This is a genomic window from Nocardioides sp. (assembly GCF_029937575.1).
In the GTDB taxonomy this organism is placed as follows: Bacteria; Actinomycetota; Actinomycetes; order Propionibacteriales; family Nocardioidaceae; genus Nocardioides.
Genome location: NZ_JAPYPS010000005.1, coordinates 1 through 103,362, shown reverse-complemented (window position 1 = coordinate 103,362; position 103,362 = coordinate 1). Strand labels below are relative to the sequence as shown.

The window sequence follows — 103,362 nt, the reverse complement described above, 5'->3', positions numbered from 1 at the left end:
TCCCCAATACATCTGATCTATATTAGGTTTGCCTAACCAACCCAAGCAGTCTTCGGACCCGTCTCCCAGGAGCACACCATCGTGAGCATCAACCATCGCCGGGCCCGCGTGTCCCGGCTCGCCGGCGCCTTCGCCGGCACAGTGGCCGGCGCCGTGGCGCTGAGCGCCGTCGCCGCGCCGGCCGTGGCCGGCCCCGGACCCACCGACCCGCCCGAGGTGGGCGACGGCGAGATCTACCTGACCTCGTCGAGCGTCACCAGCACCGGCCAGGAGCTGTTCTTCGCCGGTGAGGGCTTCACCGACAGCGGAGCCGGCGCGTTCCAGAAGGTCTTCCTGAAGATCGACGACCGCAACTACACCGGTTCGGCGAACAACCCCGACCTGGCCGACTCGATCGCCGCCGTGCAGGTCCAGGCCGACGGCACGGTCTCGGGCAGCCTCGAGATCCCGGCCGACATCGACGACCCGGACGTCAACACCAACGCCGGAAACGACCACTGGCTCCGGGTGCTCGGCAGCAACCCGGCCGTCTCCGCCTTCAGCGACGACTTCGAGATCGACCCCGAGGCCGCGACGGCCCCGACGGTCGAGGCGGTCGCGACGACCACGACCGGTCGTCGCTCCGGCGTCACGATCGAGGTGACCGGCTCCGGCTTCACCGCCGGCGAGTCGGTCTCCGTCGAGCGCTCCGACGGCACCGCCTTCGAGTGGACCGACGGGGCCACCATCACCGCTGACGAGACCGGGGGCCTCGAGGGCAGCCTCTCCTTCGCCATCGGCGAGCTGCGCGCCGGCGAGTACCAGCTCGTCCTCGAGCGCTCCTCGGCGCCTGCGACGCCGGCCGCCGCCCAGGTCGCCGTCCAGCCGGCCATCTCCCTCAGCGGCCTGGCCGTCGACAGCGACGGCACCGCGACGATCTCCAACGTCCCCGAGGGCAGCACCTTCACCTCGGTCGCGATCGACCCGGACACCGAGGCGACGGGCGACGAGATCGAGATCGCCACCGCCCCCTTCACCGCCGACGAGACCGGTGTCGCCACCGGCACGGTGCACGTCCCCGCCGACCAGACGATCGGGACCAAGAGCTTCCTGATCACCCGCAGCCTGCCGTTCGCCGGGACGTTCAAGGCGTCCGCCAAGGTCTCCCCCAGCTCCCAGGTCGTCGGTGAGGACGACTTCGCCCGCGTCGAGACCGCGACCGGTGCGATCGAGCAGGGCCTCTATCAGTCGGCGTACGGCGGGTCCTCCGACGCGCTCTTCGCCACCACGGCCTCCTTCGTCACGCCGTCGCGCCTCTACAAGCTCGACCCCGACACCCTCGAGGTCGAGACCAGCGTCGCGCCGCCGGCCGACCCCGACCACAGCACCGACGGCGCCCTGTTCGCCGTCTACGGCGTCGGCGTGGACGACGAGCACGGCACCGTGTGGGTGACCAACACCCGGCAGAACACGATCGCTGTCTACTCCCAGGACGACCTGTCGCTGATCAAGCAGTTCCCGGCCGGCATCCTGAGCCACACCCGCGACGTCGTCATCGACGAGGCCAACGACCAGGCGTTCGTGACCTCGGCCAGCGAGGGCTCCAGCGGCGACGGCACCATCGGCGTCTTCAGCACCGGCGACACCGCCGAGGAGCTCGTCCAGACCGACACCATCGAGCTGGGCCCGCGCACGGAGTTCTCCCCGATGAGCCTCGAGCTCGACGAGGCCTCCGGACAGGTCTACTCGGTCAGCCTGACCACGCCGCGCGCCGTCGCCATCGACACCACCACCCTCGAGCCCCGCTTCATCGAGCTCGACGAGGACCTCGTCAGCCGCGGCTCCGGCATCGCCTACGACGCCGACACCGACCGCCTCTGGGTCTCCAGCCAGAACCTCGACAACGTGCTGATCGCCGACGCCACCACGGGTGAGACCGTGGCCGACGTCCCGACCGGCGCCCAGGCCCTCAATGTCGCCTTCGACGAGGTCAACCGCCTCGCCTACGTGTCCAACTTCGGCGGCAGCACGGTCACCGTGCTCGACCCCGACGGCCAGCTGGTCGCCAACCTCCCGCACGTGCGGGCCAACCACGTTGTCGAGGACGGTCTCGGGTCGGTCTACTCGGTCAACAAGGACGCCAACAACACGGTGGTCAAGCTGACGCCGAAGTCCGAGGCCACCGCCGGCACCCTGCGCATCTCGGGGACCGCGAAGGTCGGTCAGCGCCTGCGCGCCACGACCGAGGACTGGGCCGCGGGCACGACCTTCACCTATCAGTGGACCCGCAACGGCCAGGACATCAGCGGCGCCACCAAGGCTGCCTACACGGTGACCGCGGCGGACGCGGGCAAGCGCCTGGCCGTCAGCGTCGTCGGCACCGTCGAGGGCTCCAGCCCCGCCGAGGCCTCGTCGTCACCGACCGCGAAGGTCGCCCGCGGCACGATCAAGGCCGGCAAGGCCAAGGTCGGCGGCAAGGCCAAGGTCGGCCGCACCGTGCGCGCCAAGACCGGGAAGTGGACCAAGGGCACCAAGGTCCGCTACACCTGGCTCGCCGACGGCGCGAAGATCAGGGGCGAGAAGGCGGCCAAGCTGAAGCTCACGAGGTCGCTGCGTGGCTCGAAGGTCGCGGTGAAGGTCGTCGCGAAGAAGCCCGGCTACCAGAAGGCCAAGGTCGTCTCGAAGGCCAAGCGCGTGAAGTAGCTCGACAGCAGCTTCCCGCTCCACGACAGGCCCCGCCCCGGCATCTCGCCGGGGCGGGGCCTTCGCCGTGCGGAGGGGAAGCCCGGTCGCTGCACGGCGGACGCGGTAGCAAGATAAGTAAGCCTTGCCTTAGTATCATCACATGTTTACTGCGCACCTCGGCGCGACCTCGGTCGGCGCCGTTCTCGTGAGCGGCGCAGCCTCGGGCATCGGACGGGCCACGGCCCTGCGACTGGCTCGGGGCGGCGCCGCGGTCGGACTGCTGGACCGCGACGTCGCGGGGCTCACCCTGACCGCCGAGCACGCGCGGGAGGCCGGAGCCTCCGGCGTCGTCCAGGCCCCGGCGGACGTGGCGTCGCGGGCCGAGGTCGACGCGGCCTTCGCCACCGTCGTCGACGCCCTGGGTCCCCTGGACGGGCTCGTGTGTGCTGCGGGGATCCTGCTGCCGGGCGGACTGCAGGACACCACCACCGCCGACTGGGACCGGCAGCTGGCCACCAACAGCACCGGAGCGCTGCACTGCCTGCAGGCCGGCGCGACCCGGCTGCGTGACGGCGGGGCCATCGTCGTGGTCAGCTCCAACGCCGCCCGCGTGCCGCGCACCGGGATGCTCGCCTACGCCGCGTCGAAGGCCGCCACGTCCGCCCTGGCGCGCTGCGCCGGGCTCGAGCTGGCGGAGCGAGGCATCCGGTGCAACGTCGTCGAGCCCGGCTCGACCGACACCGCCATGCAGCGTGCGCTCTGGCCCGACCCCGACGCCGGTGCGACCCTCGCCGTCGGCGGCGACCCGGCGGCGTACCGGGTGGGCATCCCGCTCGGAAGGATCGCCGATCCCGACGACGTCGCCGCGATGGCGTGCTTCCTGATCTCCCCCGACGCCCGGCACGTCACGCTGCAGCAGATCTACGTGGACGGCGGTGCGTCGCTGTGACCACGATGTCCGACGCGGTCTCCGGCACCGCCCCGAGCCCGTCGCTGCGTCCGGCCGCGACGTCGTCCCACCCGACCACGGCCGCCCGCTTCCCCCTCGTCTTCACCGGCAGCGCGCCCTTCGTCGGGTCCTCCCCGCGGATCACGATCGCGAGCGAGTCCGCGGACCCGCGCTGGGCCGATGACGTGGTCCGGCTCCTTCGGCCGAGTGAGCGTGCGCTCCTCTCACTCTCCTTCGACCCCCGAGGAGCAGCCGTCGCCCACCTCGTGACACCGGCGCCGCTCCCCACGGACACCGCGCCGCACGAAGCCCGACGAGCACCCACGGCCCGCCACCGGGTCACCGCACACCCCAGCGAGACGGCGTACGCCGACCAGGTGCGCGCCGCACTCGTCCGGCTGGGCTCGGGAGGGCTCCACAAGGTGGTCCTCGGGCGCTGCCTCGAGGTGGTCAGCAGCCCGGCGCTGACGCCCGCCGAGGTGCTCGCCCGTCTCCTGGCCGAGCGGCCCGGCCGCTACGTGTTCGGGATGCCGCTGGGGGCAGCGCGCGCCGGCGCCTGGTTGGTGGGCGCGAGTCCCGAGCTGTTGGTGCGCCGGACCGGCGATGTCGTCTCCAGCACCCCGCTGGCGGGCTCGGTGCCCCGCTCGAGCGACCCGGCGGAGGACCAGCGGCGTGCCGCCGCGCTGCAGGAGTCAGCGAAGGACCTCGCCGAGCACGCCTTCGTCGTCGACGGCATCGTCGAGGCCCTGGGCGCCGTGTGCACCGAGGTCGAGGCCGCTGCGGAGCCGCACCTGACCTCGACCGACACCCTGTGGCACCTCGCCACCCCGATCCGCGGCCGCCTGGCCGACCCGGACCGGACATCGGCGCTCCACCTCGCCCGGCTGCTGCACCCCACCCCAGCCGTCGGCGGCGTCCCCACCGAGGCCGCACTGGCGACGATCGACGACCTGGAGGGTGACCTCCGTGGTCCGCTCGCCGGGGCCGTGGGCTGGGTCGGCGCCGACGGGGACGGCGAGATCGCCGTCGCCATCCGCGCCGGCGTCCTCGACCGGGACACGCTCACGCTCTTCGCCGGGGCCGGCATCGTGGCCGGGTCCGATCCCGACGCGGAGGTCCGGGAGACCGGCGCCAAGCTGGCCACGATGGCGCGCGCCATCGGCCTCGACCAGGTCGACGGGATGGGCGACGGGATGGCCGACGGGATGGCCGCGAGCACAGGGGTGCCGTCGTGAGGTCCCCGCTCGCCGCCGTGCCCACCTGGCCCGAAGAGGCCCGCGCCCGCTACCGGTCGCTCGGCTACTGGACCGAGGAGACCTTCGCCGACTTCGTCACCGAGCGGACCACCCGGTACGCCGAGCGGCTCGCCGTCGTGGGAGAGGATGCCCACGGCGAGCAGGCGCGCTGGACCTATGCCGACCTCGCGGACCGGGCCGAGCGGGCCGCGGGTCGCCTGTGCGCCGTCGGGGTCGCCCCCGGTGACCGGGTCGTGGTCGCCCTGCCCAACATCGTCGAGTTCGTCGCCGTGGTGCTGGGCGCCTTCCGGATGGGCGCGCTGCCGGTCTTCGCGCTCGCCACGCACCGGGAGGCCGAGCTCGGCCAGTTCTGCGCGGTCAGCGACGCCGCCGCCCTCGTCGGATGCTCGGGCGAGGTCGACCTGCAGGACCTCCACACGCGGGTCGCCGACGTGCTGGCGCCGTACGGCGTCCGGCCCCCGGCGCTGATCGACGTGGCCTCCTGGGACGAGGCGGCCACCGCCGACACCGCCATCCCCGCGGTCCCACCCGCGCCGCTCGGCGCCGAGGACGTCGCGTTCCTGCAGCTCTCCGGTGGCACCAGCGGCACCGCCAAGCTGATCCCCCGCACAGCGGCCGACTACCTCTACTCGGTGCGCGCCTCGGCCGACATCTGCGAGGTCGACGCGTCGACCGTGATGCTGGTCGTGCTCCCGGTCTCCCACAACTTCCCGATGAGCTCACCGGGCATCCTCAGCGTCCTGGACCGGGGCGGACGGATCGTCCTGGCCCGCGAGGCGAGCCCCCGCACGGCCTTCGCCCTGATCGCCGCCGAGCAGGTCACCACCGTTGCCCTGGTGCCGCCGCTGGCTCAGGCCTGGATCTCCTCTGCCCGGCGTCGGCGCCCCGACCTGACCAGTCTTCGCTCGGTCCAGGTCGGCGGTGCTCGCCTGAACGACGTGACGGCCCAGGAGGTGCGGCCGGTGCTGGGCGCGCGCCTGCAACAGGTCTTCGGGATGGCCGAGGGGTTGGTCAGCTACACCCGCGCCGAGGACCCCGACGACCTCGTCCACACCACCCAGGGAAGCCCGATCAGCCCCGACGACGAGCTCCGCATCGTCGACGCCGACGACGAACCGGTCGCCGAGGGTGAGGAAGGTTCCCTGCTCACCCGCGGCCCCTACACGATCCGCGGCTACTACGGCCCAGCCGCGATCAGCTCGATCAACGCGACCGCCTTCACCGAGGACGGCTTCTACCGGACCGGCGACCTCGTGCGGCGGCTCCCGTCCGGGCACCTCCAGGTGACCGGTCGTGACAAGGACCAGATCAACCGGGCCGGCGAGAAGATCGCGACCGACGAGATCGAGGGGCACCTGCTCACCCACCCCGACCTGCTCGACGCGGTCGCCGTCGGACTGCCCGACCCGTTCCTCGGTGAGCAGGTCTGCGTCGTGCTGCGCACCGAGCCCGGGCGCCCGGCGCCCACCGACCTGGCCGACCACCTGCGCTCGGCCGGGCTGGCGACGTACAAGATCCCCGACCGCTTCGTCTTCCTCGACGAGTTCCCGCGCACCCACGTCGGCAAGAACAGCCGCCGCGAGCTGCGCGCGCTGCTGGCCACGCACCTGCACACGCACCCCCCGACCACCTGACCACCCCAGCCCTGCCCTGCCCAGCCCAGCCCAGCCGATCGGCTGACCCTCGGACCCCTGGAGACCGCGATGCCCCTGCCCGACCTCATCGACTACGCCGCGCCCGTCCCGCCGTCGGCGACCCTGCCGACCAACCGCGCCGACTGGGTGCTGCGGTCCGAGCGCGCGGCCGTGCTCGTCCACGACCTCCAGCGCTACTTCCTGCGCCCCTACGCACCCGGGTGCTCGGCCTTGACCGAGGCCCTCGCTGCCACCGCTCGGCTCCTCGACGCGGCGCGAGCCGCCGGCGTACCGGTGATCTACACCGCCCAGGACGGCGACCACTCCGACCGCGGCCTGCAGGGCGACCTGTGGGGTCCGGGGATGTCGACGCGCACCGAGCACGTCGAGATCACGCCCGAGGTCGCGCCCCGGGCCGGCGACACGATCCTCACCAAGCGGCGCTACAGCGCGTTCGCCAAGAGCGACCTCGACCAGGTCCTGGCCGAGCACGGCCGCGACCAGCTCGTGATCACCGGGGTCTACGCCCACATCGGCATCACCGCCACCGCCTTCGACGCCTTCCAGCGTGAGGTGCACCCGTGGGTCGTCGCCGACGCGGTCGCCGACTTCGGGCGCGACCAGCACGTGCGGGCCCTCGAGCAGGTCGCCGCGTGCTGCGGCGCAGTGACGCTGACCGACGCCGTCGTCGCCTGCTTCTCCCCCGTCGCCCCCTCCGGCGCGACCACGGGCGCGACCACCGGCGCGACCACCGGCGGGACCACCGGCGACGGCTGGGACGCCGAGGTCCGCGGCGCCCTCGGCGCCGTGCTGGACCCCGAGATCGTCGAGGTCGCCTTCGCCGAGCCGAGCGCCGACCTCTTCGAGCTGGGGCTCAACTCGCTGCAGGCCTTCGAGCTCCTCGACGTGCTGGCCGAGGCCGGCGCCGACATCGACTTCGGGGTCTTCACCCGGGACGCCTCGGTCGACTTCCTCCGCGCGCAGGGCTCCTCCCTGGGTGCCGCCGCGCTCAGCGCGGGCTGAGCGCGCGACCTCGCCGCCCATGCCCACCTGGCTGCCCCTCACCGCCGCGCAGCGCGGCCTCTTCTTCGCCCACCAGCTGGCCCCGGACAACCCCTGCTACACGACGGCCGAGGTCGTCGAGGTCACCGGCCCCGTGGACCCGGCACGCCTCCGGGCGGCGCTCGCGACGGCGTACGACGAGTTCGAGCAGCTGCGCACGACCTACCGGCTCGCGCCCGAGGGGCCTCAGCAGCGAGTCGTCGCCCGTCGTCCGGACGACCGCGTGCTGGTCGTGCTCGACGTGGCCTCGACGGCCGAGGCGGAGGCGTGGATGCGCGCCGACCTGGCCCGACCCATGGACCTGCTCGCCGGGGAGGTGACGCGCTCCGCCCTGCTGCGCCTGCACGACGGCGGATCCTGGTGGTACCACGCGGCGCACCACGTCGTGCTCGACGGCTACGGCGCCCAGCAGCTGCTGCGCCGCGTGGCCGAGCTGTACGACGCCCCTGCCGCACCGCGCCGGCTGGTGCCGTTGGCCGACCTGGTCGCGAGCCAGGACTGCGCGGCGACCGACGAGGGGGCTGCGGAGCGTGCCTGGGAGGCCCGCCTGGCCACCATGCACGGGACCGCCTCACCGAGCGGTCGGAGCGCCGATCCCGCCCCCGCCGCGACCAGGCGGCACCTGACCCTCACTGCCGAGCAGCAGCTCGCGCTCACCACCGGTGCCCGTCGACTCGGCGTCGCCTGGCCAGACCTCGTCGTCACCGCCGTCGGGGCGTACGTCGCGCGCGTCGCGTCGCTGCCGCAGGCGCGGATCGGGCTCCCGCTGATGAACCGGGTGCAACCAGGGGTCGGCACCCTGCCGAGCGCCCGCACGGTGTGCTCGGCGATGAACGTGCTGCCCGCCACCGTGCCGGCGAGGGGCGACGTCGGCGAGGCCTTGCGCGCCGTGTCGACCGAGCAGCAGGCGAACCGGGCCCATCCGTACGTGCGCCAGGAGGAGCTCGCCCGCCGGCTGCGCAGCCGCTCGGCCGGGGCCCAGCTGTTCGGCGTCCAGGTCAACCTCGTGCCCTTCGACCTGGAGCTCGCCTTCGGGTCGGCCCCCGCACTGGTCCGGAACCTGGCGGCCGGACCGGTCGAGGACCTGACGGTCTGCCTGCGCGGAGCGCCGGGGCGCCGTCGTACGGTCCGGCTCGAGGTCGACGCCAACCCCCACCTGTACGACGTCGACGAGGTCGAGCGGCACCTGGAGCGCCTGGTCCGGTGGCTCGAGACGTTCGCCGCCGCGGAGCCCGGGGCCGCGGTGGCGGACCTCGCGCTGCCCACCCCGCAGGAGCGCGACCTGGTCCTGCGCGACTTCAACGACACCCACGTCGAGCGCGTGAGCGCGACTCTCGGCGAGCGCTTCCGGGCGCAGGTCGCGCTCACCCCTGATGCCACCGCACTGGTGATGGGTGGGGCGAGGTGCACCTACTCCGACCTGCTCGAGAGGGCGGAGCGGGTCGCCGCCCTGCTGGCCGGCGACGGCGTCGGTGCCGGCGACGTCGTCGGGGTCGCCCTCCCCCGCAGCTTCGACCTCTACGCGGCGGTGCATGCGATCGCGCTGCTGGACGCGGTCTACCTGCCCCTCGACCCCGACCTCCCTGCTGCTCGGGTGGAGGCGATGGTGGACGACGCCGGCGCCCAGGACGTGATCGACGCCGCGTGGCTGGCCCGCCCGCACGGGCAGGACGTCGTACGGCGTCCCGGGGCCCCGGACGTCGACGCCCCCGCCTACCTGCTCTTCACGTCCGGCTCGACGGGTCGCCCCAAGGGCGTGCCGGTCAGCCACCGGGCGATCGACAACCGGCTCGCCTGGATGCAGCACCACCTCCCCCTGGCCGTCGGCGAGCGCGTCCTGCACAAGACACCGATCTCCTTCGACGTGTCGGTGTGGGAGCTGTACTGGCCGCTCCAGGTCGGTGCGACGGTCGTGATCGCCGAGCCCGGCGCGCATCGGGACCCCCGCCGGATCGCCGACCTCGTCGTGCGCCACGACGTCACGACGCTGCACTTCGTGCCGTCGATGCTGCGGGCGTTCCTGGCCGACCCCCGCTCCCGCGAGCACGTCAGCGCCGGTCGGGTGCGCCACGTCGTGACCAGCGGCGAGGCGCTGACGCCCGACCTCGTCGCCGGGTGCGCGACGTGGTTCGGCGTGCCGCCCACCAACCTGTACGGCCCCACCGAGGCCGCGGTCGACGTCACCGTCTGGGACTGTGCGCGCGACGACGCGGTGGTCCCGATCGGGCGGCCGGTGTGGAACACGGTCTGCTACGTGCTCGACGAGCACCTCGCCCCGGTGCCGCCGGGTGTCCGGGGCGAGCTGTGGCTGGGCGGCGTCCAGCTCGCCCAGGGGTACGTCGGCCGGCCGGACCTCACCGCCGAGCGGTTCCGACCCGACCCGTTCCGCGAGGGCCGGCGGATCTATCGCACCGGGGACCTCGCTTCCTGGCGCCCCGACGGAGCTCTGCTCTACCTGGGCCGGACCGACGACCAGGTGAAGGTGCGCGGGCAACGCGTCGAGCTCGGCGAGGTCGAGGCCGCGGCCGTGGGCGCCGACGGGGTGACGGCGGTCGCCGCGGGCGTCGTCGCCGACCGGCTCGTCGCCTGGTTCGTCGCCGGGGACGGGGTCGATGCGGCGAAGGCCGAGGCGTCGCTGCGCGAGGCCGCGCGGGCCGCGCTGCCTTCGGGACTCGTCCCGCAGCTGTGGGTCGCCGTACCGGAGATCCCGCTCGGCACGTCGGGCAAGACCGACCGCGCACGACTCGCGGCCATCGCACCCCCGGTCGTCGAGACCGATGGCGGCGACGGCCCACGAGGACTCCTGGAGCAACGTGTCTGTGGCATCGTGGCCGAGGTGCTGCAGGTGGCGGTCGTCGGACCGGACGACGACTTCTTCGAGCTCGGCGGCGACTCGCTGCGGGTGCTGCGGCTGCTCGGTATTCTCGAGCAGGACCTGGGCGCCGTCCTGAGCCTGGCCGACGTGTTCGCGGCGCCGACGCCCTCCGGGCTCGCCTCGCTCGTGGCCGACGACTCCCGGGCCGACGCTCCTGACGCCGAGCCCGGCACCGACACCGACACCGGAGAGCTGCTCACCCTGCGCGGGGGGTCTCCCGACGTCCCCCCGCTCATCCTGCTGCCGCCCGCGGGCGGACTCGGCTGGTGCTACGCCGGTCTGCTGCGCTCCCTGCCCCGGACGCAGGGTGTCCACGTCGTCCAGGCACCGGGACTGACCGAGGGCCGACCCGAGGTCGTGGCCGACCTCGGGGCACTGGCCGCCCGACAGCTCGCGACGATCCGCGACCTCGTCGGTCGGGCGAGGTTCCACGTGGCCGGCTGGTCGCTGGGCGGCATGGCCGCCCACGCGGTCGCGGCCCGTGCTCGCGACGAGGGCCAGCCTGTCGGGGCCGTGGTCCTGCTCGACGCCTACCCCTCCGACCAGTGGCGCCACCTGGCCGAGCCGACCGAGGCCGAGGCGCTGGTCGGGGTGCTTCGACTGGGTGGGATCGAGGCACCGGCCGGCGTGCGCTTGGACCGCGACACGGCCGTCGAGCTGCTCCGCACGAGCGGCAGCGCCGTAGGACGACTCCCCGAGCGCGTGCTGGCCGGGTGCGTGGCCGCCGTCGTGGAGGCCGCACGTCTGGTGCGGACGTCGCAGCACCGCGTGCTTCCCGGGGACCTCACCGTCCTGGTCGCCGGGGCGCCACGGGCCGAGACATGGCTCGACCCGGCGGGATGGACGCCGTATGTCGGCGGCGAGGTGCGGACCGTCCGCGTCGACGCCACGCACGGCGACCTGGTGCGACGGCCGGCCGTCGACGAGGTCGGCTCGGTGCTGGCGGAGCTGCTCGTGACAGATGCACCGGTGGCGGGCACGCTCGTGGCCCGGCCGTCGTGAGCGACGCCGTCGTCCGGTTCGAACGAGTCGGCGCCACCGACGCCGAGGCAGGGCTCACGGCCGTCGAGCTGACCCGCCGCGCGCGGTTGCGGTCGGCCGAGGACCGGGCGTCGTTCACGGCGGCGCACCTGCTCGTGCGTGAGTGCGCTGGGGAGCTGCTGGGGGTGGCGGGGCACGGCCTCGTGGTCGCTCAGAGCTGCGCGACGTGCGGCCGGGTGGGCCACGGCCGACCCACGATCGTCGGCCACCCGGAGGTGCACGTGAGCCTCAGCCACACCCGCGGGTGCGTGGCGGCGATCGCCGCTCGGTCGTCGTGCGGGATCGACGTCGAGTCGGTGCACCGAGGTCCGGTGCCGAGCGCCGTCCTGACGGAGCGGGAGGCGTCCTGGGTGCGGGCTGAGGCCGACCCCGCGTTGGCCTTCACCACGCTCTGGGTGCGCAAGGAGGCACTGGTGAAGGCCGGCGCCGGCAGCCTCGAGACGGTGGGGTCGCTGGACGTGCTCGACGCCGAGCACAGGCTCGGCGTGCGAGCGTGGGCCGAGCCGCCGTACGTCGGCACCTGGGTCGTGCCGAACCAGGCGCCGTGAGCCGGCCTCAGACCGTGATCGAGGCCGGCTTGGAGCTGTTGGCGACCCGGTTCTCGGAGTCGATCATCCAGGCGAGCTGCTCGAGGCGCTCGAGGATGCCGTGCAGGATGTCGGCGGTGGTCGGGTCCTCGGCGTCGACGTCGTCGTGGATCCGGCGCGCGGTGCCGGCCACGGCATAGATGGCGGCCGTGATCAGGTCGACCGTGTCGGCGGTGTCGACCTCGGTCGCGGGGAAGGCGGCGAGGCTGGTCTGCTCGGCGATGGTCGCGGCGCGGGCGTCGGGTACGACGTACAGCGCGCGCATCCGCTCGGCGATGTCGTCGCCGAAGTTGCGGGCGTCGTCGACCACCTCGTCGAGCTGCAGGTGCAGGTCGCGGAAGTTCTTGCCGACGACGTTCCAGTGGGCCTGCTTGCCCTGGAGGTGCAGGTCGGTCAGGTCGACCAGCAGCTGCTGCAGGTGGGCGCCGAGCGTCTCGGACGCACGGAACGGCGGGTGGGCGACGTGGGTCTCAGCGGAGTTCTGTGTCGTGGTCATGGACCCACCGTGACACCTTTTCTGGAAGGATTCCAGAAAGGAAAGGCTCGCCTCAGCGACCGTCAGCGACGGCGGTCACACCGACGAAGTCGCATCGGCAGACGGCGGCCAGCATCAGGGCTCCGGCGACGCCCGGGCCGTCGGTGAGGTCGATCGGGAACCAACCGGCCCCTTCGCTCCCCAGGGTGTGGGCCACCACCTCGGCCTCCCCCTCCAGCGTCAGCTGCACGAGCTCGACGCTGTCGCAGCCGGCTCGCGCGAGCGCGAGCAGGTCCTCGCGGTGCTCCCGCTCGAGGTGGGCGACAACCTCGCGACGTCGCACGCGTCGGGGGTCGGTCTCGGCCCGGAGGAACTCGTCGACCGGCACCGTGACCGTGCCCTCGGGGCCGTCGAGGCGCACCGAGAGGATGGTGGGGTCGTAGTGACGGCGTCCGGTCTCGTCCGGGCGGCCCATCCGGTAGGACGCCACGATCCGCACCCGCAGGCGCGACCGCGAATCGACGACCGTCACGGCCGCCACCCGGCAGGCCGCGAGGCCCGGGACCGCAGTCGAGGTCGCGTCGACCACCAGGCGCGGGAGCCCGTCGCCGGCGTCGTGGAGGTCGACGACCGACCGCGTGGAGCCGCAGCTCGCGCTGCCCGTGCGCACCGCGGCGTGGCGGGCGTCGACCAGCACCTCGCGCGCCTGGACGGCGGCGTACGGCGTGGTGATGACGGGCATTGGTTCCTCCGGTCGCGTCTAGGTAAGCCTTACCTTACAGCCAACCGGATGACCTCCGGCACGATGTCCGAGGATCCCGGGAAGATCCAAACTTCAACTAGCGTTGGGACCACCATGAAGAAGATCGGCTTCCTGTCCTTCGGCCACTGGACCGACCACCCGCAGTCGGGGACCCGCTCGGCCTCCGACGTGCTGCTGCAGTCGATCGACCTCGCCGTCGCGGCCGAGGAGGTCGGCGCGGACGGCGCCTACTTCCGCGTGCACCACTTCGCCAACCAGCTCGCCTCGCCGTTCCCGCTGCTCGCCGCGGTGGGCGCGCGCACCAGCCGGATCGAGATCGGGACCGGCGTGATCGACATGCGCTACGAGAACCCGCTCTACATGGCCGAGGACGCCGGCTCGGCCGACCTGATCTCCGGCGAGCGGCTCCAGCTCGGGATCAGCCGGGGATCACCGGAGCAGGTGATCGACGGCTACCGCTACTTCGGTCACACGCCGCGAGAGGGACAGGACCATGCCGACCTCGCCCGTGAGCACACCGCGACCTTCCTGAAGGTGCTGGAGGGCGAGGGCTTCGCCGAGCCCAACCCCCGGCCGATGTTCCCCAACCCGCCCGGGCTGCTGCGCGTCGAGCCGCACTCGCCCGGTCTGCGCGACCGGATCTGGTGGGGCGCCGGCACCCGCGCCACCGCCGAGTGGACCGCCCGGCAGGGGATGAACCTGATGAGCTCCACGCTGCTGACCGAGGACACCGGCGTGCCCTTCCACCAGCTGCAGGCCGAGCAGATCGAGCTCTTCCACAAGGCGTGGGTCGACGCCGGACACGCGCGCAAGCCACGCACCTCGGTCAGCCGCAGCATCTTCCCGATCGTCAGCGACCTCGATCGCGCCTACTTCGGCGCTCAGGGAGGGAGCAGCGACCAGGTCGGGATGATCGACGGCGGCAAGGCCCGCTTCGGCAAGACGTACGCCGCCGAGCCGGAGCAGCTGATCGCCGAGCTCGCCGAGGACGAGGCGATCGCCGCCGCGGACACGCTGCTGCTCACGATCCCCAACCAGTTGGGCGTCGACTACTGCGCGCACGTGCTCAAGACGATCGTGCGCGACATCGCTCCGGCGCTCGGCTGGCGCTGAGCTGGGCTGGCGTCGATGCACCGATCGTCACTCGACGCGCCGGCCCTGGAGCACTCTGCTGGCAAGCTGACGAACGCCTCCCAACCGGTGCACTGCTGGAGGTGCGGCTAGTCGGCAGCGCTGGCTCGGGGTGCCGCGGCCGTTGGTTGGAGGACCCCGCCGGTCGGTGGCTGTGCTGTGCTAGCAGTCGGGCGGGACGCCGGTCGCGCTGGTCGCCAGGTCACCAGGAGGGCGACGGCGAGCAGCAGCTCGGCGATGTCACCTCCGAAGTACATGAGGCTTCCTGCCGCCTGCATCTCGGTGATCGGCTCGCGCACCTGGACCAGCAGACCGGCGAAGATCAGCTGTGCGACCACCGAGTGGATCGCGATCGACACCCCGAGCACCACCAATCTGAGCCGCACCGACGCGCGATCCGGCGCCGGGTCTGGCCCCGCGATCGCCCAGGTGAACAACAGTCCCGAGGCGACGATGTGGAGGTGGACAGCGACGTGCACGACGTCGTTGCGGGCGCTGAGCGTGTACAGCGGGGTGAAGTAGAGCACGATCAGGCCGCCACTGGTCAGCACCAGCCCGACGACGGGATGTGAGAGCACGCGAGCTGTCCGCGTGTGCAGCAGTCGTCCCAGTCGGCGTGCCTGGCGGTGCGGTAGCTGGCGCAGCAGGAGCGTGACCGGCGCAGCGAGCACCAGCATCAGTGGAGCAATCATGGCCAGCAGCAGGTGCTGCGCCATGTGGCCACCGAAGTTGACGTCAGCGTAGTCGTCGAGACCCGGTCCCAACGCCACGATGAGCAGGGCCGACCCCATCAGGAACATGATCACCCGAGACATCGGCCATCCACGGCGGCCTCGCTCCTTGACGGCCAGTCGCAGATAGACGACAGCCACACCGGACACGGCCAGCAGCGGCAACCAACCGCTGAGGAAGCTCGCCAGGACGGTCCACATCGCGGAGTCGGCCTGGTGGCCGCCGTGCGTGAGGTCAAGGCCAGACGTCGCGGAGATCAATACAGCTCAACGCCCCTCACGAGCGGGTGCGGCTCGAGCCCACCGAAGCCGACGCCGTGTCCTTGAAGGTGGCGCCACGCTGCAGCAGCCAGCCACCCATCACGAGCAACGCCCCGAGAGCGAGGAACCCCAGGTCCCACGAGATTTGGTTGTCGCCGCTGCGCACGTGGTGAATGCCGAGGATGTGATGGTCGACGACTCCTTCGACCAGGTTGAAGACTCCCCATCCGACGAGGACCCAGCCCCACAGTGCTCGAGACGTCCAGACCCGTCCTCGCGACTGCTGGACGCGCGAGTACAGCAGCGCGAGACCGAGCAGCACCATGACCCAGGTGAAGGTGTGGAACACGCCGTCCCACACCGTGTTGATCTCCAGACCGTGCACCGTGGTGTCGGGGTAGTAGCGGATGCCGATGTTGTCGCTGTCGGTCGAGGTCAGCATGTGGTGCCACTGCAGCAACTGATGCAGCAGGATCCCATCGACGAACCCGCCCAGGCCGACGCCCAACACGATTCCCGGGGTTGTCAGGCTCCGAGGCGTGGTGGCAGCCGCCGTCGAGACTTCTGATCGCGCGCCTGCGGACATGAGTCATCCCTCCGTTCGGTCGTGGAAGGATTCGGTACCCAATCTCCACATGGGTACGCACCTCGGTCGTGGCCTCGAAGCCGCCGGGGGTGTTTCCCGACGTGTCGCGCCGTGAGGTCCTTGCCTTCGCGTACAACCGACTGCAGTCGGGCCGGCACGAGGGCACGGTGGACGGCCAGGGGCCGGGCGCCGACAGCTGTCAGTAGCTGCGCGGCAGGCCGAGCATCTGGGTGCCGATGTGGGCCAGGATCAGCTCCTCGGCGACCGGGATGTTCTTGCCGATCCGGGCATCGCGGAAGAGCCGCTCGACGGGGTACTCCTTGGAGTAGGCCATGCCCCCGAAGGTCTGGAAGGCCTGGTTGGCGCTCTCCCACGCCACCTGGGCGGCGGTCAGCTTGGCGACGTTGGTCTCGTTGCCGCACGGTCGGCCCTGGTCGAAGAGCCAGGCCGCCTTGTAGGTCATCAGACGTGCCAGCTCGGTCTTGGCCTTCAGCTGGGCCAGCGGGAACTGGATGGCCTGGTTGGAGCCGATCGGGCGACCGAAGACCTCCCGCTCGCGGGCGTAGTCGGCGGCCACGGCCAGTGCCGCCTCGGCTCCCCCGACGCCGCCGGCGGCGGCGAGGATCCGCTCCGGGTTGAGCACGTCCCACAGGACCGGGAAGCCGCCGTCGATGTCGCCGATGACGCGGGTGACCGGCACCCGCACGTCGTCGAGGAATACCTGGCTCGAGGTGACCGTGTTGGAGCCCATCTTGGGGATCGGCGTGTAGGTGAGCGTGCCCTGCGCCACAGCCTCCTTCACATCGACCAGTGCCAGCGTGAAGCCGTGGGTGCGTCGTCCCTGCTCCTTGGCGTCGGCCTCGGAGGTGCTGCGCGTGACGACGATCATCCAGTCGGCGTTCTCCAGACCGGAGATCCAGATCTTCTGCCCCCTGATGACCAGCTCGTCTCCGTCGCGCCGGGAGCTGGTCCGGATGGCGAGGGCGTTCGAGCCGGCGTCGGGCTCGGTGAGCCCGAGCGCGAACTGGGTGTCGCCGGTGGCGACGCCCGGCAGGATCGACCGCTTCTGCTCCTCGGTCCCGTGGCGGGCCAGGGTCATCGCTCCGAAGCCGGGCGTGAGGATGTAGAGGAACACTCCCGCCGTCCCACCGGACGCGGCCAGGGTCTCGCAGGCCACGGCGAGCTCGAGCATGCCGGCGCCTCCCCCGCCGTACTCCTCGGGGACGGTGAGTCCGATCCACCCACCCGCGGCGAGGTCGCGCCACGCCTCGATCGGGAAGGCGTGCTCGTCCTCGCAGCGCGACCAGTAGGCGTGGTCGTACTTCGCCGCGACCGCGGCGACGCCGTCGCGGACGGCCAGTGCGGTGTCGGGCAGGTCGAAGTCCATCGGGGTAGTCCTCTTTCAGCAGTGCGGGTCAGACGAGGGGTTTGCCGCGGCGGATGCGGCGTCGCAGGTCGGCCAGCAGCAGCGTGAAGGGGAGGGTCCGGGCCCTCGGGGGGCAGGCACGCTCCACTCGTCCGAGGCGTCGCACCAACCGATCGAAGCGGCGCTGCTGGGCCGGGCTCCAGGGGAGGCCCAGCTGCTCACGGAACAGGGGCGGCAGGAAGCCGGTGGTGACGAAGACGTTGAACGACCCCGCCCAGCGCGCCGGTCGCGGGAGGTTCTGCAGGGTGGTCAGGCGCATGAGGTAGTCGGCCACCGGCGGGTCGATGCTCACCTCGGCCAACGACGCCTCCCAGTAGGCGTCGAACGCCGCGCGCGTCTCCGGCCAGGCCTCGGCGGGCATCTGCAGGGTGGTGCCGAAACGGGCACAGTGCGCGTAGAGGGCATCGGCGGTGGCCTCGTCCATCGGGCCGTGGAGCCGGGCCAGGATGTCGCGGGTGCCGTAGTAGAGGCAGGCGGCGACCCAGGTCTGGAGCCGAGGGTCCATCGCGCGGTACTCGACCGCTTCGTCGGGCCCGGAGACGACCTGCGCGTGCTGGCCGTTGACCGCTCGACGGAAGGCCGTGCGCTCCTCGTCGGTGCCGAGCATCGCCACGGCGATGTAGCCGAACGTCGTCCGGGCTCGCTTGACCGGGTGCAGCATCGCCGACCCGTCGTGCACGCGACTGTTCATCACGCCATACCCGACGCCGGGCCAGCTGAGCTGCATGATCACGTTGGCCGGGCCGGCGAGCACAGCTCCGAGTCCGGAGAGGTGCTCGCCCATGTCGAAGCCCTCGGGCACGGGTACGTCGCGCGCCGGACGTGGCGCACCGGAAGGCCGCGGGTCCGCCGTCACGTGGGGGTCCTCTCGCCGGGGAGACCGGGGCGGAGCCGCACCGGCGGCCGCCAGCCTAGCCCTCTGTTGGCACCTTGCCAACAGAGGGCGCGGAAGGGTCCGGCGCCCCCGCCTCCGTGGGACACTGCCCGGCATGAGCCAGGCAGCCGACGACCGGCCACCCGACGCCGTCGTACGGCGCCGCCTCCCCCCGGACGAGCGCCGGGAGTCGATCCTGGACGCCGCCGCCCGGCTCTTCGAGCACCAGCCCTACTCCCGGGTCTCGACCGTGGCGATCGCGCGAGAGGCGGGCATCGCGCGCGGACTCCTCAACCACTACTTCGGGGACAAGCGCGGGCTCTACCTCGAGGTCGTCCGCCGCTCGGTGCTGCTCCCGACGTTGGAGGACCTCCCGACCCGGGTGCCCGGCAGCATGGCGGAGAAGGTCGAGGTCGCCGTGCGGTGGTTCCTCGACTCGGTGGAGCCACGCGTGGCGTCGTACCTGACCGTCCTGGGCGCCGAGGGGGTCGCCGACGACGAGGAGGTCGCCGCGATCATCCGGCGCGCCGACGACCTCGCAGCCCAGCGCGTGCTCGAGCTAGTGGGTCTGGACCCCGCCGACGAACGCTCCCTGGCGCTGGTGCGCTGCTACGGCGGCCTGGCCAAGACGACCGTGCACGAGTGGGCCCGCCGCGAGACCTTGACCCGACCGCAGGCGCACGAGCTGCTGCGCGACGTGCTGCTGTTCCTGACGAGCGACCTGCTGCGGGCCCAGCCCCGCGGCTGAGCCCGAGGCCGGCCCGGGCAGGTCGGACGGGTGGGCACGCGTCCCGTTCCGATGTAACACCCTCGCCGTCTCGCGGCAGGTACCAGCCACGAGACCCGATCCGCGGGTCGAACCCCTTCATCAGGAGTCGACATGCACCTCACCACCCGAGTCGCCGGCGGCGCTGCCGCTCTCGCCCTCTCCCTCGGCGCGCTGGCCTCCCCTGCCATGGCGGACGGCCACGACGGTTCGAACGCTCCGGAGGCCTGCTCGAAGGAGCAGAAGCAGCTCGACAAGGCCGAGGATGCCCTCGAGCGCCTGACCGCCGTCTTCGAGGCCAAGAAGGAGAAGGTCAAGAAGGCGAAGAAGGAGAAGAAGAACGCCGACAAGGGCGCTGAGAAGCGTGCGGCCAAGGCCGACCTCGCCAAGGCCAAGGACAAGCGCAGTGACGCCAAGGAGAACCAGAAGGCTCAGCAGAAGCGCGTCGAGAAGGCCTCCGAGCGGCTCGAGGAGTGCGAGGCGGCGCAGGAGGACGCGCCCACCGAGCCTGCCGAGGACTGATCCCCGGCAGGGCCCTTCCCCGGGCTCGTCCGGACCGACGGCGCCGTCCTCACCAGCGGGCGTCGTCGTCGGTCCGGACACACGCCGGCGAGGGCTCCGACGCCTGCCCCCCGTGCACCGGGGTGCGAGCAGCGCGCCGTCGCTCAGTCGGTCGACGCACCCCGTCCGAGCTCCAGCTCCGCGCCGGGCGCGGCGTCCACCGCATGGCGTGAGCGAAGTCGCCGCAGGCCCCGGTGCCGCGCCACCCGCACGGCGACCGTGCTGATCCCGAGCGCGCGGGCGGCCTCGGCGGTGTCGAAGCCCAACCCGTCCACCAGCCCGACCACGTCCCGCTCCCGCGGCGGCAGGTTCGCGAGCGCGTCGCGGACCCAGTCGTGAGCGTCGACGACGAGCGTGGGGTCCGGCTCGGGGGCGAGGTGCTGCTCGGCGTCCCCCGGGTCCGTGCCCCGACGGACGGAGCGTCGCCTGGTGCTGGCGCTGACCTTGCGGGCGACGCCGAACAGGTAGCCGGCGAAGTCGGACGACGAACCGTGGAAGTCGGCGATCTTCGATGCCGCGACCAGCCACGCCTCGGCCGCCACGTCCTCCGGCGAGGCGACCGTGTCGCCCGTGGGTCGCAGGGCGAGCCACGCCACGAGACGCCCCGCATGAGCCTGGTGGAGGGTGCGCCACGCCTGCGCGTCGCCGGTCTTGGCAGCGGCGACGAGACGATCGTCAACCACGACTGCGCGGCCCCTTGCCAGGCGTAGCCGTGGTGTCGCGCCGTCCGCCCTTCTTCCCGGCGTCGTCGGACACGTCCGAGGGCCCCGCCCCACGACCCGGCGAGTCCCCGGACCGGCCGGGCGCCTGGTCACTGCGGCCCGGGGCCTCGGGTCGACCGGCCTCGCCCGGCCGCCCCTGGCCCTGGCCCTGACCCTGGCCCTGGCCTCGGTCGCGGGCCAGGTCCTGGCCGCGCTCCTGTCCCTGACCCTGGCCCCCGTCCTGACGCTGGTCCTGACCGTTGTTCCTGCCCGTTCCACGTCCCCGGTCGCCCTTGTCACCGCCCTGCTGACCCTTCCCGGACTCCTGACGCTTCCCGGGCTGCCGGGGCTCCTGCGGGTCGGCGCCCGGAGCGGACGGCGCCACCTCGGTGGGGGTCGGCGTGGCCGGCGTGGTGGCCGGCTCGCCCGGTCCGGGCTGCGGCGTGTGGCCGCCGACGTCGGGCAGGCCCGGCAGGTCGACCGCCCCCGAGGCCCACGCCCCGCCGACGGAGAGCAGCAGGACGGTCGCGCCCGCGGCGACGGCCATCCCCAGCCGTCCCCGGCCGGCGATGGACGGGCGGCTCTGCCTCGCCGTCAGCGCGAGCTGCTCGACGAGGTGGTCCGGGGAGGCGACCTCCGGAACTCGCAGACCCAGCGGTCTCGCACCCATGCCGTGCCCCCTCATCACTCGATCGCGGTGTGCGCCGGTCCTGGCGACAGCGGCTGCTCCACTGTGGTGCTCATGCCGCCGTGGGGGCCCAGCGTTACACGGCCTCTCGCGAAGTGTGCGTAACGTCACATCGATCCGCTCGTTGCAGCAGGTAGTCGCGTCCGAGAGCGGGCGCCCCGGAAAGGCACCCCCATGCGCCGAGCCGTCCCCTCGTTCCTGATCTCGCTGCTCACCCTCCTGCTCGCGGTGGCGATCCTGGCCGTCGTGCCGACCCCGGCGGCGCAGGCTCACGTCGAGAGACCGTCGTACTACCCCAACCCGAAGGCCGACTGCAGCATCTCTCCGTGCGCAGGGGGCGCCGTCCCGAAGGCACGCTCGCTGCGCTCGGCCCTGGACCGCAAGCCGCCGGGGACGACCCGGGTGGTGTGCCACCAGGACTCGATGCGGCTCCTCCGGGCATCCGTCAGGAAGGCACGCAAGGTCGGCTACGAGATCCGGCCGACGGTGCGCAAGAGCCTGAGCCGGGCGAAGGCGAAGCGACTCGTCGCCGTCAACAAGCGGCTGTTCCAGAAGTGCGAGTACCACCAGATCCAGCGGGCCGTGACCGACTCGGGCAACAACGACCGCGTCGTGGTGATGCCGGGCCTGTACCGCGAGATCCACTCACGCAAGCAGCCGACCAACGACCCCGCCTGCGACGAGTACCTGACTCCCGCCGACGACGGCGACCCCGGCGCGCTGTCGCACGACTTCCAGATCCACTGTCCCAACGACGCCAACCTGGTCGCCGTCATCGGACGCGGCCCCGACACCGGGCCGGTTCCCGATCCCCCGCGTGCCAACCGGCACGGCATCCCGAACGCCGGGAAGTGCATCCGCTGCAACCTGCAGCTCGAGGGCTCCGGCGTCAGCGCCGACGACGTGATCGTCGAGGCCGGCGACGCCTCGGCCGGCAACGGCGGCCCCTCGGCCGCCGGGCACAAGAAGGACGTCGGCATCTTCGTCGACCGGGCAGACGGCTTCGTGCTGCGCAACGTCACGGTGCGCCACGCGCGCGAGCACAACATCTACGTCCTCGAGACCGACGGGTACCTGCTCGACCGGTTCAAGGTCTTCTACGCCGGTGGGTACGGCGTGCTGACGTTCGTCGGCGACCACGGCGTGATGCAGAACTGCGACGCAGCCGGCAGCGGGGACTCCGGGCTCTACCCCGGCTCCGGGGCCGACTCGACGGACAACCGGTACAAGAAGTTCTACCCGAAGTGGCGCTACAGCCAGACGGTCCGCAAGTGCGACAGCCACCACAACGCCAGCGGCTTCTCCGGCACCAACAGCCACGGGACCTTGATCACGCGCAACAACTTCTACGACAACGCGCTCGGTCTGACCACCGACGTGTTCACCGCACCCGGCCACCCCGGCTTCCCGCAGCACGGCAACACCATCTCGAGGAACAACTTCTACTCCAACAACTTCAACGTCTTCGACAGCTCCTCCGACGTCGAGCCGTTCATCGCCGCCCCCGTCGGGACCGGTCTGTGGCTCGCCGGCGGCAACAACAACCGGGTGCGCCAGAACCACTTCTACGACAACTGGCGGCGCGGCACCATGCTGTTCGCCGTCCCGGACGCGACCGTGTGCGGTCCGCCGCCCCTCGGGTCCGACACCCCGGTGCCGAACTGCGACGTGGCGGGGGTCTCGACGTCGTACGGCAACCACTTCGAGGGCAACACCATGGGAGTGAGCCCGCGGGGCAAGGTCATGCCCAACGGCACGGACTTCTGGTGGGACAGCTTCCCCGGCAACACCGGCAACTGCTGGTGGGACAACAAGGCGGCACCGGGCGCTCGGGTCACGACCTCCCCGCTGCTGCTGCCCAGCTGCTCGGGCGGCACCCAGCCCGCCCTGAGCATCGGGCTCGGCGACGCGGTCAACGAGGCCGAGCTCGTCGGCTGTCTCGCGGGCTTCGAGGTCTCCGGCTACCCGGCCGGCAACCCGTACTCCTGCAGCTGGGCCCAGACCCCGGACAAGCCGACCGCCGGTGGCCTTCCCCTGCCACTGCCCCTCCGGGCCGACGTGGGCAACGCAGCCCACCTGGCCGCGGTGTGTGCGGCCGGACTGTCACCACGCCTGTGTGGCTCGCTGCGCGCTCTGGTCCCCAATCCCCTGGCCAGCCTGTTCCGCTACACCTTCGACGAGAAGAACCTGGCCCCCGGGGCGCTGCCCCGGCGGGTCAGCCAGGAGCCGCTCGGCAGCTTCACGTGCAGCTGGTGGCGACAGGCCGACGACACGCTCCGTCTCGGCATGGTGCAGCGCATCCGCAGCTATGCCACGGGTGCGATCAACGGCACCGTCGGCGAGAGCGCCTTCGGCTACGGGGCGGGGCTGTCCGACACGCACGCGATGGAGCTGCTCGAGGGCCGGTGCAGCACGTTCCATGCCGGACCGTTCGCGCTCTACAAGCTCTACGGTGCCGCGGCGCCGTTCGCGGCGATGGCTTCCTAGCTGGCAGAGCTCCTCGAACCTTGACCGGCCACGCGCTCCGGCCTAACCTGAACCGAACGCTCGTTTAGTTTTCCGGCCAGAGGAGACCCCCATGACCACCGCCGTCATCGTCGACATCGTCCGCACCGCCTCCGGCAAGGGGAAGCCGGGTGGCGCACTGTCCGGCGTGCACCCGGTCGACCTCCTGGCCCGGACGATCGGCAGGCTCGTCGAGCGCAACGACCTCGATCCCGGGCTGCTCGACGACGTGATCGCCGGCTGCGTGGGACAGGTCGGCGACCAGGCCCTGAACATCGGTCGCTCGGCAGTGCTGCGGGCAGGCTTCCCGGAGTCCATCCCGGCCACGAGCATCGACCGCCAGTGCGGCTCCTCCCAGCAGGCCGCCCACTTCGCGGCCCAGGGCGTGATGGCCGGGGCCTACGACATCGCCATCGCCTGTGGCGTCGAGTCGATGAGCCGGGTCCCGATGGGGTCCTCGGTCGCCGCCGGCGGCGACCCGTTCGGCCCGCTGGCCGAGCGCTACCCGGAGGGGCTGCCACACCAGGGCATCGGTGCCGAGCTGATCGCAGCGCGGTGGAAGCTGACTCGTGAAGACCTCGACGCCTTCTCCGCTCGCTCACACGACCGCGCCGCGGCCTTCACCAGCGAGGGCGCCTTCACCAGCGAGATCGTGCCGATCACGCTGCCCGACGGCTCGGTGCACACCGTCGACGAGACCGTCCGGGCCTCGACCACCGCCGAGGGTCTCGGCGGCCTGCGCTCGGCCTTCCACAACGAGGCCTACGCCGCGCAGTTCCCCGAGATCGGCTGGCACATCACGCCCGGCAACTCCTCGCCCCTGACCGACGGCGCCTCGGCTGCGCTGATCATGAGCGAGGAGAAGGCCGTCGCTCTCGGCCTCACCCCGCGCGCTCGCTTCCACACCTTCGCCGTGACCGGCTCGGACCCGATCACGATGCTCGACGGCGTCATCCCGGCCACGCACCAGGCACTCAAGCGCTCGGGCCTGAGCATCGAGGACATCGACGCCTACGAGGTCAACGAGGCCTTCGCCCCCGTGCCCCTGGCCTGGGCGCGCGAGTTCAACGCCGACCAGTCCAAGCTCAACCCCCGCGGAGGCGCCATCGCCCTGGGTCACCCCCTCGGCGGCTCCGGCACCCGCATCCTCGCCACGATGCTGCACCACCTCGAGGCCACCGGTGGCCGCTACGGCCTCCAGACGATGTGCGAGGGCGGCGGCATGGCCAACGCCACCATCATCGAGCGGCTCTGAGACCGCCGGTGGAGCACATCGCGCTCGCCGTCGAGGACGGCATCGCCACGATCCGCTTCGACCGTCCGGACTCCCTCAACGCCTTCACCGACACGATGGAGGTCGAGCTGATCGAGGCCTTCGACGCCGTCGACGCCGACCCCGAGGTGCGGGTCGTCGTGCTCACCGGCACCGGCCGCGCGTTCTGTGCCGGGATGGACCTCTCCGCCTCATCCGAGGCGTTCCAGGAGTGGCGCACCAGCCCCTCGGCGCCGCCGGGCACGTCGTACGACGTCGACGGGCAGGACCTTCCCGTACGTCGTGACGGCGGCGGGCGCGTGGTGCTGCGGATGTTCGAGCTGGACAAGCCGATCATCGCCGCGGTCAACGGCCCGGCCGTGGGTGTGGGCTCGACGATCACCCTGCCCTGCGACATCCGGCTCGCCTCCGAGACGGCGCGCTTCGGCTTCGTCTTCAACCGGCGGGGCTTCGTACCTGAGTCGTGCTCCACGTGGTTCCTACCGCGCGTGGTCGCGATGCAGACCGCTCTGGAGTGGGTCTACACCGGGCGCGTCTTCGGTGCAGACGAGGCACTCGAGAAGGGTCTGGTCCGCACCGTCTACCCCGCCGCCGAGCTGTTGCCGGCCGCCTACGCCCTGGCCCGGGAGATCGCCGACAACACCGCGCCGGTCTCCACGGCGCTCGCCCGCCGGATGATGTGGCGGATGCTGGGGGCCGAGCACCCCGTGATCGCCCACACCGCCGAGACGCTCGGCATCAACCTGCGCGGCGTGAGCGCCGATGCCCGCGACGGCATCGCCGCGTTCCTCGACAAGCGGGCACCGGTCTTCACCGACCGGGTGCCCGACGACGTACCCGACGTCCTCGCTGCCTTTCCGGCGCCCTCGTTCGACCCGACACATCTGGAGATCACCCGATGAAGCGTCACCTCTACACCGCCGACCACGAGGCGTTCCGCGAGTCCGTGCGCGAGTTCGTGGCCCGCGAGGTCGTGCCCCACCACGAGCGCTGGGACGAGCAGCGCCACGTCGACCGCGAGACGTGGGTCTCGGCGGGCAAGCAGGGGCTCGTGGGACTGTCGGGTCCCGAGGAGCACGGAGGCGGTGGGATGTTCCGCGACTACCGCTACCGCAACGTCCTGCTCGAGGAGCTCGCCACGGCTTACGCCGGTGGGCTGGCTTCGAGCTTCTCGCTCCAGGACGACATCCTGATCCCCTACTTCGCCGAGCTGGGCACCCCCGAGCAGCAGGCCCGTTGGCTCCCACGCCTGTGCAGCGGTGAGCTGATCGCGGCGATCGCGATGACCGAGCCCGGGACCGGCAGCGACCTGCAGGGGATCCGGACGTCGGGGAAGAAGGTCGACGGCGGCTGGGTCGTCAACGGGGCGAAGACCTTCATCACCTCCGGCATCCAGTCCGACCTCGTCGTGGTCGTGACCAGGACCGACCCCGACGGAGGGCGCAACGCGTTCAGCCTGCTCGTCGTCGAGCGCGACATGCCGGGGTTCTCCCGCGGTCGTCAGCTCAAGAAGATCGGCCTGCCCGCCCAGGACACCGCCGAGCTCGTCTTCGAGGATGTCTTCGTCCCCGAGGACAACCTGCTCGGCGTCGAGGGTGGTGGCCTGGCCCAGCTCAAGGCGATGCTGCCCCTCGAGCGGCTCTCCATCGCGGCCCAGGGCATCGCGGTGGCCGACGCCGTCATCGCCACCACTCTCGAGTACACCACCGAGCGCGAGGCCTTCGGCCAGCCGATCTCGGACTTCCAGAACACCCGGTTCCAGCTGGCCGAGCTCGCGACCGAGGCCGACGTGACCCGCGCCTACATCGACCAGTGCATCCTCGCCTGGAACGACGGCGACCTCACCGACGTCGACGCGGCCAAGGCGAAGTGGTGGGCCACCGACATGCAGACCCGCGTCGTCGACCGCGCCCTGCAGCTGCACGGCGGCTACGGCTACATGGTCGAGTACCCGGTCGCGCGCGCCTACCAGGACGCACGCGTGCAGAAGATCTACGGCGGCACCAACGAGATCATGAAGCACATCATCGGCGGCGCGATGGTGCGCGGAGCTCGATCCGAGAAGTAGCCGTGCCGCTCTCAACGACGGTGGTACGTCGGCGTCCGCTTCTCGAGGAACGCGGCCGCCGACTCGCGTGAGTCCTCTGTCATCGCGGTGATCACCTGCTGGCGGTTCTCGAACTCGATGGCGGCGAGCAGGCTGGGCGTCTCCAGGGCGATCCACATGCCCTGCTTGGTGAGCTCGACCTGTCCGGGCCCGTTGGCCAGGATCTGGGCCGCCGTCTCCAGGGCCGCGGCGAGAAGGCCGTCGGGCTCGGCGACGCGTACGACGAGGCCAAGTCGTGCGGCCTCGTCGGCGTCACAGCGGCGCCCGGTCAGCATCAGCTCGTGGGCGGCGCCCGCCCCGACGATGCGGGGCAGGAGCCAGGACACGCCGATGTCACACGCGGAGTACCCGGCGGTGATGAAGGAGACCTTGAAGACCGCCGTCGTCGAGGCGATGCGGATGTCGCTGGCGCAGACCAGCGCGAGGCCACCACCGGCTGCCGGGCCGTTGACGGCGGCGATCACCGGCTGTGGCAGACGGTGGAGCTGCTCGGTCAGGTAGGCGATGCCGCGCTGCCGGTCGAGGACCTCCAGCGGCTCGTCGTCGGGGCGCCCGTCGCCGTACCCCTGTAGGTCCAGGCCGGCGCAGAAGGCCCGACCCGCTCCGGTCAGCACGACCACACGGCAGTCCCGGTCGGCGGCGATCTCGCGCAGCGCCTCGCTGAGCTCGGCGACCATGGCGGCGTCGAGGGCGTTGAGCCGGTCCGGCCGGTCGAGCGTCACCTGGGTGACGCCCTCGCGCAGCTGGCTGACCTCGACGTTGCTCACGGTGACGCTCCTTCGACCTCGACATATCTAAACGTTCGTTCGGTAGGCTAGGGAGACCGCCTCTCGTCGTCAAGGAGTCCCGATGCCCGACGCCACCACCGACCACCCCCTGACCGGCCAGGTCGCCCTCGTGACCGGCGCCAGCGCGGGCCTCGGGCGCCACTTCGCCCTGACGCTCGCCCGAGCCGGAGCCGGCGTCGCGGTCGGAGCTCGACGCACGGACCGGTTGACCGAGGTCGTCGCCGAGATCGAGGCCGAGGGTGGCACGGCGTACGCCGTGGCTCTCGACGTCACCGACGCCGACGCGATCGTCGCCGCAGTCGACTCGGTCGAGGCCGAGCTGGGGGTGCCCACGATCCTGGTCAACAACGCCGGGATGCCCGACGCCCAGCGGGCGCACAGGATGCCGCTCGAGCTCGTCGATGCCGTGCTGGCGACCAACCTGCGAGGGCCGTGGCTGCTGGCCACCGAGGTGGCTCGACGCCTGATCGCGGCCGAGCTGCCGGGCCGGATCGTCAACATCTCGTCGATGTCGGCCTTCCACTACACCGGCGAGGGAGCGGCGCTGTACAGCGTCACCAAGGCGGCGGTGAACCGGATGACCGAGGTGCTGGCCGTCGAGTGGGCACGGCACCACATCAACGTCACCGCCATCGCACCGGGAGCCTTCGCCTCGGAGATGATGGACGGGATGCTCGAGCGGATGGGCGACATCACCGGCGCCTTCCCCCGACGCCGCCTGGGCGACCCCGCCCAGCTCGAGAGCGCGCTGCTGTTTCTGACGTCGCCGGCCTCGGACGCCGTCACCGGGACGGTCATCCAGGTCGACGACGGCCAGACCCACCGCTGACGCGGAGTACCTCAGCGCAGCGCCAGGCTCCCACTGAGCGGCGCCGGCCACGGGAGGGTTTCGTGCTCCGCGACCAGCCCGTCCAAGGTGGCGCCCAGCCCGTCGGGCCACACGGACGTACGTCGGGTGCGGAAGTCGATGTGCACGGCCATCACCTCCAGCACGTAGGCCACGACGCGGTTCGTGTCGTCCAGCAGGAAGGCCTGCAGGTGAAGGGCCCGTGCTGAGCGCCCGACGTAGCGGACCCGCACCGACACCTCGGATCCCACGTGGACCTCGCGGAGGTAGACGATGTGGTGCTCGGCGGTGAAGAAGCCGAGCTTCTCGGTCTCGTGCCAGTCCGGGGCCACTCCAGCCGCCTGCATCGCGTACTCGACACCCCAGGACGCGACCGTCAGGTAGTGCGCGATGTTCATGTGACCGTTGCGGTCCTCGAACTCGGGAGGCACCGTCATGGCGTTGTAGGCAGGCAGCGCGACGGCGTCGTCGTAGGTCGGCATCGAGGTCAAGGGCACCCGGCACTTATACCGAACGATCGCTCGTTTCGACTAGCGTCCCTTCCGTGAGCACTCTCGACGCCGCCCGGATGTCCGCACTTCTGGCCCCATGGGCCGAGCACGTGTACGGCGTCGGGGCCGTCGTCTCGGGCGTCGCACCGATGCCCGGCAACGCCGGTCTCAGCTTCGGCTTCACCGTGCACCCGGGCGACGGCGCGACCGAGCGACTCGTCATCCGCCTGGCACCCCCGGGCGTCCGGCGTCGCGGCAACACCGACGTCCTGCGCCAGGTCCCCCTGCTCGAGGCCCTCGGGCAGGCAGGCGTGTCGATCGCGCCGCTGACCTGGTCGACTGATGACCCCCGGTGGTTCGGCACCGACGCCATCGTCCAGGCCTACCTGGACTCGGAGCCGTTCGCGATGCACGCCCCCGCGGGGACACGTGCCGGCGAGGCCGACCTCGATGCGTCGCCCTACCTGCAGCAGGCAGTGCGGGCCTTGGCCCCGCTGCACGCGCTCGACTGGACGGCCGCACTGCCTGAGTGGGAGGAACCGCGCCCGGTCGCCGCGGAGGTCGCGTTCTGGGGGCGCCTGCTCGAACGCACGACCGACCGGGACCAGGTCGCCGCGGGCACCCGGCTGGGCGAGGCGCTCGTCGCGCACGACCCGGGAGACCACCGAGTCGGAATCTTCCACGGCGACTACCAGACCCACAACGTGCTCTACGACGCGCACGGCAGCTTGGCCGCGGTGATCGACTGGGAGATCTCCGGTATCGGCCCGGTGGGCCTCGACCTCGGCTGGCTGTCGATGATGACCGATCCACAGTGCTGGCACGCGGAGCGCCGCGCGGTGCTGCGGACCGTCGCGGACCCGGCCGACCTCCTCCGCTGGTACGTCGACGCCACGGGCGCCGACCTGCCGGCGTACGACTGGTATCGCGCCCTGGCCTGCTATCGCTACGGAGCGATCGCCGCCTTCAACCTGCACCTGCACACGTCCGGGCGTCGCGTCGACGAGGTCAGCGTCCTGATGGGCGGGGGCGTGCCGGTGCTGTTCTCGCGTGGGACAGAGCTGCTCGATCCCCGCTAGCGGCGTTAAGTCAAGTGATTCAACGAGTGAGTGGCATGCCTTGACTCAGCACGTGACGTCGGGCACGCTGCCTCCATGTGGAGCTTCGAGAACGACCCTGACTTCCAGCCGGAACTCGACTGGATCGACACCTTCGTGCGCGAGAAGGTTCAGCCGCTCGACTACATCCTGGGCAGCCAGTGGGACATCCACGACCCGGAGTTCGTCCGCCTCGTGCGCCCCCTCCAGACCGAGGTCCAGGAGCGCGGCCTGTGGGCCTGCCACCTCGGCCCGGAGCTCGGCGGCCCCGGCTACGGCCAGCTCAAGCTGGCACTGATGAACGAGAAGTTCGGCATGTCGCGCTTCGGCCCGATCGTCTTCGGCGCCCAGGCGCCCGACACCGGCAACTCCGAGATCCTCGCCCACTTCGGCACACCGGAGCAGAAGAAGCGCTACCTCGAGCCGCTGCTCGCCAACGAGGTCGTCTCCTGCTTCTCGATGACCGAACCCCAGGGCGGGGCAGATCCGCTCCTGTTCAAGACCAGCGCGGTGCGCGACGGTGACGAGTGGGTCGTCAACGGCGAGAAGTGGTTCGCCTCCGAGGCCGAGACCGCTGCCTTCTACATCATGATGGTGGTGACGGACCCGGAGGCCGGGAGCCCCTACGCCCGCGCCTCGATGTTCATCATCGACACCGACACACCCGGCATCGAGATCGTCCAGAACTACGGCTTCTACGGCGAGCCCGAGGACACCCACGCCCACCTGCGGCTGACCGACGTACGGGTGCCGCACTCCGCGATGCTCGGCGAGCCCGGCCAAGCGTTCGCGATCGCCCAGACCCGCCTGGGAGGAGGGCGTATGCACCATGCGATGCGCACGCTCGCCCAGGCGACCCGCGCCTTCGACATGACGTGCGAGCGGGTGCTGTCGCGCTCGACCAAGGGCGAGGTGCTCGCGCACAAGCAGATGGTCCAGGAGAAGATCGCCGACTCCTGGGTCCAGCTGCGCCAGTTCCGGCTGCTCATCCTGGAGACCGCCTGGCTGGCCGACCAGGGCAACGACTGGAAGACCATCCGCAAGAACGTCTCGGCAGTCAAGTCGATCATGCCCGACGTGCTGCACGACATCGCCTCGCGCGCGCTCCACCTGCACGGGTCCCTGGGTCTGAGCCACGAGATGCCCTTCGCGGAGTGGGTCATCAACTCCTTCCACATCGGCTTGGCCGACGGCCCGACCGAGGTGCACAAGATGGTCGTGGCGCGCGAGGTGCTCAAGGACTACAAGGCCGACGACGCCCAGTTCCCCAGCTACATCCGCCACCAGCAGGTCCAGCACGCCCGCGCGCTTTACGGCACCGGAGCCTGAGCAGGTGGTGTCGACCGACACCGCCGACGACGACCTGGGGATCGACCTGGCGATCCTGGCGTCGTGGCTCGACGATCAGGGGATCGGCTCGGGGCCGATCACCGACGTCGCGCCACTCGGCGGAGGCACCCAGAACGTCATGCTCCGCTTTCGACGAGCAGGCCGCGACCTCGTCGTACGCCGGGGTCCCCGCCACCTGCGTCGCCGCTCCAACGACGCGATGCGTCGTGAGATCACGGTCCTGACCGCGCTCTCCGGCACCGCGGTGCCGCACCCGGCCCTCGTCGCGGCGTGCACCGAGACCGACGTGCTCGGTGACGCCGTCTTCTACGTGATGGAGCCCGTGGTCGGCTTCAACCCCGCGGTCGAGGTGCCCGCGCCGTACGCCGCCGACCCCGACCTGCGTCGCCGCAGCGGCCTCTCGGTGGCGCGAGCACTGGCCACCCTCGGCGCCGTCGACCACGGTGCCGTCGGACTGGGCAACCTGGGTCGTCCCGCGGGCTTCCTCGAGCGCCAGGTCGAGCGGTGGCGAGCCGAGCTGCACTCCTACACCGAGCTGGCGGGCTACCCCGGCCCCGACCTGCCCGGGGTGGAGGCCCTCGGCGACTGGCTCGAGGCCAACCGTCCTGCCGACTGGACTCCCGGGCTGATCCACGGCGACTACCACCTCGCGAACGTCATGCTCACCCCGGACGACGGGCAGGTCGCCGCCGTCGTCGACTGGGAGATGTGCACCGTGGGGGACCCGCTCCTCGACCTGGGTGCCTTGCTCGCCACCTGGCCTCGCGGGGACGAGGTCGAGGTCGTCGACGCCGCCCTCGGTCGACTGCCGGGGCTGCCCACCCGCGACGAGCTGGTCGCCGAGTACGGCGAGCACTCCACGCGCGACCTGTCCGCCGTCGACTGGTACGTCGCGATGGCCTGCTTCAAGCTCGGGATCGTGCTGGAGGGCACCCATGCCCGCGCGTGCGCGGGTCTGGCGCCGCGCGCCGTCGGCGACCAGCTGCACGGCGCCACGCTGGTGCTGCTCGACCGAGCCCGGCAGAGCGCCGGGATCTGACCGTCCGTCCCGAGAGGAACCAGCATGAGCCGTCCCCTGAACGGAGTTCGCGTGGTGGAGCTGGCGGGCATCGGCCCGGGCCCGCACGCGTGCATGATGCTCGCCGACCTGGGCGCGGAGGTGACCCGGGTGCTGCGTCCGAGCGAGGCCTCCGAGAAGGACAACGCTCACACGCTGCGCGGGAGACGGCGCGTCGTCGCCGATCTCAAGGACCCCGCCGACCGCGACCGGGTGCTGGACCTGATCTCGTCAGCAGACGTGCTCGTCGAAGGCTTCCGACCCGGCGTGATGGAACGCCTCGGGCTCGGTCCGGACCAGGCCATGGCGCGCAACCCCCGGCTGGTCTTCGCCCGGATGACCGGTTGGGGTCAGCACGGCCCCTACGCCCGGATGGCCGGCCACGACATCAACTACATCTCGATCACCGGCGCCCTGCACGCCATCGGCACCAGCGAGGCTCCGGTGCCGCCCCTCAACCTGGTGGGTGACTACGGTGGCGGCTCGATGCTGCTGGTCAACGGCGTGCTTGCCGCCCTGGTGCAACGCGGCACCACCGGGCGGGGCCAGGTCGTCGACGCGGCCATGGTCGACGGGGCATCGGTCCTGCTGGCCGGCATCCTCGAGCTGCGCACGGACCAGACCTGGAACGACACCCGCAGCAACAACCTGCTCGACGGGGCGGCGCCGTTCTACCGGACCTATCGCTGCGCCGACGGCGGGTTCATGGCGGTCGGGGCCATCGAGCCTCAGTTCTACGCGCTGGTCGTGGCGGGACTGGAGCTGGAGGCAGCGGCGCTGCCCGACCGCGACGACCCCACATGCTGGCCCGAGCTCACGGCTGTGTTCGCCGAAGCCTTCGATGCCCGTCCGCGCTCCCACTGGCAGTCGGTCTTCGACGGCACCGACGCCTGCGTGACCCCGGTGCTCGACTTCGACGAGGCAGCAGCGCATCCGCACGTGGCGCAGCGCCGGTCGCTGACCCGCGATGCCGCGGGCTTCGTGGCAGCCGGCAGCGCCTGGCGCAACCTCGAGGACTGACCGGGCGTCCTAGGAGGTCCGCCGCGCCTTCAGGAGACGGTGGGTCTCGGGGGACAGCTCCGCCGACAGCAGTCCCGTGACCATGTCGATCAACTGGCTGGTGAACAGCGGCACGTCGATCGGCGGCCCCACCCGCGCACGTCGTCCGATCTCGATGTGCGCGAAGCGGATCACCGCGAAGCGGCGGTGGAGCGGAGGCCCGGTCGAGCCCTCCGGCATGAGGGACTCGAAGGTCGCCGACCAGCGATCGAGACTGCCCAGGTGGTCGTAGATGATGCCGCCGGCCGGCTCGTCGGCCTCGATGTTGCGGTGGGTGCGGTTGAGCAGCTCTCCGGCCACCATCAGGAACGACGGCCCACCGTCGTCGTCGGTGAGCTTGGCGATCAGGGGTTGCACGAGCACCGACGCCCCGATGCGCAGCGTCGTCTCTCCCCCGGCCGCGAGGTTGTCCAGGAGCGCGGCGCGCCGCACGGCGACATGATCCATGTGCTTGTCGACCAGCGCCTTGAGCAGTCCGTCGCGGCCCCCGAAGTGGTACTGGAGCGCGGTGGTGTTGCGCTGGTTGGCGGCCCGGGTGATCTCGCGCATCGACACGCCGTCGATGCCACGCTCGGCGAAGAGCGTCTCGGCCGCCGAGATCAGCTCGGCCGGAGCGCCGCCACTGCCGCGCCGTTCGGCTCTGCTGCGCGTGCTGGTCGACGGAGCCGACGCCGGAGTGACGGAAGTCATGAGCGCAGTGTATGCATGGCAACCAGGTGCAACGGAAGTACTTTTTCATTCTTTTGGTTTAGGTCTTGTAGCAAGTGACTCAACGTGGTTAGGGTCACAGCGCACCACTTCGGTGCGACCCGCGTCACAGCACAGAAACGAGGAGACCCCGGAATGAAGCTCCAGAACCTCTGGTCAGCCAAGGGCATCGCCATCGGCGCCGCTGCCCTGCTCGCACTCTCGGGATGCGGCTCCGACGGCGGCAGCGAGGCCACCGGCACGGCCGACGCCGACGGCATCATCACCGTCAAGCTCGGCGTCGTCGGGCCGATGACGGGCCCCGCCTCGCTCTACTACGAATACATGGACCAGGACCTCGAGGCCTTCGCCGACGACTTCGAGGAGCAGTACGGCGTGCGCTTCGACGTCGTCGCCGAGGACGACCAGGCCTCCCCCGAGGAGACGGCTCGCGCGGTCAGCAAGCTGATCAACGAGGAGGGCGTCCAGGCCATCCTCGGTCCGCCGCTGTCGGGCAACTCGCTGCAGGTGGCCGACACCGTTCAGCGCAGCGCCATCCCGTGGCTGCTCGCCGGGCCCAACGCCGACGAGATCATCAACTACGACGTCCAGCCCAACTGGGCCTTCCAGACCAACTTCACCAACCAGCAGATCATGTCGATCCTGGGCGAGCGGCTCTGGGCCAACGACGCCAAGGTCGGCATCGTCTACTCCGCCGACGGCTTCGGCCAGTCCAACCTCGACCAGCTGACCGCCTGGGCCGACGCCAACGGCAAGGAGCTCAGCGTCGAGGAGACCATCCAGCCCGGTGCGGCCGACGCCAACGCCACGATCAAGCGAATGAAGGACGCCGGCGTCGAGTCGGTGTTCATGGGCATCACCCAGGGCTCCGACACCGCCACGGTCACGCGGGCGATCGAGCAGGGCGGCTTCGACCCGGCCACGATCATGACGACCGGCACGATCCTGACCAACTACAAGGACGTGGCCGAGCCGTCGCAGTGGGAGAAGATCCAGATCGTCGACCCGCGCAACTTCCTCGAGGGGGGCGACAAGTGGGTGCTCGACCAGGTGCAGGAGGAGACGGGCGAGGCCCCGGCCATCCCGACCAACAACATCAGCACCTACGCGATGCTCGACATCTACGCCCAGGCCGTGCAGACGGTCGGTGACGCCAACGACAAGGAGGCGGTCCGCCAGGCGATGGAGGACATCGAGACCGTGCACATCGGTCCCGACCTCACGATCGAGAGCCCCTTCAGCAGCGACGACCACAAGCTGTACACCGACGACCCGGCGACGTGGTTCACCTACGGGTTCGACGACAACTTCGACCTCGTCAACCTCGGCACCGCCGCGGACTGCGTCGAAGGCTGCTGATCCACCGCTCGACCCGGTCGGGGGGCACCCGCCCCCCGACCGGGTCGCACCAGCTCGCGCCCCACCCAGCACCAGCCAGCCCCGCCCCGCTTCCCCCGTCACCTCTTGAGGAGTCCGCATGGAACCCGTGATCCTCGGCCTGGTCCTCGGCGGGCTCTACGCCCTGCTCGCCCAGTCCTTCGTCCTGACGTTCATCACGACCAAGACCCTCAACTTCGCCGTGGGCGAGTTCGTCGCCCTGGGCGCGTTCGCGACGATCGCCGTCTCGTCGTGGTCGTGGCTCCCGAGCTTCGGACGAGTCGCGGTGGGCTTCCTGGCCGCCTCGGTCGTCGGCGCCCTGGCCTACCGCTTCATCGTGCTCCCCTTCACCACCCAAGGTGAGCACGACACCCGGTGGCTGCTCTCGACCGTCGCGCTCTCGTTCGTCATGCTCAACCTGATCACCAACGTCGAGGGGCCCTCCCCGCAACGGTCGGACACCGCCCGCATCAGCGGCTCGGTGGACGTGCTCGGCGTCGGGGTCAGCAAGCAGCAGCTGCTCCTGGCCGTGCTCGCCGTGGTGATCTCGCTGATCCTGATCGTGGTCTCGCAACGAACCTCGATCGGCCTGGTCATGCGCGCGGTGTCGCAAGACCCGGAGACCACGTCCCTCATGGGCATCTCGCCCCGACTCGTGGGGATGGGCGCCTACGCCGTGGCGATGGGCCTGGCCGGCCTGGCCGGTGTGCTCTACGCCGCCACGGTCGGCGCCTCCCCCGTGATGGGTGCTCCGCTGCTCGTGGCCTCGATCGCCGTGGCGGTGATCGGTGGGCTCGGCTCGCTCTGGGGCCCGCTGCTCGGCGGCGCGCTGTACGGCGTGCTCAGTGAGGTCGCCAGCTTCCAGTACGGCGCGATCTGGGGCGAGACCGCCGGACTGCTGCTCGTCATCGCCGTCCTGGTGTGGAAGCCCGAAGGTCTGCTCGGTCGTCGCATGGAGGTCAAGCTGTGAGCACCATCGAGAAGTCCCCGCCCACCTCGGCCGCCGCTCCCGAGCCGCAGCGTCCCCGCTCGCACGTGCGCTCGGCGCTGCGCGGCGACATCCTCTTCGCCGTGGTCGCCTTCGGCATCGCGGTCCTGGCGATCCTGCCCGGTCGTGACGGAGCCGGCACCTCGATCTCGACCATGCAGCTGGTCGCCAGCATGGCGGCCATGACCGTGGCGGCCGTCGGGCTCAACCTGCTGGTCGGCTACACCAAGCTCGTCTCGCTGGGTCAAGGCGGCTTCTACGCCATCGGCGCGTACGCCTCGGCGTACCTCACCCTGGACGTCGGGCTGCCGCCCCTGCTGGCGATCCTCGGCGCCCTGGCCCTCTGCGGCGCGATCGGCGCCGTCGTGGCCGTCTCGTCCATGCGACTGCGCGGGCCTCAGTTCGCCGTCATCACGCTGGTGCTCGCCGTCCTGGTCGAGCGGATCCTCAACGAGGGCAATGCTTTCGGCCGCCTGGCCGGCTACCCCAACTACGCCGAGCACGACACCACGTCGATGGAGCCGGTCTCGGTCTTCGGCATCACGTTCCGTCCGCCGATGATCGCCGGCGAGGTCGCCACCGTCATGGTGCCGATCGTCGTGGTCACCGTGCTGGTCCTGATCATCGCCCGCAACATCGCCAAGTCGCCCTGGGGCAGCTCACTGAGCGCCATCGGCGAGAGCGAGATGCTCGCGGCCCACCTGGGCGTCAATGTCTTCCGTCGCAAGATCTCGGTCTTCGTCCTGGCCTCCGTGCTCGGCGGCCTCGGCGGCGTCATCGTCACCCAGGCCTTCGCCCACCTGCAGCCGGAGACCTTCGACATCTACCTGACGATCACGATCGTGCTGGCGGTCGTGTTCGGCGGCAGCGGCACCATCCTCGGCCCACTGGTCGGCGCGGTCGCGATCGTCTGGCTCGAGCAGTCCGACATCCTGGCCGAGATCGGCAGCTTCCAGCAGGAGAACATCTCCGACACCTGGTACCTCTCCACCTCCGGCCTCGTCGGCGTCCTCTTCATCCTGACGCTGTTCCTGATGCCCCGCGGGATCGTCGGCACCGCCGGACAGCTGCTCGCCACCGTCGTGCGCAAGAGCGCGGCCGACCCGGACGCCGCGAGCACCGAGGGTTCCGCGAGCACCGCCGACCACCCGGCCGTCACCACCACCGCGAGCACCGACCAGCACGCCCGGGTCGAGCGCCCACCGGTAGCGGCGGGGGCGGACACCTCGGAGTCGATGCTGCGGATCAGCGGCCTGAGCAAGAACTTCGGCGGCCTGCGGGCCGTGGCGGAGATGGACCTCGCCGTCGACGGTGGCCAGATCCACGCGATCATCGGTCCGAACGGCGCCGGCAAGTCGACGCTGGCCAACCTGCTCACCGGCGTCTACCAGCCGACGGAGGGCACGGTGACCTTCCTGGGTCGCGACCTCACCGGGCAGGCTCCGCACCACGTCTCCCGCGCGGGCGTCGCCCGTACCTTCCAGACTCCGCAGCTCTTCCACGACGCCACGGTGCGGGCCAACGTGCTCGCCGGCTTCGCCGACACGGGCCGTACGCCGTTGTGGGCCGCCGCCCTGAAGCCGCCGGGCCGCTACCGCCGCGACGCGGAGATGCGCGCCGAGGCCGACCGGCTGCTCGACCTCGTCGGGCTCGGCGACGTCGCGGACCTCCGCGCGAGCGAGCTGCCCTACGGCAAGCAGCGGTATCTCGAGATCGCCCGAGCGCTGGCGAGCGATCCACAGCTGATCGTGCTCGACGAGCCCGCGGCGGGACTGCTGGCGACCGAGTCCGTCGTGCTCGGAGACCTGCTGCTGTCGCTGCGCGAGGAGGGCTTCGCCCTGGTCGTGGTCGAGCACCACATGGACCTGGTGGCGCGGATCGCCGACCAGGTCACCTGCATGGACCAGGGCCGACTGCTGGCCCGCGGCACCCCTGCCGAGGTCCTCTCCGACGAAGCCGTGGTCGCTGCGTACCTCGGCAAGCCGCACGAGGAAGGGACGCACTGATGAGTCTCGTCATCGACAACGTGGAGTCGGGCTATGACCGCGCTCCGATCCTGCACGGCGTGAGCATGCGGGTCGACCCCGGTGAGCTCGTGGCCGTCGTCGGCTCCAACGGGGCCGGCAAGACCACACTGGTGCGCACCATCTCCGGGCTGCTCGCCGTACGCTCCGGCGACGTCGCGGACGACGACGGCTCCCTCACCAAGCTGACGCCGGCCAAGCGCGCTCGACGTGGCACGGTGATGGTGCCCGAGGGACGCAAGCTCTTCCCGCAGCTGACGGTCGGGCAGAACATCGAGCTCGGGCGCCGAGCAGCGAGAGGTCGCACCGGCGGCCAGGACCCGGTCGAGGCCCTCCTCGAGGCCTTCCCCATCGTCAAGGAGCGGTGGGGGCAGCAGGCCAACCTGCTGTCGGGGGGCGAGCAGCAGATGGTGGCGTTGACCCGCGCCGTCGCCGCGCGCCCGCGCTACCTCCTGCTGGACGAGCCGTCCCTGGGACTCAGTCCGCTGAAGACCCTCGACGTGTTCCGTCTGATCGAGCTGATCCGCGAGCGCACCGGCGCCGGCATCCTGCTCGTCGAGCAGATGGCCGACCAGGCCCTGGCAGCCGCCGACCGCGCCTACGTGCTCGAGCACGGCCGGGTCTCGATGGAGGGACCGGCCGCCGAGCTGCGTGCCTCCGACGAGATCCGTCGTGCCTACCTGGGGGTGGCGTGATGCTGGAGCCGAGTCCCCGCGCCGCGGTGCTGATCGAGAGGCTGACCGGGTTCCTCGCCGACGACGTCTACCCGGCCGAGCGGATCTTCGAGGAGCAGGTCCGCGAGATCGGCGAGGCGCGCACCCAGCCGCCGGTCATGGAGGAGCTGAAGAAGAAGGCCCACGACCTCGGCCTGTGGAATCTCTTCCTCCCCCACCCCGAGCCCGGGCACGACCCGCTGCCCAACCTCGACTACGCGCGGATTGCCGAGCTCAGCGGTCGCAGCCTGCACCTCGCACCGGAGGCGATGAACTGTGCCGCGCCGGACACCGGCAACATGGAGGTGCTCTCCATGTTCGGCACGCCCGCCCAGAAGGAGCAGTGGCTGCAGCCCCTCCTCGCCGGCACCATCCGCTCGGCGTACGTGATGACCGAGCCGCAGGTGGCCTCCTCCGACGCCAGCAACATCGAGACCACGATCGAGCAGGACGGCGACGAGTGGGTCATCAACGGGCGCAAGTGGTGGATCTCGGGGATCAACCGTGACGCCTGCAAGATCATGATCCTGATGGGGATCTCCGACTCCTCGCCCGACGCGCCACGCCACCGTCGCCACTCCATGGTGCTCATCCCGCGCGACACCCCGGGGATCACCATCGAGCGAGACCTCACCGTGCTCGGGTTCAACCCGTTCGAGTCGCACGTCGAGATGACCTTCACCGACGTGAGGGTGCCGATCACCAACCTCGTCGGTGAGTCGGGAGCAGGGTTCGCGATGTCGCAGGCGCGACTCGGGCCCGGACGGATCCACCACTGCATGCGGATGATCGGCGCCGCCGAGCGAGCCCTGGAGCTGATGATCGCCCGCGCGGAGAGCCGCAGCACCTTCGGCACCCGCCTCGTGGACCAGGGCGTGATCCGCGAGTGGATCGCCGACTCCCGCATCGAGATCGACCAGGCACGCCTCTACACGCTCTACACCGCGCACCTGATGGACACCGTCGGCAACCGCGCCGCCGCGAGCGAGATCTCGGGCATCAAGGTCGCCGTCCCCAACATGGCTGCTCGGGTCATCGACCGGTCCATGCAGGTGCACGGCGGTGGCGGGCTGTCGCAGGAGTTCCCGCTCGCGCGGATGTACGCCGAGGCGCGGATCATCCGGATGGCCGACGGGCCGGACGAGGTGCACCGCCGCGCCGTGGCGCGCACGGAGCTGCGCCGCTACTCCGACGCGACCACGCCCGAGCCGCACGGCGTCACCGCGCACCTGCTGCCGCGATAGGTGCGAGACCTCACGACATCCGCAGCACGTACCTGCCCACCGCGCGGCGCTCGCCGATCGAGGTCAGGACCCGACCCGCGTCGGCGAGCGGGGCGCTCGAGGGAGCGGGTGGGGCGAGCTCACCGCGAGCGATGCGGGCGAGGAGGTCGGTGAGGAGCAGCGCGTTGCCGGCGGCACCGCCCTCGACCCGCGACCAGTCGCCCCAGTCGACGCCGATGACGGACCGGTTGCGCAGCAGGACGATGTTGGCGGGCAGACGGGGAATCTCTCCCGAGGCGAAACCGACGACGCAGTAGCGGCCGCCGGTCGTGAGTGAGCGCAAGGCGCCCTCCGCAGCCTGGCCTCCGACGGGGTCGATCACCACGTCGGCCCCGCCGCAGGTGGTCTCGCGGATCCGGTCCTTCAGATCTCTCGGGTCCCCGTAGTCGAGCGTCGTGCTGGCCCCTGCCCGCTGGGCCGCCGCCCGCTTCTCCTCGCTCGAGGCGACTCCGGTGACCCGCGCACCGAGGCTGCGCGCCACGTCGACGGCCGCGAGACCGATCCCGCCGCCGGCTCCGAGGACGACGACCTCCTCGCCCGCGGCGATGGTGACCCGGTGGGTGGTGGCGAACAGGACGGTGAGGTAGCTCTCCATCGAGGCCGCGGCCACGTCGGGCGCGATCCCGGCCGGCACGGCGGCGAGAGTCTCGGCAGTGGTGAGGACGTGGGTCGCGTAGGCACCCCCGACGCCGTCCAGCACGCTGGCCACCCGTTGTCCCAGCAGTGCCTCGTCCTCGGGGCTCCCCACCGCAGCGACCACCCCGACGACGCAGTTGCCCGGGGTGAACGGCAGGGGCGGCCGCACCTGGTAGGCGCCCCGCACGATCAGGCCGTCGACGAAGCTCACCCCGACCGCCTCGGTCTGGATCAACACCTCGCCCGGCGCCGGCTGGGGAGTGGACTCCTCGACGAGCCGGAGCAGCGTCGGGTCACCGAGCTCCACGCAGTGCATGCGCCGCGTCAGGCCCACCATCAGGCCCATCCACCGTCCACGCGGATCGCGGCACCGGTCGTGTACGACGAGGCGGAGCCCGCGAGGTAGAGCGCTGTGCCCACGACCTCGCTCGGCTGGGCGCAGCGGCCGAGGGCGATCTTCGGCTCCATCTCCTCCTGCAGCCCCTCGGGCCAGTTGTCCGAGATGTCGGTGAGGAACGCCCCGGCCTGGATCGTGTTGACCCGCACCGTGGGCCCGTAGGCCCGGGCGAAGCCCTCCGTCAGCGTGTGCAGCCCCGCCTTGGCGGCGGCGTACGGCAACGCGTGTGGCTGTGGTCGGATGGCCTCGATCGATCCGACATTGATGATCGCGCCCCCGTCACCCTCGGCCATCCGGGCGCCGATCACCGCCGACAGCCGGAAGGGCCCGCGCAGGTTGACGGCGACGACCTTGTCGAACAGCGCCTCGGAGAGCTCCTCGAGGCTGGGATAGAGCGGCGAGAGGCCGGCGTTGTTGATCAGGACGTCGACCGTGCCGAGCTCGGCGTAGACGGTCTCCACCAGCCGGTCGCAGTCGTCCCAGGAGCTGACGTTGAACCCCACCGGCAGCGCGCGCACGCCGTACTTCTGCGCGACCTCGGTAGCCACCTGCTCACAGGTCTCGAACTTGCGACTGGCGATCACGACGTCAGCACCGCGCTCGGCGAAGGCCTGCACCATCTCGTGGCCGAGACCACGACTCCCTCCGGTGACGACGACGACCTTGCCGGCGAACTCGTCCTGCTGCATGTCTGGGGGTCCTTTCATCGGGGAGCCAGGTCTCGGCAGACCTCGCGGGGGTCGACGCCTGGCACGGGCAACAGCATGGCGATCGGGGTGGTGACTCCGTGGTCGACGAAGCGACGCAGGTGCTCACGGATCTCCTCCGGGCGACCATGCACGACGAGGTCGTCGACGACCTGGTCGGGCACGGCTGCGAGCGCGGCCTTGCGGTCGCCTTCCTCCCACAGCCGCCACATCGGCTCGAGGTCGTCACGTCCCAGCCACCGGTGGAAGTCGCGGTACACCGGGACGTTGAGGTACGTCGTGATCAGTCGCCGGCCGAGCGCACGGGCGACGTCCGCGTCGGCGGTCGGAGCGACGATGATCCTGGCGACGACCTCACGCGGGCCGTGCGCGCCGACGATGGGGGTGACCTGCTCGACGTCCTCGGCCGAGAGCCAGTTGATGATGGCACCGTCGGCCTCCTCGCCGGCCAGGGAGAGCATCTTGCCGCGCAGCCCGGCCAGCAACACGTTCGGCGCAGGATCCGGGACGACGCCCAGCCGGAATCCTTCGACGCTGAACGTGTCGTAGGCCTGCTCCACCCGCTGGCCGGCGAGAGCCGCCCGCAGGAAGCGCAACAGGTCCCGGTTGCGCGACAGCGGCTTCTCGAAAGGGATCGAGTTCCACTTCTCGACGATGACGTTGGACGACGACCCGATCCCGAGGGTGAAGCGGCCCGGCGCGGTGGCCGCCATGGTGGCGGCTGTCTGGGCGAGGAGCGCCGGTCCGCGGGTGAAGGACGGCGCGATGGCGATCCCGAGATGGACGTGCGTGGTCACCGCCGCCGCGACGGCCAACGGCGTGAAGCCGTCGGCGTGCATGCCCTCGGCGCTCCAGAGGTCGGTGTAGCCGAGACCCTCGAGCTCGCGGCACACCTCTGCTTGCTCGCTCAGCGACAGCCCGTCGAGCGGAATCGTCATCCCCCAGCGGTCCACACACGTCTCCTGCATCCGTGAGTCAGGCGCTTGCATTAAAGCGAACGATCGCTAGGCTAGTGACGCAGACCACTTCCCGCAACCCGGCTCCTTGGAGGCACCCATGACCCTGGCCCGCAACGTCTTCGGCGTGCTGGACCGCTCGGCCGAGGCCGCCTACGGCGACCGTCCGGCGTTCGGCTTCGAAGGGGAGACCCGGACCTTCGTGGAGCTGCGTGATGGGGCAACCGGCTTCGCAGGGGGGCTGCACGACCTCGGCGTGCGCCCCGGGGACGCCGTCGCGGTGATGATGGGCAACCGCCTGGAGTGGCTCGAGGTCTTCTTCGGGCTCTCCGCACTCGGAGCAGTCTGCGTGCCGGTCAACGTGCTGCTCACCGGCCCCGAGATCGCCCACGTCTGCCGCGACAGCGGCGCCCGGTACCTGGTGATGGACGAGGTCGCCGGCCGCAGCGTCGCTGCTCTGGACGTCGACTTCGACACCGTGGTGCTGCTCGGCGAGGTCGCAGCACCGCCGAGCGCTCACACCGCGGCGTACGTCGACGTACGGCAGGGCTCCTTGCCCGAGGGCCACGTCGGGCCGGCGCTCGACGACGTCGCCGTGCTCTACTACAGCTCCGGCACCACCGGACTCCCCAAGGCGGCAGCCCACACCCACAACGGGGTGCTGTGGAACGCCATGGGGCAGATCCAGGGCCTCGGCCTGACCAAGGACGTCCGCTACGCGGTGATCCCGTCCTTCTCCTGGGCGGCCGGGCTCCACAACCTCGTCCTGGGCCTGGTCTGGGTCGGGGGCTACTCCGAGGTGCGGCGCACCGGCGGCGCGAGCATGGAGTCGATCGTCGAGGGCCTCGAGCGTGACCGGATCACCCACGTCATGCTCGTCCCCAGCCTGCTGCGAGACCTGGCCACGCGCCCCGACCTGATGGAGCGGCTGTCTGCCAGCGCCCTGGAGTGGATCGTCACCGGAGCCGAACCCGTGCCGCGCTCGGTCATCGAGGGCGTTTGCCGCGGAGTCCCCGGCGTCGACGTGTGCCAGGGCTACGGGCTCTCGGAGTTCCCCACGATCACCACGGTGCTGATGGCCGACGAGGTCTTCGCCCACGAGGGCTCTGCAGGACGGGCACTGCCGCACACCGATCTCGCCATCCGCGACGCCGACGGGGCGATCCAGCGCTGCGGGACAGGCGAGCTGCTGGTGCGCTCTCTGGCCACGATGGTCGGCTACCACCAGCGCCCCGAGCAGACCGCCGAGGCGTTCCGCGACGGCTGGCTGCACACCGGCGACCTCGTGGAGCTCGACGCCGAAGGGTTCATCACCATCGTCGGTCGCACCAAGGACATGATCATCTCGGGCGGGCTCAACGTCTATCCGAAGGAGATCGAGGACGTCATCAACCGACTGCCCGGAGTCGTCGAGGCTGCCGTGGTCGGCGTGCCCCACGAGCGCTTCGGGGAGACGGCGGTCGCGGTGGTCGTCACCGACGACGCGGACTTCGAGGCCGCGACGGTCGAGGCTGCGTGCGCCGCGCAGCTTGCGTCGTACAAGCGTCCCCGCGTGACGATCGTTCGCAGCGAACGACTGCCTCGCAACGCCAACGCCAAGCTGCTCAAGCGGGAGCTGCGTCCCTGGGCCGAGCAGCAGGTGCGCGACTCGGGGGTCAGCGACTCCGCCAAGAAGTCGGCGGGCACCCCCGGCTGAGGCACGGGCGCCACGAGCCGGTGCTCTCAGCGCCCAAGTGAACGATCGCTACGCTCCTCTCCACAGAGCTTGACGCCGCACCGCGCCCACGGAAGGAGCCCTCCATGGCACGACCCGCGAAGGCGCCCACGCGCGGAGGCAAGGCGGTCATCGTGACCTCCGCCGTCGCCAACTTCACCGAGCGCGGCTACCACGGCACGTCGATGCGCGACATCGCCCGCGACGCCGACGTCACGGTTGCGTCGATCTACCACCACTTCCCGTCCAAGCAGGACATCCTCCAGGAGCTGATGCGCCGCACCATGGGAGACGTCCTGGCCGCGACCCGGGCCGCCATCGAGACCGCCGGACCCAGCGCGACCGAGCGGCTGGGCGCCCTGATGGTGGCCTGGGTCGCCTTCCACACCGAGCGGCAGGCCGAGGCGCTGATCGGCGCCTCGGAGCTGCGCAGCCTGGACGACGTGGGTCGCGCCGAGGTCGTGGCCCTGCGCGACGAGCAGGAAGCGCTCTTCCGCGAGGTGGTCGACCACGGTGTGACCAGCGGTGAGTTCTCGACGCCATACCCGCGCGAGGCCGTGCGCGCCGTGATCGAGATGGGCTACTCGATCGCGTCCTGGTACCGCCTCGGCGGCACTACCTCCCCCGAGACGATGGCCGAGCGCTACCGCGAGCTCGCCCTGGCGACGGTCCGGGCCGCGCCAACCACCTGACCTCGCCGGGCCCGTGACCGGACAGGTCGCGCATCGATCCGTTCTCGCGTAACCTAGCGAACGTTCGGTTACCGAGGAGGACCCATGACCGCGACTGATGCCGACCGCATCGCACCTGCGCTCGACCTGGCTGCACTCACGCCCTACCTCGACGAGGTCGTCGAGGGCGGACTCGCCGGAGCCCTGAAGGCCGACCTGGTCGCGGGAGGACGGTCGAACCCGACGTACGCCCTGACCGACGGCACCCACGACTGGATCCTGCGCCGGCCGCCGTACGGCGAGTACGTCGCCTCGGGTCACGACATGGGTCGGGAGGCCCGGGTGATGAGCGCGCTGGTCGACTCGGCGGTCCCGGTGCCCCGCGTCCTGGTGCACTGCGAGGACGAGGCCGTGCTCGGAGCGCCGTTCTACGTGATGGACCGTCTCGACGGTCGCACCTTCCGCACCCCGGCCGACACCGCGACGATGAGCGAGTCCGAACGGTCCGGCATCAGCGCGTCGATGCTGGACACCCTGGTCGACCTGCACTCCATCCACCCCGCAGACGTCGGGCTCGAGGGCTGGGGACGGCCCGACGGCTACCTCGAGCGGCAGGTCTCGCGCTGGGGCCGGCAGTGGGAAGCCGTCGCCACCACCGAGCGCTCCGAGCCGGCCGAGCTGCTCGCCCGCCTGACCCGCTCGCTGCCGCCGACGCGGTTCCCCGGGATCGTGCACGGCGACTACAAGATCGACAACATCATGGTCGCCCACGACGACCCCACCCGGATCCTCGGTGTACTCGACTGGGAGATGGCCACGCTCGGCGACACCCTCGCCGACCTCGGGGTGCTGGTCAGCTTCTGGGACGAGGCCGGGCAGTTCTTCAACCCGATCACCCAGGGAGCGACCGCGCTGCCGGGCTTCCTGGACGCGCGCGGGGTGGTCGAGGGCTACGCCACGCGTCGCGACCTCGCCATCGACGACGTCGACTGGTACATCGTCTTCGCCGACTTCAAGATCGCGGTGATCCTCGAGCAGATCCACAGTCGGCACCTGCAGGGCACGACCGTCGGTGACGGCTTCGACGGCATCGGCGACATGGTCGGACCGTTGCTGGAGCGCGCGCTCGAGCGCGCGGCGGCGGCCAGCGACGCCGCCCTGCGCGGCGCCTGACCGACCGCCCCCATCCGCGAGACACCTACCGACAAGGAGATGACGATGTACCCCGGCAAGCACGCTGCCCTGCACCCCGACAAGCCCGCCGTCGTCATGATCGACCCGCTCGGCGACCAGAGAGAGGTCGTCACCTACGCCCAGCTCGAGGACCGATCGGTGCGGCTCGCCCACGCGTTGCGCGACCGCGGTCTGGAGCGCGGCGACTGCGTCGCGATCCTCTCGGAGAACCACCCCCGCTACTTCGACGCCTACTGGGCCGCGATGCGCAGCGGGCTCTACGTCACCGCCATCAACACCCACCTCGGCCTCGACGAGGTCCTCTACATCCTGCGCGACTCCGGCGCCAAGGCGCTCGTCGTCTCGGCCGGCAAGTCCGAGATCGCCGTGGGTGTCGCCGCCGCGATGCCCGAGCTGGTGGTGCGACTGGCATTCGGGGGCGCGGTCGATGGCTTCGACGACCTCGACGACGTGCTCGCCACCGCGTCGCCGGTGCGCGACGAGGCCGAGCCGGTCGGACAGGACATGCTCTACTCCTCGGGCACCACCGGCCGACCCAAGGGGATCCGGCCCCCGATGCCGTCCCTGACGATCGACCAGCCGTGGAACACCATGGCCGCCGTGTTCGGCACGCGCTTCGGGTTCGGGACGGACACCGTGTACCTCTCCCCCGCCCCGCTCTACCACGCAGCACCGCTGCGCTACTGCGTGATGACGCAGGCCACCGGCGGCACGGTCGTGGTGATGCCGAAGTTCGACGCCGAGCAGTCACTCTCCCTGATCGAGCGGTATGCCGTGACCCACAGCCAGTGGGTGCCGACGATGTTCGTGCGGATGCTCAAGCTGCCGGTCGAGGTGCGCCAGCAGTACGACGTCTCCACGCTGCGCGTCGCCGTGCACGCAGCCGCACCGTGCCCGGTCGAGGTCAAGCAGCAGATGATCGACTGGTGGGGCCCGGTGCTCGAGGAGTACTACGCGGCCACCGAGGTGCACGGGATCACCCTCATCACCTCGGCCGAGTGGGTCACCCACCCCGGGTCCGTCGGCCGCGCCGGCCTGGGCGTCGTACGGATCTGTGACGACGAGCAGGACGACCAGCCCGAGCTGCCGGTCGGGGAGACCGGGCTGGTCTACTTCGAGCGCGACGAGCTGCCGTTCGTGTATCACAACGACCCGGTCAAGACCGCCGAGGCGCAGCACCCGCGGCACCCGACGTGGACGACGACCGGCGACGTCGGCCGCCTCGACGACGAGGGCTTCCTCTACCTGACCGACCGTCGCTCGTTCATGATCATCTCCGGTGGGGCCAACATCTACCCGCAGGAGGTCGAGAACCTCCTCGCCCTGCACCCGAAGGTGGACGACGTCGCCGTGATCGGCGTGCCGGACGCCGAGATGGGGGAGCAGGTCAAGGGCGTCGTGCTGGCCGCCCCCGGCGTCACGACCGGCGCCGAGCTGGAGCGTGAGCTCATCGACTACGTGCGTGAGCGGGTGGCGCACTACAAGGCGCCGCGCAGCATCGACTTCGTCGAGAGCCTGCCGCGCACGCCCACCGGCAAGCTCCTGAAGCGCGAGGTGCGCGCGCCGTACCTCACCCCGGGCTGAGCCGCGTCACGAGCCGGCGTTCCGCTGCCGCGGGATCGCTGGCGTCGGCTCGCCTCTGCAGCGTCTTCTTCAGCGCCGAGCCGCCAGGTCCAGGGCGATGTCGACGATCATGTCCTCCTGGCCGCCGACCAGGCGCCGCGCTCCGACCTCCATCAGGATGTCGCGCACGTCGAGACAGTGGCGCTCGGCCGCCACCTCGGCGTGACGGAGGAACGACGAGTAGACGCCGGCGTAACCGAGTGTGAGGGTTTCCCGGTCGACGCGTACCGGGCGGTCCTGCAGGGGCCGCACCAGGTCGTCGGCGGCGTCTTGGAGGGCGAACAGGTCGGCCCCGTGCTCCCAGCCGTTGATGGTCGCCACCGCGACGAATGGCTCGATGGGACAGTTGCCGGCTCCGGCTCCCTGACCGGCCAAGGAGGCGTCGACACGGGTCACACCCTCCTCGACGGCCACCACCGAGTTGGCCACCGAGAGCGAGAGGTTCTCGTGGGCGTGGATGCCCAGCTCGGTGGACGGATCGAGAGCGTCGCGGTAGGCGCGCACCCGCTCGCGCACACCGTCCATGGTCAGGCGGCCGCCAGAGTCGGTGACGTAGACGCACTGGGCGCCGTAGGACTCCATCAGGCGCGCCTGTGCCGCGAGGGTCGCGGCGTCAGCCAGGTGGCTCATCATCAGGAAGCCCGAGACATCCATCCCGAGGTCGCGAGCCGTCTGGATGTGCTGGGCCGAGACATCAGCCTCGGTGCAGTGAGTCGCGACTCGCACCGAGCGCACCCCAAGGGAGTGGGCGTGCTTGAGCTCCTCGATCGTGCCGATGCCGGGGAGCAGGAGCGTGGTCAGCCGAGCGCTGGTGAGGTTGTCGGCGGCTGCTTCGATCCACTCCCAGTCGGAGTGCGACCCAGGGCCATAATTGAGCGAGCCACCGGCGAGCCCGTCGCCGTGGGCGACCTCGATGCCGTCGACGCCGGCCGCGTCGAGCGCCGCCACGATCCGCCCGACGTCGTCTGGCTCGATGCGGTGGCGGATGGCGTGCATCCCGTCGCGCAAGGTCACGTCTTGCAGGAACAGTCGGATCGGTTGGGCGGTGCTCATGCGACGACCTCCTGGGTGCGCAGCACCATCTGCTCGGCAACGCGCAGCGCGGCCGACGTCATGATGTCGAGGTTGCCGGCGTACGCCGGGAGGTAGTGCGCAGCACCCTCGACCTCGAGGAAAACCGACACCTGGTGGGTGACGCGCCGGCCCTCGGGCAGCGGACCCGTCAGGGTGTGCACCGGTTGATCGTCGGGCACGGCGACGACCTGCACCTCTTGCTTGAGGCGGTAGCCGGGCACATACGCCGCCACGTCGGCGACCATCTCGGCGATCGACGTGCGGATCCGGTCGTGGGTGAGTGGGTCGCCGTCATCGATGAGGGCGAGCACGGTGTCGCGCATGATCAACGGCGGCTCCGCGGGATTGAGCACGATGATCGCCTTCCCCCGTGCCGCGCCGCCCACCGAGACGATCGCGTGTGAGGTCGTCTCGGTGAACTCGTCGATGTTGGCGCGGGTGCCCGGACCAGCCGACTTGGATGCGATCGAGGCCACGATCTCGGCGTAGGGCACCGCCGTGACCCGCGAGATCGCCGCGACGATCGGGATCGTGGCCTGGCCGCCGCAGGTGACCATGTTGACGTTGGGGGCCGCGAGGTGCTGCTGAAGGTTGACCGCCGGGACCACGAACGGGCCGATCGCCGCCGGGGTCAGGTCGATCAGTCGCTTGCCGTACGGCGCCAGCCGCGCCGCGTTGGAACGGTGCGCGCCCGCCGAGGTAGCGTCGAAGACGACCTCGATCTCGTCGAAGCTCGGCAGCGCGATCAGCCCGTCGACTCCGTCGGCGGTCGTCGCGAAGCCGAACCGCTCCGCGCGGGCGAGCCCGTCGGAGGCCGGGTCGATGCCGACCATCGCACCGACCTCGAGGGTCTCGGACACCCGCATCACCTTGATCATCAGGTCGGTGCCGATGTTGCCCGACCCGATGATCGCCACCTTGGTGCTCATGTCCACTCCTCCTCGGAGAACGTGACCCGGACCGCGCCCAGCCCGCTGATGTGTGCGTCGTACGTCGTGCCGGGCGACACCGCGACCATCGGGCCGAGCGCCCCGGAGAGCACCACCTGCCCGGCCCGCAGCGGGTCGCCGACATCGAGGGCCGTGCGGGCGAGCCACGCCAGCGCGACGAGCGGGTCCCCGAGGCAAGCGGCTCCGTTGCCGGAGGAGACCAGCTCGTCGCCGACGTGCATCGTCATCTGCGCCTCGACTGGGGTGAACGCGTCGAGCCCGAGGCGCGACGCGCCGAGCACGTAGAGCGCGCTCGAGCCGTTGTCGGCGACCGTGTCGCCGAAGGTGATGTCCCATCCCGCGACCCGGCTGTCGACGATCTCCAGCGCTGGGATCGCAACCTCGACCGCGGCCCGCACCTGCGCGTCGTCCAGCGGACCCTCGGCCAGGTCGGAGCCCAGCACGAAGGCGATCTCCGCCTCGACCTTGGGCTGGAACAGGCCGGACAGCGGCACGACGTCGAGGCCGGAGACGTCCATGTCGTCGAGCAGCACCCCGAAGTCGGGGCGGTCCACGCCGAGCTGCGCCTGCACGGCAGGCGATGTGAGCCCGATCTTGCGTCCCACCACGCGGGCACCGCGCGAGCGGAGGTCGGCGACGACCTGCTCCTGCACGGCATAGGCGGTGGCGACGTCGGAGGATCCGATCAGGTCGCGTACGGGCGGACAGGGCACTCCGTCACGGCGGGCGTCGACGAGACGTCTGGCGGCGAGCAGCACCGCATCAGCTGGGGGCATGCACCCAGGGTCGGGGGTACGCCCGCTTCGGGGCTTCCCGCGGTTCCGGTCCACGGAACGGCGGGCGCGGGTGGACTCGCACGAGGTCGATAGCCTGCGCTGGTGCAGCCAGGATCCGCGATCGGCACCTCCTCGGGACATCCCGGTCTCCCGGACCTCGCCAACCTGCGAGACGTCGGCGGTCTGGCGACGTACGACGCCCACGCGACCCGCCACGGCCAGCTGCTGCGCAGCGCCACCCCCCACTTCCTCGACGCCTACCAGGCCGCGGTGCTCGTCGACGAGGTCGGGCTGAGGCTGCGGATCGACTTGCGCAGCCGGGGGGAGATCGCCGGCGCCACCAGCACCGCCCTCGCCTGGGCCGAGCGCACGGTGCTGCTGGCCCCCCTGCGCTCGGGCGGGCGCGAGGCCGTGCCCGACCTCGACGACCCCACCGCCGCGATGGTGGCTCACTACCTGCGCTTCCTCGACCACTCGCGGCCGTCGTTCGCGGCGATCGTGACGACCCTGACCGACGCCGACCAGCTGCCGGCGCTGGTGCATTGCACGATGGGCAAGGACCGCACCGGTGTCGTGCTCGCCGTCCTGCTGTCGGCCGTCGGGGTGCGCGACGAGGAGGTCGTGGCCGACTACGCCCTCACCTCCGAACACACCGCCGCGCTGCTCGAGCGACTCGGCGAGATCCCCGGCTACGCCGAGCGACTGGCGGCACTCCCGGCGGAGTCGCTCGGCGCGGTCCCGGAGACGATGGTCGGGTTCCTGGCCGGACTGCGTCGTTCGTACGGCGACGCGCGGGCGTTCCTGCGTACCGCCGGCGTCTCAGATCGCCGACTCGACGAGCTGACCGCACTGCTCGTCGGCTGAGCGTCAGATCGCGCTGGTCAGATCGCGCTGGGCCGGCGCGAGCGCAGCGGCGCGCTCTGCAGGCCGCGCGCGACGAGGAGGTACTCGCGTTGCCGGGCTCGGCTCGCGGTGATGTGGCGGAACCGCTCGATCTCGCCCTGGAGGCGACCGGGCTTCGCCGAGTTCCACAGCAGCTGCTTGGACTCCGTCGACACCGGCGAGGCGAGGTCGGTGAAGACGCGGCGGCGGACCTCGGAGTAGCGGTCGAGGATGTCGTCTCCCGCGCCGTCGTGGATGACGGCCGACAGCGCCTCGACGAGGCACTCGGAGTCGAAGTAGCCGCCGGCCAGCCCGTAGGCGCTGGTCGGGTTGGTGACGTGGGCCGCGTCGCCGAGCAGCAGCACCCGCCCGACCCGGAAGCGGTCGGCTACCCGCTGGTGCATGCGGTGGGCCGCGTAGGCCTCGATCTCGGGCAGCGGTCCCCCAGGCAGCACCCGCCGCAGGACCTCGCCCATCCGGTCGCCGACCGTCTCCTCGGGGAGCTTGAGACTCTCGGCGTACAGGTAGCGCCACAGTCCCTGGTCGTCGATCTGCGCCACCAGGGCGCCGTCGGTCGGGTCGAGCTGCAGCGTGGAGACCTCGTAGCCGAGCGCCGCGAAGTCGTAGCGGAGGTTGGCGGCCACGAAGCGCTCCGGCCACGTGACGCCGGGCAGGCCCAGGCCGATCGCGCGTCGTACGGCGCTGGTCGCACCGTCGGCGCCAACCACCCAGGACGACCGGTACTCTCGCTCCCCGTCGGGCGAGTCGGCGAGCACGTTGACTCCATCGCTGTCCTGGACGAGCCGTTGCACGCGGGTGTTCCACTCCAGGTGCACGTGGGCGTGCTCCGCCAGGCGGGACAGGATGATCTCGCCAAGCTGCTCCTGCGGCAGGTGCAGGGTGAAGGGATGCTCGATGTCGCCGGCCAGCACGTCGAGCTCGAGCGCCATCCGCTCCCCGGTGGCCAGCACGTTGAGTGACCACACCTGGTGGATGATGCCGCGGGAGAGCGCCTCCTCGAGGATGCCCAGCCGGTCGAGCCCCTGCATCATCGACCAATGGAAGGTCATCGCCCGGGGCGAGCCGGTCGTGCGCGGCGGGCGCGCCTCCAGCACCGTGACGTCGATGCCTGCCCGGGCGAGGGCGAGCGCGTGCAGAAGTCCGTGCGGACCGCCGCCCACCACCGTCACGCCCTGAGTCGTCACCGCGTCACCTTCGCACAGAAGCGATGGCCGGGCCGACACCCAGGAGGGCCAAAGCGTTGTGGGCCAGCACGGCGGCGCCCTCCTCGTCAGTCAGGTCGCCACGGCGGACGGCGGCACCCACGAGGTCACGAGCGTCCTCGAGCTGTCCGGGGATGAAGGGGTGATCCGAGCCGACCATCACGTGGTCGGCACCGAAGCGGTGGGCCAGGAGCCCTAGCTGGGCGGGGTCGAAGACGAGGGTGTCGACCCAGAGCCGGCGCACCAACGCGTCATGGTCACCCGAAGAGTGGTCGCCGCCGAGTGCGGATCCCGCCGAGAGCCGCGGGTGAGCCCAGGCGAAGGTGCCGCAGCCGTGGGCCAGCAGCACACGCAGGCCGGGACAGGCGTCGAGCACCCCACCGAAGACCAGCGCGCTCGCCGCCAGAGCGGTGTCGGTCAGCATCCCGAGCCCGAAGTCGTAGGGCTGACCGGTGCGTCGTACGGCGCCGGCACCGCCCCCGAGCGGATGCACGAACACCAACGCTCCCAGGGCGTCAGCGGCCCGGAAGAGCGGCAGGAGCGCCGGATCATCAAGCTCCCTGCCGCCGGTCCGCGCGCCGATCTCGACCCCGGCGAGACCCAGTCCGGTCACGGCGTGCTCGAGCTCGTCGATCGCAGCGCCGACGTCCTCGGTGGGCACGGCACCCAGTCCGACGAGCCGGTCGGGCGCCCTGGCCACCGCGGCGGCGATGCCCTCGTTGAGGGAGCGGTGGAACGCCGCGCCATCGGGGATTCCGTCGACCTCGAGGGTCACTGGCACCGGCGAGACGACCTGCAGCTGCACGTCCTGCGCGTCAAGCTCGGTCAGGCGCGCATCGACGTCCCAAAGAGCTGCCGACACTGTGCGGAAGACCCGGTCGTCGATCATCAGGCGCCCGCCGGTCGCGTCATCGACCTCGAGCCGCGGGAGCCCGGGGCCGGACGCGACCCCGGGTGGGAAGAGGTGGGCGTGCACATCGACGATCCGCATGCGCCGACGCTATGAGCGCACCCCGTGGCCCGATCAGGACCCGTTCCAGGGACCGGAACACGAGCCACCGCCCCCGAACATCTGCTCGGCTACCATGACCGGCATCACAGACGAGCCCGGGACGGTGCGAGGAGTGGACGACGAGGTGCGCTCAGTTCCTGCCGCCGAGCCTCCCTCGATCCTGTCCAAGGCCTTCGACCTGCTGCGGGCGTTCAACTCCGAGTCGCGGGTGATGACCCTCAGTGAGCTCTCACGGGCCTCGGGGCTGCCCAAGTCGACGGTGCACCGACTCATCGCCCGACTCATCGATCTCGGTGCGGTCGAGACCCACCGCTCCGGCTACGTCGTCAGCCTCGACCTGTTGCAGCTCGCCGTCAACACCCCCGCCGGCGGCATGCGCGACAACGCCCTACCGTTCCTCGCCGCGCTGCACCGGTGGTCGGGGCTGAGCGTCGAGCTCGGCGTCCTGCGCCAGTTCGACGTGCTCTTCCTCGACAAGATGGCCCGGCACGGTGCCCCCGAGCACCGCGCCGGGGTCGGCTCCCGACTGCCCGCCAACGCCACCGCCCTCGGCAAGATCCTGCTTGCCTCGGAGAACCTCGAGGACCTCGAGTCATTCTTGCCCCGTCCCATGCCGTTGATGAGCGGCGCCACCGTCACCGACGTCGACGAGCTCGTCATCGAGCTGCGCAAGGTGCGTGGCGACGCCATCGCCCACGAGCGCGACGAGGCCCAACCCGGGGTGTCGTCCTCGGCCGTGCCGATCATCATCCACGACTTCGCGGTCGGCGCCGTCTCGGTCACCTACGCGACCGGCGCGGACGTCGGGGCGAAAGTGCAGAACGCCCTGCGCGACACCGCCGCCCAGATCGCCCGGGTCTGCAAGGCCGAGATGGCCCAGGGCAAGACGCACTACTTCCCGCACGAGCTGTGAGGGAAGCCTGCGGATGACCTGCTACCGCGAACCGCCCTGGCGCGTGATGCCCAGGACCCCAAGCACGTCGTGGTCGATCGCCGCGGAGAACGCCCTGAGTCCGGCCTCCTCGAGCACCGCCTCCGGTCCGTTGTCGCGGGGCACCGAGCCGTAGGACGCGATGGCGTGGGCGGTTTGGCGGCGGTAGGCGACCCACATGTCGCTCGCGGTAGGGGCAGGTCCGCCCGCGCCTCGCAGGGCGTCGCGGTAGGTCGCGACGAGGTCGCGCTCGTGCGCCCGCCGCTGCTCCACGGTCAAGGCCGTGATGATGATCCACGCCATGTCGTGGGAGTAGGTGCCGCCGAAGCACAACTGCCAGTCGAGGAAGCCGGGGCGACCGTCGGGCTCGTAGAAGATGTTGCCGCCGTGCAGGTCGCCGTGCACGAGCGTGCGGGGTTGGGCGTCGCACCATGCCCACAGCTTCTCCAAGGCCGCAATCCCGTTCTCCGCAGTCCCGACGGCTTCAAGCAGCAGGTCGCCGTTGGTCCAGTTGACCAGCACGTCCCAGTGATTGGGGCGCAGGAGGTACTTCAGGAATGTGCGCTGCGGCTGCTCCCAGCCGCTCATCTGCGCCAGCCGGGGCGAGCCCCACCAGGCTGCGTGCATGCCGGCGACGGACTCCAGCACGCCGGCCACGTGGTCGGCCGTCACCGGGAGCATGTTCTGTCCGAAGCTCACCCCGCGCGCGGCCAGGTCCTCCATCACGAGCACGCCCTGCGGGGAGTCGTCGAGGTCGGCGAAGTAGACCTGAGACAGGTTGAGCTCAACGTCGTCGGCGAAGTCGCGATAGAAGTGCACCTCCTGCTGAAGCGCCATCCACACCCGCTTGCGCCAGGTGTCGTCGAAGCCGCCCTTGATGTGCACGCTCGCCGGCCCGGGGCGCCCCCCGGGGGCGTACTCGAGGTGGAGGCGGGCCGACGCGGCTGTGCCGAAGAACTCCCGGTCCCGCCGCACGCCGGTGACGACCGCGCCCGGGAAGTGGTCGTGGAGCGCCCCCGTGAGCCAGTCCGGCGTCACCTCGTCGAGGCTGAGCGGCAGCCGTCCGGCCGCCGCCTCCACCGTCGGGACAGCGCTCACTTGAAGATCGCGAACGTCTTGTTGGAGTTGAAGACCTCCGTGGTGACGAAGTCGCTCCAGTCCAGCTCGAGGCCCAGCTCCTGCACCGCGCCGAGCAGACAGAACCAGTTGAGCATCTCGTGCTGGCCGGCCTCGACGACCTCCCTGGCCGTGACCGCCTCCCAGGCGTCGTAGTCGCCCCTGAGCATGGCGTCGTAGAGCGCCTGGTCGGACTCGGTGTCGGGGCGCAGGTGCCACCCCTTGTCGTAGAGGAACGCGTGCGACCAGCTCGACGACGCCACCAGCGCAACCCGCTTGTCGCCCTCGCGCACCGAGCGCCCGACCGCCCGGCCGAACTCGAAGCATCGCTTCGGCGACGGCCCCGGCGGGTCGAGCGACTCGCCCTGGTTGATCTCGGCGAAGCGCGCCAGCCCGCCCTTGCGGGCGATGACGTGCTCGCCGTAGCAGTTCACAGCGATCGGGACCATCGGGTAGGCGAACTGCGTCCCGACGTGGTCGAAGTCGAGAAAGATCTGGGTGTTGGCGAACGCGTGCGGGAAGTGGGACTCCTCACGCTTGCGGTAGGAGTAGGCACAGTCGATTCCGTCCCCGAGCACGTCGCTGACCAGCCCCTTGGCGTAGGTCGGCGCGCCCCGCATGGTGAACGACTGGTTGTCGGGCAGCCCCCAGGCGTTGGGGATCTTCATCAGTCCTAGCACCGCGAACGGGTCGATGTCGGTGTCCTCGTAGGCCAGCACGCAGAACGACGGGATCACTTCCTCGCGGAAGTTCTCGTACTGGTCGTCGCCCCAGACGACGACCACGTCGGGATTGAACGCGTCGAGCTCGGCGCGGCATTTCGCCAGTCCCGAGAGAAGCTGCGTGCGGTGACCGGCCGCGGCCGCGGTGCCCTGGTCGTCGCCCCACTCGCTCTGGGCCTGCTCGGACCAGGTCGATGGGTCCTTGAGCTCTTCGGGGATGTCCGGGTCGGTCAACGTCGCCTTGAGCAGGTTGGCCATGTGGGTGTCGGCTCCTGCGAGCAGCGGGTAGTGGGTGATGCCCAGCCCGATCGCGTCTGACATGTGCCTTCTCCTGATACGTGTGAGTGCTGCGCGGTGGTAGTGCGATCAGACCTGGGCGACCAGGGCCGGGTTCTCCGGACGGAGCTTGGACACGCCGGCGGCGTCCGCGGTTTGGCGCGAGACTTGGCCGTCGCGGAAGAACTCCAGGAAGACCGGGTTGAACAGGTCTGGCCGATCGGTCTGACCCTGGTGGCCGCACTCCTCGGGGTAGAAGAACTGCACGTCCGGCAGCACCTTCTCCTGCTCGAAGCCCCACTCGACGGGGGTCAGCACGTCCTCCGTGCCGTAGAGGTAGATGCCGGGCACGCCGATCTTGTCCAGCCGTCCCTTGGTCGACAGTCGGGCCTCGATGCGGGGGTCCTCCCACGGGATGATCCGGCCGTACTGCAGCAGCGAGGGCCAGAACGAAGCGTGCCCGGCCTTGCCGCGCTCGCCAGCGGCGAAGCGCATGTCGATGAGGTCGTCGCTGATGACCTCGCCGCGGTAGATGATCGCCTCCATCATCCGGCGCATCCCCTCCTTCGTGCCGTCGTAGGCAGTGAGTTCGACCTTGGCCGGCGGCTTGAGCCCCGCGGGCACGACGTCGCCGATGTCACCGGCGATGAGGGCGAAGCTCAGCACCCGCTCGGGGTGGGCGACGAGATAGTTGGTGGAGTTCATGCACCCCATCGAGTTTCCGGCGATGTGGAACTCGTCCAGGCACAGCGCGTTGGCGAACTCGTGAATGAAGTCCACGAAGTCGTGGATGCCGCGCGGGCGGTATTCCTCGCGGTCGTCGGAGAGACCGAACGCCGGCATGTCGGGGCAGTAGACCCGGAACCCGTTGTCGCCGAGGAACGGCGCCATGAAGCGCCAGCCCGCCGTGCCGGAGGAGCCCGGGAGACCGCCGTGCAGAAGAATTACGGCCGGGCCGGTGGTGCCGGAGGTCATGTAGTGGGCCTTGGCCCCGCTGGCGAGTCGCACCCAGCGACTCATCATGCCGGGCACCTCGATCAGGCCTTCTTCGGTCAACGCCATGGAACTCTCCTTCGGTTGCTGGGTCGGGTTGAGGTCAAGTCGGGCGACGTGGCTCAGCGGGTCGCGACGAGTCCGACGCCGGTCCACGGGGCGCGGGCCGCGATCGCCTTGCGGCATTTCATGAACGCGCGGACGTCGTCGACCACGACGGCACCGACGAGCGCACCACCCTCGTCGGTGAAGGCCGCGAGCAGGTCGCCATCGGCGACGGTGCCGACCAGGTGAGCGGAGCGACCCATGTTTGGGCGCCCGACGATCTGGATCCGGTGGCCGTACTGGTCGGACCAGACGTAGGGCAGCTGGGTGCGCGGCGGCGGCGAGCCGGTGATCGCGGACGCGACCAGGTCGGCGTGCTCGTTGGCGTTGGTCCAGTGCTCGATGCGCACGTCGAAGCCGTAGTGGGCGTGCGGCCACCGGGCGACGTCACCGGCGGCGTAGATGCCGTCGGTGCCGATCACGCGCAGGTCGGCCTCGCATTCCACCCCGTCGGCGATCGGCAGCCCTGACGACTCCAGCCAGTCGGTGGCGGGGACGGCGCCGATCCCGACCACGACCAGGTCCGCCGGGAGTCGCCGTCCGTCGGTCAGCACGACGGCCTGCACGCGTTCGTCCCCCTCGATGTGGGCCACGCCGATGCCGGTGAGGAGCGTGTTGCCCTGTGCTGCGTGGATGTCGGCGAGACGCCGCCCGACCTCGGCGCCGAGCACGTGGGCCAGCGGCACAGTCTGGGCCTCCACCAGGGTCGCGGTGGCCCCGTGCAGACGAACCGCGGCAGCGAACTCGGCGCCGATGAAGCCTGCCCCGACGACCACCACGTCGGAGGCCCCAGGAAGCGCGGTGCGCAACGCTACGGCGTCCTCGGCAGTGCGGATCGTGTGCACCCCGGCGAGGTGCTCGGTGCCGGGCAGCCGGCGCGGGGTGGCACCGGTGGCGATCACGAGCCGCTCGAAGCCGACCGCCTCGCCATCCACGGTCGTCACGGTGCGGGCGGCGACGTCCAGCGCGGCCGCTCGGACACCGAGGCGGAGGTCGACGTCGAGCTCGGTCAGCTGCTCCTCGGTGGCCAGAAGGATGGCTTCCCCGTCGCCGTCGGGCAGCAGCATCTCCTTGGAGAGCGGCGGCTTGTCGTAGGGCGGGTGCGGCTCCTCGCCGAGCAGGGTGATGGGTCCGGAATACCCCTTCATGCGCAAGGCCTGGACTGTGCGAAGACCTGCGACGGAGGCGCCGACGACGAGGATGCTCACGACGTCCACCTTCGTCTCGCGCCGTGACCGCGACAACGCGGAGTACCGCTGGCTGGAACCGGCACACCGGCCCGCGGGGGGGCTAGCCGGCTCCCTTGTCCTGGACCAGGTAGATGTCGTCGCCGCACACCGCGAGACGGTGCACCCGCACGGGCGGCAGGTGCGCTGTTGTCAGCTCCACGCCCGTGCGTAGGTCGTAGGTCGCCGCGTGGGCCGGGCACACGACGCACCCGTCGCGCACCCAGCCTCGTGCGAGCGAGGCGATCCAATGGGTGCAGGAGTCGTCGACCGCGTGCACGGTGCCGTCCTGCTCGCGCAGCAGCGCCACGTCGTCGTCGAGCCCGGTGAGAGCCCGCGCGACGAGCAGGCTCCCGCCGGGTGGAAGGTCGGCCAGCGACGCGATGCGCAGCGGGCGACTCACGGTCAGACGGCAGTGACGACGAAGACCCGGTCGCCCTCGATCACGACGTCGTAGACGTCGAGCGCGAGGGTCGCCGGCAGGCACAGCGGCTTGCCGGTGACGAGGTCAAAGCGCGCGAGGTGGAGGGGGCAGACGAGCTCGTCGCCCTCGAGGTCTCCCTCGTCGCCGAGCGACCACTCCTCGTGCGTGCAGGTGTCGGCAGTCGCGAAGAAGCGACCCTGCTCGGTGCGGTGCAGGGCAATCGGCGGCTGCGTTCCGTCGAGTGTCATCGACGTGCCGGGTGGCAGACCGTCGACGGGGCAGGCGAACAGGCGCTTGCTCACCGTGGATCCTTTCGCTGTCATGTCGTGAAGTCTCGCTGCGGGCGGGGGCGCACCCCAGGCCACGTTCTGCCCCGTGGAACACACCGTGGCCCGGCCACCGGGAGGTGGCCGGGCCGCGTCGCGTGCCGGTGCGGGCGAGTCGGGGCCTACTGCTCGGTGAGCTGGCCCTCGAAGTCGTAGAGCTCGCCCTGCACGAAGCCGCCCTCGTCGACCGACCACGCGTTGAGCTCGGCGGCCTCGATCGGCACCATGTCCTCCAGCCCGTCGACGGTGAAGTCGACCCCGTCGACCAGCATCGGCGAGTGGAAGTCGAGCTGACGTGCGGCGACGATGATCCCCAGCCTGCTGAGGCCGAGCTCGGAGTCGGCAGCGGCCCTGGCGGCCTCCACGAGGGCCTCGGCGTAGGTGTAGCCGCTGTAGGTCGTGGTGTTCTCGAGGTCGGCGTCCGGTGAGTACTTCTCCAGGGCCGCACGCACCTCGGCGACTCCCTCGTCGTCAGCGAACCGCGGCGAGTTGATGTCCTTGAACGGCTGCACCACGAGCACGCCCTCGCCGGCGGGGCCAGTGGCCCCGAGGTACGTCGACGAGCCGCAGTTGGTCGTCAGGTAGGTCACCGGCTTCCAACCTTGGTTGGCTGCCTCGGTCAGGACCGAGATGCACTGTGCACCGGTCGGGGCGGCGAAGAGCACGTCTGCGTCGCTGTTGCGCATCGTGGTCACCTGCGAGGATGGGGCCGCGGCGTCGGCCGCTTCGATCGTCTCGGCCGAGACGATCTCGCTCTTGGAGTCTGTCTCCTCCAGCCAGCGGTCGATCTGGAGGGCGTAGTCGTTGCCCGACTCGGTGTTGCCGATGAAGGTGGCGATTTTGGCGCCGTCGGGGAACTGCTCGTTGACGCTCTCGACCCAGATGCGTGCGTCCAGGGAGAACGGCGTCGCGCCCTGCACGACCTCGGGGTAGTCGGGGTCGGCGGCGCCGGCGCCACCGCCCGGCAGGCTGACCCCGGGGATGCAGTCCCGCTTGAGCAGGTCGCGGATCGCCAGCACGGCGGCGGTACCGGTGACCCCGGTCATCGCTACGACCTCGTCCTGTTGGATCAGCTCCTGCACCGCGGCGACGGTCTTGTCCGGGAGGAACTGGTCGTCCTTCTGGATGAGGTTGAACTTCGTGTCGAGACCCGCCTCGGCGTTCGCCTGCTCGAGGGCGGCTTCCGCACCGGGCCCCAGGACCGCGAACGCGGTCGCCGGACCCCCGGTCAACGGCAGTGTGAGGCCGACGTTCGCCTCGGCCGGCAGAGGGTCGGTGACGTCGGCCGGGCACTCCGCCAGATCGATGCCGAGCACCTCGGCGGCGGCGCTCGCGGCATCGCTGTTGTCGGAGGACGAGCCGCCTTCCTCGGCGCCTGGGGCGCCGCCACAGGCGGTGACGGCGATGGCCGTCACGGTCGCGACCAGGGCGAGCAGTGGTGTTCTCTTGGGCATGGCGGTTCCTTCTCGGGTGATTCTTGCGGGGCAGCGGCGGGTGCCACTCCCGGCCGCAGGTGGGTGATGGACTGACGTGCTGGACTTGCGATGTCCCCCGAAGGACGTCGGGCTCGGCGTGGCCCGCTAGCGGCGGGCCAGTCTGGCGGCCGGTCTCGGCTCCGGGTCGGTGGTCGGTTCTGCCTCGAACCCGGCGGGGTCGTCGGAGAGGTCGTCGGGAAGCGACGAGGTCTGGTCGACCTCGCCCTGGGTAGGCGGCTGCGGCACGACGATGACCAGGCGTCGCAGCAGCGAGGTGAGACCGCCGGCGAGCCCTCCCGGCAGCACGAAGACGAGCGCGATCACCAGGGCACCGAAGATGACCCCCGAGATCGGACCCTGGCTGAGATCGCTGGTCCACACCGGCACGAAGTAGATGATGAAGGCGCCGAACACCGGTCCCCAGAAGCTGCCGCTCCCGCCGAGCACCATCGCGACAAGCAGGTTGATCGTGAGCAGGAGACTCACCGTCTCGGGCGTCAGCACGCCGGAGTTGACCGCGAACAGACTTCCGGCGAGCCCGGCGATCGCCGCCGAGATTCCGAAGACGACCGTGCGCACGAACGCCCGGTTGACCCCCATGACCGTGGCTGCCGCCTCGTTGTCGCGCAGCGTGATCACGGCACGGCCGACGCGACCGGTCATCAGGTTCCACACCACCAGGCACGACAGCAACAGGGCCACGACGGTGACGTAGTAGAGCCACACCGTCTGCCCGGCCCGTCCCACGAAGTAGGTGATCCCCTCGGGTGCGTCGAACGTCATGCCGAAGAGCCCCGAGGAGCCCCCGGTCAGGTCGTCGAAGCGCCGGATCAGACTCGGAAGGAGCACCCCCACCGCGAGCGTGACCAGGGCGAGGTACATGCCCTGCACCCGCAGGGCCGGCAGGCCCACCACGACCCCGACGACGAAGCACAGCGCCATCCCGGCGACGATCGACGTCACCACCCCGTAGTCGTAGGTGACGGTCATGACCCCGGTCGTGTAGGCGCCGATCCCGAAGAACGCCGCGTGACCGAGTGAGATCTGCCCTGCGAAGCCCGACAGCAGGTTGAGCCCGACGACCGCGATGGCCAGGATCAGGGCGCCGGTGATCTGGCTCAGTCGGAAGGTCTCAACCAGGTAGGGCGTCGTGACGACCAGCAGCACGATGCCGAGCACCCGGCCCAGGCGCCATGAGAGGTCGACGCGGCTGCCGGCGCGAATCTCCAGAGGAAGGGCCATCAGACTCGCTCCACTTTCTTGGTGCCGAAAAGTCCGGTCGGTCTGACCATGAGGACCCCGAGGAGGATGACGAGGGCGACCGCCTGCTTGAGGTCGGAACCGACCCACGAGATGTAGCTGCCGATGAGGTTCTCCAGGACGCCCAGCACGATGCCCGCGAGCACCGCGCCGCCGGGGCTGTCGAAGCCGCCGAGGGTTGCCGCCGCGGCGGCGTAGATCAGGAAGTTGAACATCATGCCCGTCGTCAGCGTCGTCGACGGTGAGATCAACCCTCCGACGAGCGCCCCCACTGCGGCGGCGAGCGCCCAGCCGAGGGAGTTGATCTGGTTGACCCGCATGCCGAGGAGGCGGGCGCTGTCGGGGTTGCCCGCGGTGACCCGCATGGCCAGGCCAAGGCGGGTGTACTTGAAGAGCAGGTAGAGCGCCGTCATCACGACGAGGAGCACCGCGAGGATCAGCAGCTGCTGGTAGCGCAGCCGAGTGCCGAAGAAGGAGATGTAGTCGTCGGGCGCGGAGGGCACGGCCGCCGGAAAGGTCAGCGGGTCACCGCCCCAGATCACCCCGGCCCCGGCGTTGAGCACCAGGAACAGGCCGATCGTGACCAGAAGGATCGAGTAGTCAGCACCGTGACCCAGTGGTCGGATCAGCACCCGCTCCACGACCCCGCCGGCGATGAAGCCGATCGCCACCGCACCCAGGATGGCGAGCACGACCGGAAAGCCGACGGCGTGCAAGGCGTAGGCGATGAATGCGGAGAACATCGCCATCTCACCTTGTGCGAGGTTGAGGTGGCCGGTGCCGCGGTAGACGCACACGAGCGCCAAGGCCAGGAAGCCGTAGACCACGCCGTTGTTGAAACCGTCGACGATACGAGCGATCAGAAGATCCATGGCGTGCGTCTCACGCTCCCAGGTAGGCGGCGCGGATTGAGTCGTCGCTTGCGAATTCGGCGGCCGGACGCGCAGCGCCCATCACCCCGACCTCGAGGAGGTAGCCGCGCGCAGCGATCTCCAGGGCGATCATGGCATTCTGCTCGACCACGAGGATCGACATCCCGAGCTCTGCGTTGATCTGCCTCAGCGAGGCGAAGAGCTCCTCAGTGAGGAGGGGCGAGAGACCAAGGCTCGGCTCGTCGCACAGCAGCAGCCGCGGCCGGCTCATCATCGCCCGCGAGATGGCGAGCATCTGCTGCTCGCCACCCGAGAGGAGCCCGGCCTTCTGCTTGCGCCGCTCCGCCAGTCTTGGGTACGTCGTGTACCACCGCTCGAGGTCCTCGGCGAGGCCCTTCCCCTTGCGTACGTGGGCGCCGGCTCGGAGGTTCTCCTCGACGGTGAGGTCGACGACGGTGCCACGACCCTGCGGCACCTGCGCGAGGCCGTCGCGCACGATCGCGTCGGCGGAGGCCTTGATGATGCTCCTGCCGTCGAGCTCGATCGTGCCGCGCCGCGCGATCATGCCCGAGACGGCCCGCATCAGGGTGGTCTTGCCGGCGCCGTTGGCGCCGAGCACGACCACGATCTCGCCTTCCTCAACGGTGAGGTCAACGCCGTGGAGCACGTCGCCGGCGCCGTACCCGGCCTGCATGGCGCTGATCCGCAGGAGACTCATGCGCGCGTCCCCAGGTAGGCAGCGACGACCTCGGGGTGCTGGCGCACCTCGGCCGGCGTACCCTCGGCGATCTTCTTGCCGAAGTTCATTGCCACGACCTGATCGGAGATGCCCATGACCATCGCCATGTGGTGCTCGACCAGCAGCACGGTGAGGCCGAGCTCGTCGCGCACCCGCTTGATCGTCTGGGCGAGCTCGTCGACCTCGGCATGGGTCAGACCACCTGCCGGTTCGTCGAGCAGCAGCAGCTGCGGCCGAGCGGCGAGAGCGCGGGCCAGCTCGAGACGCTTGAGGGTGCCGAAGGGCTGGTCTGCGGCGGGCGTGAACGCCAGGTGCTCCAGCTCGAGAAACTCCAGGAGCCGATAGGCATCAGCGCGGATGGTGCGTTCCTCGCGGCGGACTCCGACCCGGGTCAGTGCCCGGACGAATCCGGTACGCCCGCGCGGGTAGGCGCCGGCCATGGTGTTCTCGAGGAAGTTCAGCGACGGGAAGAGCCCGAGGTTCTGAAACGTGCGGGCGACGCCCTTGGCCGCGATCCCGTGGGCGGGCACGCTCAGCAGGTCGAGGTCGTCGAGCAGGATCCGGCCCTCGTCGGGCTGGTAGATCCGGCTGACGCAGTTGAAGAGCGTGGTCTTGCCGGCCCCGTTGGGACCGATCAGCCCGCAGATCTGACCCCGCTCGATGGTCAGGGACAGCCCATCGAGCGCGGTGATGCCTCCAAAGCGCATCGACAGGTCATCGACGACGAGTCTGGTCACGGTGGTCCTCCTGGTGCTCGGTGCTGCAGTGTGACGTGGGCGACATTTCAGGCTCCATGCGAAGTTCCGGCGGTTGGAACGTGGCCGCTGCCAGGGCGGCCCTGAGAGCCCGAACGGGCGGACTGTCGGAGCCTGACCCACATGCGGGCGGCGCGCGAAACACCGATCCCGTGGGACGGAACGCCACGCCGAGCAACTGGACGGCCAGCGCCCGGCCCCGGAAACGACTCAGCCGAGCGTGCCCGCAGGGCTGCGCTCGGCTGAGGGTGACGGGGGGCTGGCTCAACCCGCGGTGGTCTGCTCCTGCAGCTCGGCGCGCTCGCCGCGGAAGCGCGCGCTCGGCGGCTCGTGGGGCTCGACGGGGTGCTCCCGGTCGTTGACGAGCTGGTCCCAGCGGCGCCACCACGTGCGCATCTGCAGCTCGTCGGAGCCCAGGGCCACCGGGCTCGACATCCCGCGGGAGACATCGGACCACTCGAGCTCCCGGTGCGCCGCGAACGACCGCTGGCACGTCTCGAGTGCCTCGACGTCGTCGGGGGAGGCGAGCCCGCCCGGGCCCCAGAAGGTCAAGAAGTTGTCCAGGCGCTGCTTCTTCAGCTCCTCGCCCTCCTCCGGCGGCACCATCTCCCAGGCCGTGACCTCCATGTAGTCGGGCCGGATCGGGTCGATCTTGCGGATCACGACCCCCATCACCAGGTCGATTACCACGAGGTTGGGGAATATCACCAGGTTGCGTGCACCGGTCATCCGGTCGACCCATGCCCCGCCGTACTTGGTGCGGAAGCCCTCGAAGCGCTCCTCTTTCTCGGCCTCCCCGGCCTGCGAGAGCGGCCGGCCGAAGACGCCGCCGGTGCCGGGCCCGCCAACCGAGGCGCCGTGACCGTTGCCGAGGTCGACGCCGATCGAGTCGCCGAGGGTGGCGGCATCCAGCTCGACGCCGGACGCCGTCACCATCTCGAAGTAGCGCTGGTGGGTCGAGACCGCGTGGTAGCCGTCGTAGCTGTTCTCGACGAGCAGCTTCCAGTTGGCCTTGACCGAGTACTCGTGGGTGCCCTCGAGCACCTGCATCCCGACCTCCGACTGGTCGCAGACGAGGTCCAGGAACTCCTTCGCCTCGGCGAGGTAGTCGACGAGGTCCTCGACGTCGGGGTTGAAGCTGATGAACACGAACCCGCGGTAGGAGTCGAGGCGGGCCGGCGAGGCCAGGCCTGGGCGTTGAAACCCCGGGCCGTACGACGTGTCGCCCGGCACCGAGACCAGCTTGCCCGAGGTGTTGAAGCTCCAGCCGTGGTAGAAGCACGTCATGAAGCGGGCGTTGCCTGCGGGCTCGCGGCAGATCATCGCCCCGCGGTGGGGACAGGAGTTGATCCAGACCTGGATCGCCCCGGCCTTGTCGCGAGCGAAGATGACCGGTCGTCCGGCGACGTCGCGGGTCTTGAAGTCGTGGGGCTTGCTCAGCTCGGTCTCGTGGCCGACGTATAGCCAGACCTGGCCGAAGATCCGGTCGCGCTCGCGGTCGAACACCTCCGGGTCGACCATCGCGCGCCGATTGACGCGGAATCGCGGCGACTCACGGTCGTCGTCGATGAAGCGGAACGCCTCGGTGGGTGCTGTCGGGGTCTGGGTCATCGCACACTTCCTTCGGGTGACGGGTCGGACGGGTCGCGCCGCAGCTCCCAGAGCTCGGCATACGGCGAGAGTCGCGGGCTGACGCGGGCGTTGAGCCACTCCACGAGGCGCTGCCAGGAGTCGAACGCGGCCGCGTGGCCGAGCGCGTCGGCGGCGCCTCGGAAGTAGTCCGCGCCGACGCCCGGGTAGATCACGACGCGCGAAAAGCACGGCGCGTCGGCCAGACGTCGGCCGAGCTCCACGACGGACTCGGGGGTCGTGTGCTCGTCGTGCTCGCCGAACATCCCCAGCCAGGGCGTGCTGGTCAACGCGACCGGCTCTGCTAGGACGTCGCGCGGCGACAGGCTGATGGCGGCGCCCAGGCTCAGCGCCCCGGCAGCGGCGAACGCCGCCGTGCCACCAGCACCGTAACCGACCACGCCGACCTGCTCGGCCCCCCACCCGCGCTCCCCGAGAAGGGCCAGCAGGGAGCGCACGGCCGCGACGGCGTCCGCGCGCGCCAAGGACCCGGAGCCGAGGTCGACGGCGAGAGTCTCGTAGCCGTGCTCGGCCAGGGCGTTCATCACCTCAGGTGCCTGGGTCGCGAGCCCGTCGCCCCCGCACAGCAGCGCGACGGCTCCGCGCGGGATGCCGGTCAGCCTGACCTCGGCGACCTCGACCGGGCCCGCGCCCTCGAGTTCGGCGACGAAGTGTCGCGGCTCGATCCTGGGGAGGGGTGCCTCGCGCTCCATGGCCCACCTTTCGCTTGCTGGGGGACGTACCCGGCGAATATGGCGCAGCGCGACAGCGCACGTCAGGACGTGTTCTAGGCGTCGGAACGCTCCAGCTCGCGGAGCCCGGCGCGGTCCGCGATTCAGCCGATGCGACGAGTGCGCCCGGCCCAGAACGGCTCGCGGAGCACCCGCTTCAGGATCTTCCCGGAGGGGTTGCGCGGCAGCTCGTCGACGAACTCGACGAGCGTGGGGCACTTGTACGCCGCCAGTCGCTCGCGACCGAACGCGATCAGGCCGGCCGCGTCGAGGTCGGCCGCGGGGCGGCGTACGACGAACGCGAGCACGGTCTCACCCCACCGCTCGGAGGGCACGCCGATGACCGCCACGTCGTGCACGTCGGGGTGTTCGGCCAGGACGTGCTCGACCTCGACGGGGTAGACGTTCTCGGCGCCACTCACGATCATGTCCTTGAGCCGGTCGCACAGGAAGAGGTATCCCTCGCGCAGGAAGCCGGCGTCCCCGGTGCGAACGAACCCGTCCGGATCGATCGCGAGCGCCGTCTGCTCCGGGTCGTGCCAGTACCCGCTCATGTTGGTGGCGGTAAGCACCCAGACCTCGCCTACCTCGTTCTCGGCGCACAGCGTGCCCTCGGGGTCGCGGATCTCGACGCGCGTGGTGTCGAGGGCACGCCCGGCCGACTCCAGGAGGTGCGGTCGTTCGGGGTCGAGGTGCTCCTCGGGCAGCAGCACCGTGGCGCACTGGGTCTCGGTGAGCCCGTAGTTCTGCAGCATCCGCGCGCCGAGGGTCGCCAGACAGGCGCGCAGCAACTCGGGCGAGATCGGCGAGGCGGCGTAGACGATCGTGTCGAGCGCACCCAGGTCGACCTGCTCCACGCCGGGCACCTCGACGATCGACTTGAGCACCGCCGGCACCAGCATCGTCGCGGTCACCCGCCACCGCTCGAGCAGCTCGAGCAGCAGCGACACCTTGGCCTCGCGAGCGATGACCGTGTGGGCGCCGGCGCCGAGGCTCATCGTCGCGAACGAGATGCCGGCGGAGTGGAACAGCGGCATCGCGACGAGGGTCGTCGACCCTTGGCCGACCCGGGTCAGGCCGGCCATGTCGACCGTGGCCGCGAACGCGCGGTGGCTGAACATCACGCCCTTGGGCAGGCCCGTGGTGCCCGAGGTGTACATCATCAGCGCCGTGTCGTCCGGCGAGACCTCCACGCGAGGATCGATCGGCGGTTGGGCAGCCAGCCACTCCTCGTAGTCGTAGCCGACCCCGACGACGGTCACCAGCGCGGGCAGGTCAGCTCGCAGCTCGGCGATCGTCGCGGCGAAGCCCTCGCCCACCACGACGAGAGAGGCCCCCGCGTGGTCGAGCACCTGAGCCAGCTCACGCGGCGCGAGCCGCCAGTTCAGCCCGACGCTCACAGCGCCGGCCATGCACGCCCCGAACACGAGTTCGAGGTGCTCGGGCGCGTTGTGGCCGAGGAAGGCCACCCGGTCGCCCGGTCGCACGCCGGCCGCCACCAGGCCCTGGGCCAACCTGCAGCACCGGTCGGCGAGCTCCGCCCAGGTGCGGGTGGTCTCGTCGCAGCTCAGCGCCGGCGCGTCCGGGTCGGTCACGGCGCGGCGGCGCACGAGGGCGGCCAGGCTGGGATCCTGGGACACGGTGGCGGGAGCGAGGACGGCGTTCACGACGCGGGCAGCAGCTCGCCGACCTGGTGGGCGGCCTCCGCGGCGAGTCGACCGAAGGAGCCGAGCCGCTGCTCGGCGACGCGACCGAGGCCCATCGTCGGCACGCACAGCGAGACCGCTGCGACGGCGCGGCCCCCGTGCAGCACCGGCGCGGCTACGCAGATCGTGCCGTGGCAGGACTCCTCGCGCTCCACGGCCCATCCGGTGCGACGCGCCGAGGTCAGCTGGTCTACGAACTGCCGCCGCTGCACGACCGAGTAGGGCGTCGCGCGGGCCATCGGCTGGTCGATCACCCGCTGCACGGTAGCGCCTGGACCGAAGGCGAGCATCGCTTTGCCAAGGGCGGTGCAGGACGCCGGGAACCGGCCCCCGACCCGACTGGGGAGGCGGGTGCCGGCCGGCCTGGTCAGCTTGTCGAGATAGAGCACGTCGGAGCCGCTGAGCACCGCGATGTGCACCGCGATCGCGTCAGCCCGCTCGAAGAGCCAGCCGAGGGGGCGCGGCGAGACGTCGCGCAGCTCGCCGAACTCCGACCAGCGCGCGGCCTCGACGAGCTCGAAGAACGAGCCGCCGACACGGTAGCGAGCGCCGCTGCGTCCCACGAAACCGTGGCCCTCGAGCGTCTTGAGCAGGCGGTGCGCGGTGCTTTTCGGCACCCCGATCTCGGCGGCCACCTCGGTGACGCCGAACGTCGTGGTCCCGGACCTGGTGATCGCCTCGAGCAGGGCGAGCGTCTTGGAAGCCGACGACTGCGCCGCTGCCTCGGTCTCGCCTGCGGAGGCCCTTTCGGCCACCTCGGGTGCTTCCAACGTGTCGATCATGCAAACCTCCAACGACCAGGGTCGGGCCTCGTGAGTGACGAGCACCACTCGAGTCTCTCCCGAACAATCGTTCAGTTCCTGCCGGGTTCCGGTGGCCGGAACCGGACGGCCTGCGGTCGGGGGAACGCCGCGCTACGCGCCGTGCGGGGTCCAGGGCCAGTACTTGGCCGTGGCGCCGCCGTCGATGGTGATGTTGCTGCCAGTGATCATCGCCGAGTCGTCGCCGGCGAGCAGGACCGCGGCCGGTACGTAGTCGCGTGGGGTCGGCAACCGACCCATCGGGAACTGGCCGGTGAAGTCCATGGGCCACTCACCCGGACTCGCCTTGGCCGCGGCCATCATCTCGGCCATCCGCTGCGCGACCTCGGGGTCCGCGGGCTGCGTGGCGGTGGGCGTCAGCCCGTTGACCCGGATGTCGTGCTGGGCCAGCTCCATGGCCGCCGACCGGGTGAAGTTGATGAGTCCGCTCTTCCCGGTGCTGTAGCCGATGTTGCCGGGCTGTCCCTGCCATGCCGCGGTCGACAAGATGTTGATGATGCTTCCGGGGGTGCCGGCGCGGATCATCGAGGCAGCGACCGCACGGGTGAAGATGAACGCGCCGCCCAGGATGATGTCGAGCTGGCGACGGTAGTCCTCCAGCGGCATCGTCAGCAGACCCTTCTGGTTGAACCAGACGGCGTTGTTGACCAGGACGTCGACGCGACCCCAGCGCTCCTCGGCCCGCCGTACGACGTCAGCGGCGTGGTCGGGATCCGTGACGTCGCCGACAACCGACAGCGCCTGGCCACCGACTTCCTCGATCGTGGCTGCGCAGGCCTCGGCGGAGGCGTCGGTGACGTCGGTGCACACGACGTTGGCGCCCTCCTCGGCGAACCCGCGCGCGATGGCGCCGCCGATGTTGGGGCTCGCCCCGGTGACGATCGCGACGCGACCCTCGAGGCGACCGGCGGGGCGGCTCACAGGATGATGCTCACTTTGCCGTGCGGGCGGAGCGTCTCGAGGTCTAGCACGGCACGCCGCTCCACGAACCGGAAGCCCAGCTCCGTGTCCGCGGCCTCCTGCAGCACGTGACGGTAGGAGCCGACGTAGGTGTCGACCGAGCCGTTGCGCATGCGAACCACCGAGAAGTTCGCCCATACCCGCACGAGGCCCTCGGCATCGTACGACGCTCGCACGTTGCCGATCAGCCGGCGGGTGCGCGAGTGCGGGTACTCTGCGTGGGCCGAGCGGGTGAGCAGGGAGTTGACGCGCTGCTCGAGCAGGAAGCGGTCGTCCTGCACCAGGAACAGGTGACGGCTCGGGTCGCCGTCGGGCTTGTCTGTGGCAGGCACCAGGTAGTGCGCCTCCGGGGTGAAGAGCTCGAGCCACTCGTGCAGGCGCCACTGGTCGAGCAGCTCGGCCTCTTCGTAGAGGAACAGCTCGAGATCACCGCGGGTCGCCGCGGACACCTTGGTGAGCCGGGTCTCGGTCAGCGTTGCCTCGATCGTCTCGGTCATCGTCGTCCTCCTTGAGCGGGCACACCTGTGGGCGAGGATCACCTTGGCGGGTCGGCAGAGCGGCGACCACGGCCGGTTCCGGGCGCTGGAACGCAGAGCGGCCCTCCCTCGGCAGCACCCCCATATTGCAGTCCATGACGTTTCAGCTGCCCACAGGTCGGAGCCGATGAAGGCCGTGCGCGTGCACGCGCCGTACGATGCTCGGCTCGACGACGTGCCCGCGCCTCAGCTGGCGGCGCCCGACGACGTCAAGGTGAGGGTCACCGCCGCCGGGATCTGTGGCACAGACCTGTGGCTCTACGAGCACGCGCCGGTGCCCGCCGGCTACCGGCACCCGGCGTTCGGCGAGACCGGACCGCACGTGCTCGGGCACGAGCTGGCCGGCGTGGTCACCGAGGTCGGACCCGCCGCCGCCGGACCGACCATCGGCGACCTCGTTGCTGTGCGGCCACTGGTGGCATGCGGCACGTGCGCGACGTGCCGTCGGGGCGACACCAACATCTGCGAGCAGCGCGGCTTCCTCGGCATCCACGGCGGCGGCGGGGGCTTCAGCGAGCAGGTCGTCGTCCCGGTCGCTCAGGTGCACGTGCTGCCCGAGCCGTTCACCCCGGCGACCGGCGCCCTGGTCGAAACCCTGGCGACCTGCTGGCATGCCGTCGCCTCCGTCCAGCTCGACCCGGACGACCCGGTGCTCGTGATCGGCGCCGGTCCGATCGGTCTCGGCGTAGTGCTGTGCCTCCGAGCCCACGGCGTGCGAGACGTGCTCGTCAGCGCGCACGGCGAGGCTCGCCAGCAGGCCGCTCGGAGCTTCGGCGCCCAGGTCGTCGATCCGCGCGAGACCGATCTGGTCCGGTGGGTGCGCACCACCACCTCGCGCGCCGGGGTCGCGGTGTCGTTCGACTGCGCCGGAGCGCCAGGCAGAGTCGTCGACGAGCAGGTGAAGGTCCTGAGGCCGGGCGGGCACCTCGTGGTCGTCGCGGAGTTCCACGAGCCAACCGCGATCGACCTCGCCTCCCTGATGAGGGCGGGCAAGCACCTGCACGGCAGCTCGGCCTACACGCCGGCCGACTTCGACGCCGTCATCGCCGCGGTCGCCGCCGGCGATCTCGACCCGACCTCCCTGGTCACCTCGGTCGTCACGCTCGAAGACGCCATCTCGGCCGGGCTCGACGGCCTGCGCGACGGTGCCCGTGAGACCCAGGTCAAGATCCTCGTCGGCCAGGGCACCGCGTCGTGACCGAGCTCGCCGGACGGGTCGCGGTCGTCACGGGTGCCGGGTCCGGGATCGGCGCCGAGACGGCGCGGCTGCTCGCGCGCCGCGGGGCCACGGTGGTCGTCTCCGACCTCGACGAGCCTGCGGCCCGCGCGGTCGTCGATGAGCTCGTCGACACCGGCGCGACGGCCACCGCCGTGGCCACCGACGTGAGCGACGAGCACCAGGTGCGCGGGCTCTTCGCGCGGGTCCGCACCGACCACGGTCGGCTCGACGTCCTGCACAACAACGCGGCCGCGATGGGGCTCGCCACGCGTGACCCGGGTGCCGTCCGGCTCGACGCGGAGGTCTGGGACGCGACCTTCGCGGTCAACGCACGAGGACCGTTCCTGGGTTGCAAGCACGGGATCCCGCTGATGCTCGATTCCGGAGGCGGGGCGATCGTCAACACCTCCTCCATCTCGGCCGAGGTGGGCGAGGCGACGATCACCGCCTACGGCGCCTCCAAGGCCGCGGTCTCCCAGCTGACCCGATCCGTCGCCGCCCAGTGGGGCAAGCGCGGCATCCGCTGCAACGCCGTCGCGGCCGGCCTCGTGCTCTCGCCGTCGGGTCTCCAACTGCCGGAGGCACTGCGCGCCATCTATCTCCGGCACACGCTCACTCCCTACCTCGGCGAGCCCGAGGACATCGCCCACGTCGTCGCGTTCCTCGCCTCCGACGAAGCTCGCTACATCACCGCCCAGGTCGTGCGCGCCGACGGCGGACTGACGGACCACCACCCGATCCTCGCGGACTTCCGCGACTGGGTCGCCGACTCGCGCGCTGCCACGGCGCCTGCTCACCCGCCCGCCCTCACGAGAGGCACGACCCCATGACCGAGACCACCGCTTCCACCGCATTCGACCTCGGCCAGACCGACCGGCTCCTCACCACCACCAAGGCGGTCAGCCGACGCTTCGACCTCACGCGTGACGTGCCGATGGACGTGCTGCTCGACTGCATCCGGATCGCCTCGGCCGCCCCGATCGGCGGCAACCGGGAGGCCAACCGCTGGCTCGTAGTGAAGGACCCGGCGAAGAAGCAGCGCCTCGCCGAGCTCTATCAGGCCGCCGGCAACCCCTACCTCGCCAGCCTGCGCGAGGCCGCCGAGCCGGGCTCGCGGCAGAGCCGGGTGGTGGAGGCCGGGCAGTACATCGCCGACCATCTCGCAGAGATCCCTGCCCTGGTGATCCCTGTGCGCTTCGGCCAGCCCGACGAGACCAGCATCTACACCCCGCAGTCGTTCTACGGATCCGTGGTGCCGGGCGTCTGGAGCTTCCAGCTCGCGGCGCGCTCTCGCGGGATCGGCACCCGCTTCACGACGTACCTCACCAGCTGTGCCGAGGAGGTGGCAGAGGTACTGGGCATCACCGCGGAGGTCACCCAGGTCGCCCTGCTGCCGGTCGCCTACTACACCGGCGACAGCTTCACGCCGGCTCCGCGCCGCACACCGGAGTCGATCACCTACCTCGACACCTGGGGCGTCGCGCCGTGACCCCCGCCCTGCAGGCCCGCACCAGACGGGCTGCGCCGTTCCTCCTCCGCGTCGTGTAGGCGCTCGACTCAGGCGGGGCCCCTCCGCGCGGGCGGCGGTCAGATCGCAAGGAGCAGCTTCGCGTGGGGGGAGGAGTCCTGACGGGCCCAGACGGAGGCGACGTCGGCGAGCGGCACGGTCTCGCTCTCGGTGTGGATGCTGCCCTCTGCGACCAGGGTCAGCAACACGGTGAAGCTGGCGGCGACGTCGGCGTCGGTCGCGTCTCCGATGTTGCAGGAGAGCAGGTCCTTGCCCTTGAGGGCGATACCGTCGAGCTGCATCGTGCGCCCGGCGCGCATGCCGAGGTTGACGATGCGCCCGCCCATCCGGGTGGCGCGGATGGCGGCCATCATCGGCTCGCCGAAGAGCGCGTCGACGACCAGGTCGAAGCCGCCGTGGGCGGCCTGCGCCAGTGCGTCCGGGTAGTCGTTCTCGAGCACCACGATCTCGTCCGCGCCCAGCGACAGCAGCCGCTCGAGGGTCGGGCGGTCGCGACCCGCCGCGCCCACACCGGCGGCCCCCCCCCCCCCAGCGGCCGGCACGGCGACCGGGCCGACAGCACCCGGCGCCCCCCGGACGAGCCCCGCGGCCCCCGACTGGAACTGCCCCTTCCAGGTGAGCGCGAGGTGGCCGGTCGTGCCGGCCACGCCGACACCGAGCGCCTGCGCATCGCTCACGTCGTGGGGCACCGGCACCGGCGTGCCCGCCCGGGCGACCGAGCGCTCGGCGAAGGTGCCGTGGGGCGCAGGCGCCATCGGTAGGTAGACCCTCGAGCCGTCGTCGAGCCGGCCGACTCCCTCGAGCCCAGGCACGTACGGAAGCGTCGGCTTGAGCCGGATCCCTGCGGCGTAGACGATGTCGGCAGGGTTGAGGGCTGCCGTCGAGATCGACACCAGCACCTCCCCAGTCGCGGCGCGCGGCTCAGGTAGGTCACGCACGACCGGGCGGCCGCCGAGCTCCTCGATGACTGCTGCGCGCATCGCGCCGCCTCAGCCCGCGAGCCGGCCGAGCAGGCTGCGCCCGACGACGATCCGCTGCACCTGACCCGAGCCCTCGAAGATGTCCATGATCTTGCAGTCGCGGTACCACTTCTCGAGCAGCAGCTCCTTGCTCGCGCCCTCCGGCCCAAGCAGCTCCATGCAGCGCCGGATCACCCGCTCGACCGTCTCGGGGAGGTAGCCCTTGGCCGCCGCCGAGAGGCTGCGGCTCGGGTTGCCGGCGTCCACGGTGGACTGCGCGAGGTAGTTGAGCCGTCGTCCTCGGTCGAGCGCGGCGTTCATCGCCTCGAGGTCACGCTCCACCGAGGCCCAGCGCTGGGGGGTGAAGCCCGCCTGCTGACCCTTGAGGATCGGGGTGACGGTGTCGAGCGAGGCCTGGGCCAGGCCGATCGCTAGGGCCGACATGTTGGGCCGGTTCCAGGCGAGGGCGCTGAGTGCACCGCCCTGACCGTTTCCGACTTCGGCGTCGCCGCCCTCGGCACTCCAGCCGAGGCGGTGGTCGAGCGGGACGGCGCAGTTCTCGAAGACCAGCTCGGACGTGGTCCAGCTGCGGATGCCCAGCTTGTCCTCGTTCTCCTTGGCCACCACGAAACCGGGTGTCCCCTTCGGCACGACGAAGGCGTTGATGCCCTTGGCGCCCTGCGTCTTGTCGATGGTCGCGAAGACCACGACGTAGTCGGCGAAGGCGCCTCCGGTGCAGTACATCTTGGTGCCGTTGAGGACCCAGCTGTCCCCGTCCCGGGTCGCGGTGGTCGCGACCTTGGAGGTGTCGGAGCCGAATCCCGGCTCGGTCAGCGCGAATCCGGTGTCGCCACGCTGCTTGACGAAGGCGTCGTCGTACCACTTCTCGATCTGGGCCGGCGTGCCCATCGCCTGGACAACGAGGTGACCGATGCCACCGTTACCCAGGGTCGGGTGCACCCAGATGTCGCCGTAGTTGATGCTCTCGTAGAACGCCAGGTGGGAGACCCAGTAGCCCTCCTCGAAGGTCGGCAGCGGGTCGGGGAGCTCGCGGTCCGCCCTGCCCAGCGGCACCGGTGCGGTGTCGAGGATCGTCTTCCAGTTGTCGGGCCGGCGCTTGTCGATGTCGGCCTGGCGTGCGTATGGCCGGCACTCGGCTGCCGACCACTCGCGCAGCGCCGTCGAGTAGTCCTGGAGCGGCTTGCTGAGGGTGAAGGAGTAGGTCATTGTCTCGCCTTGTATGTCAGAGAGCAGCCGTGAACGGCGCGCGGGAGGTGTCGAGGTCGAGGGCGGACAGCGCCGCGGCGCAGCGATACCAGAGCTCGACGGGGTGGTCCTTGATGAAGCCGTGGCCGCCGAGGGTCTGCACGGCCTGCCGGGTCGACTGGGTGCCGACCGAGAGGGCGTAGGCCACGGCCTGGGCGACCAACGCCTCGTGGTCACCGGTGGGATCCTCGAGGAGCACCAGAGTCGCCTCTGCCAGCTCGAGACGAGCTGCCTCGATCCGGATGAGCGACTCCGCGAGCGGGAACGCGACGCCCTGGAAGGCCGCGATCGGCTGGCCGAAGGCGATGCGCGTCGTGGCGTACTGCGCGGCGTACTCGGTCGCGCGGACGGCGGTGCCGATCGCGGCCGACGCCGTGAGCAGTCGCAGGCGCTGCACCGTGGCGGTGAGGGTGCCGGCGTCGGAGCCACCGAGCAGGGCCGAGGCGGGCAGCTCGGCGTCGAAGACGACGTCGGCCGCCTGGGCGGCGTCGAGCGCGATGCGCCCGGCACGACCGGCGTCGTCCGCGACGGTGACGCCGCCGGTGCCGGCCGGGACCACGACCGCGCGCTGCGCACCGCTGGCGGCGTCAACGCCCGCGACGACGTACAGCTCTGCGCTCGCTGCGAAGGCGACCGCGCGTTTGGTGCCCACCAGCCGCACCCGATCGCCGTCGACCGTGATCGTCGTGGCGTACTCCGCGGGTCCGCGTCCGTAGCCTTCGTAGAGTGCGACGGCACTGCGCACTCCTGGGTCGGTCGCCAGCCGGGAGAGCACCTGTTGCTGCTCGAGGGTGCCGTGCTCGGCGATGAGAAGCGCCGCGGCGCCGTTCCAGAAGGCCGCCAGGGCGATCCCTGGGTCGCCGTGGGCGAGGTTCTCCACGGCGGTGAGCAGGGTCAGGGGCTCCGGCACGCCGCCACCGCCGTGCTCCTCGGGCACGGGCACGGTCAGCCCGGTCTCGAACAGCTTGTGCCACACGTCCGGCGGCACGGCTCGGTCGCGCTCGGCGTCGCGCGCGGACGGCGCCAGGAGCTCCGATCCGATGCTGCGCGCCAGCGCGCCGATCTCGGTGAGCTCCTCGTCGGGATGAAGGTCGAGCACGGCAATCTCCTCAAGTGATGGACAGGTCAGGTCAGGTCGGGTCAGGTCAGGCCTGCTCGGGCAGGAGGGCGAAGGTCGCCTCGACCGTCGCCGTGCGCGTGCTCGCGGGGTCGATGGGGTCGCCGTCGAAGACCTCGACCGACACGTCGACCAGGCGCGCGCCCCTGTCCTTGCGCAGGGCGGTCACCGTGCCGCGGCAGACGAGGGGCAGGCCCGGGTAGGTGGGGCGCAGGTAGCGCGAGCGCGAACGCACCACCCGGGCGATCTCCGGCGGCAGCCAGCTGGTCACCGACTGCAGCGCTATCGCGAAGGTCAGCCAACCGTGGTTGATCACCCCGCGCTGGCCGGCCGCCACCGCGTAGTGATGGTCGAAGTGAACGGGCATGTAGTCGTCCTCGGCCCCGGCGTACCTCACCAGCTGCGTCGTGGTCGGCGTGCGCTCGAAGGCCGGCAGTGCCTGGCCGACGGCGAGGTCTGCCGGCTCGGTGACGATGCTCATCCGTACTGCACCTCGGTCCACGCCACCGTGCTGACCGGCTCGCCGTCACGGGTGGTGGTGAAGGTCACCTGAGTGAAGAGCATCGGCCCCGAGCGGCCCTCCTTGACGAACACGTCGGTCAGCTCGCACGTCGTCTCGACCACGTCGCCGGCGCGGATCGGGGCGTGCAGCTCCAGCTCGTCGTTGGTGTGCAGGTGGCTGCGGAACGGCTCGTCGGGCTCGGGCAGCGGCGGGAGCGGCGAGCGCAGCGCGGCGACGTACGTCGGGGCCGCGACCGCACCGTGGTGCGCGGCGTGAGGATCGCCGGTCGCGACCGCGAACTTACGCAGGGCACCGCGCTCGATCTCTCTCGTCTCCGGCGCCCCCCGGGCGCCGACGTGGGCACGCAGCGCCTCGGCGTGGGCTCGGATCTCGGTCACCCACGCACCGTAGGGCCGCTACGGCGGATCGCGGACGACGTCGTTCCAGCCGCCGGAAAGGCCGCTGAGATCGCCCTGCCCGCGGTCCTACGGTCCTGCCATGTCCAGTGTCGCGGTGGAGAAGCACGGCCACGTGGCCGTCGTCCGGCTGAACCGACCCGAGGCCCGCAACGCCTTCGACGGGCCTCTGGCCCGGGCGCTCGGGGCAGCCGTCGACCAGGTCGAGGAGGATCCCCAGCTCCGCGTCGCCGTGCTCACCGCAGCCGTCACCGAGCCTCGACCGGTGTTCTGCGCGGGTCATGACCTCCGCACGATCGAGGACGAGTTCGGCGGAGGCGACCAAGCCGCCACCGAGCGCGGCGGCTTCGCCGGTTTCGTCACCTACCCCCGCACCAAGCCTTGGGTCGCGGCCGTCGACGGTCTCGCCACTTCCGGGGGACTCGAGATCGTGCTGGCCTGCGACCTCGTCGTGGCCACCCGACGCTCCTCCTTCGCCCTGGCCGAGGTGAGGTGGGGCCTGGTCGCCGGCGCCGGCGGGCTGTTCCGGCTGCCCCAGGCCGTCGGCCGGGCCGCGGCGATGGACATGCTGCTCACCGGCGAGCCCATTGGCGCCTCCCGCGCGCACCAGCTCGGGCTCGTCGGCACGCTCGTCGACGGCGACGCCCTCGCCACGGCCCTCGACCGCGCCCGCCGCGTCGCTGCGGCCGGGCCGCTCGCCGTCCGCGCCAGCCGACGCGTGTGTGACCGCTCCTTCTCCCTGGGCGAGGAGCAGCTCTGGCACGAGAGCGACCGGGCCCTCGCCGAGATCATGGGGTCCGACGACCTGGCCGTCGGGCTGGCGGGGTTCGCCACCCGCACCACGCCGACGTTCGCCGGTCGCTGAGCGATGGACCTCGGCATCGCCGACCGGCCGGCCGTCGTCACCGGCGGCAGCTCGGGCATCGGCCGGGCGTGTGTCGAGCAGCTGCTCGCCGAGGGAGCACGGGTCTGCGCAGTCAGCCGGGACGTCTCGCCGCTCGATGCCCTCGTCGCGGCGCACTCCGGCCGGTTGGTCACGGCGAGCTGCGACCTCACGACCGTCGGGGGCTGCGAGGACGCCGTCGCGGCCTGTGTCGCAGCGCACGGCGGCGTCGAGATCCTGGTGGACAACGCAGGTGCGGCGCGGGGCGCTCACGTGCTCTCGCTCGAGCGGGAGCGCCTCGACGAGGCGCTCCGGCTCAAGCTCTACGGCTACCTCACGATGGCTCAGCTCGTCGCCCCGCTCATGCGAGAGCGGGGATGGGGCCGCATCGTGATGGTGGCCGGCAGCGCGGGCACGAGCCCGACCCCGGACAACCTCCCACTCAGCATCGCCAACATCGGCGTGCACAACCTGGCGCGGGCGCTCAACGACGAGCTGGCGTCCTGCGGCGTGCTGGTCAACGTGGTGGCGCCCGGTCTGACCCTGACCCCGCGGGCCGACCGACTTCTCGACAGCCTCACCGAGTCCAGCGGCCGCAGCAGGACCGAGGAGCTCGAGTCGCTCGTGGCCGGGCTGCCCGCCGGCCGGGCCGCTGAGCCCGAAGAGGTCGCGGCTGCGGTCTGCTTCCTTGCCTCGCAGGCGGCGTCCTACGTGCACGCCTCGGTGCTCTACCTCGACGGCGGCGCCCGCCGCGCCACCCCCTGACCCCGATGACCCACCGACACGGAGGAATCCCATGCTGAACGACGCGATCGTGCTCGAGCTCGGCGAACGCCTCGCCACGTCGTACGCCGGGCGCCTGCTGCGCGACCTGGGTGCGACCGTGGTGCTCGTGGAACCCACCGGAGGGGTGACGCTGCGGCGTACGGAGCCCGCGTACGCCGAGCACCTGCACGCCGGGAAGCAGTCGGTGACCGAGGCGACCCTGCCGCGCCTGGTCGGGAGACCCGACGTAGTGCTGCACGACGACAGCCCGACGGCCCTCGCGGCGGTCGACGCTCTCCGCGCGGGCGATTCCGCGGTGATGGCGGTGGCGGTGTCGAACTACGGGCTCGACGGTCCGGCCGCGGCTTCCCCGGCAAGCGAGCTGACGCTGCAGGCCGAGGCCGGCATCTGCGTCACCCACGTCACCGGGGACCGCCCGGTCGTGCAGACCGGCGTCGACCTCGGCGAGCTGTCCGCCGGCGCCGCGGCGGCCCAGGCCGCGGTGACCGCCCTCCTCTCGCGCGATGCGGGTGCCCAGGAGGTCGCCGCGGACGTCTCGGTGTTCGAGTCACTCATCGGACTCCTGCAGTATCCGTGGCTCTACGACGGCGTCGAGCACCACGGGGAGTACCCGACCCCTCAGTCACCCGTGCCGGGCATCGAGCGCGCCGCCGACGGCTGGGTGTGCGTGGTCAGCGTCACCGGACCGCAATGGAGCGCGTTCAAGAAGCTCGCCGGCGTGCCCGAGCTCGACGACCCGCGGTTCGACCAGATCCTCGACCGGGTGGTGCTGTCGGCCGAGGTGACCCCGCTGGTGCGACGCTTCACCGCGCGGCACACCATCGCTGAGCTGGTCGACCTCGGTGCGGCACACCGGGTGCCGATCGTGCCGGTCGGTACGCCGGCGACGATGAGCTCACTGCCGCCCTACGCGGCGCGCGGGGTGTTCGTGCCGCAGCCGTCGGGCACCGGCGTGCACCCACGCCCGCCCTTTCGCGCGCACGCGGCTCCCTGGGTCGGTGAAGCTCTGGCGGCGGTGGGGGCGGACGACGACCTCGACCGGCTCCCGGACAGCGCGGTGCGGATCCCAGTGCACGCGACCGCGACGGCCACGTGGCCGCTCGCGGGCCTGCGGGTGCTGGAGCTCGGCACCTTCCAGGCGGGTCCGATCGTCACCGAGAACCTCGCCGCTCTCGGTGCCGACGTCATCAAGGTCGAGGCCGTCAACCGGCCCGACCTGATCCGCTTCGCCGGGGTGCCGTCCACCGTCGACCGCTTCTGGGAGCGCTCGGCCGCGTTCACCGCGGTCAACCTCGGCAAGCGCGAGATCACTGCCGACCTCACCACGGAGCAGGGCCTGGACATCGTGCGTCGCCTCGCGGCCGAGAGCGACGTCGTCCTGGAGAACTTCCTCCCGCGCGTGCTCGACGAGCGCGGGCTGGACCTGGGCGGACTGCGCGCGGTGAACCCCGACGTGCTGATGGTGCGGATGCCCGCCTGGGGCCTCGACGGCCCGTGGGCGGATCGACCGGGCTTCACCTACACGGTCAACGCCGCGGCCGGCGTCGCCGCCCTCACCGGGTACCCCGACGGTGAGCCGCTGCTGACCGGCACGATCGTCGACCCCTTCGCGGCGATGGTGGCCACTGCGGTGACACTCGCCGCGATCCGTCACCGGGTGCGCACCGGCCGGGGCGGCCTCGTCGAGGTACCGCTGTGCGACGTCGCCGCTCAGCTGTCCAGCCGCTCGGTGATCGCGTGGTCGGCCACCGGGGTCGCCGCCGAGCGGGCAGGCAACCGTGCGAGCGGCTACGGTCCGCGCAACGTCTACGAGTGCTCCGACGGCGTGCGCGTCGCTATCGACGTGGACGAACCGGCGGCCTGGGACCTCTTCGCGGCTGTGCCGTTCGTCAAGGACTGGGCGGCCGATCCTGTCCTCGCCGACGCGGCGGCCCGCACGCGCGTGCTGCCCGAGCTCGATCGGCTGCTGACCACCGCGTGCGCCACGCTGCCGGCCGAGGAGGTGGTCCGATCGATACGCGAGGCCGGCGTACCGGCTGCGATCGTCGCCGTCGGCACCGACCACCCCCACCACCCACAGCTGGTCGCTCGCGACCGCGTGATCCACCTCGACCACGCCGTCATCGGACGCCAGGACTACCTGCTGGGCGCGGCCCGGTTCACCGCCGGTCCGTCGACGACGCCGCGCGCCTCGGCGCCGATGTTCGGGGAGCACAGCCACGAGGTGCTGGCCGAAATCGGGCTGAGTGACGACGAGGTCGAGGCCCTGGTGACGGCCAAGCTGATCGGCGACTCGCCGTTCGGCCTGCCGTTCGCCGGGAGACCGTGAGCGCAGCGGCCGGCAGCCGTCTCTGGACCGTGCCCTACGTCGTGACCGTGAGCGCCACCAGCCTGGTCTTCGTCGCCGTCGGCATCACCATCCCGCTGCTGCCGTTCGTAGTCACCGACACCTTCGACGGCACCGAGCTCGCGGTCGGCCTTGTCTTCGGCGCGTCGGCGGTCTCGGCGATCATCTGCCGCCCCGCACTCGGTCTGCTCGGCGACCTTCGTGGACGCCGGTTGCTCCTCGTGGTCGGCACCCTGGTCGCTGCGACCGGGCTCTACGGTCATCTGCTCGCCGACAACGTCTCCGGACTCGTCATCGCCCGACTCACGCTCGGCCTGGGCCAGGCCGGCGTGATGGTCGCGGCGACGACCCTCGCGCTCGACCTCGCCCCGGCGGGGCGTCGCGGCGAGGCGTCGAGCTATCTCTTCATCGCCGTCAACGGCGGGCTCGGCACCGGGCCGGCCATCGGCCAGGCGCTGAGCCGACTCGGCGACGACGTGCCCTGGTACGGAGCCGCCGGCGGCTGCGTGCTCGCCGGGCTGCTCGGCCTCGCGCTTCCGCGGCTCAGACGCGCCGCGACCGGCGACGTCGTCGCGCGCGTGCCGGCGTCGTACGGCGTCGCGCTGCGTACCGGAGCGCTCGCCGGCCTCGGCACGCTCGGGTTCGCCGGCTTCCTCGCGTTCGTGCCCCTGTACGCCGAGGAGATCGACCTCGCCGCGACCTCGGCGGTCTTCCTGCTGGCGTCGGGCACCGTGGTCGCCGTCCGTCTGCTCGCGGCGAAGGTGCCCGACCGCTACGGCGCGCGGCGGGTGGCCCGACTGTCGTTCTCGGTGCTGGTCGTCGGCTTCGTGCTGATGGCGCTGTGGCCGAGCGTGGTCGGCCTGCTGCTCGGCACCGTCGTGATGGCGACCGGCCTGTCACTGGTCGTGCCTTCGCTGGTGCTCCAGGCCACCGCCGATGTGTCGGAGGGCGAAGAGACGCGGAGGATGAGCACGTTCACCGTGTTCCTCGACCTCGCCGCTGCGCTCGGACCCAGCACCCTCGGCATCGTGGCCTCACAGACGTCCTACCAGCACGCGTTCCTGGTCTGCGCGGCCGCGGCCGCGCTCGGGTTGGTGCTGCTGCTGCGCTGGGTGCCGGCCCAGCCCCGCTGCCTCACCCCCGCGACCTGACCGCGCCGAGGGCCGGGGCCGGCACTCAGCCCAGGGCCACCACACCGCGCCCGCGGAACACCGGCGTGCCGTCCTGGTTGGTCGTGGTGACGTCGTACGTCGCCCGGTCGCCGTCGACGGCAACGCACTCGGCCCGCGCGGTGAGGGTGTCACCGGGCCAGACCTGGGCCAGGAAGCGGCCACCGAGGTGCCGAACGGCGGCGGCGCCGTGCACGTCGGTGAGCACGCGGCCCGTCATCCCCATCGTCAGCATGCCGTGGGCGAAGACACCGGGGAAGCCCGCCACCTCGGTGGCATAGGTGGCATCGGTGTGGAGAGGGTTGTAGTCGCCGGAGGCGCCGGCGTACATCACGACCTGGGTGCGCGTCAGGTCGTCGACCAGCACGAGCTCGTGCATCGTGCCGACCTCGGGCGCCTCGACCGCCGCACTCACGCCGCGTCCCCCGGACGTCGCGCGGTGCGGACCCCGATCAACGTGCTGGTCACGACCAGCGCGCCGTCGGCGTCACGCAGTTCGGTGACCTCCTCGAAGAACGACAGGGTGCCACCGCGGCGTCCCTCCTTCGCCCAGGTGCGGCCGGGCCGGCTGGTGCGGGTGAGCACCTCGCCGACGCGCACGCCCCGCTCGAGGTCGAAGTGCTGCTCGGCGTAGAGCACGCCCGCGGCCGGGTCGTCGTCGTCGGGGCCGTAGCCGGTGGGCTCCCGGCCCGAGCCGAACCACTTCTCGCCCGGCGCCGGACGGAGCGGATAGTGCTCGTCGGCCTGCGCGGCCGCGATGGTGAACGTCGGTGGTGCCGCCGAGCCGTCGTGGTGCACGTCGCCGAGGGCACGGGCGAAGGTGCGCACGTGGAGGTCCTCGACCGGGAAGTCCGGCAGCGGGTCAGCCTGGGGATCGGGTGGTGTCATGCCCTCACGCTAGAGATCCATCGCGCGCCCGATCGGCAAGGTTCCGGAGCCCGGAACATCCCACCGCACACCGACCGCCACCGGGTCTAGGTTCGGCCGCGCCCCGTCCCCGCTCGAAGGAGAGCCCCATGGCCGCGTCCAGCTCAGGACCGATGACCGGCGTGCGCGTGGTCGAGCTCGGCATCTGGGTCGCCGCCCCGTCGGGCGGCGCGATGCTGGCCGACTGGGGCGCCGACGTGGTCAAGATCGAGGCGCCGAACGGCGACCCGCTGCGCCAGATCCGAGACGCCGTCGGCCTCGCCGTTCACGAGCACTGCCCCTACTTCGAGCCCGAGAACCGTGGCAAGCGCAGCATCGTCCTCGACCTCCGCAGCGAGGAGGGCCGTACCGCAGCCGCAGCACTCGTGGCCGACGCCGATGTGTTCCTCACCAACCTGCGACCGGCGGCCCTCGCCCGCCTCGGCCTCGATCACGACACGCTCCTCGCCGCTCACCCCGGGCTCGTCTACGCCCTGGTCACCGGCTACGGCCTCGAGGGTCCCGACGCCGCCGCGGGGGCCTACGACATGGGCGCCTTCTGGGCTCGCGGGGGCATCGCCGAGCTGCTGACCACCGAGGGCGGAGCCACCCCGATCCAGCGCAGCGGAATGGGCGACCACGTCGCCGGGCTGGCCGTCGCCGGCATGGTCTCGGCCGCACTCCTGTCCCGCACGCAGACGGGTCGTGGCCAGCTGGTGACCACCTCGCTGACCCGACTCGCGGCCTGGCAGATCAGCACCGACTACAACCTGCGGTTGATGCTCGACCGGCCCGCCCCGCGCACCGACCGACACACGGAGGCCAGTCCGGTCTGGAACAACTACCGCGCCGGTGACGGCAAGGCCTTCTGGCTGATCGGGGTGGAGGCCGACCGGCACTGGCCGACACTGGTGCGACTGCTCGGTCGCGACGACTGGGCCACAGACCCCGGCCTGGGCACCCGCGCCCAGCGCGCGGCGCGCGCAGCCGAGCTCATCGCCGAGCTTGACGTCGTCTTCGCCACCCGGTCGCGCGCCGAGTGGGCGGCCCTGTTCGACACCGAGCCCGACTTCTTCTGGGCGCCCGTCAACGACGTAGACGACGCCCTTGCCGACCCGCAGACCCACGCGGCCGGCGTGGTGCTCGAGGTCGCCGCGGACGACCGGCCCCTGCGCATGGTCAACAGCCCGGTCGACTACCTCGGCACACCGCCGGGGCCGGTGCGCGGCGCGCCCACTCTCGGCCAGCACACCGATGAGGTCCTGGCAGAGCTGCGCGAGGCGGCCCAGTGAGCGCCGGCCCTGACATCCGCTTCGACGGCCAGGTCGCGCTGGTCACTGGCGCCGGCAACGGACTGGGCCGCGCCCACGCGCTCGAGCTGGCCCGTCGCGGCGCCCGGGTTGCGGTCAACGACGTCGCCCGGACCCCTGACGGCGAATCGGCGGCGCAACGGGTCGTCGACGAGATCCGCGCGCTCGGGGCCACGTCCGTCGCCCTCGACGGCGACGTCGGCCACGAGGAGACCTCGACCGGCCTGGTACGAGACACCGTCGCGGCCCTCGGCGGGCTCGACATCGTGGTCAACAACGCCGGCCACGGGAAGCCGTCGACCGCCCAGGACACCTCCACGGAGCTGCTACGCGAGATCCTGGACGTGCACCTCTTCGGCATGTTCTGGATCCAGCGCGAGGCCCTGATCCACATGCGCGAGCGCGACTACGGCCGCATCGTCAACACCAGCTCGGCACTCGGCGCCTTCGGCGCTCCGGACTCCTTCACCTACACCGTCGCCAAGGCCGCGATCGTCGGGATGACCCGCGCGGCCTCCCTCGACAACCGCGACCGCGACATCCGGGTCAATGCGCTCGCACCGGTCGCCAACAGCGGGCTCGCGGCGTCATACTTCGCCACCCAGCCCCAGCTCGACACGGCCCGTCTGCATCCGTCGTACTGCTCCCCGGTCGTGGCCTACCTCGCCCACCGCTCGTGCGAGCTGCACGGGACGACGCTGGCGGCGGGCGGCGGGCGGGTGGCTCGCGTCTTCACCGCGACCGCCCCGGGTCTCGCCGACCCCGACCTCGACGCCGAGTCAGTCGCGGCCCACCTCGATCTGGCCCTCGCCCTCGACGGCATGCGCGTGCTCGGCTCCTCGCTCGAGCAGTACGAGCTGCTCCCCGACTTCGGACCCGCATCCACAACCAATGGAGGCCGCGGATGAACGTCCTTCAAACCAGAATCCCGCTCCCGATGTCGCTCGATGAGGTCTCCCCGGCGTGGCTCAGCGACGCCCTCGACACCGAGGTCGTCCATGCCCGGCGCGAGGGCGAGCGGGCCGGCACCTCGACGTCCGCCCGGTTCGTGCTGACCTACCCGAGCGGGGCGCCGGACGACCTGCCCGGCAGCGTGTACGTCAAGGGTGGCTTCGATCCGGTCATGCGGCGACGGGTGTGGGCCGCACTGATCATGGAGGCACGCTTCTACGCCGAGCTCGCCCCCGACGTGCCGATCAACATCCCCCGCGTGCTCTTCGCCGGCGTCGACCACCACGCCCGGCAGGGCGTCGTGATCCTCGAGGACATGGCGGCGCGCGACGTCGAGTTCGGCCACATCACGGAGCCCCGCGGCGTCGACACGGTCGCCCGGCTGATCGAGCTGCAGGCCCGACTGCACGCCCGGTTCTGGGCAGACCCGCGCCTCGACGCCTACGCCACGTGGGGCGAGCCGCAGCGCTCGTTCCTCGACTACCTGCTGCGCGAGAAGCACTGGGACGCCGTGCACCAGCGGGTCTACGCGGACCGGCTGCACGCCCTGCTGCCCGACCGCGAGCTCGCCCTACGTGCGCTGCACCGCTGCTGGGAGCTCGACGACGCGCTGCCCCGCACGCTGCTGCACGGCGACCCGCACTCGGGCAACCAGTACTTCGAGGCCGACGGGTCGCCCGGCTTCATGGACTGGCAGTGCCCGTTCCCCGGGGCTCCCGGCCACGACCATGCCGAGATGCTGATCACCTCGTTGACCGTCGAGGAGCGCCGAGTCCACGAGCGCGACCTGATCTCGCTCTACCGCGAGGTCCTGGTCGCGAGCGGCGTGGCCGAAGCGCCGTCCTTCGACGACCTGTTCCTGAGCTATCGGCACAACCAGATGCACAACATGGTGCAGGCGGTGTTCAACCCCTACGACATGCAGACGCAGGAGGTCACCGACCTCTCCGCCCTCCGCGCCATCACCGCCGCGGAGGACCTCGACCCGATCGGAGCGCTGGAGCTGTGAACGATTCAGCTGACATCCATGACGTGGTGGTGGTCGGCGCCGGCTTGGCCGGCAACGCCGCCGCCCTCAGCGCCGCCGAGGCGGGCGCCACCGTGTGCCTGCTCGAGAAAGGTGAGGCCTACGGCGGCACCTCGGTGAAGGCCGGCGGCGGGCTCGTCTTCGCCGGCACCGACTTGCAGCGCGAGGCCGGCGTCGAGGACGACGACGAGGCCCTGCGCACCGCAATCCTGGCGGCTGGACGGGGCGCGAGCGACCCCGAGACCGTCGCGGCCTACGTCGACCACCAACTCGACACCTACACCTGGATGACCGCCCGCGGTGTGGAGTTCGACTACTCCGCCGATCTCCAGCCCGGGCAGCTCAACCGGCTGCACGGCACCGCGCCCGGCAGCGCCACCGCGACACTGCACCGCCACAACCTCGAGCACCCCGGGGTCACCTACCGCACGCACGTCACGACCGAGCGGCTCCTCACCGGCGGCAGCGGCACCGTCGTCGGGGTGACGACGACGGACGGTGAGGAGGTCCGCGCCCGCCGCGGCGTCGTCCTGGCCTCGGGAGGATTCACCCGCAGCGACGAGTTGCTCGCGACCTTTGCGCCCCAGTGGCTGTCCACCACCCGCTTGGGCGGCGCCGACAACACCGGCGACGGGCTGCGGATGGCATGGGCTCTCGGCGCCGGCCTGGCCGACATGGCCTACGTCGAGGCGTCGTTCGGCGCCTGCGTGCCGGCGTTCCCCGACCTGGCCGACGTGCCCGGCCGCGAGCCGACGTTGCTCTACGCCAATGCGCAGGGCGCGGTGATCGTCAACCGCGAGGCTCGCCGCTTCGTCGACGAGTCGCTCAACTACAAGCAGATCAGCGTCAGCTGCGTGCGCCAGACCGACGGGCTGGCCTTCCAGGTGTTCGACGCGCGGATCATGGAGCGCTCTCAGCCAAACCCGAGCCCATCGGACTACAAGCAGGCCCTGGCCGACGGGCTGCTGCTCGAGGCACCCACGATCGCCGGACTCGCCGGACTGATGGGCGTCGACCCCGACACGCTGGAGACGACCGTCGCGACGTACAACGGCCACGTCGACGCGGGCCACGACCCCGACTTCGGACGACCGATCGTCGACCGCGGCGGCCCGGGCGCCGGCCGCATCGACGCCGGCCCGTTCTACGCGTTCCCCTGCCGGTGCGGGCTGACGACCACCTACTGCGGCGTGACCGTCGACCGCTCACTGCGCGTCCTCGACGTGTACGGCGAACCGATCGCCGGTCTCTACGCCGCCGGGGAGGTCGTGGGCGGCCTGCACGGCGCGACCTACTACAGCGGCACCGGGCTCGGGAAGGCCGCCGTGTTCGGCCGCGGCGCCGGGCTGTCCGTCGCGTCGGGTGCGGTCGGATGACCGGGCCGATCGACACCGTGCTGGACACGCTTCCTCCCTCCGCCGCCGCCGACGTGGTGCGCCGGTGGTTCACCGCCCTCGAGGTGCAGGACCTCGCCGAGCTCGGCGCCCTGATGGCGCGCGACGTCGTGATCGAGCTGCCGTTCAGCGAGTCGGGCCGCACCGACCCGGGGCACTTCCGGGTCTACGACGGTCACGCCGCGTGTGTCGAGTTCTGGACCGTCGCCTTCGAGGCCGAAGGGGACGGTGGACCCCTGCTCGACCCCGAGGTCACCGTCAGCGCCGACGGGACGACCGTATTCGTCGAGGGTCGCGGTGACATCACGATGGCCAGCGGACGCCGCTACCGCAACCGCTACGTCATGCGGATGGTGCTGCGCGACGGCTTGGTCGCGCACGTTCGTGAGTACTACAACCCGATCGTCTCTGCGTACGCGTTCGGACGCCCGGTCGCCGGCCAGATCCTGCTCGAGTCCCTCTGACCGGTCGCCATCGCGGCCAACCCGGCCACCGCGGCCGGGTCGCCGGGCAGCGCCTTCCCGCGCCAGGCGACGTGCAGATCGGGTCGGAGCAGCAGCAGCGAACAGCCGTAGGCGGCGCGCACGTCCGGCTCGTCGGACGTGACCACCGACAACGGCGCCCCGAGGTCGGCGAACGCGTCGACCAGAGGCTCCAGGGCCGCCCGGCCGGTGAGGTCGAGCACTGTGAAGTCGCGGCCCACGACGTCCTGCACCGCGCTGCCATCCTTCCGCCAGACGTGGGGCACCCGGACGCCGGGCCGGGTGTGGGGAGTGTAGGTGGTGGTTTCCCAGTCGGAGTCGCGCTCCTCGCCGGGCTCGTGGGCGACGAGCGCCGAGCCGGCATAGCTGTAGCCGAGCTCGACGCCGATCATCTCGTGCACGCGGCGTTGGTGCACCTGCGCCGCAGCCGCCACCTCAGCGCGCACCCGCTCGCCCTCGGACGTGGCCTCGGCGACGTCCGCGGTGACCAGCGCCCGCCACAGGCCGAGACCCTCGGCGGCCCAGCCCGACGCCCGCACGTTGCGCTCACCGACGCGGCGCCGCTCCGGCTCGTAGCTGTCGAGGAGGCCGGGTCCGCCCCAGCCGTGCACGGTGCCGGCGAGCTTCCAGGCGAGGTCGACCGCGTCCCCGACGCCGCTGTTCATTCCGAGACCCCCCGTCGGGATCACCAGGTGGGCGGCGTCGCCCGCGAGGAACACCCGGCGGTCGCGGTAGCGCTCTGCCAGGAGCAGGTGCAGGCGCCAGGTGGTGCTGTTGACCAGCTCGACGTCGGTCTCGAACCCGATCCGGCTGCGCACCTCGGCCTCGAGGTCGGCCTCCGGCGGGAGCTGGGCGTTGAGGGTGATGTGCGTGCGGCTGCCCTGCACGATGAACACGGCGCCCTGGAGGTCTGCGACGTAGTAGTGCCGGCCCTTGCCCATCTTGATGGAGTCGTAGAGGCCCTCGGAGCGGAAGGTGACCTGTCGCTGCTCGATCAGGTTGCCGCGACCCGCGAGCTTGATGCCGAGCTGCTTGCGCACCGGACTCGCGCCGCCGTCGCAGCCGGCGAGGTAGCCCGCCCGCACCGACTCGTCGCCGGCAGCGGTGCGCAGCACGACGTCGACGCCGTCGTCGTCCTGGGCGAAGCCCACGAGCTCGCAGCCGAAGCGAACGGTGACCCCCTGCGTCGCCTCGGCGACCTCGCGCAGCAGCGGCTCGAGGTCGTTCTGCGAGACCAGCTGGTAGGGCTCCAACGGCTCGGAGCCGTCGGTGGCTGCCGCGATCACCTCCCGGTGCTCGGCCACGCTCGGATACTCCAGCATGGTGAGGGGAGGGTCGACCAGCCGGGTGACGACGAAGACATCCATCGGGTTGTCGGCGGGGTAGCCGAGCTCACGCACGCGGTCGACGAAGCCGAGGCGACGGAAGATCTCCATCGTGCGCGCATTGGACCGGTCCATCTTCGGGAACTGCTTGGTCGTCGGGTCCTTCTCCACCAGGAGCACCCGCACCCCTCGCTGCCCCAGGTCGATGGCAAGGGTGAAGCCGGTCGGTCCTGCACCCGCCACCACCACGTCGTAGTCCTGCTCGGTTCGCATGACAGTGATGGTGGCGAGGATCCCTCCACGACGTGCTCGCTGGTTCCGGCGCACGGAACTGCCGATAGTCACGTCGCATCCGAGTCACGAGAGTGACGTCATGACCACCGACCGCTCCACCCTCCAGTCCGGCAGCGTCGCCGTCGTGGCCGGCGGGGCTCGCGGCATCGGCCGCGCCTGCGCCCTGAGGCTCGCCGAGCTCGGCGCCCGGGTCGCCGTCCTCGACGTCGACCTCTCCGGCGCCGCGGTGTACGGCGAGCAGCTCGGCGCTGCGTCGGTGGCCGACGAGCTCGTGGCCCGGGCCGGCGATGGCGTGGCACTCCAGGTCGACCTGACCGACCCCGCCGCGACCGCGGCGGCGTTCGACGAGGTGGTCGCGCGCTGGGGGGGCCTCGACGCGCTCGTGGTGCCGGCCGGCGGCGCGGTCACGCCGTACTCGCGCAGCCTGGCCAGCGAGACGACCGTCGAGGACCTCTCGGCGCTGCTCGACGTCAACCTGCGGGTGGTCGTCAACAGTTGTCGCAGCGCCGTGCCCGCCATGCGCGCTTCAGGAGGCGGGTCGATCGTCACCGTGGGCAGCTCTGCAGGGTTGGAGGCCGCCCCCGACGGCCACGTCGCCGGGTACGGCGCCGCCAAGGCCGCCGTGCAGCACTACACGCGCTACCTCGCCAACGAGGTCGGTCCGGCAGGGATCCGCGTCAACTGCGTCGCACCGGGCGTGATCCGCACCGCACGGGTGCTCGCCCAGGCCGCAGCCACCGGCTTCATCGACGAGGCGGCACTCGACATCCCATTGCGGCGTCAGGGTGAGCCCGACGACATCGCCGACGTCGTCCAGTTCCTCCTCAGCCCCCTGTCGTCCTACGTGTCCGGCCAGGTGATCGCCGTCAGTGGCGGCGCAGTCCACCCCTGAAGCAGAGGAGCACCCGATGCCGATGTTCACCGACATCCCACCCGCGCTCGTCGAGGCCGTCGAGACGTTCCGCCGCGAGGAGCGGGCGCCGGTCGTGCCCCGCGACGCGTCTTCCGTGATCCTCCTGCGCGACGGTGCGTCGCGGCCGGAGGTCTACCTCCTGCGCCGGACAACTTCGATGGCGTTCGCTGCAGGCTTCTGCGTCTTCCCCGGTGGCGGGGTCGACCCGCGTGACTTCGACACCGAGATCGGCTGGGCGGGCCCAACTGCCGATTCCTGGGCCGACACCCTGGGCTGCGACCTGCCGACCGCTCGCGCGCTGGTCTGCGCCGCCGTCCGGGAGACCTTCGAGGAGTCGGGGGTGCTGCTCGCAGGCCCGTCTGCGACGACCGTCGTGGCCGACACGACCAGCAACGCGTGGGAAGCGGATCGTCGCGCCCTTGAGTCCCGGGAGCTCTCGCTGAGCGACCTCCTGGCCCGACGTGGGCTGCTGCTGCGCAGCGACCTTCTGCGATTCTGGGCCCACTGGGTCACGCCGCTCTGGGAGCCCAAGCGCTTCGACACCCGCTTCTTCGTGGCCGTCCTGCCGGACGGTCAGGCTACGCGCGACGTCTCGACGGAGTCAGACCAGGTCTCGTGGATCGAGGTCGCCGAGGCCCGCGATCAGGTCGACCGCGGAGAACTGGCGATGCTCCCGCCGACCTACGTCAACACCTCCGACCTCGCACCCTTCGCCGACCTCGCCGAGGTGGTCGCAGAGGCCGACGGCCGGTTGCCCGAGGTGGTGCGGCCAGACCTGGTCATCGCCGCGGACGGCACGGCTCACCTGAGCATCGGCCGCTGAGCCGGTCGGTCGGTCCTCACGCGTTGCGTGCGACCAGCCCGCCGTCGACGGGGATGACGGTGCCGGTGACGAAGCCCGCAGCGGGCAGACAGAGGCTCAGCGTCATGTGGGCCACCTCCTCAGGCAAGCCGTAGCGCCGCAGGGCCGTGCGGCGTTGGGCGTAGAGGACCTTGTCCTCGGGTGCGGCGAAGGCCGTCATCGGGGTCTCGATCGGGCCGGGACAGATGCAGTTGACGGTGATGCCTTCCTTGCCGAAGTCCATCGCCAGCGCCTTGGTGAGCCCCGCGACGCCGGCCTTGCTAGCGGCGTACGCGCTGTCGTTGACGGTCGCGCCCAGCGCCTCGGTGGAGGCGATGTTGACGATGCGGGGACTGCTCGAGCCGCGCAGGAACGGCAGCGCGGCTCGGATCACGCGCTGCTGGGAGGTCAGGTTGATACGCAGCATCCGCTCCCAGAGCTCCTCGTAGTCGTCCCCGTCGAGCGGGGTGAAGCCGGCAATGCCGGCGTTGTTGACCACGACGTCGAGGCCGCCCAGCGCGCCGGCGACGGCCGGCACGACCTCGTGGATGCTCGCCGGGTCGCCGACGTCGAGGGTCCAGGCCGTGGCCCGCCCCCCGGATAAGATGATCTCGGCGACGACGCCCTCTGCGTTGGCGCCGTCGAGGTCGGTGACCGCGACGCGCGCGCCCTCCTCTGCGAAGAGGATCGCGGTGGCGCGGCCCATGCCCTGCCCGGCGCCCGTGACGAGCACCGCCTTGTCGCGTACGGATCGGGCGGACGATGTCATGCTGATGCCTTTCGGGTGGTCACTGCTGCCACCGCGGCGGCCGCTTGTCGAAGAAGGCTGCACTGCCCTCGGTCCAGTCCGGCGAGTGCGAGGCGGCAGCGATGGCGTGGTCGGTCGCGGTCCAGCCCAGCGCCTCCCCCGGGCCGCGCACGTCCTGCAGCGCGCGGAGCGAGGCGGCCACCGCGGCGGGTGAGTTCTTGGTGATCCGAGCGGCCAGGTGATGGGCCTCGGCCAGCGCCTGACCGGGCTCGCAGACCACGTTGAGCAGGCCGTACGACGCCGCCCGTGCGGCATCGAGCGGGTCGCCGGTGAGCAGCAGCTCGGCAGCGACGACGGACGGCAACCTGTCGGGGCCGCGGAAGAGTCCGCCGCACGTGGGCACCAGGCCACGGGCCACCTCGGGCAGCCCGAAGGAGGCCTGCGCACCGGCCACGACCAGGTCGCAGGCGAGCACGAGCTCGAAGCCCCCACCGAGGGCCGGGCCCTCCACGGCCGCGACCAGTGGCGTACGGCGCCGGCGCCGGATCAGCCCGTACTCGCCGCCGCGGTCGGTGGCGGGGCTGGCCGACTCGTGCAGGTCGGTGCCGGCGCAGAAGACGGGTCCGGCGGCGGCGAGGATGCCGACGCGCAGGCTCGGATCGTCGTCGAGCTCGTCGAAGGCGGCGCTGAGCTCGTCGGTGAGCTGACGGTTGAGGGCGTTGCGCCGGCTCGGCCGTCGCATCTCGATCACCAGCACCCCGTCCGAGCGCTCGAGCCGGACGAGTGCCTCGCTCACGGCCGGAGGACCGATCCCGCGCCGAGCTCGTGGCGAGCGATGCCGCGCAGGTGCACCTCGTCGGGGCCATCGAAGATCCGCATCGCCCGGTGCCAGCCGTACATCGCGGCCAGTGGTACGTCGTCGGAGACCCCGGCGCCGCCGTGGACCTGGATGGCCCGGTCGATGACCTGGAGGGCGACGCGCGGCACCGAGACCTTGGCCATCGAGACGAGCGTCGCGGCGGCCTTGTTGCCGCTCTCGTCGATGACCTTGGAGGTGTGCTGGCACAGCAGCCGGGCCTGGTCGATGGCGATGCGGGACTCAGCGATCGCCTCGTGCACCATGCCCTGCTCGGCGAGCGGCTTGCCGAAGGCGATCCGGCTCTGCGCACGGTCGACCATGAGCTTGAGGGCGCGCTCGGCGGCGCCGAGGGCGCGCATGCAGTGGTGGATCCGGCCGGGTCCCAGGCGGGCCTGAGCAAGGGCGAAGCCGGAGCCCTCCTCGCTGAGGATGTTGCTGACAGGCACCCGGACGTCCTCGAAGAGGACCTCGCAGTGACCGTGCTGGTCGTGGCGGCCGAAGACGGGGACGTCGCGCACGACCGTCACGCCGGGGGTATCGGTGGGCACGAGCACCATCGACTGCTGACGGTGCCGCACGGCCTCGGTGTCGGTCTTGCCCATCACGATGAGCAGGGCGCAGCGCGGGTCGGCCGCGCCGCTGGTCCACCACTTGCGTCCGTTGATGACGTACTCGTCGCCGTCGCGCACGATCGAGGTCTCGATGTTGGTGGCGTCGCTGCTGGCGACTGCCTTCTCGGTCATCGCGAAGGCAGAGCGGATCTCGCCGGCGAGCAGCGGCTCGAGCCAACGGCGCTGCTGCTCCGGCGTACCGAAGAGGTGCAGCAGCTCCATGTTGCCGGTGTCAGGCGCCTGGCCGTTGATCGCCTCGGGGGCGAGCTCGAGGCTCCAGCCGGTGATCTCGGCCAGCCCCGCGTAGTCGAGCTGGGAGATGCCCGACTCCGCGGGGAGGAACAGGTTCCACAGTCCGCGGCGGCGGGCCTCGGCCTTGAGGTCCTCGACCACCGGCGGGAGGGTGTGGTCGTCGGGGCCGGCGGCCGCACGGTAGGCGTGGTAGTCGTGCTCGGCCGGGAACACGTGGTCGTTCATGAACTCGACCAGCGAGGCGCGCAGCTCACGTGCCCGGGGAGACGGCGTCAGGTCCAGCCCGGTGACGTCGAACGGGTCGGTCGGCACCTCCTCGCCGGACGCGCTGGTGGCCTGGTCGTGGGTGCTGGTCATGAGCGGATCTCCGTGACGACGTCGGTGAGGGCTGCCCGCTCGGTGCGGAAGCCGTTGACGGGGTGGTCGGCAGCCGGACGGCCCAGGGCGACGCCGCAGATCACCTGCCGGTCCTCGGGCAGGTCGAGCAGCTCGCGGACCTTGCCGGCGTACATGCCGATCGCTCCTTGAGCGATGGAGGCAATGCCGAGGTCGAGTGCGGCGTTCATCAGGTTCGCTACATAGCCGCCGCAGTCGACGGCGCCGTACACGCCGTGGTCGCGGTCGCTGGTGATGATGGCGAGATGTGGCGCACCGAACCCGTCGAAGTTGCGCAGCATCTGCGCCGTGCGGGCCGCGTGGTCGCCGCGCTCGATCCCCAGGCTCTCGTAGAGCGCGTAGCCGGCGCCCCGGCGACGCTCGGCGAACGCGCCGACGTACTGCGCAGGGAGAGGTACGTCGGGACTCAGGTCGGCGGGACGCTCGGCCACGTGCTCGGTGAGCTGCTTGCCGAAGTCCGCCAGGGGCTCGCCCCCCAGCAGGTGCACGCCCCAGGCCTGGGTGTTGCACCAGGACGCCGTTCGTTGGGCGGTGGTGAAGAGGTCGGTGAGCGTGTCGTCACCGAGCGGCTCGGGCAGGAACTCCCGACAGCTCCATCGCTGTTCCATCAGGTCGCGGAACGTCACCGGCACCCCCTCGTGGTCGTCGGGCGTTCCGACGACCACGAGTCACCCTAGCGAACGTTCGGTTTCTGCACGATCGGTGACGCTCGAAGGGGTCTACAGCAGGCGTCCGCAGTGCGGCCACGGGGACCGGCCGCGCTGCTTGTAGAGCAGCTTGGCCCGGTAGGTCTGCTCGGACGCCGAGGCGTTCGAGGGCAGCCCGGAGCCGCCGACCGAGCGCCAGGTGCCGGTGTTGAACTGGTAGAGGCCGTAGTAGCCGGCCGGGTTGACCGCACGCGGGTTGCCCGACGACTCGCAGTTGGCCAGGGCGCGCCAGTTGAGGTGGCCGGTGCCCGGCACGCTGCGCGCCTGGGCACCGACGAGGACCTTGCGCGGCTTTGGCGTCCGCATCACGCGCTTGGTCCGGTCGACGTCGACGACGTTGCCGTTCTGGCGGGTCTTGACGACCGTGATCTTCCGCAACCCGGGGCGACCCTTGGCCTTGACCTTGCGCTGGCCGGGCCGCAGGTGCGAGACCGTGCGGGTGCGGGTCGGCCTCTCGATCATGGTGCGCCGCACACGCTTCTTCCGGTCGACGGCGACGAGCTGCACGGCGTCCCCCTCACGCAGTCGGCGCTTCTGGGACCCCTTCATGAGCTTGCCGTCGCGACGGACGCGGACCAGGTCGTTGCCGTCGTAGGAGACTCCTTGGTCGTCCAGAAGCCTGCGCGCCCACGTGCGCGTGGTGCGCACGGGCCGCACGTCCTGCCGTTTCACCCTCAACCGGACGCGGTGCCCCAGCACGGCGGGCGCCACGTCCTCCAGCTCGGACTCGGTCGAGCTCGTCGGGGCGTCGGTGGGCGCCTGGCCGCTCTCCGCCCCGTCGGATCCGTACGCCGTGGAAGGCGACGCGAGCGGGACGGTGACGGCCAGGGCGGCTACCGCGCCGCCGGCGACGGCTCGCCGTACCTTGGGGTGAAGCATGTACACCTCGATGCTGTGTGGGGTCGCTGCGTACGACCGGCAGCCGTCCACCGTAGGTGGGTCGTCGGCGAGAACCACGGGATCCGGGTGTGCGTCTGCTCACGTGCCTCGTCGGCCACGCCGGGGCCACAGGCTGCGATTGTGAGGTCACAGGCGAATGGCGGGTACTGGTCAGGTGGCCGCCCCGGCAGGCTGGAGACACGTCCTCACGGGAGGCCGTCCCACTGTCCAGGTCCAGCAGGAGTGATCAGCCCATGCGCAGCATCCGCGTCGCCGTCGTCGGAGCAGGTCCGGCGGGCATCTACGCAGCCGACATCCTGACCAAGGAGCACGCCGAGATCAGCGTCGACCTGATCGAGCGACTCCCTGCTCCCTACGGTCTGGTGCGCTACGGCGTCGCACCCGACCACCCGCGGATCAAGGAGATCGTCAAGGCGCTGCGGCGCGTGCTGTCACGCGACGGCATCCGGTTCCTCGGCAACGTCGAGTACGGCACCGACATCAAGCTCACCGACCTGCAGCGCTCCTACGACGCGGTGGTCTTCTCGACCGGCGCGATGACGGACCGCGAGCTCGACGTCCCCGGTGTCGACCTCCCCGGCAGCCACGGCGCCGCCGACTTCGTGTCCTGGTACGCCGGGCACCCCGACGTACCCGCCGACTGGCCGCTCGAGGCCCGCGAGGTCGCCGTGATCGGCGCCGGGAACGTCGCCCTCGACGTCGCCCGGATGCTCGCCAAGCCGGCCGACGAGCAGCTGGTCACCGAGATCGCCGACAACGTCCACCAGGGCCTGGCGCTCAACCAGGCGCGCGACATCCACGTCTTCGCACGCCGCGGCCCGGCGCAGATCAAGTTCACGCCGATGGAGCTGCGCGAGCTGTCGCACTCCCCCGAGGTCGACGTCATCGTCCACCCCGAGGGCTTCGAGATCGACGAGGCCAGTCAGCAGGCGATCGCCGGCAACAAGGGCGTGCGCCTGGTGGTCGACACCCTGCTCAAGCACGTCGACGCCGAGCCCACCGACGCCTCGCGACGCATCCACATCCACCTGTGCCAGGCGCCGGTCGAGGTCCTCGGCGAGGACCGCGTCGAGGGCCTGCGCACCGAGATCACCGAGTTGCAGGGCGACGGCACCGTCCGCGGCACCGGGCGGTACGTCGACACCCCCGTGCAGGCGGTCTACCGCGCCGTCGGCTACCGCTCCAGCCAGCTCGCCGACCTGCCCTTCGACCAGGCAGGCGGTGTCATCCCCAATGCCGAGGGGCGCGTCCTCGACCTCGACGGCACCCCGATGGCCGGCACGTACGTCACCGGCTGGATCAAGCGCGGCCCGATCGGCCTGATCGGGCACACCAAGTCGGACGCCGCCCAGACCGTCGCCCACCTGCTGGCCGACCTCGACCAGCTGCCCGCGCCCGAGTCGTCCGACCCCGACGCCCTGATCACCCACCTCGCCGGACGCGGCGTCGAGGTCGTCACCTGGGACGCCTTCGAGCGTCTCGACGCCCACGAGATCGCCCTCGGCCAAGCGGCCGGGCGCGAGCGGATCAAGGTGGTGCCCCGCGAGGAGATGCTGCGCGCGAGCCGCGGCTGAGCGCTCGCGGTGGCCACGGTCAGGTGCGCCAGTCCCGCAAGATCGTCGGCGGGATCGCCCCGAGCAGTACGTCGCACCGTCGGCGGCGGCGCCCCCTCAGTCGTGGATGACCGCGGCGCCCCGCCGCTGGAGGTCGGCCAGGCCGTCCCGCATCGCCTGGACCTGCTCGGGGGTGTGTCCGACCCAGTCCGCCAGCTCGCCGACGACGCGCACCGGCTCGGTGGAGCGGTAGGACCTGGTCGGGTTGCCGGGGAGCTTCTTGTCGGTCACGTTCGGGTCGTCCTCGAGCTCTCCGAGCGGCTCGACGACGTAGACCCGTCCGCGGCCCTCCCCTGCGGCGAGCTCGGCTCCCCACGCGGCCGCGTCGAGGGTGGCGGTGACGTAGACGTGGTTCATGACGCGGCCCTCCTCGAAGTTGGACAGGCGTCCCGGCACCAGCAGGTCGCCCACCGCGAGGTCGGCCTTCGTCCCGTGCAGCAGGACCCCGCCCGGGTAGACCTCGAACGGCGTCGGCGCGCTCGTCGTACTCATCCTGACTCCTTCTCGCGGCCCCGCGCGGGCCACCGACGAGCAGTGTGAGGCACCACGGGGGTCTTGCCACAAGACCCCCGCCGCGGTACATAGTGGGAGTGGCAGGGAGGCTTCCGGCGACCCGACACGACGTACCCCCGGGATGCAGGTACGCCGGCGCGGGGTGGCGCGGGTCCTTCCGGCCGCCAGGCTCGGCGTAGGCTGGCGGGGGCCGCCTGTCGCGATCACGTCGCTCGACGGAGGTCGGCCCACTGACATATGCACGCTCGAACGACACCACCGGGGCGAGTCGCCCCGGTCGAGAATGGAACACCTGTGAGCCATCCCCATCCCGAGCTGCAGAAGCCACCGTCGCTGCCGTCCAACGGCCTGCGCATCGTCCCCCTGGGCGGGCTCGGTGAGATCGGGCGCAACATGACGGTCTTCGAGCAGTCGGGCAAGCTGCTGATCGTCGACTGCGGCGTGCTCTTCCCCGAGGAGCACCAGCCGGGCGTCGACGTGATCCTGCCCGACTTCAGCTGGATCCGGGACCGCCTGGACAAGATCGTCGGCATCGTGCTGACCCACGGCCACGAGGACCACATCGGCGGGGTCCCCTACCTGCTGCGCGAGCGGGCCGACATCCCCGTCATCGGCTCGCGTCTGACGCTGGCGCTGATCAAGGAGAAGCTCAAGGAGCACCGGATCGTCCCCAAGCTCCACGAGGTCAAGGAGGGCGACCGCGAGCAGGGCAGGTACGGCCCCTTCGACCTGGAGTTCGTGGCCGTCAACCACTCGATCCCCGACGGCCTCGCCGTCGCGATCCGCACGAAGGCCGGCATGGTCGTGCACACCGGCGACTTCAAGATGGACCAGTTCCCCCTCGACAAGCGGATCACCGACCTGCGCGGCTTCTCGCGACTGGCCGACGAGGGCATCGACCTGCTGCTCATCGACTCGACCAACGCCGAGGTGCCCGGCTTCACGACCTCCGAGCGCGACCTGATCCCCGCGATCGAGCAGGTCTTCCGGACCGCCCCGCGCCGGGTCATCGTCTCCAGCTTCGCCAGCCACGTGCACCGGATCCAACAGGTGCTCGACCAGAGCCACGCACACGGTCGCAAGGTCGCCTTCGTCGGCCGCTCGATGGTGCGCAACATGGGCGTCGCCGAGGACCTCGGCTACCTCAAGGTGCCCCAGGGCCTCATCGTGCCGCTCGCCCAGCTGGAGAAGCTCCCGGCCAACAAGGCCACGCTGATCTGCACCGGCTCGCAGGGCGAGCCGCTCGCGGCGCTGTCCCGGATGGCGAGCCGTGACCACAAGATCCGGGTCGGCGAGGGCGACACCGTCCTGATGGCCAGCTCGGTCATCCCGGGCAACGAGAACGCGATCTCCAACGTCATCAACGGCTTGACCCGCTGGGGCGCCAACGTCGTCCACAAGGGCAACGCCAAGGTCCACGTGTCCGGTCACGCCAGCGCCGGTGAGCTCGTCTACTGCTACAACCTGATGACGCCGGGCAACGTGATGCCGGTGCACGGCGAGTACCGCCACCTGCGCGCGAACGCCGACCTCGCGATCGCCACCGGCATCCACCCCGACCGCGTGGTCCTGGCCGAGGACGGCGTCGTCGTCGACCTGGTCAAGGGCCGGGCCAAGGTCGTCGGCAAGGTCGCCGCCGGCAACGTGTACGTCGACGGGCAGGTCGTCGGCGGCGTCACCGAGGCCACCCTCAAGGACCGCCGCACCCTGGCCGAGGAGGGAGTCGTCACGGTGCTCGCGATCGTGGACGCCGACACCGGCGAGCTGGCCGACCCGCCGGACTTCCTCGTCCGCGGCTTCGAGCACGAGCGCGGCGCCTTCGACCCGGCCGTCGCCGTGGTCGAGAAGACGCTCGCCCGGGCGGCCGCCGACGGCATCGGCGACTCCTACCGGCTCGAGCAGATGATCGGTCGTGACGTGTCCCGCTGGGCGCAGCGGGCGTTCCGCCGTACGCCGTTGATCATCCCGATCGTCATCGACGCCTGAGGCGTTCGGGCGAGCCCTACGGGCCGACGAGCACCGCGGCGCTGGGCGCGTGCGCGCCGACCGCCCAGCACCGCGGCGCTGGGCGCGTGCGCGCCGACCCCCGGGCCCTTCGTCAGCACGTCGACGCAGCGCACCTGGCGCTGCCACGAGTAGGCATGGCTGCCGACCTTGTTCCACGTGCCGGCGGTGCAGGTCAGCTGCGAGCCGCCGGCCGGGGTGCCGGAGACCGGCGGCGGCCGTGTTGGTCGGGATCGGCGCGACCTGGTTGCTACGCCTGGGCGACGGCCATGACGATGGGGCGTCGTCTCCGCCGCCCGGCAGGAAATCGGGCTCGTCGTACTGGTGGCCCCTCGGGCTGCTCGGCACAACGCATCGCCACGGCGGGGCTTGGTGGTGAACGTCCTACTGGCTGAAAGCATCGTCGCCCTGGCCGACCGTCGCGGTCTCCACCCGCCACCCTGGTCGCCGGCCGACGGCTCACCCACCTGGGCTACGGAGCGGGGGTGTGGACCGGAGCCGGCGCGTCGGGTTGCTCCTCCGTCACGGCATCGTGAGCACGGCCTTGATCGTGGAGCCGGATGTAGTGTCTGCGATCGCCCGCTCGATCTGGTCGAAGGGGTAGCTCGTGATCAGGCGGTCGGGCGGTCTCGTCGAGGGTGAGCAGCAGAGTGTCGGCTGCGGTCGTGGTTAGGGGGCTGGGGTGGGTGGTGGTCTCCATGGGACACCAAGGTGCGCAGGCCCGTCCCCAGCGATCACGGACCCGGGGGGAGGTGGGGGGACGCCGACCAATTCCGGGGGGATGCTGGCCAATTTCGGGGGGACGCGGCGGGGGGACGCGACCAGCCGCGACTCGGGCCGACGGTGGGGGTCCGAATAGTTTTTGAGCCAGTTTTTGGGCCGAGAAAGGCCCACCCCCCGGGCGGGGAAGTGGGCCTGTGAACCTGTTTGCGCAGGTCATGCGGTGAATCCGATCTGCGCGCCTGTAGGGATTCGAACCCCAAACCTTCTGATCCGTAGTCAGATGCT

96 protein-coding genes are annotated in these 103,362 nt (G+C 71.2%); 46 read left to right on the top strand and 50 right to left on the bottom strand.

Going from position 1 to position 103,362, the window contains the following annotated elements; translation table 11 throughout:
* The first annotated feature begins 81 nt into the window (after positions 1-81).
* The 7 genes from Q1K33_RS03410 (at position 82) to Q1K33_RS03380 (ending at position 12,029) form a co-directional block, all read left to right on the top strand.
* On the top strand, positions 82-2,682 hold the full coding sequence (locus Q1K33_RS03410) for a hypothetical protein (protein WP_300400605.1): 2,601 nt from the start codon (positions 82-84) through the stop codon (positions 2,680-2,682).
* Between the two features lie 142 nt (positions 2,683-2,824).
* Complete coding sequence (locus Q1K33_RS03405) at positions 2,825-3,613, top strand: SDR family oxidoreductase (RefSeq protein ID WP_300400604.1); 789 nt, start codon at positions 2,825-2,827, stop codon at positions 3,611-3,613.
* Positions 3,614-3,618: 5 nt separating this feature from the next.
* Positions 3,619-4,848, top strand: coding sequence for an isochorismate synthase (locus tag Q1K33_RS03400; protein WP_300400658.1), 1,230 nt, complete (start codon positions 3,619-3,621; stop codon positions 4,846-4,848).
* On the top strand, positions 4,845-6,503 hold the full coding sequence (locus Q1K33_RS03395; RefSeq protein WP_300400603.1) for an AMP-binding protein: 1,659 nt from the start codon (positions 4,845-4,847) through the stop codon (positions 6,501-6,503). The genes Q1K33_RS03400 and Q1K33_RS03395 overlap by 4 nt, the downstream gene beginning before the upstream one ends.
* Before the next feature lie 69 nt (positions 6,504-6,572).
* Positions 6,573-7,526 (top strand): isochorismatase family protein, encoded by a 954-nt coding sequence (locus tag Q1K33_RS03390; RefSeq protein ID WP_300400602.1) that lies wholly within the window; start codon positions 6,573-6,575, stop codon positions 7,524-7,526.
* Positions 7,527-7,545: 19 nt separating this feature from the next.
* Complete coding sequence (locus Q1K33_RS03385) at positions 7,546-11,442, top strand: amino acid adenylation domain-containing protein (RefSeq protein ID WP_300400600.1); 3,897 nt, start codon at positions 7,546-7,548, stop codon at positions 11,440-11,442.
* Positions 11,439-12,029, top strand: coding sequence for a 4'-phosphopantetheinyl transferase superfamily protein (locus Q1K33_RS03380; protein WP_300400598.1), 591 nt, complete (start codon positions 11,439-11,441; stop codon positions 12,027-12,029). Before Q1K33_RS03385 ends, Q1K33_RS03380 begins: the two co-directional genes overlap by 4 nt.
* A gap of 7 nt (positions 12,030-12,036) precedes the next feature.
* On the opposite strand, the gene Q1K33_RS03375 is transcribed toward Q1K33_RS03380, so the two are convergent.
* Both Q1K33_RS03375 and Q1K33_RS03370 read right to left on the bottom strand, forming a co-directional pair.
* On the bottom strand, positions 12,037-12,564 hold the full coding sequence (locus Q1K33_RS03375) for a DNA starvation/stationary phase protection protein (protein WP_300400596.1): 528 nt from the start codon (positions 12,562-12,564) through the stop codon (positions 12,037-12,039).
* 52 nt (positions 12,565-12,616) lie between these two features.
* Positions 12,617-13,285, bottom strand: a complete 669-nt coding sequence (locus tag Q1K33_RS03370; protein ID WP_300400594.1) for a hypothetical protein — start codon at positions 13,283-13,285, stop codon at positions 12,617-12,619.
* 114 nt (positions 13,286-13,399) lie between these two features.
* Here Q1K33_RS03370 and Q1K33_RS03365 point away from each other — a divergent pair, with 114 nt between their 5' ends.
* Positions 13,400-14,419, top strand: coding sequence for an LLM class flavin-dependent oxidoreductase (locus tag Q1K33_RS03365; protein ID WP_300400592.1), 1,020 nt, complete (start codon positions 13,400-13,402; stop codon positions 14,417-14,419).
* A gap of 107 nt (positions 14,420-14,526) precedes the next feature.
* On the opposite strand, the gene Q1K33_RS03360 is transcribed toward Q1K33_RS03365, so the two are convergent.
* The 4 genes from Q1K33_RS03360 to Q1K33_RS03345 form a co-directional block, all read right to left on the bottom strand.
* Complete coding sequence (locus tag Q1K33_RS03360) at positions 14,527-15,369, bottom strand: cytochrome c oxidase assembly protein (protein ID WP_300400590.1); 843 nt, start codon at positions 15,367-15,369, stop codon at positions 14,527-14,529.
* A 76-nt stretch (positions 15,370-15,445) separates the two neighbouring features.
* Positions 15,446-15,940 carry a DUF2243 domain-containing protein gene (locus tag Q1K33_RS03355; protein ID WP_300400587.1) on the bottom strand — a complete coding sequence of 165 codons (495 nt, stop codon included), beginning with the start codon at positions 15,938-15,940 and terminating at the stop codon, positions 15,446-15,448.
* Positions 15,941-16,214: 274 nt separating this feature from the next.
* Positions 16,215-17,402: an acyl-CoA dehydrogenase family protein gene (locus tag Q1K33_RS03350; RefSeq protein ID WP_300400584.1), complete on the bottom strand. Its 1,188-nt coding sequence runs from the start codon at positions 17,400-17,402 to the stop codon at positions 16,215-16,217.
* A gap of 28 nt (positions 17,403-17,430) precedes the next feature.
* Entirely contained in the window at positions 17,431-18,297 is an 867-nt protein-coding gene (locus tag Q1K33_RS03345; RefSeq protein ID WP_300400582.1) for an oxygenase MpaB family protein, read from the bottom strand.
* A gap of 133 nt (positions 18,298-18,430) precedes the next feature.
* On the opposite strand from Q1K33_RS03345, the gene Q1K33_RS03340 reads away from it, so the two are divergent.
* Positions 18,431-19,063 carry a TetR/AcrR family transcriptional regulator gene (locus Q1K33_RS03340; RefSeq protein ID WP_300400580.1) on the top strand — a complete coding sequence of 211 codons (633 nt, stop codon included), beginning with the start codon at positions 18,431-18,433 and terminating at the stop codon, positions 19,061-19,063.
* 132 nt (positions 19,064-19,195) lie between these two features.
* Positions 19,196-19,603 (top strand): hypothetical protein, encoded by a 408-nt coding sequence (locus tag Q1K33_RS03335; protein WP_300400578.1) that lies wholly within the window; start codon positions 19,196-19,198, stop codon positions 19,601-19,603.
* Positions 19,604-19,746: 143 nt separating this feature from the next.
* Here the strand turns inward: Q1K33_RS03335 and Q1K33_RS03330 are convergent, their stop codons facing one another.
* Both Q1K33_RS03330 and Q1K33_RS03325 read right to left on the bottom strand, forming a co-directional pair.
* A complete protein-coding gene (locus Q1K33_RS03330) occupies positions 19,747-20,325 on the bottom strand; it encodes an RNA polymerase sigma factor (RefSeq protein ID WP_300400575.1) in 579 nt (192 codons plus the stop codon).
* Complete coding sequence (locus Q1K33_RS03325; RefSeq protein WP_300400572.1) at positions 20,318-21,013, bottom strand: hypothetical protein; 696 nt, start codon at positions 21,011-21,013, stop codon at positions 20,318-20,320. The genes Q1K33_RS03330 and Q1K33_RS03325 overlap by 8 nt, the downstream gene beginning before the upstream one ends.
* A gap of 192 nt (positions 21,014-21,205) precedes the next feature.
* Here Q1K33_RS03325 and Q1K33_RS03320 point away from each other — a divergent pair, with 192 nt between their 5' ends.
* From Q1K33_RS03320 to Q1K33_RS03305, 4 genes are all read left to right on the top strand, one after another.
* Entirely contained in the window at positions 21,206-23,518 is a 2,313-nt protein-coding gene (locus Q1K33_RS03320) for a right-handed parallel beta-helix repeat-containing protein (protein WP_300400570.1), read from the top strand.
* A gap of 91 nt (positions 23,519-23,609) precedes the next feature.
* Positions 23,610-24,791, top strand: coding sequence for a thiolase family protein (locus tag Q1K33_RS03315; protein WP_300400568.1), 1,182 nt, complete (start codon positions 23,610-23,612; stop codon positions 24,789-24,791).
* An 8-nt stretch (positions 24,792-24,799) separates the two neighbouring features.
* A complete protein-coding gene (locus Q1K33_RS03310; RefSeq protein WP_300400566.1) occupies positions 24,800-25,711 on the top strand; it encodes a crotonase/enoyl-CoA hydratase family protein in 912 nt (303 codons plus the stop codon).
* Positions 25,708-26,877, top strand: a complete 1,170-nt coding sequence (locus tag Q1K33_RS03305; RefSeq protein ID WP_300400563.1) for an acyl-CoA dehydrogenase family protein — start codon at positions 25,708-25,710, stop codon at positions 26,875-26,877. The genes Q1K33_RS03310 and Q1K33_RS03305 overlap by 4 nt, the downstream gene beginning before the upstream one ends.
* 11 nt (positions 26,878-26,888) lie before the next feature.
* Here the strand turns inward: Q1K33_RS03305 and Q1K33_RS03300 are convergent, their stop codons facing one another.
* Positions 26,889-27,683: an enoyl-CoA hydratase/isomerase family protein gene (locus Q1K33_RS03300; RefSeq protein WP_300400561.1), complete on the bottom strand. Its 795-nt coding sequence runs from the start codon at positions 27,681-27,683 to the stop codon at positions 26,889-26,891.
* Between the two features lie 82 nt (positions 27,684-27,765).
* Between Q1K33_RS03300 and Q1K33_RS03295 the strand changes: the two genes are divergently transcribed.
* Positions 27,766-28,533 carry an SDR family NAD(P)-dependent oxidoreductase gene (locus Q1K33_RS03295; RefSeq protein ID WP_300400559.1) on the top strand — a complete coding sequence of 256 codons (768 nt, stop codon included), beginning with the start codon at positions 27,766-27,768 and terminating at the stop codon, positions 28,531-28,533.
* An 11-nt stretch (positions 28,534-28,544) separates the two neighbouring features.
* Here Q1K33_RS03295 and Q1K33_RS03290 read toward each other — a convergent pair whose 3' ends face one another.
* A complete protein-coding gene (locus tag Q1K33_RS03290) occupies positions 28,545-29,048 on the bottom strand; it encodes a thioesterase family protein (RefSeq protein ID WP_300400556.1) in 504 nt (167 codons plus the stop codon).
* A gap of 47 nt (positions 29,049-29,095) precedes the next feature.
* On the opposite strand from Q1K33_RS03290, the gene Q1K33_RS03285 reads away from it, so the two are divergent.
* The 4 genes from Q1K33_RS03285 (at position 29,096) to Q1K33_RS03270 (ending at position 33,566) form a co-directional block, all read left to right on the top strand.
* Entirely contained in the window at positions 29,096-30,121 is a 1,026-nt protein-coding gene (locus Q1K33_RS03285) for a phosphotransferase family protein (protein ID WP_300400553.1), read from the top strand.
* 75 nt (positions 30,122-30,196) lie between these two features.
* Entirely contained in the window at positions 30,197-31,468 is a 1,272-nt protein-coding gene (locus tag Q1K33_RS03280; RefSeq protein ID WP_300400550.1) for an acyl-CoA dehydrogenase family protein, read from the top strand.
* Between the two features lie 4 nt (positions 31,469-31,472).
* Positions 31,473-32,528: a phosphotransferase family protein gene (locus Q1K33_RS03275; RefSeq protein WP_300400547.1), complete on the top strand. Its 1,056-nt coding sequence runs from the start codon at positions 31,473-31,475 to the stop codon at positions 32,526-32,528.
* A gap of 24 nt (positions 32,529-32,552) precedes the next feature.
* Positions 32,553-33,566, top strand: coding sequence for a CaiB/BaiF CoA-transferase family protein (locus tag Q1K33_RS03270; RefSeq protein ID WP_300400545.1), 1,014 nt, complete (start codon positions 32,553-32,555; stop codon positions 33,564-33,566).
* Positions 33,567-33,575: 9 nt separating this feature from the next.
* On the opposite strand, the gene Q1K33_RS03265 is transcribed toward Q1K33_RS03270, so the two are convergent.
* Positions 33,576-34,295 (bottom strand): helix-turn-helix domain-containing protein, encoded by a 720-nt coding sequence (locus tag Q1K33_RS03265; RefSeq protein WP_300400543.1) that lies wholly within the window; start codon positions 34,293-34,295, stop codon positions 33,576-33,578.
* A 153-nt stretch (positions 34,296-34,448) separates the two neighbouring features.
* On the opposite strand from Q1K33_RS03265, the gene Q1K33_RS03260 reads away from it, so the two are divergent.
* From Q1K33_RS03260 to Q1K33_RS03240, 5 genes are all read left to right on the top strand, one after another.
* Complete coding sequence (locus Q1K33_RS03260; RefSeq protein WP_300400540.1) at positions 34,449-35,672, top strand: ABC transporter substrate-binding protein; 1,224 nt, start codon at positions 34,449-34,451, stop codon at positions 35,670-35,672.
* Positions 35,673-35,790: 118 nt separating this feature from the next.
* Positions 35,791-36,660 carry a branched-chain amino acid ABC transporter permease gene (locus Q1K33_RS03255; RefSeq protein ID WP_300400538.1) on the top strand — a complete coding sequence of 290 codons (870 nt, stop codon included), beginning with the start codon at positions 35,791-35,793 and terminating at the stop codon, positions 36,658-36,660.
* The gene (locus Q1K33_RS03250; RefSeq protein WP_300400536.1) at positions 36,657-38,684 is read left to right on the top strand and encodes a branched-chain amino acid ABC transporter ATP-binding protein/permease; all 2,028 of its coding nucleotides are present in this window, start codon (positions 36,657-36,659) and stop codon (positions 38,682-38,684) included. Before Q1K33_RS03255 ends, Q1K33_RS03250 begins: the two co-directional genes overlap by 4 nt.
* Positions 38,684-39,397, top strand: coding sequence for an ABC transporter ATP-binding protein (locus Q1K33_RS03245; protein WP_300400534.1), 714 nt, complete (start codon positions 38,684-38,686; stop codon positions 39,395-39,397). The genes Q1K33_RS03250 and Q1K33_RS03245 overlap by 1 nt, the downstream gene beginning before the upstream one ends.
* Positions 39,397-40,659, top strand: coding sequence for an acyl-CoA dehydrogenase family protein (locus Q1K33_RS03240; protein WP_300400531.1), 1,263 nt, complete (start codon positions 39,397-39,399; stop codon positions 40,657-40,659). Before Q1K33_RS03245 ends, Q1K33_RS03240 begins: the two co-directional genes overlap by 1 nt.
* A gap of 10 nt (positions 40,660-40,669) precedes the next feature.
* On the opposite strand, the gene Q1K33_RS03235 is transcribed toward Q1K33_RS03240, so the two are convergent.
* Genes Q1K33_RS03235 through Q1K33_RS03225 form a run of 3 tightly spaced genes read right to left on the bottom strand, consistent with a single transcriptional unit; the run spans position 40,670 to position 43,376 of the window.
* A complete protein-coding gene (locus tag Q1K33_RS03235; RefSeq protein WP_300400528.1) occupies positions 40,670-41,671 on the bottom strand; it encodes a zinc-binding dehydrogenase in 1,002 nt (333 codons plus the stop codon).
* Entirely contained in the window at positions 41,671-42,420 is a 750-nt protein-coding gene (locus Q1K33_RS03230; RefSeq protein WP_300400526.1) for an SDR family oxidoreductase, read from the bottom strand. Before Q1K33_RS03230 ends, Q1K33_RS03235 begins: the two co-directional genes overlap by 1 nt.
* A 14-nt stretch (positions 42,421-42,434) precedes the next feature.
* The gene (locus Q1K33_RS03225; RefSeq protein ID WP_300400524.1) at positions 42,435-43,376 is read right to left on the bottom strand and encodes an LLM class F420-dependent oxidoreductase; all 942 of its coding nucleotides are present in this window, start codon (positions 43,374-43,376) and stop codon (positions 42,435-42,437) included.
* 118 nt (positions 43,377-43,494) lie between these two features.
* Here Q1K33_RS03225 and Q1K33_RS03220 point away from each other — a divergent pair, with 118 nt between their 5' ends.
* The 4 genes from Q1K33_RS03220 (at position 43,495) to Q1K33_RS03205 (ending at position 48,557) form a co-directional block, all read left to right on the top strand.
* Entirely contained in the window at positions 43,495-45,090 is a 1,596-nt protein-coding gene (locus tag Q1K33_RS03220) for a class I adenylate-forming enzyme family protein (protein ID WP_300400521.1), read from the top strand.
* A 104-nt stretch (positions 45,091-45,194) separates the two neighbouring features.
* Positions 45,195-45,800, top strand: coding sequence for a TetR/AcrR family transcriptional regulator (locus tag Q1K33_RS03215; RefSeq protein ID WP_300400519.1), 606 nt, complete (start codon positions 45,195-45,197; stop codon positions 45,798-45,800).
* Positions 45,801-45,884: 84 nt separating this feature from the next.
* The gene (locus Q1K33_RS03210; protein ID WP_300400517.1) at positions 45,885-46,952 is read left to right on the top strand and encodes a phosphotransferase family protein; all 1,068 of its coding nucleotides are present in this window, start codon (positions 45,885-45,887) and stop codon (positions 46,950-46,952) included.
* A 39-nt stretch (positions 46,953-46,991) separates the two neighbouring features.
* On the top strand, positions 46,992-48,557 hold the full coding sequence (locus Q1K33_RS03205) for an acyl-CoA synthetase (RefSeq protein WP_300400515.1): 1,566 nt from the start codon (positions 46,992-46,994) through the stop codon (positions 48,555-48,557).
* A 69-nt stretch (positions 48,558-48,626) separates the two neighbouring features.
* Here Q1K33_RS03205 and dmpG read toward each other — a convergent pair whose 3' ends face one another.
* Genes dmpG through Q1K33_RS03190 form a run of 3 tightly spaced genes read right to left on the bottom strand, consistent with a single transcriptional unit; the run spans position 48,627 to position 51,396 of the window.
* The gene (gene dmpG, locus Q1K33_RS03200) at positions 48,627-49,649 is read right to left on the bottom strand and encodes a 4-hydroxy-2-oxovalerate aldolase (RefSeq protein ID WP_300400514.1); all 1,023 of its coding nucleotides are present in this window, start codon (positions 49,647-49,649) and stop codon (positions 48,627-48,629) included.
* Positions 49,646-50,599, bottom strand: coding sequence for an acetaldehyde dehydrogenase (acetylating) (locus Q1K33_RS03195; RefSeq protein WP_300400512.1), 954 nt, complete (start codon positions 50,597-50,599; stop codon positions 49,646-49,648). The genes dmpG and Q1K33_RS03195 overlap by 4 nt, the downstream gene beginning before the upstream one ends.
* Positions 50,596-51,396, bottom strand: a complete 801-nt coding sequence (locus tag Q1K33_RS03190) for a fumarylacetoacetate hydrolase family protein (protein ID WP_300400509.1) — start codon at positions 51,394-51,396, stop codon at positions 50,596-50,598. Before Q1K33_RS03190 ends, Q1K33_RS03195 begins: the two co-directional genes overlap by 4 nt.
* Before the next feature lie 102 nt (positions 51,397-51,498).
* On the opposite strand from Q1K33_RS03190, the gene Q1K33_RS03185 reads away from it, so the two are divergent.
* A complete protein-coding gene (locus Q1K33_RS03185; RefSeq protein WP_300400507.1) occupies positions 51,499-52,260 on the top strand; it encodes a tyrosine-protein phosphatase in 762 nt (253 codons plus the stop codon).
* A gap of 17 nt (positions 52,261-52,277) precedes the next feature.
* On the opposite strand, the gene Q1K33_RS03180 is transcribed toward Q1K33_RS03185, so the two are convergent.
* Positions 52,278-53,483, bottom strand: a complete 1,206-nt coding sequence (locus tag Q1K33_RS03180; RefSeq protein WP_300400504.1) for an FAD-dependent monooxygenase — start codon at positions 53,481-53,483, stop codon at positions 52,278-52,280.
* 4 nt (positions 53,484-53,487) lie between these two features.
* Positions 53,488-54,492: an amidohydrolase family protein gene (locus Q1K33_RS03175; protein WP_300400502.1), complete on the bottom strand. Its 1,005-nt coding sequence runs from the start codon at positions 54,490-54,492 to the stop codon at positions 53,488-53,490.
* A 94-nt stretch (positions 54,493-54,586) separates the two neighbouring features.
* Between Q1K33_RS03175 and Q1K33_RS03170 the strand changes: the two genes are divergently transcribed.
* Complete coding sequence (locus tag Q1K33_RS03170; protein WP_300400501.1) at positions 54,587-55,426, top strand: IclR family transcriptional regulator; 840 nt, start codon at positions 54,587-54,589, stop codon at positions 55,424-55,426.
* A gap of 21 nt (positions 55,427-55,447) precedes the next feature.
* Here Q1K33_RS03170 and Q1K33_RS03165 read toward each other — a convergent pair whose 3' ends face one another.
* The 17 genes from Q1K33_RS03165 to Q1K33_RS03085 all read right to left on the bottom strand — a co-directional run bounded on the left by Q1K33_RS03165 (position 55,448) and on the right by Q1K33_RS03085 (position 72,077).
* Positions 55,448-56,542, bottom strand: coding sequence for a phosphotransferase (locus Q1K33_RS03165; RefSeq protein ID WP_300400499.1), 1,095 nt, complete (start codon positions 56,540-56,542; stop codon positions 55,448-55,450).
* Entirely contained in the window at positions 56,539-57,603 is a 1,065-nt protein-coding gene (locus tag Q1K33_RS03160; protein ID WP_300400496.1) for an extradiol ring-cleavage dioxygenase, read from the bottom strand. Before Q1K33_RS03160 ends, Q1K33_RS03165 begins: the two co-directional genes overlap by 4 nt.
* Before the next feature lie 45 nt (positions 57,604-57,648).
* Positions 57,649-58,620 (bottom strand): alpha/beta hydrolase, encoded by a 972-nt coding sequence (locus Q1K33_RS03155; protein ID WP_300400494.1) that lies wholly within the window; start codon positions 58,618-58,620, stop codon positions 57,649-57,651.
* 53 nt (positions 58,621-58,673) lie between these two features.
* A complete protein-coding gene (locus Q1K33_RS03150; RefSeq protein WP_300400491.1) occupies positions 58,674-59,864 on the bottom strand; it encodes an FAD-dependent oxidoreductase in 1,191 nt (396 codons plus the stop codon).
* Between the two features lie 82 nt (positions 59,865-59,946).
* Entirely contained in the window at positions 59,947-60,285 is a 339-nt protein-coding gene (locus tag Q1K33_RS03145; RefSeq protein WP_300400489.1) for a Rieske 2Fe-2S domain-containing protein, read from the bottom strand.
* A 2-nt stretch (positions 60,286-60,287) separates the two neighbouring features.
* Positions 60,288-60,608, bottom strand: a complete 321-nt coding sequence (locus tag Q1K33_RS03140) for a non-heme iron oxygenase ferredoxin subunit (RefSeq protein WP_300400487.1) — start codon at positions 60,606-60,608, stop codon at positions 60,288-60,290.
* Between the two features lie 146 nt (positions 60,609-60,754).
* A complete protein-coding gene (locus Q1K33_RS03135; RefSeq protein ID WP_300400485.1) occupies positions 60,755-62,086 on the bottom strand; it encodes an ABC transporter substrate-binding protein in 1,332 nt (443 codons plus the stop codon).
* A gap of 126 nt (positions 62,087-62,212) precedes the next feature.
* Positions 62,213-63,349, bottom strand: a complete 1,137-nt coding sequence (locus Q1K33_RS03130; RefSeq protein WP_300400483.1) for a branched-chain amino acid ABC transporter permease — start codon at positions 63,347-63,349, stop codon at positions 62,213-62,215.
* Positions 63,349-64,239: a branched-chain amino acid ABC transporter permease gene (locus Q1K33_RS03125; RefSeq protein ID WP_300400480.1), complete on the bottom strand. Its 891-nt coding sequence runs from the start codon at positions 64,237-64,239 to the stop codon at positions 63,349-63,351. The genes Q1K33_RS03130 and Q1K33_RS03125 overlap by 1 nt, the downstream gene beginning before the upstream one ends.
* A gap of 10 nt (positions 64,240-64,249) precedes the next feature.
* Positions 64,250-64,957: an ABC transporter ATP-binding protein gene (locus Q1K33_RS03120; protein WP_300400478.1), complete on the bottom strand. Its 708-nt coding sequence runs from the start codon at positions 64,955-64,957 to the stop codon at positions 64,250-64,252.
* The gene (locus tag Q1K33_RS03115; RefSeq protein WP_300400476.1) at positions 64,954-65,715 is read right to left on the bottom strand and encodes an ABC transporter ATP-binding protein; all 762 of its coding nucleotides are present in this window, start codon (positions 65,713-65,715) and stop codon (positions 64,954-64,956) included. Before Q1K33_RS03115 ends, Q1K33_RS03120 begins: the two co-directional genes overlap by 4 nt.
* Before the next feature lie 282 nt (positions 65,716-65,997).
* Positions 65,998-67,344: an aromatic ring-hydroxylating dioxygenase subunit alpha gene (locus Q1K33_RS03110; RefSeq protein ID WP_300400474.1), complete on the bottom strand. Its 1,347-nt coding sequence runs from the start codon at positions 67,342-67,344 to the stop codon at positions 65,998-66,000.
* A complete protein-coding gene (locus Q1K33_RS03105; protein WP_300400472.1) occupies positions 67,341-68,075 on the bottom strand; it encodes a dienelactone hydrolase family protein in 735 nt (244 codons plus the stop codon). The genes Q1K33_RS03110 and Q1K33_RS03105 overlap by 4 nt, the downstream gene beginning before the upstream one ends.
* 122 nt (positions 68,076-68,197) lie before the next feature.
* Entirely contained in the window at positions 68,198-69,760 is a 1,563-nt protein-coding gene (locus tag Q1K33_RS03100) for a long-chain-fatty-acid--CoA ligase (RefSeq protein ID WP_300400470.1), read from the bottom strand.
* Entirely contained in the window at positions 69,757-70,581 is an 825-nt protein-coding gene (locus tag Q1K33_RS03095; protein WP_300400467.1) for an IclR family transcriptional regulator, read from the bottom strand. The genes Q1K33_RS03100 and Q1K33_RS03095 overlap by 4 nt, the downstream gene beginning before the upstream one ends.
* Before the next feature lie 132 nt (positions 70,582-70,713).
* On the bottom strand, positions 70,714-71,541 hold the full coding sequence (locus tag Q1K33_RS03090; protein ID WP_300400465.1) for an SDR family oxidoreductase: 828 nt from the start codon (positions 71,539-71,541) through the stop codon (positions 70,714-70,716).
* Positions 71,538-72,077 carry an aromatic-ring-hydroxylating dioxygenase subunit beta gene (locus tag Q1K33_RS03085; RefSeq protein WP_300400463.1) on the bottom strand — a complete coding sequence of 180 codons (540 nt, stop codon included), beginning with the start codon at positions 72,075-72,077 and terminating at the stop codon, positions 71,538-71,540. Before Q1K33_RS03085 ends, Q1K33_RS03090 begins: the two co-directional genes overlap by 4 nt.
* 166 nt (positions 72,078-72,243) lie before the next feature.
* On the opposite strand from Q1K33_RS03085, the gene Q1K33_RS03080 reads away from it, so the two are divergent.
* From Q1K33_RS03080 to Q1K33_RS03070, 3 genes are read left to right on the top strand one after another with little or no spacing between them, the layout of a single operon-like run.
* Complete coding sequence (locus Q1K33_RS03080) at positions 72,244-73,314, top strand: alcohol dehydrogenase catalytic domain-containing protein (protein WP_300400460.1); 1,071 nt, start codon at positions 72,244-72,246, stop codon at positions 73,312-73,314.
* Positions 73,311-74,165 carry an SDR family NAD(P)-dependent oxidoreductase gene (locus tag Q1K33_RS03075; RefSeq protein WP_300400458.1) on the top strand — a complete coding sequence of 285 codons (855 nt, stop codon included), beginning with the start codon at positions 73,311-73,313 and terminating at the stop codon, positions 74,163-74,165. The genes Q1K33_RS03080 and Q1K33_RS03075 overlap by 4 nt, the downstream gene beginning before the upstream one ends.
* A complete protein-coding gene (locus Q1K33_RS03070; RefSeq protein ID WP_300400456.1) occupies positions 74,162-74,824 on the top strand; it encodes a nitroreductase family protein in 663 nt (220 codons plus the stop codon). The genes Q1K33_RS03075 and Q1K33_RS03070 overlap by 4 nt, the downstream gene beginning before the upstream one ends.
* A 98-nt stretch (positions 74,825-74,922) precedes the next feature.
* Here the strand turns inward: Q1K33_RS03070 and Q1K33_RS03065 are convergent, their stop codons facing one another.
* Genes Q1K33_RS03065 through Q1K33_RS03045 form a run of 5 tightly spaced genes read right to left on the bottom strand, consistent with a single transcriptional unit; the run spans position 74,923 to position 79,105 of the window.
* Complete coding sequence (locus Q1K33_RS03065) at positions 74,923-75,843, bottom strand: zinc-binding dehydrogenase (RefSeq protein ID WP_300400454.1); 921 nt, start codon at positions 75,841-75,843, stop codon at positions 74,923-74,925.
* Positions 75,844-75,852: 9 nt separating this feature from the next.
* A complete protein-coding gene (locus Q1K33_RS03060; RefSeq protein ID WP_300400452.1) occupies positions 75,853-77,049 on the bottom strand; it encodes an acyl-CoA dehydrogenase family protein in 1,197 nt (398 codons plus the stop codon).
* 16 nt (positions 77,050-77,065) lie between these two features.
* The gene (locus Q1K33_RS03055) at positions 77,066-78,187 is read right to left on the bottom strand and encodes an acyl-CoA dehydrogenase family protein (protein WP_300400449.1); all 1,122 of its coding nucleotides are present in this window, start codon (positions 78,185-78,187) and stop codon (positions 77,066-77,068) included.
* Positions 78,188-78,233: 46 nt separating this feature from the next.
* Positions 78,234-78,686, bottom strand: a complete 453-nt coding sequence (locus Q1K33_RS03050; RefSeq protein ID WP_300400446.1) for a MaoC family dehydratase — start codon at positions 78,684-78,686, stop codon at positions 78,234-78,236.
* The gene (locus tag Q1K33_RS03045) at positions 78,683-79,105 is read right to left on the bottom strand and encodes a MaoC family dehydratase N-terminal domain-containing protein (RefSeq protein ID WP_300400444.1); all 423 of its coding nucleotides are present in this window, start codon (positions 79,103-79,105) and stop codon (positions 78,683-78,685) included. Before Q1K33_RS03045 ends, Q1K33_RS03050 begins: the two co-directional genes overlap by 4 nt.
* Positions 79,106-79,205: 100 nt before the next feature.
* Between Q1K33_RS03045 and Q1K33_RS03040 the strand changes: the two genes are divergently transcribed.
* Genes Q1K33_RS03040 through Q1K33_RS03025 form a run of 4 tightly spaced genes read left to right on the top strand, consistent with a single transcriptional unit; the run spans position 79,206 to position 84,290 of the window.
* Complete coding sequence (locus Q1K33_RS03040) at positions 79,206-79,988, top strand: enoyl-CoA hydratase-related protein (RefSeq protein WP_300400443.1); 783 nt, start codon at positions 79,206-79,208, stop codon at positions 79,986-79,988.
* A 3-nt stretch (positions 79,989-79,991) separates the two neighbouring features.
* Positions 79,992-80,771, top strand: a complete 780-nt coding sequence (locus Q1K33_RS03035) for an SDR family oxidoreductase (RefSeq protein WP_300400441.1) — start codon at positions 79,992-79,994, stop codon at positions 80,769-80,771.
* Between the two features lie 31 nt (positions 80,772-80,802).
* On the top strand, positions 80,803-83,121 hold the full coding sequence (locus Q1K33_RS03030; protein WP_300400439.1) for a CoA transferase: 2,319 nt from the start codon (positions 80,803-80,805) through the stop codon (positions 83,119-83,121).
* A complete protein-coding gene (locus tag Q1K33_RS03025; RefSeq protein WP_300400437.1) occupies positions 83,118-84,290 on the top strand; it encodes an MFS transporter in 1,173 nt (390 codons plus the stop codon). Before Q1K33_RS03030 ends, Q1K33_RS03025 begins: the two co-directional genes overlap by 4 nt.
* A gap of 25 nt (positions 84,291-84,315) precedes the next feature.
* On the opposite strand, the gene Q1K33_RS03020 is transcribed toward Q1K33_RS03025, so the two are convergent.
* The gene (locus Q1K33_RS03020; protein ID WP_300400656.1) at positions 84,316-84,687 is read right to left on the bottom strand and encodes a MaoC/PaaZ C-terminal domain-containing protein; all 372 of its coding nucleotides are present in this window, start codon (positions 84,685-84,687) and stop codon (positions 84,316-84,318) included.
* A 32-nt stretch (positions 84,688-84,719) separates the two neighbouring features.
* Positions 84,720-85,196, bottom strand: coding sequence for a MaoC family dehydratase N-terminal domain-containing protein (locus Q1K33_RS03015; RefSeq protein WP_300400436.1), 477 nt, complete (start codon positions 85,194-85,196; stop codon positions 84,720-84,722).
* Positions 85,197-85,324: 128 nt separating this feature from the next.
* Between Q1K33_RS03015 and Q1K33_RS03010 the strand changes: the two genes are divergently transcribed.
* The 5 genes from Q1K33_RS03010 to Q1K33_RS02990 are packed head-to-tail and all read left to right on the top strand — an operon-like array spanning position 85,325 to position 90,360.
* Positions 85,325-86,506 carry a CoA transferase gene (locus tag Q1K33_RS03010; RefSeq protein ID WP_300400435.1) on the top strand — a complete coding sequence of 394 codons (1,182 nt, stop codon included), beginning with the start codon at positions 85,325-85,327 and terminating at the stop codon, positions 86,504-86,506.
* The gene (locus tag Q1K33_RS03005; protein ID WP_300400432.1) at positions 86,503-87,432 is read left to right on the top strand and encodes an SDR family NAD(P)-dependent oxidoreductase; all 930 of its coding nucleotides are present in this window, start codon (positions 86,503-86,505) and stop codon (positions 87,430-87,432) included. Before Q1K33_RS03010 ends, Q1K33_RS03005 begins: the two co-directional genes overlap by 4 nt.
* Positions 87,433-87,461: 29 nt before the next feature.
* Positions 87,462-88,484, top strand: coding sequence for an aminoglycoside phosphotransferase family protein (locus Q1K33_RS03000; RefSeq protein WP_300400430.1), 1,023 nt, complete (start codon positions 87,462-87,464; stop codon positions 88,482-88,484).
* Positions 88,481-89,878, top strand: a complete 1,398-nt coding sequence (locus Q1K33_RS02995; protein ID WP_300400428.1) for an FAD-dependent oxidoreductase — start codon at positions 88,481-88,483, stop codon at positions 89,876-89,878. Before Q1K33_RS03000 ends, Q1K33_RS02995 begins: the two co-directional genes overlap by 4 nt.
* On the top strand, positions 89,875-90,360 hold the full coding sequence (locus tag Q1K33_RS02990; protein ID WP_300400426.1) for a nuclear transport factor 2 family protein: 486 nt from the start codon (positions 89,875-89,877) through the stop codon (positions 90,358-90,360). Before Q1K33_RS02995 ends, Q1K33_RS02990 begins: the two co-directional genes overlap by 4 nt.
* On the opposite strand, the gene Q1K33_RS02985 is transcribed toward Q1K33_RS02990, so the two are convergent.
* Entirely contained in the window at positions 90,288-91,976 is a 1,689-nt protein-coding gene (locus Q1K33_RS02985; protein ID WP_300400424.1) for an FAD-dependent monooxygenase, read from the bottom strand. The two genes, Q1K33_RS02990 and Q1K33_RS02985, sit on opposite strands and share 73 nt — an antisense overlap.
* A 100-nt stretch (positions 91,977-92,076) precedes the next feature.
* On the opposite strand from Q1K33_RS02985, the gene Q1K33_RS02980 reads away from it, so the two are divergent.
* The gene (locus Q1K33_RS02980; RefSeq protein WP_300400421.1) at positions 92,077-92,889 is read left to right on the top strand and encodes an SDR family NAD(P)-dependent oxidoreductase; all 813 of its coding nucleotides are present in this window, start codon (positions 92,077-92,079) and stop codon (positions 92,887-92,889) included.
* 16 nt (positions 92,890-92,905) lie between these two features.
* On the top strand, positions 92,906-93,733 hold the full coding sequence (locus tag Q1K33_RS02975; RefSeq protein WP_300400419.1) for an NUDIX domain-containing protein: 828 nt from the start codon (positions 92,906-92,908) through the stop codon (positions 93,731-93,733).
* A 16-nt stretch (positions 93,734-93,749) separates the two neighbouring features.
* Here Q1K33_RS02975 and Q1K33_RS02970 read toward each other — a convergent pair whose 3' ends face one another.
* From Q1K33_RS02970 to Q1K33_RS02950, 5 genes are read right to left on the bottom strand one after another with little or no spacing between them, the layout of a single operon-like run.
* A complete protein-coding gene (locus Q1K33_RS02970; protein ID WP_300400417.1) occupies positions 93,750-94,520 on the bottom strand; it encodes an SDR family NAD(P)-dependent oxidoreductase in 771 nt (256 codons plus the stop codon).
* Between the two features lie 19 nt (positions 94,521-94,539).
* Complete coding sequence (locus Q1K33_RS02965; protein WP_300400415.1) at positions 94,540-95,295, bottom strand: enoyl-CoA hydratase-related protein; 756 nt, start codon at positions 95,293-95,295, stop codon at positions 94,540-94,542.
* Complete coding sequence (locus tag Q1K33_RS02960) at positions 95,292-96,578, bottom strand: acyl-CoA dehydrogenase family protein (protein WP_363319620.1); 1,287 nt, start codon at positions 96,576-96,578, stop codon at positions 95,292-95,294. The genes Q1K33_RS02965 and Q1K33_RS02960 overlap by 4 nt, the downstream gene beginning before the upstream one ends.
* Positions 96,575-97,282, bottom strand: a complete 708-nt coding sequence (locus Q1K33_RS02955) for a nitroreductase (RefSeq protein WP_300400413.1) — start codon at positions 97,280-97,282, stop codon at positions 96,575-96,577. The genes Q1K33_RS02960 and Q1K33_RS02955 overlap by 4 nt, the downstream gene beginning before the upstream one ends.
* Before the next feature lie 54 nt (positions 97,283-97,336).
* Positions 97,337-98,203: a resuscitation-promoting factor gene (locus tag Q1K33_RS02950; RefSeq protein WP_300400411.1), complete on the bottom strand. Its 867-nt coding sequence runs from the start codon at positions 98,201-98,203 to the stop codon at positions 97,337-97,339.
* 254 nt (positions 98,204-98,457) lie between these two features.
* Between Q1K33_RS02950 and Q1K33_RS02945 the strand changes: the two genes are divergently transcribed.
* Positions 98,458-99,798, top strand: coding sequence for an FAD-dependent oxidoreductase (locus Q1K33_RS02945; protein ID WP_300400409.1), 1,341 nt, complete (start codon positions 98,458-98,460; stop codon positions 99,796-99,798).
* Between the two features lie 96 nt (positions 99,799-99,894).
* On the opposite strand, the gene arr is transcribed toward Q1K33_RS02945, so the two are convergent.
* Positions 99,895-100,329 (bottom strand): NAD(+)--rifampin ADP-ribosyltransferase, encoded by a 435-nt coding sequence (gene arr, locus Q1K33_RS02940; RefSeq protein WP_300400407.1) that lies wholly within the window; start codon positions 100,327-100,329, stop codon positions 99,895-99,897.
* A gap of 315 nt (positions 100,330-100,644) precedes the next feature.
* On the opposite strand from arr, the gene Q1K33_RS02935 reads away from it, so the two are divergent.
* Positions 100,645-102,336 (top strand): ribonuclease J, encoded by a 1,692-nt coding sequence (locus Q1K33_RS02935; RefSeq protein ID WP_300400405.1) that lies wholly within the window; start codon positions 100,645-100,647, stop codon positions 102,334-102,336.
* The last annotated feature ends 1,026 nt before the right edge of the window (positions 102,337-103,362 follow it).

Coding starts and splice junctions, on each gene's coding strand:
- Q1K33_RS02980 (WP_300400421.1), top strand. CDS start 92,077: ATGACCACCGACCGCTCCACCCTCCAGTCCGGCAGCGTCGCCGTCGTG.
- Q1K33_RS03385 (WP_300400600.1), top strand. CDS start 7,546: ATGCCCACCTGGCTGCCCCTCACCGCCGCGCAGCGCGGCCTCTTCTTC.
- Q1K33_RS03110 (WP_300400474.1), bottom strand. CDS start 67,344: ATGACCCAGACCCCGACAGCACCCACCGAGGCGTTCCGCTTCATCGAC.
- Q1K33_RS02985 (WP_300400424.1), bottom strand. CDS start 91,976: ATGCGAACCGAGCAGGACTACGACGTGGTGGTGGCGGGTGCAGGACCG.
- Q1K33_RS02950 (WP_300400411.1), bottom strand. CDS start 98,203: ATGCTTCACCCCAAGGTACGGCGAGCCGTCGCCGGCGGCGCGGTAGCC.
- Q1K33_RS03035 (WP_300400441.1), top strand. CDS start 79,992: ATGGACCTCGGCATCGCCGACCGGCCGGCCGTCGTCACCGGCGGCAGC.
- Q1K33_RS03375 (WP_300400596.1), bottom strand. CDS start 12,564: ATGACCACGACACAGAACTCCGCTGAGACCCACGTCGCCCACCCGCCG.
- Q1K33_RS03245 (WP_300400534.1), top strand. CDS start 38,684: ATGAGTCTCGTCATCGACAACGTGGAGTCGGGCTATGACCGCGCTCCG.
- Q1K33_RS03070 (WP_300400456.1), top strand. CDS start 74,162: ATGACCGAGACCACCGCTTCCACCGCATTCGACCTCGGCCAGACCGAC.
- Q1K33_RS03050 (WP_300400446.1), bottom strand. CDS start 78,686: ATGAGCATCGTCACCGAGCCGGCAGACCTCGCCGTCGGCCAGGCACTG.
- Q1K33_RS03210 (WP_300400517.1), top strand. CDS start 45,885: ATGACCGCGACTGATGCCGACCGCATCGCACCTGCGCTCGACCTGGCT.
- Q1K33_RS02970 (WP_300400417.1), bottom strand. CDS start 94,520: ATGACATCGTCCGCCCGATCCGTACGCGACAAGGCGGTGCTCGTCACG.
- Q1K33_RS03235 (WP_300400528.1), bottom strand. CDS start 41,671: ATGGTGGGCCTGACGCGGCGCATGCACTGCGTGGAGCTCGGTGACCCG.
- dmpG (WP_300400514.1), bottom strand. CDS start 49,649: ATGAGCACCGCCCAACCGATCCGACTGTTCCTGCAAGACGTGACCTTG.
- Q1K33_RS03155 (WP_300400494.1), bottom strand. CDS start 58,620: ATGGCGTTGACCGAAGAAGGCCTGATCGAGGTGCCCGGCATGATGAGT.
- Q1K33_RS03040 (WP_300400443.1), top strand. CDS start 79,206: ATGTCCAGTGTCGCGGTGGAGAAGCACGGCCACGTGGCCGTCGTCCGG.
- Q1K33_RS02990 (WP_300400426.1), top strand. CDS start 89,875: ATGACCGGGCCGATCGACACCGTGCTGGACACGCTTCCTCCCTCCGCC.
- Q1K33_RS03360 (WP_300400590.1), bottom strand. CDS start 15,369: ATGTGGACCGTCCTGGCGAGCTTCCTCAGCGGTTGGTTGCCGCTGCTG.
- Q1K33_RS03365 (WP_300400592.1), top strand. CDS start 13,400: ATGAAGAAGATCGGCTTCCTGTCCTTCGGCCACTGGACCGACCACCCG.
- Q1K33_RS02945 (WP_300400409.1), top strand. CDS start 98,458: ATGCGCAGCATCCGCGTCGCCGTCGTCGGAGCAGGTCCGGCGGGCATC.
- Q1K33_RS02975 (WP_300400419.1), top strand. CDS start 92,906: ATGCCGATGTTCACCGACATCCCACCCGCGCTCGTCGAGGCCGTCGAG.
- Q1K33_RS03120 (WP_300400478.1), bottom strand. CDS start 64,957: ATGAGTCTCCTGCGGATCAGCGCCATGCAGGCCGGGTACGGCGCCGGC.
- Q1K33_RS03030 (WP_300400439.1), top strand. CDS start 80,803: ATGCTGAACGACGCGATCGTGCTCGAGCTCGGCGAACGCCTCGCCACG.
- Q1K33_RS03015 (WP_300400436.1), bottom strand. CDS start 85,196: ATGACACCACCCGATCCCCAGGCTGACCCGCTGCCGGACTTCCCGGTC.
- Q1K33_RS03255 (WP_300400538.1), top strand. CDS start 35,791: ATGGAACCCGTGATCCTCGGCCTGGTCCTCGGCGGGCTCTACGCCCTG.
- arr (WP_300400407.1), bottom strand. CDS start 100,329: ATGAGTACGACGAGCGCGCCGACGCCGTTCGAGGTCTACCCGGGCGGG.
- Q1K33_RS03240 (WP_300400531.1), top strand. CDS start 39,397: ATGCTGGAGCCGAGTCCCCGCGCCGCGGTGCTGATCGAGAGGCTGACC.
- Q1K33_RS03325 (WP_300400572.1), bottom strand. CDS start 21,013: ATGGGTGCGAGACCGCTGGGTCTGCGAGTTCCGGAGGTCGCCTCCCCG.
- Q1K33_RS03215 (WP_300400519.1), top strand. CDS start 45,195: ATGGCACGACCCGCGAAGGCGCCCACGCGCGGAGGCAAGGCGGTCATC.
- Q1K33_RS03315 (WP_300400568.1), top strand. CDS start 23,610: ATGACCACCGCCGTCATCGTCGACATCGTCCGCACCGCCTCCGGCAAG.
- Q1K33_RS03260 (WP_300400540.1), top strand. CDS start 34,449: ATGAAGCTCCAGAACCTCTGGTCAGCCAAGGGCATCGCCATCGGCGCC.
- Q1K33_RS03270 (WP_300400545.1), top strand. CDS start 32,553: ATGAGCCGTCCCCTGAACGGAGTTCGCGTGGTGGAGCTGGCGGGCATC.
- Q1K33_RS03095 (WP_300400467.1), bottom strand. CDS start 70,581: ATGATCGACACGTTGGAAGCACCCGAGGTGGCCGAAAGGGCCTCCGCA.
- Q1K33_RS03160 (WP_300400496.1), bottom strand. CDS start 57,603: ATGTCAGACGCGATCGGGCTGGGCATCACCCACTACCCGCTGCTCGCA.
- Q1K33_RS03125 (WP_300400480.1), bottom strand. CDS start 64,239: ATGGATCTTCTGATCGCTCGTATCGTCGACGGTTTCAACAACGGCGTG.
- Q1K33_RS03390 (WP_300400602.1), top strand. CDS start 6,573: ATGCCCCTGCCCGACCTCATCGACTACGCCGCGCCCGTCCCGCCGTCG.
- Q1K33_RS03130 (WP_300400483.1), bottom strand. CDS start 63,349: ATGGCCCTTCCTCTGGAGATTCGCGCCGGCAGCCGCGTCGACCTCTCA.
- Q1K33_RS03370 (WP_300400594.1), bottom strand. CDS start 13,285: ATGCCCGTCATCACCACGCCGTACGCCGCCGTCCAGGCGCGCGAGGTG.
- Q1K33_RS03230 (WP_300400526.1), bottom strand. CDS start 42,420: ATGCAGCAGGACGAGTTCGCCGGCAAGGTCGTCGTCGTCACCGGAGGG.
- Q1K33_RS03060 (WP_300400452.1), bottom strand. CDS start 77,049: ATGACCTACTCCTTCACCCTCAGCAAGCCGCTCCAGGACTACTCGACG.
- Q1K33_RS03225 (WP_300400524.1), bottom strand. CDS start 43,376: ATGACGATTCCGCTCGACGGGCTGTCGCTGAGCGAGCAAGCAGAGGTG.
- Q1K33_RS03205 (WP_300400515.1), top strand. CDS start 46,992: ATGACGATGTACCCCGGCAAGCACGCTGCCCTGCACCCCGACAAGCCC.
- Q1K33_RS03400 (WP_300400658.1), top strand. CDS start 3,619: ATGTCCGACGCGGTCTCCGGCACCGCCCCGAGCCCGTCGCTGCGTCCG.
- Q1K33_RS03170 (WP_300400501.1), top strand. CDS start 54,587: ATGACCGGCATCACAGACGAGCCCGGGACGGTGCGAGGAGTGGACGAC.
- Q1K33_RS03020 (WP_300400656.1), bottom strand. CDS start 84,687: ATGCACGAGCTCGTGCTGGTCGACGACCTGACGCGCACCCAGGTCGTG.
- Q1K33_RS03080 (WP_300400460.1), top strand. CDS start 72,244: ATGAAGGCCGTGCGCGTGCACGCGCCGTACGATGCTCGGCTCGACGAC.
- Q1K33_RS03280 (WP_300400550.1), top strand. CDS start 30,197: ATGTGGAGCTTCGAGAACGACCCTGACTTCCAGCCGGAACTCGACTGG.
- Q1K33_RS03340 (WP_300400580.1), top strand. CDS start 18,431: ATGAGCCAGGCAGCCGACGACCGGCCACCCGACGCCGTCGTACGGCGC.
- Q1K33_RS03105 (WP_300400472.1), bottom strand. CDS start 68,075: ATGGAGCGCGAGGCACCCCTCCCCAGGATCGAGCCGCGACACTTCGTC.
- Q1K33_RS03405 (WP_300400604.1), top strand. CDS start 2,825: ATGTTTACTGCGCACCTCGGCGCGACCTCGGTCGGCGCCGTTCTCGTG.
- Q1K33_RS03265 (WP_300400543.1), bottom strand. CDS start 34,295: ATGACTTCCGTCACTCCGGCGTCGGCTCCGTCGACCAGCACGCGCAGC.
- Q1K33_RS03135 (WP_300400485.1), bottom strand. CDS start 62,086: ATGCCCAAGAGAACACCACTGCTCGCCCTGGTCGCGACCGTGACGGCC.
- Q1K33_RS03295 (WP_300400559.1), top strand. CDS start 27,766: ATGCCCGACGCCACCACCGACCACCCCCTGACCGGCCAGGTCGCCCTC.
- Q1K33_RS03000 (WP_300400430.1), top strand. CDS start 87,462: ATGTCGCTCGATGAGGTCTCCCCGGCGTGGCTCAGCGACGCCCTCGAC.
- Q1K33_RS03175 (WP_300400502.1), bottom strand. CDS start 54,492: ATGCGGATCGTCGATGTGCACGCCCACCTCTTCCCACCCGGGGTCGCG.
- Q1K33_RS02960 (WP_363319620.1), bottom strand. CDS start 96,578: ATGACCAGCACCCACGACCAGGCCACCAGCGCGTCCGGCGAGGAGGTG.
- Q1K33_RS03305 (WP_300400563.1), top strand. CDS start 25,708: ATGAAGCGTCACCTCTACACCGCCGACCACGAGGCGTTCCGCGAGTCC.
- Q1K33_RS03190 (WP_300400509.1), bottom strand. CDS start 51,396: ATGCCCCCAGCTGATGCGGTGCTGCTCGCCGCCAGACGTCTCGTCGAC.
- Q1K33_RS03065 (WP_300400454.1), bottom strand. CDS start 75,843: ATGCGCGCAGCAGTCATCGAGGAGCTCGGCGGCCGCCCGGTCGTGCGT.
- Q1K33_RS03320 (WP_300400570.1), top strand. CDS start 21,206: ATGCGCCGAGCCGTCCCCTCGTTCCTGATCTCGCTGCTCACCCTCCTG.
- Q1K33_RS03010 (WP_300400435.1), top strand. CDS start 85,325: ATGGCCGCGTCCAGCTCAGGACCGATGACCGGCGTGCGCGTGGTCGAG.
- Q1K33_RS03335 (WP_300400578.1), top strand. CDS start 19,196: ATGCACCTCACCACCCGAGTCGCCGGCGGCGCTGCCGCTCTCGCCCTC.
- Q1K33_RS03350 (WP_300400584.1), bottom strand. CDS start 17,402: ATGGACTTCGACCTGCCCGACACCGCACTGGCCGTCCGCGACGGCGTC.
- Q1K33_RS03220 (WP_300400521.1), top strand. CDS start 43,495: ATGACCCTGGCCCGCAACGTCTTCGGCGTGCTGGACCGCTCGGCCGAG.
- Q1K33_RS03085 (WP_300400463.1), bottom strand. CDS start 72,077: ATGACCGAGACGATCGAGGCAACGCTGACCGAGACCCGGCTCACCAAG.
- Q1K33_RS03195 (WP_300400512.1), bottom strand. CDS start 50,599: ATGAGCACCAAGGTGGCGATCATCGGGTCGGGCAACATCGGCACCGAC.